The sequence below is a fragment of the Camelimonas sp. FR25 genome (assembly GCF_059740505.1).
On the sequence record NZ_JCAWFG010000084.1, the window covers coordinates 230,686 to 346,028 of the forward strand.

The window sequence follows — 115,343 nt, forward strand, 5'->3', positions numbered from 1 at the left end:
CGCTGCGCAAGGGAACCACAAGCTGATGCAGTCTGAGCAACAAAAAGGGCCAGGGAATGACCCCTGGCCCAAAATCGGCGCCAACTCCTGCCGCGCTGCGCAGGCCGCGTGGCAGGTTGTGGCGCTGGAAGCGATTACGCCTTGGCGTCGTCCTCGTCTTCCTTGAACAGCTCTTCCTTGGACACGGTCTTGTCCACAACCTTGGCCTGCGACAGCAGGTGGTCAACGACCTTCTCCTCGAAGATCGGGGCGCGCAGCTCGGCCAGCGCCTGGGGGTTCTTCTGGTAGAACTCCCACACCATCTTCTCCTGGCCAGGGAACTGACGGGCGCGCTCGATCAGGGCGCGGGTCAGCTCGTCCTCGGTGATCTTGATCTCGGCCTTGTCGCCGATCTCGGCCAGCACCAGGCCCAGACGCACGCGGCGCTCGGCGATGGTCTTATACTCGGCGCGCGCCGCTTCCTCAGTGGTGTCCTCGTCGGCGAACGAACGGCCAGCCTGGGTCATCTCCGAGGTCACGCCCTGCCAGACGCCGTCGAACTCCTGCTCGACCAGGGTCGGGGGCAGCTCGAAGCTGTACAGGCCGTCGAGGGCGTCGAGCAGCTTGCGCTTCACCTTGCGGCGCGACTGGGCGGTGAAATCAACGCCGATGCGCTCACGCAGAGCGGTGCGCAGGGCCTCGAGATCATCCATGCCGAAGGTCTTGGCCAGCTCGTCATTGACGAGGGCTTCGCCACCGGCTTCCACGGTCTTGACGGTGACGTCGAATTCCGCGGTCTTGCCGGCCAGCTGGGCCGCCTGGTAGTCCTCAGGGAAGGTGGCGGTGACAACCTTGGCGTCGCCAGCCTTGACGCCGACCAGCTGCTCTTCGAAGCCCGGAATGAACGAGCCCGAGCCGATCTCGACCGGCACGTCCTCGCCCGAACCACCAGCAAAGGCCTCGCCGTCGATCTTGCCGACGAAATCAATGGTGACGCGGTCGCCGTCCTGGGCGGTTTCGTCTTCGCCGCGCGCGGTGAAGGTGCGATTCTGCTTCGCCATACGGGTCAGGGCGTCGTCGAGCTCGGCGTCGGAGACCTCAGCCACCTCACGCTCCAGCTCAACGCCAGAGATGTCGGCGATCTCGAAGGTGGGCAGCACCTCGAGGTTGACGGTGTAGGTCAGGTCAGCCTTGGCGTCGATGACAGCGTCGATCTCTTCGCGGGCTTCCGGCAGATTGACCTTCGGCTCCATGGCGAGACGCAGGTTATTGTCGGCGACGATCTTCTGGTTGGCCTCGTTGACCGCATTCTGCACGATCTCGACCATGGCCTGGCGACCATAGGTGCGGCGCATGTGCGACATCGGCACCTTGCCAGGACGGAAGCCGTTGATGCGGACCTTGTCCTTCAGCTCGTTCAGCTCGTTGGCAAGCCGGGTCTCGAGCTCGGAAGCGGGCACGACCACCTTGAATTCGCGCTTCAGCCCTTCGGAATTGGTTTGGGTCGCCTGCATGATTAAACTCTGCTGTCCTGCCGATCTCGTGGAACGAATGCCGGCCTGTTGGAGGAGACGGCGCGCGGGGCGGAAGGGTCTCCCCTTCAGCCGCCGGTTACTGCGCCTGTGACGCCTGCGTTACTGACGCCAGTCGCCTGGACCAGGCCAGGCAAGGTCCGTTCTGTGGTGCGGGCGGAGGGACTTGAACCCCCACACCTTGCGGCGGCAGAACCTAAATCTGCTGCGTCTACCAATTTCGCCACGCCCGCCTGAAAACGTCCAGATACACCAAAGAACTGCGCCTGCCCCTGAGGCCGGGGTCGCGGCTCTATATCACGCGGTACGGATAACGCACCAAAAAAAACCCCGCGCGACGGAACGAAACTCCGGCCCGTCGCCAGATAGAGCGCTGTCTAATCCACCGCGCGCCGCCTGTGAACCATGGGCGGAGCGCCTTGACGGTTTTTTCCAGCGCTGATTACCGGTTGTTCCCTGCTTGCGCCGCCAATACGAGCCCCCGCGACGCCAGCACAACCGACCTTCAGCGCCCGCCTGCGGTGAGCGGCGACGCGCTCATCAGACAGCCGCATGCGCCGATGGCGACGGGATAACACGCCCTCGCCTCAAAGCCATCGGTCGCGTACACCGTTGATGCGCCATACAGCTTTAGACGCCGAGCGCGCAGCGTGGCCGTTCAGGGAGAATGCTTTTGACGAGGGCTCAACCACCGGTGACCGGACGTAGCCTCGCCAGCCGACGCCAGTTCGTCGGCGGCCTTACCGCCAGTCTGATCAGCCTGCCGCTGACGGCGGTGGCCATGGATGACCCTGGCGCGGCGGACACGGCGGAAACCCCGGCGTCGCCGGCCGAGCCGACCTCCGGAACCACGCCCGCAAGCGCCGCCGGGCCAGCGTCGCCGGCGGCCGGCGCCGCGCCTGACCACACCAATCCCCAGACATTGCGCGCCGCGCTGGCGCAGATTCGCCTGAAGCCTGTCCCTGCCGACGAAACCAGGGTGCTGGCCTTCAATGGCGTCGTGCCCGGACCGCTGTTGCGCCTCCGCCAGGGCGACGCGCTCGACGTCACGCTGGCCAATGGGCTGGAGGAGCCGCTGTCACTCAATATTGGCGGGGCCGGCGCCGGCAATGCGCTGGATGGCGTCGCGGGCCTCACTGGCCCGGCGACGCCGCCGGGCGGCGAGCAGCGCATCCGCTTTCAGGCGAATCGCGCCGGAGTGTTCTGGTATCGCCCGATGCTCATCGGCCAGACCTCACGTCAGACCGAGCGCGGACTGTATGGCGTGCTGATTGTCGATGAGGCCGAGCCGCCCGCGTGGGCGACAGGCGTCATTCGCGATCTGGTGATGGTGCTGGACGACTGGTCGCTCGATGACGCTGGCCAGATCAACGCTGATTCCACCTCAGCCAGCGCCCGCTCCGGCATGGGCCGCCTGGGCAACTGGCTGACGCTAAATTCCGCGCCCCCGCCCGAGCAGATCACCGCCGCCCCGGGGGCGCGGCTGCGGTTGCGGCTGCTGAACGCCGCCAACGCCCGCACCATCCCGCTGCATTTCGACGGGTTAAAGACCTATGTCGTCGGCATCGACGGCAGCCCTTCGGAAGTGTTCCACCCCCTGCATGACCGGCTGATGCTGGCGCCTGGAGGGCGCTATGACCTGATTGTCGAAGCCCCGGCGGCAGGAAGCGAAGGCCATGTGATGGCGGCGCTGGGCGCCGGCATGCCTTTGCTGACGCTGCGCGCCGAAGGCGCAGCCGTTGCGGCGCAGCCAGAGATCACGCCCTTGCCCGCGCCTGATCTGCCCACCGCAATCCGCCTGCAGGACGCGGTGCGGGAGAAGCTGACGCTGGCAGGTCCGGCGCGCGCGGCCAATGGCAACGGCAAGCAGCCCGATCCGTCACGTCTGTGGACCATCAATAATGTCGCCTGGCCAGACGCCATGGCGAAGCCGCTGTTCCGGGTGAAGAGCGGTACGCCGGTGACGCTGGAGATCAGGAATAGCGGCGACGCCATGCAGACGCTGCGCCTGCATGGCCATCAGGCCCGCCGGCTGCACAATCTCGACGATGGCTGGGAGCCCTATTGGATCGACATCATCGCCGTGCCGCCCGGTCACCCGACGCGCATCAGCTTTGTCGCCGGCGCGCCGGGCAAATGGCTGATCGGCTCCGCCGTGGCGGAGAAGCTCGATGGCGGCATGGCGGCATGGTTTGAAGTCACGCCCTGACGCCACAGAGGCTCAGGCCCCACGCCGCAACCCAGGGCTGTCAGGCGGTTCAGGCGAGGCTGTCGAGGTGAGGCGGTTCAGACGACCCGGCAGGAAACCTAGCGCGCCGGCAGCGCGGCTCAGAAGCCGCCGCCGACGCCCATGCTGCCGCCATTCATCATCGGGCGGACGCCGGAGCCCATATTGCGCACCTCACGACCGACGCCGGTCATGTCAATGTCGCTACGATCGATACTGCGCATCGGCGCGCCGAGGCCGCCGACCGGGGCTGCCTGGGTTTTGCCCTGGCCGCGCGTGCTGCGCTTCGCCTTGCCTTCGGTAGCGCGGCCATCATCAAAGCCTGCAGGCGCCTGCCACTCCGGCATCGTCTGGGCCTGCGCCGGCGCCAGAGCCAAAACCATCAGACCCATCGCGCCAGCGGCGCCGGCCAGCACGCCTGCGCGGCGATTGCTGAACACCAACATGTCTCACTCCTGAACTACTTGCGGCGCAGGTGACGGCGAACCGTCGCCCTGAGCCGTCTTCCGGCCGCCCAGGCCCTCGCCCTGTTGCTTGCGCACATTGCGTGGCCAGCGCCTGCTGAGACGCCCGAAGGGCGCGCCGCCAAGAGCCTGAACGGCCCAATCATGGCGACAAGGATAACGCAAAAACGCCCGTGAGGGCCAGCGCCGAGGGATCGCCACGGCGTCGCGGCCGGCTTGCGCGCCAGGCTGGGCGGCTTCACCCAAGGTGCGCCCCAGCATGGAGCGGTTTTATGACGGTCAACTCTGGTGGGGCTTGCGCACGCCTCGGGCCCGCTGCTGGCGAGGCGCTCGCGATGCAGGCAAGGGCGCGCCGGCGCTGTGGCAGGGCGCTGCCAGGGCGAGGATGGACGGCGCGGCGCGACGGCAACCACGCCGTCACAGCGCGCCGAGGTCGGCCAACAGACGCCTCAAGGCGGCGGGGACGCCCTCCGGCAAATCCTCGGCGATCAGCCCCGGGCCGAACGCCCTTGCGATGGCTCCGTGAAGCCACACGGCGGCGCAGGCGGCGTCGAACGCCGGCATGCCCTGGGCGATGAGGCCGCCGGTCAGTCCGGCGAGCACGTCGCCAGCGCCAGCGGTGCCCAACCACGGCGGCGCGTTGTCATTGATCGCGACCTGGCCGTCTGGCGCTGCGATCACCGTGTCGGCGCCCTTGAGGATCACCACGGCGCCGCTGGCCTGAGCCGCCGCCAGCGCGCGCGCTGGCTTGCCGCGCGCCTCGGTCACATCCTGCAGGGCCCCGAACACCCGGGCGAACTCTCCGTCATGCGGCGTCAGCACCGTGGCGGCGGCGCCAGCGATGCTGCGGGCGAGGAAATCCGGTCGCCCGTCAAAACTGGTCAGCCCGTCGGCGTCGATGACCAGCGCCCGCCCCCGCCGCGCCACCGCGGCGATACGCGCCACAAGCCCCGGGCCAACCCCGCCAGCCGGTCCGATGATGACGGCGTTGAAGCGGGGATCGTCGAGCAGGCTGGCGAAAGCGTCTGCGTCGGCGGCTTCGCGCAGCATGATGGCGGTGAGATGGGCGGCGTGCACGGCGCAGGCGGCGGCGTCCGCCGCGATGGTGACGAGCCCCGCGCCGCTGCGCAAGGCGGCCCGCGCCGCGAGACGAATGGCGCCGGTGGCCAGCGCCGGGCCGGAATGACACAGAACATGGCCGCGTCGGTATTTATGAGCCTCAAGCGATGGCCGGGGGAACGAGGCGCCCCACAGGGCCGGGGTATTGCGATACAGGCTGTCGCCGACATGGGACAGCGTCTGCGCGGCAATGCCAATATCGGCCAGGGTCACCGGCCCGCACAGGGCGCGCCCTGGCAGCAGCAGATGGCCGGGCTTACGTGCGGCGAAGGTGACGGTGGCGGTGGCGGCGACCGCCACCCCCATGACCTCGCCATCGTCGGCATTGACGCCGCTGGGCAGATCCACTGCCAGCAGCGGCGCTCCCAGCCCATTGAGCGCTGCGACCGCGGCGGCGGCCTCGCCTTGCAGCGGCCGGTTAAGGCCAGCCCCAAACAGGGCGTCGATCGCCAGTTCAAACGGCCCGGCCGGGCAATCGGCCGTCGACGCGCCAGTCCACGCGCTGGCGGCGGCGCCAGCGTCCGCCGTCGTGGGTCCGCCGAACGGCGCCCAGACGATGACGTCGAAGCCCTGATCGTGCAGCAGTCGGGCCGCGACATAGCCGTCGCCGCCATTATTGCCGACGCCACAGGCGATGAGCACCCGGGCCGGCGCGCCCCGCCCCGCGCCCGGCGCAGCCCCTTCCGTCACCCGGGACCCGGCGCCCGCGCCTCCCCGCAGCATGGCGGCGGCAGCCTGGGCCACGGCGCGGCCAGCGCGCAACATCAGCGTGTATCCCGGCGTTCCTGCCGCAATGGTCAGCCGGTCCGCCTCCGCCATGGCCGCCGCGCCCAGTAATATGTCCCGCTCCTGCGCCTGCGCCATCGCCGCCTCCTTCCCACCTTTACGCCCAGCAACGCCGCGCCTGACGACAACCCTGCCTGTGGATCAATTTTGCGATTCTGCGCCGCAAATCGCAAAATCTTGCTGGCGCGACGACGAAAAACAAAAAATCCACCGCCCTGCGTCGCGTCTCGCGCACAAAAAGGGGCCAAACGCGAAAAAGGCCCCACCCGATTGCTGCAGCCCGCGATGCAGCGCCGCGCAGCCCCGCTGCTCCTGCGAATTTGAACAGTTTTTAATCAGCTTTCGCCTAATAATGCGGCGCCAAAGGCAGGGGCGGCGCAACATCCCCGTTTCTTTCGTCTGCCCGCCAAGGCATAAACAGCCCGTAAGTTTTGCGGCCCGGACCCGGTGCGGAGGAGCGCGGCTCATGAAGAAGATCGAGGCGATCATTAAACCCTTCAAGCTCGATGAAGTGAAGGAAGCGCTGCAGGATATTGGTCTGCAGGGCATCACTGTCATCGAGGCAAAGGGCTTCGGCCGCCAGAAAGGTCACACTGAACTGTATCGTGGCGCCGAATACGTCGTCGATTTTCTGCCCAAGGTGAAAATCGAGATCGTGCTGAATGACGATCAGGTTGACCGCGCGGTGGAAGCCATCCGCAACGCCGCCCAGACCGGCCGCATTGGCGACGGCAAGATTTTTGTCTCCACCGTTGAGGAAGCCATCCGCATCCGCACCGGCGAGACCGGGCCGGACGCGATCTGATCGCGGCGACAGGCGGCCTGCGGGGCGCCGGACGGACATCCGGACCAACACATTGACGCGTGGCGCGGCGCTCCGGCGCCGCCACGCATGAAACGGCCCAGTGGCCATCACTCGTTTTACCCGCGCAGGCCTGACGGAAAGCAGGTCGGCGCTCCTGATGCAGATAGGGGAACATGATGACTAAGAGCGCTCAGGACGTGCTCAAGACCATCAAGGAAGAGGACATCAAGTATGTCGACTTCCGCTTTACGGATCCGCGCGGCAAGTGGCAGCATGTCACCTTCGACATCACGCTGATCGACGAAGACATGTTCGCTGACGGCACCATGTTCGACGGTTCGTCGATTGCTGGCTGGAAGGCCATCAACGAGTCCGACATGCTGCTGATGCCCGACCCGTCCTCGGCCCAGCTCGACCCCTTCTTCGCCGCCCCGACCCTGTCGATCATCTGCGACGTGCTTGAGCCCGGCACCGGCGAGGCCTATGGCCGCGACCCGCGCGGCATCGCCCGCAAGGCTGAAGCCTTCCTCGCCTCGACCGGCATTGGCGACACCGCCTTCGTTGGCCCGGAAGCCGAATTCTTCGTCTTCGACGACGTGCGCTTCAAGGCTGACCCGTACAACACCGGCTTCAAGCTCGACTCGTCGGAACTGCCGACCAATGGCGACCGCGAGTATGACGGCGGCAACATGGGTCACCGCGTTCCGACCAAGGGCGGCTACTTCCCGGTTCCCCCGATCGACAGCTGCCAGGACATGCGCGGCGAGATGCTGGCGGCCATGGCCTCGATGGGCGTCTCGGTTGAGAAGCACCACCACGAGGTGGCTTCGGCCCAGCACGAGCTTGGCATGAAGTTCAACACCCTGGTGTCGACCGCCGACCAGATGCAGATCTACAAGTACTGCATCCATCAGGTGGCCAACAGCTACGGCAAGACCGCGACCTTCATGCCGAAGCCGGTGTTCGGCGACAACGGCTCGGGCATGCACGTGCACCTGTCGATCTGGAAGGACGGCAAGCCGGTGTTCGCTGGCAACAAATATGCCGACCTGAGCCAGGAATGCCTGTGGTTCATCGGCGGCATCATCAAGCACGCCAAGGCCCTGAACGCCTTCACCAATCCGTCGACCAACTCCTACAAGCGTCTGGTACCAGGCTATGAGGCCCCGGTGCTGCTGGCTTACTCCGCCCGCAACCGCTCGGCGTCCTGCCGTATTCCGTGGTCGAACAACCCGAAGGCCAAGCGCGTCGAGGTGCGTTTCCCCGATCCGACCGCCAACCCTTACCTCGCGTTCTCGGCCCTGCTGATGGCTGGCCTCGACGGCATCATCAACAAGATCGATCCGGGCCAGGCCATGGACAAGGATCTGTACGATCTGCCGCCGCGTGAGCTGAAGAAGATCCCGACCGTCTGCGGTTCGCTGCGTGAGGCGCTCGAGTCGCTGAAGAAGGACAACGCCTTCCTCAAGGCTGGAGACGTGTTCACCCAGGACTTCATCGACAGCTTCATTGAGCTGAAGATGACCGAAGTGATGCGCTTCGAGATGACCCCGCATCCGGTCGAGTTCGAGATGTACTACTCCTGCTGATCGCCCCTGGCGCAGCAACTGGAAAGGCCGGGCCCCGCCCGGCCTTTCTTTTTTTGCCGGCCTACATGTTTTGCTGGTCCAAGTGTGGCGCCGACCCGTCGCCCCTGCCCGGCGCGCCACAGCCAGATGGCGGCGATGGGACGGAAGCGCAGGAGTTGGGTGACGCCTGTGGGTTAAGGCCGACTTTGGCCGGGCGGCAGGCGCGTGCTATGTATGGCGCTGGCCACATGGTCTGCGGCCGCCCATCAGCCTGAACAGCGACTACCGCCCGTCATACACGCCGTTGCCGCACATGCTGCGCATGCCCATTGTGCGGCTTCCTATGCGGCGCATGGACCGGCGCATGGCGCCGCCGGTTTCGCCTTCCGGCGCTGAAACTGGCATAGTCACACGAGAACGAATCGGGATCAGAACAGGCATATGTCAGACAAGGACGACCTTTTCGGCGATGGGGCGCTCGCGCCCGCTGCGGCCCGGGGTAGCAACGGCAAGGCCGGCGACGGCGCGCGCGCAGGCAAGTCCACCCGCGCCCAGACCCAGGCCGCCAAGCTGGCGCAGAGCCGCGCCAGCGGTCCGGCGACGCCGGACGAGGCCGGTTACACTGCCTCCGCCATCGAGGTGCTTGAGGGGCTCGAGCCGGTTCGCCGTCGTCCTGGCATGTATATTGGCGGCACCGACGAAAAGGCGCTGCACCATCTGTTCGCCGAAGTCATCGACAACGCCATGGATGAGGCGGTGGCCGGCCACGCTTCGTTTATCGAGGTCGAGCTGGAGGAAGGCGGCTTTATCCGCGTTGTCGACAATGGTCGCGGCATTCCGATCGATCCGCATCCGAAATTCCCCGACAAATCGGCGCTCGAGGTGATTCTGACCACCCTGCACGCCGGCGGCAAATTCGATTCCAAGGTCTATGAGACCTCGGGCGGCCTGCATGGCGTCGGCGTCTCGGTGGTCAACGCCCTCTCCGACGTGCTGGAGGTTGAGGTGGCGCGCGGCCAGATGCTGTATCGCCAGACCTTCAGCCGCGGCCTCGCCCAGACCGGGCTGGAGACGGTGGGTCGGGTGAACAACCGCCGTGGCACCACGGTGCGCTTCCACCCCGACGCGCAGATTTTCGGTCCCGAGGCGACGTTCAATCCGCGCCGCCTGTTCAAGATGGCCCGCTCCAAGGCCTATCTGTTCGGCGGCGTCGAGGTGCGCTGGAAATGCGCGCCGTCGCTGCTTGGCGGCATCGATAATGTGCCGGCGGAGGCGGTATTTCGCTTCCCCAACGGCCTCAAGGATTATCTGGCGCGCGAGATCGACGGCGCCCCGCAGGTCGCGGACCAGTTGTTCTCTGGCAAGATCCAGAAGCCCGGCGGCCATGGCTCGGTGGAATGGGCGGTTTCTTGGCTGACAGAGGCTGACGGCTTCGTCTATTCCTATTGCAACACCATCCCAACGCCCGAGGGCGGGACCCATGAGCAGGGCCTGCGCATGGCCTTGCTGCGGGGTCTGCGCGACCATGCCGAGCGCATTGGCCAGCAAAAGCGCGCCGCCAATCTCACCGCCGATGACGTGATGGCCACCTGCGCCGCGCTGCTGTCCGTGTTCATTCGCGAGCCGGAATTCGTCGGACAGACCAAGGACAAGCTGGCCTCCAACGAAGCCGTGCGCATCGTTGAAAGCGCCATGCGCGACGCTTTCGACCATTGGCTGGCCGCTGCGCCGCAGCAGGCGCTGCGCTTGCTGGAGTGGACGATCGAGCGCTCGGAAGAGCGCATGCGCCGTCGCCAGGAGAAGGAAGTGGCGCGCAAGAGCGCCACGCGCCGCCTGCGCCTGCCTGGCAAGCTGGCGGATTGCTCAAACGCTGGTGCCGCCGGCTCCGAGCTGTTCATTGTCGAGGGCGACTCGGCTGGCGGCAGCGCCAAACAGGCGCGCGACCGCAAGACCCAGGCCGTGCTGCCGCTGCGCGGCAAGATCCTCAATGTCGCCTCGGCTGGCCGCGACAAGCTCGCCGCCAACCAGCAGCTGTCGGATCTGACCCAGGCGCTCGGCTGCGCCACCGGGGCCGCCTACCGTGATCAGGATCTGCGTTATGAGCGCGTGATCATCATGACCGACGCTGACGTCGACGGCGCCCATATCGCCTCGCTGTTGATCACTTTCTTTTACCGGCAGATGCCAAAGCTGATCGATAACGGCCATCTCTACCTCGCGGTGCCGCCGCTGTATCGCATCACGGCAGGCAGCAAGACGCTGTACGCCCGTGACGAAAAGGAACGGGACCGCATCATCGCCAAGGACTTCAAGGGCAAAAAGGTGGATGTGGGCCGCTTCAAGGGCCTCGGCGAGATGATGGCGGCGCAGCTCAAGGAAACCACCATGGACCCGGCGCGGCGCACGCTGTTGCGGGTGCATGTCGAGCAGGAGGCGCGGCCCGAGACCTCGGACGCCATCGACCGGTTGATGGGCAACAAGCCGGAAGCCCGCTTTGCTTTCATCCAGGAGCGCGCCGCCTTCGCCGACACCACGGCGCTCGATATCTGAGCGCTGACGGCCCCGGCGCCAAACGCTGCAGTCACCGCAGGCGCCATAAGGCGCCCCGGCAGGATGGCGCGAACTTGCGGCGCTGCGCCAGAGCGGGCCGGCGCATGGGTCGCAACATCGCCGCCCTGCTCCGCCTGTCGCTGTCCCAGTCAACCTTGCGCTGTCGCTGGCAATGCAGGCGTGACGGAGGGTTAGGGCCTGCTTCCCCATGCCTGCGGCCGGACCGCGGGCAATCTGCGGCGCATGTGCAACGCACGCGACCAGCACAGTTAAACTGTTCGCCAGTTATGCGATATGCGTTGACAAGCTCAGCGTTAATACCATAGTCCGCAAGACGCTGCGCCCCCAGGGAGTCCGACATCCGGTCTGGCTCCCCTATTCGCGCCGGCCATTTTGGCGGCCCGCAGACGCTTTTCAACGGACCCATGGCATTTTCTGACCTCGGCCTCAGCGGCAAAGTTCTCCAGGCAGTTGAAAGTTCCGGCTATACCGAGCCGACGCCAATTCAGGCTGAAGCCATCCCGCATGTACTGGCGCGTCGTGACGTGCTTGGCATTGCGCAGACCGGCACTGGCAAGACTGCTGCTTTCACGCTGCCCATGTTGACGCTGCTGGAGACCGGCCGCGCCCGCGCCCGCATGCCGCGGACGCTGATCCTCGAACCGACGCGCGAACTGGCCGCCCAGGTCGAGGAAAGCTTCATCAAATACGGCGCCCAGCACAAGCTGAACGTGGCGCTGCTCATTGGCGGCGTGTCGTTTGGCGACCAGGACGCCAAGATCACCCGTGGCGTCGACGTGCTGATCGCCACGCCTGGCCGCCTGCTCGACCATTTTGAGCGCGGCAAGCTGCTGCTCAGCGGCATTGAAGTGCTGGTGATCGACGAAGCCGACCGCATGCTCGACATGGGCTTCATTCCCGATATCGAGCGCATCTGCAAAATGGTGCCGTTCACCCGCCAGACGCTGTTTTTCTCGGCCACCATGCCGCCGGAAATCCAGAAACTGGTCGACAATTTCCTCAGCAATCCGGTGAAGGTTGAGGTGGCGCGCGCCTCCTCCACCGCCCGCACCATCACGCAGCTGGCCGTCGCCTCTGGCGCCGATGCGCCGCACAAGCGCGAGACGTTGCGCCGGCTGATCCGTGGCGCCGAGGACATCAAGAACGGTATCATCTTCTGCAACCGCAAGCGTGACATCGCCGTGGTGCTGAAGTCGCTGCAGAAGCACGGTTTTTCGGTCGCCGCGCTGCATGGCGACATGGACCAGCGTTCGCGCATGCAGGCGCTGGACAGCTTCCGCAACAATGAGGTGCAATTGCTGATCGCCTCGGATGTCGCCGCCCGAGGCCTCGACATCCCCGACGTCAGCCACGTCTTCAACTATGACGCGCCGCATCATGCCGAAGACTATGTGCACCGTATCGGCCGCACCGGCCGCGCCGGTCGCAAGGGCACCGCTTACACCATCATCACCCCGGACGACTCGAAATACGCCGCCGCCATTGAGGCGATGACTGGCGCCGCGTTCGAATGGCTTGGCCCATCCATCGACGAAGCCGATCTGAGCGACAGCGGCGCACGCAGCCATGAGCGCGGCGACGATCGCCGCCGTGGCCGTGAGCGTGAGGGTCGCGAGCGTGATGGCCGTGGCCGCAATGGCCGGGGCCGCGGCGAGCGCAGCCAGGATGCGACGCGCGCCGAGCGCCAGGATGAGCGCGCAGCGCCTGATCTGGCTGCCGTGGAGCAGCCGTCGATCCATGACGCGGCCGCCCGGCCGCGCCAGGACCAGGGGCGTCATGACAGCGGACGCCAGGACAACGGACGTCAAGAAAGCGGACGCCAGGACAACCGCGCCCAGCCGGCGGAGGCCCGTAACGGTCGTCGGCAAGATGGACGTCAAGATGGTCGTCCAGAGCAAGGCGGTCGCGATTATCGTCAGGAGGCCCGCAACGGCGGTGGCCGTGACGAGCGGCGTGGCCGCAATGGCCGCCACGAGCGCGATGAGCCGTCGCCGCTGGGCTTCGGCGAGCACGTTCCGGCGTTCATGCTGTCAGAGCCGCGCGTCGCCCGCCGCAGCGCCAAAACCAGCGAGACCGCGCCACGTGACGTTGGTCCAGTGACGCCTGTGGCCTTCGCGCCAGAGGCGATCCAGGACGCCACGCCCGTCGCTGTTGCGACAGAGACCGCCGAAAAGGGCGAGCGTCGTGGCCGTCGCCGCCGTGATCGCCGCCGTGATCGTCGCTCTGGCGAGGCGGATGTGGCGATCCAGGCCGTGGACGGGGCTGACGAGGCGACCGCCGACACGGCAATTGTCGGCCCTGATCGCGAGACGGGCGCCGTCGCCACTGTGGCTGCAGCGCAGGACGCCACGGCGCCGACAGCTGGAGCTGCCGGAACTGAACAGGCTCAGGACGCAGCACAAGACGCAGCACAAGACGCCGCGATCACTGGACCTGCTGAAGCTGCGACCAGCGAGCGCGCGCGCCGCCGCCGCGGCGGACGCCGTAGCGCTGGCAGGGCTCGCGCTGACGTCAGCGACGACGCCGCTGCGCCAGATGCGGCGCCAGCTGTTGAGGCTGCTGTCGCAGATGACGTTGCGGCTGCCGTGACGGTTTCGGAAGCACCGGCTGCTGACGCCGCCCCCGAAGCGCCAGCCAAGCCGGCCCGCAAGCCTGCCGCAAGGGCGTCGAAGAAGGCCCCTGCCAAGGCGAGCAGCGCAGATGCCTCCAAGGCTACGGGTGACGACGAGGTGTCGGACGCTGATGCTGCTGTGGTGGAGACCAGCGCGCCAGCCAAGTCGCCGGCGAAGTCGGCCGCCAAGTCGATTGAGAAGTCGGCTGCCAAGGCTCCCAAACGGGGCGGCCGCAAGGCGGCGAGTGCCGCCGCTGAGGCTTCCGTTGTGGCAGACGAAGCCCCCGAGGCGCCCGTGACTGAACCGGTCGCCGCGACGCCGAAGCCCCGGGCGCGCCGCAAGGCCGCCGAACAGCCGGTCGAGACGGCCGCTGCCGCAGCGACGCCTGTCGTGGAGCCTGAGAAGCCAAAGCGCGCGCCGCGTCGCAAGCCGGCTGCCGCTGCCGCAGAGGCCCCTGCGGCTGAGGCTACCCAGGCTGAGCTCCCCGCTGCTGATGAGGCGGCTGGCGCTAAGGCTGCGCGCCCTGCCCGCACCCGCACCCGTCGTTCTGCCCGCAGCCGCGCGCCGGGTCAGGCCAATGACGAGACGGCTGACGAGGACGTCGGCTGAACGCGAGGGAGCGCGCCGGCGTCCACCATCCAGGCTGACGTCAGCGCAGCCAAGCTAACATTGAACGAAGAACCCGCCCGGCGTGCCGTGGCGGGTTTTTTACGTCGCGCGCCAGGTCGGGTAGTGCTGCGCTAGCGTGTCTGCCTGACCGGCTGAGCCGCGCCACAACCCACCGCGGTTCAGCGTGTGCGCCGCTTTAGCCACGCGCGGCGCGGATGACTGAGCATTCTCGCGCTTCACCATCGCCGCCTGGATACGCGAAAGGCCGCCCTGGGGCGGCCTTGAGCGAACTGCATCTCCGATGGTCGCCCATTGGGCGAGGCCTCCAGGCTTTCTCGCCATGGGTGGACCGCAGAGAAGCCCTTATTTTTCCACGCGGAAGCTGGCGCCGCCGTAGCCAGCCGCTTCCGGGATATGCAGATAGACGCCGTCCTCGCCCTTCTTCAGCACCGGCAACACCGAGACGATGGTGTCGGCGGCGGTGGCAGCGAAGGCGGCTTCGGCGGTGGCGTGCTGCGCCAGCTTCCACAGATTGCGCTCGGTGGGGAAGATCACGGTGTATTTGCCGGATTTGGCGCCATCCAGCGCCTGCTGCGCCGTCAGCCACACCGATTCCACCGCCTCATGCCCGTCGTGCAGCGCCAGCTGGTCCTCGGGCGCGACGGCCAGGAAGAACCAGGTGTCGAAACGCTTCGGCATGCCCTCGGGGGTGATCCAGTGGGCGTAAGGGATCATCGCATCGGTGGCCAGCACCAGATCTTCGGCCTGCAGCAGGTCGTTGAACGACAGCGAGCCGTCATTGAGCCCGGCGCGCCATTTGGCCTCGATCGGCGCCAATTCCGCCGCCGGCAGCAATTTGTCCGAGCCGCGACGCCGGGCGAGCAGCACGCCGCATTCCTCAAAGGCTTCGCGAATGGCGGCGATGCGGAAGGCCAGCAGCTCGGCGTCCGCGACGCCGCATTCGGCGCACAGCGCCGTATCGGCGGCGATCAGCGCGTCAGCCTTGTCGAGGCTGCCGCCCGGGAACACCAGGGCGCCAGAGGCGAAATCGATCTGATGGTGGCGCACCACCATGAAGATTTCGGCGCCCTCGGGAGCATCACGCAGCAGCACCACGGTGGCGGCCTTGCGGAAGGAGGAAGGTCCGCCGCTCTCAGCGGCCTTGAGCAGGGCGCTGGTGTGGGACCGGTCGGGAGTTGATGTCGTTGTCATGCGCCCAGATTGGCAGGGTTTGCCGTGACCGCGCAACGGCGCCGTCAACATGAAACGCCCGCGCCGCCTGCCGTGGTCGCATATCTCCCCAATATTCGATGTCGTGGTCGGGGCACTGGGGGGGGCAGAGCTGGGGGCTGAACGAGAGGACTGCCCCGTTGCAGTCCCTTCTTGCGTCATCGCCAGGGCGCCCCCCTTGTCACCATCATTGCTCGCGCTTGCCCCCCTGCTCGCCGTCATGCTCGGGCTTGTCCCGAGCATCCACGCCTTGGGCGCCGCCGCTCCATCAGCGCATGGCGTATGGGCAAAGCGTTAGGGCAAAGTCATGGATGCCCGTGACGAGCACGGGCATGACGGAGGATGGAAATCCAGCGGATGACATGACGGAGGACGACCGGGCGGCGAGCACGCCGACGGCGAGACAGCGGGCGTCGGGAAGCCAGTGTCGGGAAACCAGTGTCGGAAAGCCAGCGTCGGCGCACTGGAGCGCGCGTTGCGGGCCCACGTGCGCGTTGCTCGCGCTTGCCCCCCCGCTCGCCGTCATGCTCGGGCTTGTCCCGAGCATCCACGCCTTGCCGCCGCCGCTTCATCAGCGCACGGCTTAAGGGCAAAGCGCCATGGCGAAGACGTGGATGCCCGTGACGAGCACGGGCATGACGGAGGATATTGAGACAGGGGGATAACGTGGCTGCGGACGCCACGCGACGCGCAGACGGCTACGCACACAGGACTGCGCACTAATGGCGCGCAAGCAGCGTCGTATGGCCGCGCGCTCACCCCCCAAGCCACCTGAGCAAGGCCGTCGTCAGCCAGCTGCATGCCCGGCGCTTGCGGCGCCTGCAGCGGGGGTGATCGCCACCGATTCGCCGCAACCACAGGCCGAGGTCTGGTTGGGGTTGTTGAAGACGAACTGCGACGACAGCCGGTCGGTCTTGAAGTCCATCTCCGTGCCGAGGAGGAACAGCACCGCCGCCGGGTCGACGAAGATCTTCACGCCCTTGTCCTCGACAACCTCGTCGCGCGGATTGACCTCGCGGGCGTAATCCATGGTGTAGGCCATGCCGGCGCAGCCGCCCTTGCGGACGCCGACGCGCACGCCGAGGATTTCCTCAGGGGAATTGGCGATGATCTCCTGCACGCGCGCCGCCGCTGCGTCAGAAATCCGCATGATCTGCATGGGCGAAACAGTACGAGCCATATTCTGGTCCTGGGGCGCGGAGCCTGAGCCCCGTCGCAATCGAGAGCCGGAAGCACAATCGCCCCGGAAACATGTACAGGCGTGGCGGCAACCGCACTTGCGCCGCAGCTGCGACCGGGCGTAGCGCCACAGGCGGCCCTGCGCCACATGTTCAAGATAGGTAATGCCAGAGCTTTCGTCCAGGGGGCGTGGCGTGCGCCAGGCGCCATCCCCGTGAGAACTGGGCCTTTGGCCCCAATCAATGCTATGGCATGGCCTGCGCGCAGGCACAGCGCGCGCCCACCTTGCGGGCGCCCCCGGCCGCCTCCGTCACAGCCGTCGTTTCATCCGAACACAGGTTTTTCGCGATCCATGACCGTCACCGCCCCGTCTGACATCTCCCCCCGCGCCGACGCCCCAGTTCATGTTATTGGCGGCGGCCTTGCCGGAAGTGAGGCGGCCTGGCGGCTGGCCAATGCAGGCGTGCCGGTCATCCTGCACGAGATGCGTCCGGTGCGCGGCACCGAAGCGCACAGCACCGATGGTTTCGCCGAACTGGTGTGCTCCAACTCGTTCCGTTCCGACGACGCCAACGCCAATGCCGTCGGTCTGCTGCATCAGGAGATGCGAACCCTCGGTTCTCTGGTCATGGCGGCGGCGGCCGATCACATGGTGCCGGCAGGCGGCGCGCTGGCGGTGGATCGCGACGGCTTCTCGGCCCAGGTCACCGCCGCCCTCACTAGCCACCCGCTGATCACCATTGAGCGTGGCGAAGTAGCCGGCCTGCCGCCTGAGGCCTGGGACAGTGTCATCGTGGCCACCGGGCCGCTGACCTCGCCCGATCTCGCCGAAGCGATCCGCACCCTGTCGGGCTCCGAATCGCTGGCGTTCTTCGACGCCATCGCCCCCATCGTGCACCGCGACAGCATCGACATGAGCAAGGCCTGGTTTCAGTCGCGCTATGACAAGGTCGGCCCTGGCGGCACCGGGGCCGACTACATCAATTGCCCGCTCGACCAGGACCAGTACAACGCCTTCATCGACGGCCTGATCGCCGGGGAGAAGACCTCCTTCAAGCAATGGGAGGCCGACACCCCTTATTTCGACGGCTGCCTGCCGATCGAAGTGATGGCCGAGCGTGGCCGCGAGACCCTGCGCCATGGCCCGATGAAGCCGGTGGGACTGACCAACGCCCATAATCCGACCGTCAAGGCCTATGGCATCGTGCAATTGCGCCAGGATAACGCGCTGGGCACGCTGTATAATATGGTCGGCTTCCAGACCAAGCTGAAGCATGGGGCCCAGATCGCGCTGTTCCGCACCATCCCGGGGCTGGAGGGCGCAGAATTCGCCCGTCTCGGCGGGCTGCACCGCAACACCTATCTCAATTCACCCAGGGTGCTGGATGGCATGCTGCGGCTGAAGGCGCAGCCCCGCCTGCGTTTCGCCGGCCAGATCACCGGCTGTGAGGGCTATGTGGAGAGCGCCGCCATCGGCATTTTCGCGGGCATGGCCGCCGCCGCCGAGCGCCTCGGCAAGCCCTTCGCGCCGCCGCCGCCCACTACGGCGCTGGGGGCGCTGATCAACCACATCACCGGCGGCCACATTGCCGCCGATGGCGAGGCCGGGGCGCCGCAGTCGTTCCAGCCGATGAATGTCAATTTCGGGCTGTTCCCGCCGCTCACCGAGCCGCTGCGCAATGACAGCGGCAAGCGCATGCGCGGCAAGGAAAAGGCCGCGGCGCGCAAGCGCGCCTTCACCGACCGCGCCCGCGCCGACCTCGCCGCCTGGCTGGCCCGCGACTGCAGCTGAGCTGGCCGCCCCTTTGAGCTGGGAAAGCCCGCTGGTCTAAGCCCCCCAGCCCATCTGATCGTGCTCAGGATGCGCGGCACGATGGGCGGGCGGCCTATTTGCCCCAGGCGCCGCGCGCGGCGCGCCACATCCGCCATTGTCGCCGCCATTGCGGCGGCTCCACCACGTCAATGAACGGCCGCCATGCGGCGCCCCGCAGCCGCGCCAGATACAGCGGCGTCGTGGCCACCGGCAAAAAGGCGCTGTGCACCGCTTTGGGGCTGCCCGGCAGAGCGGCGACAAATTTCCGGTAATGGCCAACAGCCAGCGCGTTGAGCTCGTCCAGCGCCGCGCGCAGCTGCGGCGTGTCGCGTCCGGCGACGACATCGTCCCGGCTGGCGCCGTGGCGCTGCAGCACCTCTGTCGGCACAAACACCTGCCCCAGCCGCGCGCTCCATGGCAGGCCGCGCAGCAGCCCGGCGAAGGCCAAGGCCACGCCGCCATGGCCTGGGGCATCGCCACCGCCGCTATCGGCGCCATCGGCGATGATCAGGCTGGCGAGGCGCAGCAGCACTGATGAGGTCTCGCCGCAATAGCCCTCCAGCGCCGCCACCGACGGCATCGGGTCCTCATAGAGATCGAAGGTGCGGGCATCGAGCAGATCGATAAACGCCTGCTGCGGCAGGCGGTAGCGGTTGATGACGTGCAGCAGCGCCGCCGCCACCGGATTGGCGCTGACATCGCCCTGGCCCTCGCCCATGATGACGTCGCGCCACCATTGCAGGCGTATCTCACCGGCCAGCGCCTGCTTCACCGCCTCGCGAATCCGCGCTGTCTCATGGGCAAAGGCGTAGAGCGCGAACAGGCCGGGCTGCGCCGCCTCGGGCGCCAGCAGCGTCGCCAGATAGCGGTCACGCTCGCCGGCGCGCGTCACCTCCTGGCAATGCTGGAAGGCGCTGGCGAGAGCCCCTGCGTCGCTGTCATCCGCCATCAGACATAGCTCTTCAATTCAGGTTTGGCTGGTTCGGCAGGCATGGTCGCACATCAGGGCGATGCTGCAGGCGCCAATGCGGCTTACCGCGACCAGCCTCACGCGCGCCATGGTCGCGACAGACGACGGATGCCAGCCGCTGCGGATACCGGCTCAGGGCACGGCGATCAGGGCTGCAGCGGCCTTGCGACCTTCGGAGACCAGAAAATTATAGGTCCGCGCCGCTGTCGACGTGCTCATCACATCGATGCGTAGGCCGCCTGCCCGCAACGCCGCGATCAGTTCCGCTTCGGGCGGCGCCAATTGCTCGCCCGTACCGATCAGCAGCAGATCGATCTCCGCCGCCTCAGCCAGCGCCGGGGCCAGCGACGCCAACGTCAGCTCTGCGAGCGACGTCACCGGCCAGGCCCGCACACCAGAGGGCAGCATCAGCACCGAGCCGCGATGCGACATGCCGCCGAAGCGAAAGCCGCCATTGCCATAGGCGTCCAGCTCGTAATGGCCGCGCAGAAAGCGTTCCTCGCTCATGGCGCGGCTCAGGTCTTCCTGGCGTTGGCGATGGCGGCGGCGTCCTCGGCCTCGGTGGTGTCGCGGGCGTTCTGGGCGTTGCGCACGTTCAGATACAGCAGCGCCGGGGTCGAGACATACATGGCGGAATAGGTGCAGATCACCACGCCGAACAGCATCACCACGGCGAAGTCACGAATGGCGTCGCCGCCGAACAGCACCAGCGCCAGCAGCGACAGCGCCGTGGTGGTCGCCGTCATGGCGGTGCGCGACAGGGTGGTGTTGATCGACAGATCAAGCAGCTCATCGAGCGGCATGGTCTTGTAGCGCCGCATCAGTTCGCGGGTACGGTCGAACACCACCACGGTCTCGTTCAGCGAATAGCCGACGATGGTCAGGATGGCCGCGATCGAGGTCATATTGAACTCGATCTGGGTGATGACGAAGAAGCCGACGGTGAGCACGATGTCGTGCATGGTGCCGATGATCGCGCCAATGGCGAATTGTAGCTCAAAGCGGAACCACAGATAGGCCAGCACAGCGAAGATCGACAGCACGACGCCGAGCGTGCCCGACTGCACCAGCTCGCCCGAGACGCGCGGGCCAACCGACTCGACGCGACGGAACTCAAAGTCCTTCTCGAACGCCGCGCGAGCCTTCTGCACCACCTCGCCCTGGGCCGCTTCGCCACCAGGCTGCACCGGGATGCGCAGCGACACGCCGCCCGTGCCGAACTCCTGCACCTCAACCTCGCCGACGCTGATGGCGTTGGCGCCCTGTCGCACCTGGGCCACCTGGGCCTGGCCATTGCGCGCCTGCAATTCGATCAGCGTGCCGCCGGTGAAGTCGATGCCGAAGTGCAACCCCCACGTCAGCAACAGCACGGCCGTGATGACCGAGATCGCCGCCGAAAACGGGAAGCTGAACACCCGGCGCCCGACAAATTTGAACCGGGTGTTGTCAGGAACGATACGGAGCAAACGCACGATCGGTGGCCCTTTCACGGCGTTCCGGACGCGGCGGTGAACTCGCCGGAACCAAAGATAAAGCGCTATTGCGGCGCCCCATGTGGTCAACGCCAGAATAACACGTCAATTCAGGACGCTGGAGCCAGATCCTGAAGCTGTGCGACAGGACTGCCTCCCCCAGAGGCCGGGCCCCGCAAAGGGCCCCGCTTCCAGCCAGGCGATGGGGCCGGACGAGATGCGCCAGGGGCGCGATCAGCCAGCCAGGACAGACCGCCTCGCCGTGTGGCGAGGCGTCCAGATTCAGAACGGCAGGGTCTTCGGACGGGCGATGCGGTACCACAGCGCGATCATCATGCGCGTCATGGTCACGGCGGTGATCACCGTCGTCAGAATACCGAGAATGAACACCACAGCGAAGCCGCGCACCGGACCCGTGCCGAGCAGGAACAGGATGACAGCGGCGATGCCCATGGTGCTGTTTGAGTCGAAGATGGTGGCGAAGGCGCGGGTAAAGCCGGCGTCGATGGCCGATATGATCGACCGACCCGCCTTCACCTCCTCGCGGATGCGCTCATAGATCAGCACGTTGGAGTCGACGGCGGTGCCGATGGTCAGCACGATGCCGGCGATGCCAGGCAGCGTCATGGTCGCGCCGAGCAAGGACATCAGCGCCAGAATGAACACCACGTGCACGATCAGCGCGATATTGGCGAACAGACCGAACAGACCGTAGGTCACGAACATGAACAGCACGACGAAGATCGCCGCCACATAGGTGGCCTTGAGACCAGCGTCGATTGAATCCTTACCTAGACCCGGGCCGACTGTCCGCTCTTCCACCACGGTCAGCTTGGCCGGCAAGGCGCCGGCGCGCAGCAGCAGGGCCAAATCATTGGCCTGCTCAACCGTGAAGCGGCCGGAGATCTGGCCGGAGCCGCCGGTGATCGGATTGATGATGCGCGGCGCCGAGACGATCTCATTGTCGAGCACAATGGCCAGCGGCCGGCCAACATTCTCGGTGGTCGCCTGGCCGAAGCGCTGGGCGCCCTTCATGTTGAAGCGGAAATTGACGATCGGCTCCGAGGTGCGCTGGTCGAACGACGGCTGGGCGTCGACCAGGTCTTCGCCCTCCACGATCACCCGCTTTTCGACCGGGGTCAGCGCGCCGCCAGCATCGCGCGACGGCAGCATGTCGACCTCGCCGCGCGCGCCGCCGCCTTCGGCAACGAACCGGAACTGCAGCTTGGCGGTCTTGCCGAGCAGATCCTTCAGGCGCTGCGGATCCTGCAGGCCCGGCACCTGCACCAGAATACGGTCGGCGCCCTGGCGCTGGATATTCGGCTCAGTGGTGCCCAGCGCGTCGACGCGGCGGCGCAGCACTTCAATGGCCTGGTTGATGGCGCGGCTGACGCGGTCGCGCAGGCCTGCTTCCGACAGCGTGATCTGCAGCGCGCCTTCCGGCGTGGTGACGAAATCAAGGGTCTGGGCGCCGCCAGTACCGAGCAGGGAATTGCCGATCGGCTGCGACAGCTCGCGCAGCCGTGGCAGCGCCTTGTCGCGCTCGGCGGCGTCGGCGAAGCGGATCTGCACGCCGCGCGGCAGCACCGAGATACCGCCCTGGGGGGTGACCTTGTTGTCACGCAACACCCGGCGCACGTCATCGCGCAGGGTCGCCACCTGGGTGCGGATCAGATCGTTGGAATCAACTTCGAGCAGCACATGCGAGCCGCCCTGCAGATCGAGGCCAAGCACGATGGCCTTGTGCGGCAGCAGCCAGGCCGGGAACCACGACGGCGCGCTGTTTTCGATCGCCGCGCGGGTCGCCGGCGACATCAAATTCGGCGCGGCGTAAACGAAGCCGAGCACGGTCAACAGGATGATGGCGACGATCTTGCCAGTCGAATAGCGAAGCATCGATCAGGAGCTTTCCACGGTCTGGGCTGCTGTTTCCGGGGGGCTGGCCCCGCCGGACAGTCTGCGGTCTTGCACGATGGCGGCCCAGGAGCCCCCGGCCAGGCGAGATCAATCCAGCCCGACCAGATGCGCCCTGCGCCGCGAGGCCGAGGTCGCCGGGCGCTGTCTGCGCCCGCGCCGCTCCGCCCCCGAACGTCGCCTGCCAGGCCACGCAAAGCGCTCCGCCTCGCGGCGCAGCGGCTTCGGCGGCCGTCGCTACAGAAATGGGCCACAAGGACCCAGGCAAATCGGCCCGCCAGGGCGGACCGCGAGCGCGATGGCGCGGGTCAGGCCTTGACCGGCTCCGCCTTGCTGCGCACTTCGGTGATCATGGTGCGAACGATACGCACGCGGACGTTGTCGGCGATCTCGACCTCGATTTCCGGGGCGTCGTCAGCGACCTTGGTCACCTTGCCGATCAGGCCGCCAGAAGTGATCACCGTGTCGCCGCGGCGCACGTTCTTGATCAGTTCCTGGTGCGCCTTGGCGCGGCGCTGCTGCGGGCGCAGGATCAGGAAATACATGATCACGAAGATCAGGATGAACGGCAGGAACTGCAGCATCATGTCGGCGCCGCCGGGAGCCGCGCCAGCCGACTGGGCGAATGCAGGTGAAATGATCACGTGAGAAAATCTCCACGAAAGAAGAAGGGGCCTGGGCGGCGCCGGACGCCACGCCTGACGACGGCCATGTTACAGTTCTGACGTTCAGTCTGGCGGGAATATAGCGACCCGAAGCCGGAAGGCAACGATGCTGGCGCAACTGCCTGACGCAAATCCCGCGCCAGACGGCGCTTGCGCCCATTCTGGCGTCAGCGCCCCCCTGAGCCTGCAAGCCTCGTCACCGCCCGTCCCATCCCCCTGCCCTGACCGGCCATACGACCGGACCCGGGTGAGCGACGACTGGCGGCGTCGCGCGGCTCACGCCGCTAGAGCCGCGCGCCCCGCAGGCTCAAGACCTGCCGGGCGCGCCACGAACGATTGGCGCGGTTACGCCGGATCGGCGGGACCGTCATCACTTGCGCCGCCATCATTTGCGCCGCCATCATTTGCACCAGCATCGCCAGCGCCGTTGTCGATTTCGGCGCCTTCGCCGTCGTCGGTGATACGCTCGATCGACACTACGCGCTCGCCATCGGCGGTATTGAAGACAATCACGCCCTGGCTGGAGCGACCGACGATGCGGATGCCATCCACCGGCACGCGGATCAGCTGGCCGCCATCCGTCACCAGCATCAGCTGGTCCGAATCCTCCACCGGGAAGCTGTCGACAAGGGGGCCATTGCGGTCATTGACCGCCATGGCGACGATGCCCTTGCCGCCGCGCCCGGTGACCCGGTACTCATAGGCCGAGGTGCGCTTGCCATAGCCGTTTTCGGACACGGTGAGCACAAATTGCTCGCCGCCGCCAAGTTCAGCGTAGCGCTCCGGCGTCAGGCCGCCATCGACGGCTTCGGCCTCAGCCTCCAGCTCCACCGCATCAGCGGCCTCATCCTGATCGCCCGTCGCAGCGCGGCGCGCGGCGCCCGCCTGCTTCAGATACAGGCTGCGCTCATCGGCGGTGACGTCGATGTGGCGCAACACCGCCATCGAGATCACCCGGTCGCCTTCGGCCAGATTGACGCCGCGCACGCCGGTGGAATCGCGGCCCTTGAACACGCGCACCTCAGGCACCGGGAAGCGGATGCACTGGCCCTCCGCCGTCGTCAGCAGCACGTCGTCGGCCTCAGTGCAGGTTTGCACCCCGACGATGGCGTCGCCGTCATCGAGCTTCATGGCGATCTTGCCGGCGCGGTTCACATTGGTGAAATCCGACAGCTTGTTGCGGCGAACATTGCCGCTCACCGTGCCGAACATCACGTCGAGCTCGGCCCAGCTCGCCTCATCCTCAGGCAGCGGCATGATGGTGGTGATGCGCTCGCCTTCCTGCAGCGGCAGCATGTTGATCAGCGCCTTGCCACGCCCCTGCGGCGGCGCCAGCGGCAGGCGCCAGACCTTCTCGCGGTACACCTGACCGCGCGACGAGAAGAACAGGATCGGCGCATGGGTCGAGGCGACGAACAGGCGGGTGACGAAATCTTCCTCGCGGGTGTTCATACCGGCGCGGCCCTTGCCGCCACGGCGCTGCGCCCGATAGGTCGAAAGCGGCACGCGCTTGATGTAGCCGGCGTGCGACACGGTGACGACCATATCCTCGCGCTGGATCAGATCCTCGTCATCCACATCCGACGCCCAATCGTCGATGCGGGTGCGGCGCGGCGTGGCGAAGGCCGTCTTCGCCTCGATCAGCTCATTGGAGACGATCTCCATGATGCGCTCGCGCGACGACAGGATGGCCAGATACTCGGCGATTTCCGAAGCGATGGTCTTGAGTTCGTCGCCGATCTCGTCGCGACCAAGCGCGGTCAGGCGCTGCAGGCGCAGCTCAAGAATGGCGCGGGCCTGGGCTTCCGACAGCAGATAGGTGTTGTCGTCCTCAAGCCGGTGGCGCGGATCATCGATCAACGCGATCAGCGGCGCCATGTCCATGGCCGGCCAGCGGCGGGTCATCAGCGCCTCGCGGGCGGCGTTCGGATCGGGCGCGGTGCGAATGAGGTGGATCACCTCATCGATATTGGCGACGGCGATGCCGAGACCCACCAACACATGCGCCCTGTCGCGCACCTTGTTGAGCAGGAATTTGGTGCGACGCGAGACCACTTCCTCACGGAAATCAACGAAGGCGCTGATCATGTCCTTGAGGTTCATGGTCTCCGGGCGACCGCCGTTCAGCGCCACCAGATTGGCGCCGAAGGTCGATTGCAGCGGCGTGTAGCGGAACAGCTGGTTCTTCACCACCTCAGCCACCGCGTCGCGCTTCAGCTCGATGACGACGCGCATGCCGTCACGATCCGATTCGTCGCGCAGATCGGAAATGCCTTCCAGCTTCTTGTCGCGCACCAGCTCGGCGATTTTCTCGATCAGCGTCGCCTTGTTCAGCTGATAGGGAATCTCGGTGAAGACAATGGCTTCACGGTCCTTGCGGATCTCCTCGACCTCGCAGACGCCGCGCATGATGATCGAGCCGCGACCGGTGTGATAGGCCGAGCGGATGCCGGCGCGCCCGAGAATGGCGGCGCCAGTCGGGAAATCGGGGCCAGGGATGATCTCGATGAGATCATCAATCGTCAGCTCCGGGTCACGAATATAGGCGAGACAGCCATCGATGACCTCGCCCAGATTGTGCGGCGGGATATTGGTGGCCATGCCCACGGCGATGCCGCCGGCGCCATTGACCAGCAGATTGGGGAATTTGGCCGGCAGAACCACCGGCTCCTTCTCACGGCCGTCGTAGTTCGGCTGGAAGTCGATGGTGTTCTTGTCGAGGTCGTCGAGCAGCGACACGGCGGGGCGCGCCAGGCGCACCTCGGTGTAGCGCTCGGCCGCCGCCGGATCGCCGTCGATCGAGCCGAAATTGCCCTGACCATCAACCAACGGCAGTCGCAGCGAGAAGTTCTGCGCCAGACGCACCAGCGCGTCATAAATCGCCGGGCCGCTGTGCGGATGGTATTTACCCATCGTATCGCCGGTGACGCGGGCCGATTTGTTATAGGGCCGGTCCGGCAGATAATTGCTCTCGTGCATCGAGAACAGGATGCGTCGGTGCACGGGCTTGAGGCCATCGCGGACATCCGGGAGGGCGCGCGACACGATCACGCTCATGGCGTAATCGAGATACGAGCGGCGCATCTCGTCTGTCAGCGAAACCGCCTTGATGTCACTTCCGGGGAGCTCGTCCGGTGCTCCGGGGCCCTGCTGGTCGTCTTCCGCCAAGGTGCTTTCCGATCCTGCCGATCCTGAACAATAAGCCCCCGCTTTACCCGATTCAGCTGACAATAGCCAATCCTGCTCCCGGCGGCGCAAGCCGATAGGAACGCAGGGGAATCAATCGCCACAACGCGCGGCGATGGCGCTACCCTTGGGACGCCATGGAGGGCTGTGTGCAGCGGGACAGTGGATGATCGCCGCCCGCCATGCGATGGATCTCGCATCAGACAGGGCGTTGCCGACATCAAGACGCCGTGGCGTAAGCATCATGCGTTGCAGGCGCATGGGCTATGACGGGCCTTTGACGCGGGCATGGCGCAAGACCATATCAGAGGCAAGCCAGCGCCCGAAGCCTGCACGGAAGGGGATCGACCATGACTGAAGCGCCCCCACCCCAGACGCCGCCTGAGGCGGACACCTCAGCCTGGGCGCCGCCAGTGGCCATCGACGCCGACAGCCTGCGGCGGCTGGTCGACGCCTTTTATGCGCGGGTGCGCCGCGATCCGGAGCTAAGGCCGGTGTTCAATGACGCCGTGGCGCATTGGCCGGAACACCTGCAGACGCTGACTGACTTCTGGTGTTCGACCATGCTGGGAACACGCAGCTATCACGGTCGCCCTGTGCCGGCGCATTTCAAACACCGTCACCGTATTACGCCGGAACTGTTCGTGCGCTGGCTGTCGCTGTGGCGGCAGAGCGTGCAGGCGATGTTCGCGCCGCAAGACGCCAGGCTGCTGATCGAGCGGGCCGAAATGATCGCGCGTAGCCTGCAATTCGCGCTGTATGAGCGCATACCTAACCCACCGCCAGCGCGCGGCGGCCAGTAGTCTCTGTAGAGAGCCGTCTCAGCGGCCAGTCACCGGTGTATGTACCGGCGACGCCCCTGCGCGAGGCTGGGCGCCGCCGTTGGCAAGCGACAGCTCAGAACGGGATATCGTCGTCGAGGCCGCCGCTGCCGCCGCCGAAGCCGCCGGAGCGGTCAGACGGCCGATCCATGGGCGAGGACCGGCCAAAATCGCCGCCCCGACCACCGCCGCCGCCGCCGCCACCGATGGCGCGTCCACCACCCTCGTCAGGGAAGTCACCGCCGCCCGAGCCGCGGCTGTCGAGAATGGTCAGCTCGCCACGGAAGCGCTGGAGGACGACCTCTGTGGTGTAGCGCTCCTGGCCCTGCTGGTCGGTCCATTTGCGCGTCTGCAACTGGCCCTCGAGATAGACCTTGGAGCCCTTGCGCAGATACTGCTCCGCAACCTTGGCCAGATTCTCGTTGAAGATCACGACCGCGTGCCATTCGGTGCGCTCGCGGCGCTCGCCGCTGTTCTTGTCGCGCCAGGTCTCGGAGGTGGCGACGCGCAGGTTAACCACCGGCTCGCCGGAGGGCATGCGCCGGGTCTCCGGGTCGCGCCCAAGATTGCCGACGAGAATCACCTTGTTGACGCTACCGGCCATGCGGCCCTCCTTCTTGTAGCCAGCGGCCGCTGCACGCGCCGCAACGCGCATCAGGCGCGTCGCACGCGGGCCAGCCGCATATATCCATCGGGCCCCAAAGCACCCTGTAGCCAGGTCGGCGGACAGCCAGACGCTGCTCGCCTGGGGCCAGTCTCCGCCCACTCTAACGCGATCGCGCGCTGGCGCCACTGCAGCCGCAATCACGCAGGCGCAGCGCGGTTGAAAACTCCCCGAACATCAGCGCCAACCGCGCCAGCGACCCAAAACACCGGCATGCCAGAAATGGTCTGCGCACCCCGGAGACTCGGCGGCGCCATCGTTGAGCCCCGCCCAATCATCGTAAGACAGCTGGCGCCAGTGCGGCTGGCCCTGTCCGCCGGCTGCCTGATCAACGTGTTAGCGCTCGATGTGACTTGCGCTTGATGCAATTAATGTTCTATATTTGTTCTAGCGAGTGAAACGGTGATGTGGATAGGCCCGGCGTGTTGCGAGCATCATATTCGGGAGGCGACAGAACGCGGCGCCGGTGGGGGGGACACAGGCGCTGACGACAGGAGCTGGCGTGGCTTTGTCTCGATGGGCAGCCACCCATCATTTGGGCGACGGCGGACGTGGATTGCGGTCCCGATCCCCTGATCGGGGCGATTGAGCTCCCCGAACGCAGACCAGGAGTGCGTGACGGTTGGGGGCCACTGGCCTCCCGCGCTGTCGGGCGCCGGTCTGGCCCAGGCGGGCGTTCAGTCGCCTGGTTTTCAGCGCCGCCAAACATCCGGCGGCGCCGGAGCATCGTATTCATGGCCGGGGAGTTGTTTGCTGCGTTGCCTGGCGCCGGGCGTCACAGCGCAAGGCCAGGCGTCGACGCTCGCGCCGTGACCACAGCGCTGGCGATGGCGCAATCGAACGCAGCCGTTGTGGCGTGACGTGAGGGCGTCAACGGCCGGCGGAAGCGTTGTCGCAGGGTACGGCGCGTTCAGTTCCGTAGCTACACTTCGACGAAGATGTGGATTCTGGCCCTGTAGAAGGTGTTGCTCTGCGCGGGTTTCCCCCCCTGCGCGCGGCGAATTGATGACGAGGGCGACGCGCAATGCTGCCGGCGCTGCTTGGCTTTTGCCGCATCAGCATTATGTCTGCGTGCGTGGATCAGCCTGGGGTGGCTCGGCAGGTTCAGTCGCGCGCACAAACGCCATTGGGCTAGCGCTGGCAGTGCGACCGGCGCCTTGTCGGGCCAGATCACGACCGGGCGGCGCTGGACGATAGTGACTTAGCCAAGTCCAGGCGGGCTATGGACTGGCTGACTTGGTCCTGGCTCGCTTGGTCCTGGCTCGCTTTGGGCTGGCTAGCGACTGGCGACTGGCGACTGGCGTTGGGCCTGGCGCATAAGCGGTGATGCTTACGCGAGGTTTTGCTGCCTTGAGATAGGTCACAGGCGCCCTGCGCCTGATGGCGCGGCCTTGGCGGCATGCGGGCGCCCGGGCATTCGCCCGACGGGCGCTGCGATGCGCTAACCCCAGGGGCCGCTAATTGGGCCCCTCTGCGCACGACGGGTTCGTGTTGGCGCACTGCAGTGTGGCGTAGCGGACTGGCGCATAGCGCGCTGTGGCTATGACTGGTGGCTTGATTGGCTGTGCATCAGCGACATCTGCTTGTGCGCATCATGCTCAGGAAACAGGCGACGAGATGCGCCGCGCCGCAAGGCCGACGCCGACCGCCGCGATAATGTGGGATACGGCGAGCGACAATGGCTTCTCTGGACGACATGTTTGACGGCGCGGCGCAGGGCGCGGGCGGCAAAGCGGGCGCGAGCAAGACCGGCGCTGACAAGGCGAGCTCTGGCAAAGCAGGCGCGGGCAAAGTGAGTGCAGTCAAGCCAGGCGCGCGCAAGAGCGGCGGTGCTGGCCCCGCGCGGCGCAAGGTCGACGCGGCGGAGGCTGACGCTGCGACGGATGCCTCTGCGCCCCTGCTGGCGCCTGAAGACATGGATGAGGCCGCCCACCTGCGGCGGGCAAAGGCCGCCCTGGATCGCCGCGTCATCAGCATCCGCGGCGCCCGCGAGCACAATCTGAAGAACGTCGATCTGACCATCCCGCGCGACAGCCTGGTGGTTTTCACCGGCCTCTCCGGCTCCGGCAAATCGTCGCTGGCCTTCGACACCATCTATGCGGAGGGGCAGCGGCGCTACGTGGAATCGCTGTCCGCTTACGCGCGCCAGTTTCTCGAGATGATGCAGAAGCCGGACGTCGACCAGATCGACGGCCTGTCGCCCGCCATCTCGATTGAGCAGAAGACCACGTCGAAGAACCCACGCTCTACCGTCGGCACCGTCACCGAAATTTACGATTACATGCGCCTGTTGTGGGCGCGGGTGGGCGTGCCTTATTCGCCGGCCACGGGACTGCCGATCGAGAGCCAGACCGTCAGCCAGATGGTTGACAAGGTGCTGGCCCTGCCGGAGCGCAGCCGCCTGTTCCTGTTGGCGCCGGTGGTGCGCGGCCGCAAGGGCGAGTATCGCAAGGAGATCGCTGATTTCCAGCGCCGGGGTTTCCAGCGCCTGAAGATCGACGGCGCCTATTACGAGATCGACGACACCCCGACGCTCGACAAGAAGCTCAAGCACGACATCGACGTGGTCGTGGACCGCATCGTGGTGCGGCCCGACATGGCCGCCCGCCTGGCCGACAGCTTCGAGACCGCGCTTGAGCTGGCCGATGGCATCGCCATCATTGAATTCGCCGATGCGCCCGAGGATGGCGCCGCGCCCCGCCGCATCGTGTTCTCGCAAAAATTCGCCTGCCCGGTGTCTGGCTTCACCATCCCCGAGATCGAGCCGCGGCTGTTCTCGTTCAACAATCCCTTCGGCGCCTGCCCGACCTGCGACGGCCTTGGCGCGCAGAAGCAGGTGTCCGCCGAGCTGGTGGTACCCGATCACAACCTGTCGCTGGCCAGGGGGGCCATTGCGCCCTGGGCCAAGTCCAGCTCGCCCTATTACGCCCAGACCCTGGCGGCGCTGGCGGCGCATTTTGGCTTCGAGCTGAAGACGCCTTGGGCAAAGCTCGACGCCGCCCATCAGGCGGTGATCCTGTTCGGCACGGGCGGCCAGAAGGTGCGCATCGCCTATAATGACGGGGTCCGCGCCTATGAGGTGCAGAAGCCCTTCGAGGGCGTCATCACCAATCTTGAGCGGCGCTATCGCGAGACCGACAGCGATCTGGTGCGCGAGGAGATTTCGCGCTTCATGGCCGAGACGCCCTGCCCCGCCTGTGGCGGCTTCCGCCTGAAGCCCGAGGCGCTGGCGGTGAAGATCAACGACAATCACATCGGCCATGCCACCGCCATGTCGGTGGCCGCCGCCCGCGACTGGTTCGCTGATTTGCCGCAGCACCTCGACGACAAGCACAATGAGATCGCCCGCCGCATCCTCAAGGAGATCGTCGACCGGCTGTCATTCCTGCTCGATGTCGGACTGGATTATCTGACCCTCGCCCGCGCCTCCGGCACCCTGTCCGGCGGCGAAAGCCAGCGTATTCGCCTCGCCTCGCAGATCGGCTCGGGCCTGACCGGCGTGCTGTATGTGCTCGATGAGCCATCCATCGGTCTGCACCAGCGCGACAATGAGCGGCTGTTGCAGACCTTGAAGCGCCTGCGCGATCTCGGCAATTCGGTGATCGTCGTCGAGCATGACGAGGACGCCATCCTGCAGGCTGACCATGTGGTCGACGTTGGCCCAGGCGCCGGCGTGCATGGCGGCGAAATTGTCTCCGAAGGCACGCCGGCCCACATTCTCGCCGACGCCAATTCGCTCACCGGACAGTATCTCTCAGGCAAGATGTCGGTGCCTGTGCCTGCGAAGCGCCGCGTCGCAAGCAAGGGGCGCGAGCTGAAGCTGATCGGCGCCAGCGGCAACAATCTCAAACATGTCACCGCAACCATCCCGATGGGCACGTTCACGGCGGTCACCGGCGTCTCGGGCGGCGGCAAGTCGACGCTGATCATCGACACATTGTATCGCGCCGTGGCGCGCCGGCTGAATGGCGCGCTCGAGCATCCGGCGCCGTTCGACCGCATCGAGGGGCTGGAGTATCTCGACAAGGTCATCGACATCGACCAGTCGCCGATCGGCCGCACGCCACGCTCCAACCCCGCCACCTATACCGGCGCCTTCACGCCGATCCGCGACTGGTTCGCCGGCCTGCCTGAAGCCAAGGCGCGCGGCTACCAGCCAGGCCGCTTCTCCTTCAACGTCAAGGGCGGCCGCTGCGAGGCCTGCCAGGGCGACGGCGTCATCAAGATCGAGATGCACTTCCTGCCGGACGTCTACGTCACCTGCGACGTGTGCAAGGGCAAACGCTACGATCGCGAGACGCTGGAGGTGAAATATCGCGAGCGCTCGATCGCCGACGTGCTCGACCTGACGGTGGATGAGGCGGCGACCCTGTTCCACGCGGTGCCGTCGATCCGGGACCGCATGGAGACCCTGTCGCGGGTTGGCCTCGGCTACGTCAAGGTCGGCCAGCAGGCGACGACGCTGTCGGGCGGCGAGGCCCAGCGCGTGAAGCTGTCGAAGGAGCTGTCGCGCCGCGCCACCGGCCGCACGCTGTATATTCTCGACGAGCCGACCACCGGCCTGCACTTCCACGACGTCGCCAAGCTGCTGGAGGTGCTGCACGAGCTGGTTGACCAGGGCAATACGGTCATCGTCATCGAGCACAATCTCGAGGTGATCAAGACCGCCGACTGGGTGCTGGATCTGGGGCCAGAGGGCGGCGAGGGCGGCGGGACCTTCGTCGCCGAGGGCACGCCCGAGGATATCGCCGGCAATCCCCGCAGCCACACCGGCCGTTTCCTTGCCGAGGTGCTGGCGCGCCGGCCCATCAAGCGCGAGGCGGCGGCCCGTCCGCAGCGGCGGCGCGGGCGCGTCTGAGCGGGCGCGCGATTGCGCCACACGCCCAGGCTGCGCCATAACGCCAGCCAGGGCCGCTGAATGAGGACGGCGCGCTGGCTGACGACGACTGGCCCGAGACCGATGCGCAAGTGTCATCAGGTTCTGGGCACGCCCGCGCGGCGGTTGCGCTTTGCCTGCGGCGGATGCATTTCCAGTTCAGCGCCCAGGCTGAGACCGCGTGCGGCGGTGATATGACGATGACGGGGAAGCGCGATGACCTCTGACGACGCGGCGCGGGTTGGCCGGGATATCGAGGCCCTGCTGGCCATCATGGCCCGCCTGCGCGACCCTAAGCGTGGCTGCGCCTGGGATGTCGCCCAGGATTTCCGCAGCATCGCGCCCTATGCCATCGAAGAGGCCTATGAGGTCGCCGACGCCATCGCCCGCAATGACATGGACGATTTGCGCGATGAGCTTGGCGATGTGTTGCTGCAGGTGGTGTTTCACGCCCGCATGGCCGAGGAACAGGGGGCGTTCGCCTTCCCTGACGTGGTGGAGGCGATCACCGCCAAGATGATCCGCCGCCATCCGCATGTGTTCGGCGACGCCGTGGCGCGCACGCCAGAGGCGATCCGCGGCAGCTGGAGCCGCATCAAGGCGGAGGAGAAAGCGGCGCGCCGTCAGCGACGCCTGGCGGCGGGCCTCGCTGATGACGATTCCCGGCTGCTGGCCCAGGTCCCCGCCGGGCTGCCGCCGCTGGCCCGCGCCCTGCGTCTGCAACGCCAGGCGGCGACGGTGGGCTTTGACTGGCCTGACGCGACCCAGGTCACCGACAAGATCGATGAAGAAATCATCGAGGTGAAAGAACAGCTTGCGACCTATCTCTCAACTGAAGCCGACACGCCGTCGCATGAAAATGCCCGCACCGAGCTGGAGGGTGAGATCGGCGACGCGCTGTTCGCCCTGGTCAATCTGGCGCGGCACGTCGGCGTCGACCCGGAGCGCACCCTCGCCGCCACGAATGACAAATTCAGCCGCAGATTCAACCATATTGAAGACAGCGCGCAACGGCTGGGGCGTCCGCTGGCAGATCTTGATCTCGACGAAATGGAAGCGCTGTGGCAGGCGGCCAAAACCTTGCCAACAGAGTGACGAAGCGCAATAGCCAGACAAAGGCTGAGGCTAGGGCTGAAATTCAGACCCTGGCCGGCACGCAGACGATCACCGCGTCAAAGGCTGGCTGACTTGACGGCGCCAATGGCGCCAGCGTCGGCCGCGCAGCCAGTCACATCGCCGTGTAGGCGGGACTTTTTGCAGGGCCGCAAACCTCGCCCGCCCGCGAGCAGTTCAGGGCGCGTGGGCTCGCCTAGCGTTGGCGGTTACGGCGTGGCGGCGGCGGCTCGGGCGCGGGCTCGCTCTCCTCCAGCCGCGCTGGCGGCGCAGGTTCCGTCCCGCCCTTGCAAGCCGTCAGCCACACGTCATAGACCGGGTGCTCCACCCCGTGCAGGCCAGGACTTGCGGCGAACATCCAGCCTTCAAATAGCCGCTTGCGCTCGCTCTGGAAGGTGATCTCGAAGATCTCCACGAAGGCGGTGGTGTTGGGCGCCTCGGTCGATGGCCGGGTGTTGCAAATGCGCGGCGTCAGTTGCAACGCGCCGAACTGCACGGTTTCATTCACCGCCACTTCGAATGAGATGATGCGGCCCGTGATCTTGTCGAGGCCGGAGAATACCGCCAGCGGATTGTGGATTGGCTCAGCCCGGGCCGCGCCCGCGCCGAGAACCACGCCTGTAGCCAGCGCCAAACCTGCGCCCAGCGCCGTCCACAGCCGCAGACCGCGCCCGCCGCCTCGCTGGCTGCGGATGTGTGGGGCGTGGCATTCGGATTGACCAGGCTGCTGCGACATTCTGCTCTCTTCGGGTTCCGGCACGCGACCTGCCGCTCCCTGTTCCGTGTGCGTCAGTTCGGCCTCGGGCGCAAGACCTTGCTACAACACGGCGAGATCGCGCCAGGCGGCGACATCAGATCGAAGCGCCGATTGGCAGCCCTGACTTGTAGCCCTGACTTGTGGCGCTGACTTGCCGCCCCCCTGCCGGGATCGAACAACCATGAGACTGCCGCTACGTCAGGAGGCGTCGTCAAATATGTGCTGCAGCGCTGCGTTGGGCCGCAGCGTGGATTGCCCCTTACTAGCTGCAATGGCGTAACGTCGGCGTCAATCGCGCCCGTCGACGCCCACCGCGTGTTTGCGCCGCGGTGGCTGCGACCACCTTTCCTCGCACAAATTTGCGCATAATGACCTCCGAGGTCATGGCGCAGCTGCGCGCCCCGGGTCACCATGCACGCATCCGCCGCCGCTGCGGGTGGCGGCGACGCCGTCGCAACGCGTACAAGAAGCGCCAACGGCCACTGCCGCACAAAGACATGAAGGGGAGACGCCGCATGAGCAGCGAAAATAACGATCTGGTCAACCAGCTTAACGCGCGCATGCCGCCGTTCAGTAAACATCTCGGCATCCGTGTGATCGAGGCGTCGGCTGAGCGTATTGTCGCCGAAATGCTGGTGCGACCGGAATATTGCACCGAGCCGCCAACCATTCATGGCGGTGCGGTGATGGCCTTCGCGGACACGCTTGGCGCAGTGGCCACCGTCGTCAATCTGCGCGAAGGTCAGGGCACCACCACGCTGGAAAGCAAGACCAATTTCGTGGCGGGCGCCCCTGCCGGCGATACGGTTCGTGGCGAAACCACACCGATCCATCGCGGTCGTCGCACCCAGGTCTGGCAGACGCGCATCACCAATGGCGCCGGCAAGCTGGTGGCGGTGGTCACCCAGACCCAGATGGTGCTGTAACGAAAAACACTGGCGCCCGACAGGCGGCGCCGGCGCCAGGCGCGGTTAGCTGCGCCTGGGCATGGTCATGGTCCTGGTCCTGCGCCTGGGCTGGCGCAGCATTGAGCAGATTTCGGCGCGGCCACGCATTGTGGGCCGGCCGCCCGGTCGCCGGGCCTCAACCGCCTGCAACTGGGGTTGCGCTTAAAACAGACTGCGAAACTGCTCACGCATCCGCTGCCTGCGTGGCTCAATCGCCGCTCAGGCTCGCGCAAAGGCCGATGCGACAAGCGCATCGGCCGTCGGCATCAGGGAGTCCAGCATCAGGGAGTCCAGGGCTGGTAGTCGCCGGTGGCCGGCGGACGCTCGCCGCTGCGCAGGATCGAGCCCTGCGGGCGATGCGCGGCGGCGGAGCCCGTCGGGTTCGCCTCATGCGCCTTCTGCCAGTCGCGCGGCTGGTATTTCTCTTCGCTGGGCGCGACGTGCACGGTCTGGTTGAGCCAGCCCTTCCAGCCCGGAGGCACCGCCGATCCATCGGCTTCGCCATTATAAATCACCCAGCGGCGCTCGACGCCAATGGTCGGATCCTTGCCAGGCTTACGATAATAACGGTTGCCGAATTCGTCCTCGCCGACGAACTGGCCGGAGCGCCAGGTGGTGAGGAGGGTCCCCGCAGTGGCGCCGGACCACCAGGTGAACGCAAGCTGCAGCAATCTCTTCAAGGCCAAACTCCCGGCGGCTGGAATCCGCGCGGAATATGATCCGGCGCGGGCGCCATGTCCAGCCCTGATCACGACCGCATGGCGCGCCGCCCCGCCCTCTCCAGCAGCGGCGCGCAAACGACGCTGCCCCGGTCACGACCACTGCGCCGCGCCGCTTCACCAGCTTGCGCACGTGGCGCCCCTCAGCAGGTGAGGCATTCCAGCAACGCCCCGTGCTGCCGGACAGACATACGGCGCGCAGCATCCCCTCGCGGCTTGCATATTATGCCGCCGTGAAATAATAGCTCCCACACTAAACATCAGATTAGGCCGAATACTGGGGGGGGTATTCTGAAGGGAGTGCTCCCAATATGAATAATATTGAATTGCAATCACTGTCGTCGACAACAATTTGCTACGGCCCACTCGCCAATGATCTCGGTTATTTGCTGCGCCGGGCCCAGCTGTGGATTTTCAATGATTTTATCCGGCAGATGGCTCCGCTCGACCTGCGGCCGGCGCAGTATGCCGTGCTGGTGATCGCAGCGCATAACCCCGGGCTGTCGCAGATCACCCTCGCCTCTTCGCTCGGCATCGAGCGGGCGCGGCTGGTGCGCCTGCTCGACCAGCTGGAGGAGCGCAAGCTGGTGGAGCGCCGTCCCTCTGCCACCGACCGCCGTTCACATGCAGTGCATCTGACGCCGCAGGGCGAAGAGCTGATGGTCGCGGCGACGCAGCTGATCAACAGCCACCACAGCGCCTGCCATGTCGAATTCGGCGGGGAAGACAAATGCGCCGCCCTGACGCAATTGCTGGCCACATTCCGGTCGCCATCGTCCTGAAGCCGTCGCCCTGAAACAGCCGCTGGCCACACGCCAGAAGTGCGCGGACCGGCGCAGGACCAGCCGGATGCCCAGCTGGCGACTTCAGAGCGTTGTTCGAACAAACGGCAGCGTTTGATTGATCCGAATGCGCGCCCTGCCTGGAGGTGTGGTGGCTGGGCCCGCCGCAACGTCCTGATGCGCTCGCCGGCCAGGGCGCGCCATTGCAGGCCAATGGCAGTCTAATGATGGCGCCTGGCGATCCGCCGGGCGCCATCAATAGACATCCGGTCGCTTCGCCGCGACGCGAATGGCGTGGGCGCCTTGGCCCGCACCCTAATGATCCAGGCGCAATAGTCTTTCGGCTCTGCGCGCGCCCGGTCAGCGCTGCGCATCAGCGCTGACTGGCTTCGCCGCGCTCGCGCCGTTCGCGCCGCATGCGGTCGCGCTCTTGCAGCGCCCGCTTCTCTTCAGCGTTCTGTCCACCGTAATAGGGGCGCGGCAACGGCCCCTGTGGCGGCGTCGCGCGGCTCGCGCCAGCGCCGCAACCGCCCGAATCGCAAACCAGTTGCGCCAGCTGCACGCCCGAGGCGGCGGCAGGCTGCGACAACAGGCCGAAAGTTGCGACGGCCATCGCGATCGTCGCCGGCGCCAAAAGCGTAAAGCCCAGCCGCCGCCCGCCACCTGGCCCACCGCCCCTGTGCTGCAATGGCGTCGTGTTCATGCTGTTCATGCTGTCGCTCCTCGCCACTTCGCCCCGCGCAAAAGGGCGCACACTGTAAAAAGCTGCCGCTGGCGCATGATGTCTGACGTAAGTGTAGCGGCAATCGCGGCGGCGCGATGGCCGCCGGCCGGCCCGCCCAGTTTACCTGCACTGTCGCCCCGGCATTTGGCGCCTTTTCCATTGCATCCCTCACGCTGGATCACCATCTTGTCAGCAGCACCCCGTCGGCGCCCCCAGCGCTGACGTTACGCAATTGGGCGCAGCAAGCGGATGTCAGCCTCGACATCCTGCGGCCCGCAAGGACATGGTGAATGCGCAACTTTGATGGACACGATGGCAAACCGGACACCCCCTGGTCACGCGGCGGCGAGCAACCGGTGATTCTGGAGGGCGAACTGGTCGGCGATAGCGTCCACGTTGCGCCGCCGGAGCCAGAGAGCATCTGGGGCGCCAATGCCGCCCGGCTTGGCAAGCGGCTGCTGATCGGCGCCGTGGTGCTGGCGCTGCTCGCCGTGCTGTTGCCGCTGACCATCGCCATTGTCGCCGTGTTCGCCATTCTGGCGCTGGTCGGGCGGCTGGTGCTCGGCCGTCCAGGCGCGGTGGTGCGCTGGCCCCGCCCGCCGGGCCGCAGCGGCTTCTGAACCGGGCTGAGGCGGGCGCGCCATAGCCGGTTGCGCCCCATTTTCGTGACGCACAGGCGCGTCCTCTTGCCCTGCCAGCCATAACGCCGGGCTGGATAGCGGCGTGACGTGTGACCTTGCGCGCGGCCTGGGATGCGCCGACCGCGGCGCGCATCCGCTGCCTTGCAGCGCCGCTACATCCTGCCAGCCAGCCTGACTGCCTCTCGTTCACATCTCCCTGAGCCGCGACCGGCCCCTTCCCGTCAGCCACCATTTCGCTGCCCTGATAGACAGCCCTGGCCTCGCCGCCCGCCTGCGCGGCGCGCCATGCCCAATTTTTCTGGGCCGCGCCTATGGACCAGCCGCCGCTCCGATGCTGACGTGGGGCGAAGATCCGACCTCAGCCCCATCCGCAACCAGCGTATGAAAGTCGCCATGACCCAAGCCGCCGCCACCAGCAATCCCCTGCTCGCCGATTGGGACACGCCCTTCGCCGTGCCGCCGTTCGGGTCGTTTAGCGCCGCCGATTTCCGCCCGGCGTTTGAGCAGGCTCTGGCCAGCCACAAGGCCGAGATCGACGCCATCGCCGCCGACCCTGCGCCCGCCGATTTCGACAATGTGCTGGCGGCGCTGGAGCGGGCTGGCCGCGCCCTCAGCCAGGTTAGCGGCGTGTTCTATAATCTGTGCAGCGCCGACACCTCGCCAGAACTTCAGGAGATCGAGCGCGAAATCGCCCCGGTGATGGCCCGGCACTGGAACGCCGTCGCCCTGAATGACGCTTTGTATGCGCGGGTGGCCGCCGTATCGCCGGATGGGCTGACGCCGGAGCAGGCTCGCCTGCTTGAGCGCAACCTCACGTCTTTCCGTAGGGCCGGCGCTGGATTGCCGGCGGAGACCAAGCAGCGCCTGTCCGATATCGCGGCGCGGCTCGCCACCCTGGGCGCGCAATTCGCCCAGAACGTGCTGGCCGATGAGAGCGGCTGGCACATGACCCTCGATGAGGCTGACCTCGACGGTCTGCCCGAGGACGTGCGCAACGCCGCCGCCCAGGCCGCCGCCGAGCGCGGCCAGCCCGGTCGCTACGTCATCACGCTGTCGCGCTCGCTATATGAGCCATTCATGCAGAGCGCCACGCGGCGCGATTTGCGCGAGCGCGCCTTCCGCGCCTTCGCCTCGCGCGGCGCCAATGGCGACGCTCATGACAATCGCGCCATCATCGCCGAGACCATGGCGCTACGCGCTGAGAAGGCGAAGCTGCTGGGCTATGACAGCTTCGCGGCGTTCCGGCTGGATGATTCCATGGCGCGCACGCCGGAGGCGGTGGCGGCCTTGCTCGATTCCGTCTGGCGTCCGGCGCGTGAGCGGGCGCTGGCTGACCAGACGGCGCTACAGGCGCTGTTCGCCGCCGATGGCCACAATGGCCCGCTCGAACCCTGGGACTGGCGGTTCTATGCGGCGCGCAAGCGCATGAACGAGACCGCCTTCGACGAGACGGCGCTCAAGCCCTATTTGCAGCTGGACCGGATGATTGACGCCGCCTTCGACGTGGCGCACCGGCTGTTCGGCCTCAATTTCCGCCCCCGGCCAGACCTGCCGACCTGGCGCGATGACGTGCGGCCGTTTGAGGTCACCGGCCCGGATGGCCAATTGGTGGCGATCTTCTACGGCGATTATTTCGCCCGCCCGTCGAAGCGCAGCGGCGCCTGGATGAGTTCGTTCCGCAGCCAGCAGAAGCTGGTCGGCGACATCCGCCCGGTGATCGTCAATGTGATGAATTTCGCCCGCCCTGCGGAGGGCCAGCCGGCGCTGCTGTCATTTGACGACGCCCGCACCCTGTTCCACGAATTCGGCCACGCGCTGCACGGCATGCTGTCCAACGTCACCTATCCGTCGCTGGCCGGAACCAGCGTGCCGCGTGATTTCGTCGAGTTCCCGTCCCAGCTCTATGAGCACTGGCTCGAGCAGCCGCAGGTGCTGCAGCGCTTCGCCACCCATTGGCGCAGCCACGAGCCGATGCCCGACGCCATGCTGCAGCGGCTGCTCGACGGTCGCAACGAAGGCCAGGGCTTCGCCACGGTGGAATATGTCGCCTCGGCGCTGGTCGATTTGCGCCTGCATGAGCGCGACGATTTCAGCAAGTTCGACATGGACGCCTTCGAGGCGGAGACCCTCGCCAGCCTCGGCATGCCGCGCGCCATCGTCATGCGCCACCGGCCCGGCCACTTCCTGCATGTGTTCGCCGGCGACGGCTATTCCTCGGCCTATTACAGCTATCTGTGGTCAGAGGTGCTCGACGCCGACGGTTTCGCCGCCTTCCGCGACAGCGGCGACATCTTCAACCCCGTGCTGGCGCAACGGCTGCATGACTTCGTCTATGCCGCCGGCAATGTCCGCGACCCGCGCGAGGCCTGGCTCAAGTTCCGCGAGCGCGACGCCGACCCGCAAGCCCTGCTGCAAAAACGCGGCCTGGCGGCGTAACGGCGCCAGCCAGGGGCTGCTCCCCGGCGCATCAGTGTTTGCCCCGCAACCACCGCCGCCATGCCCGTGCTCGTCACGGGCATCCACGCTCTTTCCTGCGCCCGAGCCGGATCGCATTCGGAGGGCGTAGGATCCTCAGGCGCCGCGCGGCCTACCGGCCAGCCGGAGGTGGCTGCACGATGGTTCAGCAGACGTGGATGCCCGTGACGAGCACGGGCATGACGGCTGGTGAAGCGTGTGCGCGAGAAATGAGGTGCGCGGCGAGCCGCCATCGCAGCGAAGCAGTCGGCGCCCAACTGGCCACCGCCAGCCCGACCTGGCGCAAGCCAGCATCAACTTCTTGCCCCCCTAACCGCCTCGCCCCCGTCATGCCCGTGCTCGTCACGGGCATCCACGCTCTTGCGTGCGCTCGAGCCGGATCGCATTCGGAGGGCGTAGGATCCTCAGGCGCCGCGCGGCCTGCTGGCCAGCCGGAGGTGGCTTCACGATGGTTCAGCAGACGTGGATGCCCGTGACGAGCACGGGCATGACGGCTGGTGAAGCGTTGAGGAGCGAGAAATGAGGCGCGCGGAGCGGCGTCACTTGAGCGAAGCCGCTGGCGCCCAGCTGGCTACGGCCAGCATCCGGGCCCGGCAAAGCCAGACCACTTCGCCCGAGCTGCCTAACCGCACCCCTCGCTCGTCATGCCCGTGCTTGTCACGGGCATCCACGCTCTTCTGCATCGGGTGGAGCCAGTCTCCCCCCCTTGAGCGGCGGCGCAAGGCGGCCTGCTCAGGCCGCCGGGCCGTTCCACGGGTTCCAGTCGCCGCGACGGCTGCGCTCGGCGGGCGCGTCATCTGGCGTCTGGGGTGTGGCGGCGGCCCCGCGGATCAGTCGGGCGTTGTTGATGCGGCGCAGCAGGCGTGGCTCCTTCTCAGCCGCGATCCGCACCGCCATCACAACCTGGCCGTCTTCATCCATGCGGCGATCCAGCACCTCGGCCTCGTCATAGAGCCAGCTGATGTCAGCGCCCCGGCCGGCGTCCAACGTCACCCGATAGACGGCGCGACCGCCGGCCATGCGATCCTCGATGGCCGCCAGCAGGCGCTCGACCCCCTCGCCGGTCTGGCCAGACACCAGCACCGGGCGCGATTCCGCCGGCTGGTTGGCGGCCAGATTGCTCAGGCGCAGGCGCGCCTCGTCGTCGAGCAGATCCGCCTTGTTCCACACCTCGATAATGCGGCCGCTGTCGCGGACGCCGACACCCAGCTCCTCAAGGATGGTGATGACGTCAGCCGCCTGGGCCTGCGTGTCCGCATGGGCGATGTCGCGTACATGCAGGATGATGTCGGCGTGGATCACGTCCTCGAGCGTCGCCCGGAACGCCGCCACCAGCATGGTCGGCAGCTCGGAAATGAAGCCCACCGTGTCCGACAGGATGGCGCGGGCGCCACGCGGCAATTCCACCAGCCGCGCAGTCGGGTCGAGGGTGGCGAACAACATGTCCTCGGCCATCACGCCAGCGCGGGTCAGGCGATTGAACAGCGTCGACTTGCCGGCGTTGGTGTAGCCGACGAAAGCCACGGTCGGCCATGGCGTGCGCTGGCGGTTCTGCCGGTGCAGGCCACGGGTGCGTCGCACCTGGTCGAGATCGCGCTCGATGCGCGCCATGCGATCGCGAATCTGGCGACGGTCGGCCTCGATCTGCGTCTCACCAGGGCCGCCGAGGAAGCCGAAGCCTCCGCGCTGACGCTCAAGGTGGGTCCAGGAGCGGACCAGACGGCTGCGCTGATACTCCAGATGCGCCAGCTCGACCTGCAGCGCGCCTTCGCGCGTGTGGGCCCGCCGACCAAAGATTTCCAGAATAAGCCCGGTGCGGTCGATCACCTTGCAGCGCAACTCGCGCTCGAGATTGCGTTGCTGCACCGGCGACAGGCCGCAATCCATCACGACGAGGCTAATGTCGTCCTCGGCGATGATGGCGGCCAGCTCTTCGATCTTGCCCTTGCCGAACCAGGTGGCGGGCTTGACCTCCGAAATATTGGCCAGATGCGAGCGAACGATGGTGAGGTCGATGGCGGCGGCAAGACCAATGGCCTCGTCAAGGCGGGCGCTGTTCTCGCGCAACACCACCCCGACGCCCGGTCCGCCCTGGCCGCTGGCCGCCTTGCTGGCGGCGCGCAGACGGGCGCGCTCGTTGAGATATGGTCCCACCACCAGAGTCCTGGCGCGGGAAGCGATGATCTTTTCAGCCTCGAAGATTTTCTTCTCCGGGCCATTGTGCTGCTCAGTCGTGGCGAAGCTCCGTCACCTGGCGCCGGCGCCATCGCCGGCGAAACGCCCCGCGAGCGCGAGACGCGATTGTCTGTCCCCTATCAGATGGGCAGCACGCCCCCAGAAGTAAATCGCCAGTTGAGGACTTTTGGCCGTCGTCGCCAGATTTTGTGCGCAGCTGGGTGTTGCATGCCAGCCAGTCGGGCATGACCCGCGGGCGGCAGACGCATGATGACAGCCGGGTGATGCCAGCCGGATGATGTCATGTGCGGGCGAGCATAAAAAAAAGCGGCGCCATCGGCGCCGCTCCCAATCATGTTCAGGATGCGATGTGCGCATCGCCCTGTCTGAACAGGGCGACGTAGCACGTCGCCAGAATCGCTTGCGAGGTACACGTCTGCGAAGCCATGCCTCTGGGCGAGTGAGCTTCTGGCCGCGCCCCATGTATTGTGGACGCGGAGCCGACACGCCGCCCAGACGGCGACGTGACGTCACTCAGGCCTTGTCGGCTTCGTCCGCCGGCTCAAACAGCTGCACCGGATGGCCTGGCATAATGGTCGAAATGGCGTGCTTGTAGACCAGCTGCGAGTGGCCGTCCCTGCGCAGCAGAACGCAGAAATTGTCAAACCAGGTGACGACGCCCTGCAATTTCACGCCATTGACGAGAAAAATAGTCAACGGGATTTTGCTCTTGCGGACGTGATTGAGAAAAGTGTCCTGGAGGTTCTGCGCGCGTTCGCCCGCCATTGTGATTACCTCGTGAGTGCGTCGCAACCGGTCATGCAACGGACTACGGTTTATTGTTGCCCCGCAGATCAGCTTGCGGAGGAGGCTCGACCGGTGCGGCGATTACAGCGGCAAACGCCTTGAATTGCAAGGCTAACCCGCGCTGCCGACGCGCCAAACCGGCCTCGCCCACGCAAAATTCACCCCAGCTGTGTGAACTGCGTCACGCCATGAAAGCGACGGCGCAGCTCCAGCGTCAGCGCCCCCGGCCGGCCATCGCCCACGGGCTGGCTGTCGATGCGGATGACTGGCGCCACCAGCGTGGTTGCGGCGGTGACGAAGGCTTCGCGCGCCGCCAGCGCCTCGGACAGCGGGAAACGCCGCTCGTCGACGCGCAGCCCCATGGCGGCGGCGAGGCGCAGCAGTGAGCCGCGCGTCACGCCGCGCAGGATGCCTGGGTCGGCGGGCCGGGTGACCAGCACGCCGTCATGGGTGATGATCCAGGCGTTGCTGGAGCCGCCTTCGGTGATGAAGCCATCGGCGTCGACGAACCAGACCTCCCGCGCCCCTTGCGCCCGCGCCGCCTCCTTGGCCAGCACGTTGGGCAGCAGGCCGGTGGTCTTGATGTCGACGCGGCTCCAGCGATTATCCGGGCGGGTGATCACCGCCATGCCCTGCGCCGCCTTGGCCTCAGCGCTGGCGCGGTTGATGCTCTTCGCCGTGACCACCAGCGACGGCCTGACCGCGGCGTCCGGGAACAGGAAGTCGCGGGGCGCGGCGCCGCGCGAGACCTGGACATAGACCATGCCGTCGCGGACACGATTGCGCCGCGCCGTCTCGCCCATGACATGCACCAGCGCCCGCCGCCCCATAGGCGCGCGCATGGCCAGTTCAGCCATGGAGCGCTCAAGGCGGTCGAGATGGGCGTCGAGGTCGATCAAGGCGCCATCCAGAACCTCGCAGACCTCATAAACGCTGTCGGCGAACAACACGGCGCGATCGTCGATCGACAGCGTCGCCTCGGCGCGCGGACGATAGCGGCCGTTGACAAAGGCGACGCGGCTCATGAGCCGATGCCGAGCGACTTCAGCTTGCGATGCAGCGCCGAGCGCTCCATGCCGATGAACTCCGCCGTGCGCGAAATATTGCCGGAGAAGCGGTTGATCTGGGCGGTGAGATACTCGCGCTCAAAAATCTCACGCGCCTCCCGCAGGGCCAGACCCATCAGCTTCTCGCCGCCCGAACCCATGGGCGTCGTCGGCACCAGCGCGCCGACTTCGGCGGGCAGCATAGAGGCGTCGACCACCGCATCCGGGTCGCCGCCGGCGAGGATCATCAGGCGCTCCACATTGTTGCGCAACTGGCGGACATTGCCTGGCCAGTCATGCGACTGCAGCACCGCCATGGCGTCTTCAGCGATGTCGCGGCGACCAAGACCGGTGGCGGTGGAGATCTGGTCCATGAAGAAGGCGATCAGCTCCGGCACGTCCTCGCGACGCTCGGCCAGCGCCGGCACGCGGATCGGCACCACGCCGAGACGGTGGTAAAGGTCCTCGCGCAACCGGCCAGCGGCGATCTCGGCGTTGAGGTCGCGGCTCGACGACGAGATGATGCGCACGTCGACATTGACCCGGGTGGAGCCGCCGACCCGCTGGAAATTCTGGTCGACCAGAACGCGCAGGATGCGGCCCTGGGTCTCCATGGGCATGTCGGCGATCTCGTCGAAATACAGCGTGCCGCCGTGCGCCTCCTCCAGCGCGCCGACCCGGCGGCCGCGACCGTCGACGCCCTCAACGCCAAACAGCTCGCTCTCCATGTTCTCCGGGGTGATCGTCGCTGAATTGACCACGACAAACGGCCCGGAGGCGCGGCCAGAGGCCTGGTGCAGCGTGCGGGCGGCCAGCTCCTTGCCGGCGCCGGGCGCGCCGAGGATCATCACCCTGGCGTTGGTGGCGGCCACCCGCTCGATGACCTGGCGCAGATGGTTGATCGGCGCCGATTTGCCGACGATGCGGCTGGCCTGCACCGAATGCGAGCGCAGTTCCTTGACCTCACGCTTCAGGCGCGACGCCTCAAGCGCCCGGTCGGCGACCAGCAGCAGCCGGTCGGCCTTGAACGGCTTTTCGATAAAGTCATAGGCGCCGCGTTTGATGGCGGCGACGGCGGTCTCAATATTACCGTGGCCGGAGATCATCACCACCGGCAGCTCCGGATGCTGCTCCTTGATGATGTCGAGGAGTTGCAGGCCGTCGAGGCGGCTGCCCTGGATCCAGATATCCAGAAACACCAGCGCGGGGCGCCGCGCTTCGAGCAGCGCCAGCGCTTCATCAGAATTCGCCGCGGTGCGGCAACGATAGCCCTCATCTTCCAGAAGGCCCGCAACCAGATCGCGGATATCGCCTTCATCGTCTACGACGAGTATGTCGGCGCTCATATTGTCTGGCTCCCTGCTGCAATCTGCTCGCCCGCATCCGCCCTGGCCCCGCTCACCGGGAACCACAAACGGACGCGCGCGCCATGGCCGCCTGTCGCGACCGAGGGGGCGTCGAGCAGCTCAAGCCCGCCGCCGTGCTCTTCAAAAATCTTCAGGACGATCGGCAGGCCGAGCCCGGTGCCGCCCTCGCGTGTGGTGGCGTAAGGCTCCAGCAGACGGTTGCGGTGTTCCCTCGGGAAGCCCATGCCGTTGTCGGTCACCTCGATCACCACCTGGCCGTCCTCCTGCCGCAGGGCGATATCCACCCGCCCCGGCCCATCCCGGTCGGCTTCGGCCATGCCCATGACGCCTTCGGCGGCGTTCTTGATGACGTTCTGCACCGCCTGGGAGATCAGCCGGCGATCATAGCGGGCCGGCAGCGGCCCGTCCGGCATGTGCTCCACAAATGTGATCTCCGGATTGCCGACCCGCATCAGGAACACCACCTGGCGCACGGTGGAGACCAGATCATCCTCATCGATGGTCGGGGCCGGCATGCGGGCGAAGGACGAGAACTCGTCGACCATCTGCTTGATGTCGTCGACCTGGCGGATGATTGTCGCGGTGCACTGGTCGAACACCTCGCGATCCGCCACGATCACCTTGCCGTATTTGCGCCGGATGCGCTCGGCCGACAGCTGGATCGGCGTCAGCGGATTCTTGATCTCATGGGCGATGCGCCGGGCGACGTCGGCCCACGCCGAGGTGCGCTGGGCGTTGACCAGATCGGTGATGTCATCGAGCGTCACCACCACGCCGCCGCCGCTGATGTCGGCCTGCTCGGAGGTGACGCGTACGTTCAGCGTGCGCTCATGCTGGTCGCGGTCGATGACGATCTGGCGCTGCACCAGGCGGCGGCCCTCGCCGGCCTCCTGCAGCAGGCTGGTGACCTCTGGCATCACCTCACGGATCGGCTGGCCGACCAGATCGTCGGCGCTGGCCCGCAGCAGGGTCTCAGCCGACGGATTGACGATGGTGATCAGGCCCGTGGCGTCGACGCCGACCACGCCGGGCGACACGCCGGCCAGCACCGCCTCCATGAAGCGGCGACGGCGGTCCATCACCTCGGTGGCCGACACCAGGCCATCATGCTGTCGGCGCAGCTGCCCGGTCATCTTGTTGAAGGTCTCGCCAAGGTGGCCGAGGTCATCATCGGATTTCTGCGTCGGCACCTGCACGTAATAATTGCCGCTCGCCACCTGGTCGGCGGCATGGATCAGGCGGCGCACCGGATTGACCAGCCGGTTGGCGAAGCTCATGCCGAACCACAGCGCCGACAGCAGCACGATGATCGCCACCAGAGCGAACATCGAGGCGAAGGCCACCTGGATGCCGAATTTCTTCTCCTCCAGCACCTGGTAATAGGCGACGCCAGCCTCGGCCATCGGCAAGAAGGCGATGGCCTTGGGATCGACGGTGCGGGCGACGAACAGCACCATACCGTTAAGCTCCGGCACCTTCTGCACCGCGCCAAACACGTTGCGGTTGCCGGGGATCAGGCAGGTGGCGTCGTCGTCGGAGGCGTTCTTCAGGTCTTCGCGGGTCGGCAATGGCACGTTCTGGATCAGGCCGCTGTCAAAGCGCTCGACCACCGAGCCGTCGACGGTCATCAGGAAGGTGATGGGGAAGCCGAGGAAGGCCGAGCGCGACTGCAGGAAATCGTGGAACAGCTTGCGATCGGCGTCATAGATCACGCGGGCGCGGTTGAGGTCAGCCGCCATCAGATTGGCCTCACGGATCACCGTGCGGCATTGGGCGTCGCGATATTCCTTGGCGATCTCGACCGTGTTGGACATCAGCGCCTTGATCGAACCGATGAACCAGGGATCCAGGCCACGCTCCAGCGTGATCGAGGCCACCGAGGCCACCAGCACCACCGGAAACGCCGCCACGAAACAGAACAGACTGACGATACGAATATTGAGGCCCGCGCCAGCCGCCCCCTGACGCCGCGCCCGCCACAGCCGCCACGTCTGCGCCAGCACCAGCCCCAGCAGCACCACCACCAGCACGGCGTTGACGCCCAGCATCCACGCCACGACCTCATGGGTCGGCAACACCGGCGTCATGCCAGCCAAAACCAGGAAGGTGATCAGCGCGCAGGCCAGCGCACAGCAGACGAGCACCACGCCGAGCGCGCCAGACACCCGCCCGGTGGGCGCGATGGCCTCCAGCCTCAAGTCGGCGCCGACATTTGCGCCGGAGCCGGCATCCTGGCCGACGTCCTGATGCGTGGCCTTGCCATTTGCTTGCGGGCTGCGCCGCCCGTCATCCGGCGGGATCGCCTGTTGTGTCGAACCTGTACTCAAACGCGCCCCTTCGCCACAATACCCTGCCCGACGCCCCGCTCACAAACCAGATTAACCAGTCTGAAAACATCAATCATCAAAGTATGATGACCGAATTAGTTTCACCGGCGCATAAAGCTACCGCGCACGCCGCGCAGCTGACCGAGGATCCGCTGGCGAGGCCCGCAGCCTGCACATTCCGCTCATGCAAAGGCGATCCGGGCGCCTGCATCCGTGGGGCGTCCTGAATCAGACAGGTGGCGCCACGACAACAGTGTTGTCGAAATACGACATTCTGGAGGCGGCTGGCAAACCCTGCAGCGGCGACTTCACGCAAGTGTGGGGCGCGTGGGGGAACGTTGCGTCGGTGGGGCGCCCCGGCGATTTGGGGGCCACGCGCTGCCGGGCTGGGAGATGATCAGCCGGTGACTGCTCACGCCATGGGGGTGGACAGGCCTCAGCGGGGACGCGCACGCTTGGGCGTCGCGGCAAGACGTGGATCCCCGTGACGAGCACGGGGATGACGAGGTGGGTGTGGTGGGTGTCGGGTGTGGTCGGTGGCGAGTAGTTGCTACGCTGCCGGTGGCCCGATGACCCATCAGGCAGCGCGGGCGCGGGCGGCCACGGCTTGCGTGGCGCCCGGCCCTTGCGGCCTCAGCGCACCCGGGCGGAGCGCACCAGTTGCAGATCGAGGTCCTGGATCTTCTTGCGCAGGGTGTTGCGGTTGAGGCCGAGCAGCTCGGCGGCCTTGATCTGGTTGCCACGGGTGGCGGACAGCGCCGCGCCGATCAGCGGCCCCTCCACCTCCCGCAGGATACGGTGATACAGGCCGGGCGGAGGCAGGCCGTCACGGAAGCCGGCGAAATAATTGGCGAGGTGCTGCTCGACCGAGGCCGAGAGCCCGCCGGCGCCAGGGCTGACCGGCGCTGCGGGCGCGCTGCTGGCCGCCGGGGCTGGCATGCTGGCGCTGATCGCCGGGGCTGGCGACGGCGCCGCCGCAGGGGTGGAGGCGTTCATCGCCGGCTCAAGCTCAGCCTGGATGATTGGCGCGGTGATAATGTCCTGCGGATACAGCGCCGCCAGACGCCGCACCAGATTTTCCAGCTCGCGGACATTGCCCGGCCAGCGATAGCGCTTCAGCCGGTCCATGGCCTCGGCGTCGATCTGCTTGCGCGGCAGCCCCTCCTTCTCCACCAGCGCGAAGAAGTGGCGCATCAGGTCCGGGATATCCTCAAGCCGCTCACGCAGCGGCGGCAGCCGCAACGGCACGACGTTGAGGCGGAAATACAGGTCCTCGCGGAAGTGGCCGGACTGGATCGAGCCGCGCAGATCCTTGTTGGTGGCGGCGACGATGCGGACATTGGTCCGGATCGGCGTGCGGCCGCCCACGGTGGTGTATTCGCCCTGCTGCAGCACGCGCAGCAGGCGGGTCTGCGCCTCCATCGGCATGTCGCCGATCTCGTCGAGGAACAGCGTGCCGCCCTCGGCCTGCTCGAACCGGCCAGCGCTGCGCTGGGCGGCGCCAGTGAAGGCGCCCTTCTCATGGCCGAACAGCTCGGCCTCGATCAGATCGCGCGGGATCGCCGCCATATTGACCGCCACGAAGGGGCCGCCCTTGCGCTTGCCATAGTCATGCAGGGCGCGGGCCACCAGCTCCTTGCCGGTGCCGGATTCGCCCGAGATCATCACCGTGAGGTCGGTGGCCATCAGTCGGGCGAGGACCCGGTAAATCTCCTGCATCGCCGCCGAGCGGCCAATGAGCGGGATATCCTCGCCGTCCTGGACGTTAGACGCGAGGCTGGCGCCGCGCGGCCGTGACATGGCCCGGCCGACGATGGCCACCAGCTCCTTCAAATCGAAGGGCTTGGGCAGATATTCATAGGCGCCGCGCTCCGAGGCGCGCACCGCCGTCATGAAGGTGTTCTGCGCGCTCATGACGATGATCGGCATCTCGGGCCGCAGCTTCTTGATGCGCGGCAACACGTCGAGCGCGTTCTCATCCGGCATCACCACGTCGGTGATGATCAGATCGCCGTCGCCGGCCTCCACCCAACGCCACAGGGTCGACGCCTGTCCGGTCGCCCGGACTTCGTACCCCGCCCGCGTCAGCGCCTGGTTCAGCACCGTTCTGATCGCAGCATCGTCATCAGCGAGCAGGATTTGTCCGCGAGCCATTGGTTCAAGCCTCCATTGTCCGCCCATCCTGGGCGGAGTAGATCGGCATCAGAACCCTGAAAGTGGTTCTGTGCGCCCCTGATTCACATTCGACGACGCCACCGTGGTCGTCGATAATCCGGGCTACCAATGCAAGACCCAGGCCACTTCCCTGCATCTTGGTGGTGACAAACGGATCAAACAGGTCGGGAAGCATGTCCGACGGCACGCCCGGACCGTTATCCGTGACGCTAAACTCAAGCGGCAGACTGGTTTTCTCGCGCGAACCACGCACTTGCAGATGGATGCCGGGACGGAACGCGGTGGTCAGGTTGATCTCGCCATCCTGTGCGTCAGGGCCGATCGCTTCCGCAGCGTTCTTGACGAGGTTGAGGAACACCTGGATCAGCTGATCGCGGTTGGCGTGCACCGGCGGCAGCGAGGGATCGTACTGACAGTTGATGCGGATGTGGCGGGCGAAGCCGCTCAGCGCCAGCTTGCGCACATGGTCGAGAACGCCATGAATATTCACGGCTTCCCGCTCCGCCTTGTGCTCGTCCGAGAAGAATTCCATGCGCTCGACCAGCTTGACGATGCGGTCAGCCTCATCGCAGATCAGCCGCGTCAGCTCCAGATCCTCCGGCGAGGCGTCATGTTCGAGCAATTGCGCCGCGCCACGGATGCCGGACAGCGGATTCTTGATCTCATGAGCCAGCATGGAGCCGAGCACGCTCATTGAGCGGCCCGCGCTGCGCGTGGTCAATTGGCGGTCAAGCTTTTCGGCGATTGTACGTTCCTGCAGCACAATGATTATATTTTCATCATTGTCCGCCATGGGCGACGCAAAAATGTCGCTGACACGCACCCGTGACGTCCACGGCCGTTCGATGGCGACGCCATAGCTGTTGACGCTGGTCTTACGCTGCCGCGCCTCCTCGACGATCGCCAGCACAGGCGAGCCGAAGGGGAAGGTCTGGTTGAGGGTGCGGCGCTGCAGCACGGCCTGGCTCTGCTCGAAGAAATCCTCGGCCGCCACATTGGCGAACAGCACTTGATTGTCTGGCCCCACGGCGATGATCGGAGCCGGCATCACATTGAGGATGTCGTCGGCGGAAGGCGCGCGGAGCTCTGCCGGCTGCGCTGGCGTCCGGGCGGCGTCAGCGGCCGGAGATGTGGGGGCGCCCTGCCTGGTGCTCATGCAGCTTCTTCCTGATAGCCGGTGTATGGAATGTCGCGCAGCATGGCGCGCACGTCCTGCGGATGGCGCGCCGTGGTCAGCGCCGCGCGCAGGGCGACTGGCGCGCCCATATGCCCGGCGAAGGCGGCCAGGTGCTTGCGGGCGTGGCGGACGCCGACATCGGCGCCATAGGTGTCGATCATGCAGTCATAATGCTCGCACATGGCCTCGGTCTGCGCGGCGCGCGTCAGCTGCGGCGGCTCAGCGCCGGTCAGGGCGGCGGCGATCTCGCCGACCAGCCACGGGCGGCCCAGCGCGGCGCGACCGACCATCACCGCATCGGCGCCCGATTGCGCCAGCGCGGCGCGGGCGTCGGCGGCGGTGGCGATATCGCCATTGACCACGAGCGGCAGGCTGGTGGCGGCGCGCACGGCGGCGACGGCGCCCCAGTCGGCATTGCCCTTGTAGAATTGTTGCCGGGTGCGGCCATGCACCGTCACCATGGCGACGCCCGCCGCCTCGGCTCTGCGGGCCAGCTCCGGCGCATTGCGGCTGGCGTCGTCCCAGCCCAGGCGCATCTTCAGCGTCACCGGCAGGCGGGTCCCGGCCACCGTGGCCTCGATCAGCGTCAGCGCATGGTCAAGGTCGCGCATCAGGGCGGAGCCGGACAGGCCGCCCACCACCTGGCGGGCCGGGCAGCCCATATTGATGTCGATGACATGGGCCCCCGCGTCCTCGGCGACCCGCGCCGCCTCGCCCATCCAGAATGCGTCGCAACCCGCCAGCTGCACCACATGCACGCTGACCCCCGCGCCCTCGGCCCGGGTCTGCGCCTCGGCGTCGCCGCGCGCCAAAGCGCCGGACGCGACCATTTCGGACACGACGAGGGTCGCGCCAAAGCGCTCGGCCAGCCGCCGAAAGCCGATGTCGGTCACGCCAGACATGGGGGCCAGCGCCGCGCCGCCAGCGCGCAGTCTCTGAATGGCGCTGAGGCCGCGCCGCACATTTTCGGTCATGCTGGCGTTGTAACGCCCAGGCTTACCGCCACAAAGGCAAATCTCCGCTATGGCGCCTACAACACAGGCAATGACGCCGCAGTTCCGCGCCGGGCCTCGGGTCGCCTTGACCTCGGGATGCCTTGGTCTCCGGATGCCTTGGCCTCGGGACGCCTTGGTGCGCGGAACGCCTCGCCATGCGCAAGCGCCACAATGCGCCCAGCCGCACAATCCGGCGACGCCATCGCGACGGCCAGAGCCCTCCCCAGTTCCCTCCCCAGTTCCCTCGCCAGTTCCCTCGCCCGCCCGATCGCGTCCGCCCCGCGCCCCCACCTGCCCCTCAGCCCCTCGCCGCCAGGGGCCGGCAAAGTTGCCCATGCGTGCCGGGGCGGTTAAAGCGTGTCGCGCAACAGGAGCCTGCCATGACCGCAGCCAGTATGACAGACACCGTCCCGGGCGATGACGCCGCAACCGGCGCCAGCCACGGCCCGGTTGACGCCATCATTGTCGCCGCCGGTCGCGGTGAGCGGGCCGGCGGCGGCGCGCCGAAGCAATATCGCCAGCTGCAGGGCGAGCCAGTGCTGTTGCACAGCCTGCGGCGATTTTTGCAGACGCCGGACATTCGTCGCGTCGTGGTGGTGGTGCGCCATGAGGACCGGCGGCTGTTCGATGAGGCGACTGCCTCGCTGGCGGTCAGCGCCGCTGGACGGCTGATGTCCGTGGATGGCGGCGCCTCGCGCCAGGCTTCAGTGCGCCATGGGCTTGAAGCGCTGGCCTCGTTGGCTGAGGCGCCGCAGCATGTGCTGGTGCACGACGCGGCGCGACCATGGCTGAGTGAGGCGCTGATCAACCGCGCCATCGCCGCCGCCCGCGCTTATGGCGCCGCGGCCCCAGGCCTCGCCGTCACCGACACCATCAAGGCGGTGGATGACGCCGGTCGCGTCACCGCGACGCCGCCGCGCGCCACGCTGCGGGCGATCCAGACCCCGCAGGCTTTTGCCTTCGCAACCCTGCTCGACGCCCACCGCCGCGCCGCGCGCGAGCCTGCCGAATTCACCGATGACGCGGCCATCGCCGAATGGGCCGGCCTGCCGGTGCAGATCTTTGACGGCGACGTCGCCAACACCAAGCTCACCCACCCGGAGGATTTTCCGGCGACGACGGGGCGGACAATGATCAGCCGCACGGGCCTCGGCTATGACGTGCACGCCTTTGTGCCGGGCGATCACATCTGGCTGGGCGGCGTGCGCATCGCCAGTGACCTCGCCGTGACCGCCCATTCGGACGGCGATGTCCTGCTGCACGCCCTCACCGACGCTTTGCTTGGCGCCATCGGCGACGGCGACATCGGCACGCATTTCCCGCCCAGCGACCCGCAATGGGCAGGCGCGTCATCGGACCGCTTTCTGGCCCACGCCGTGGCGCTGACGCGGGCCCGGGGCGGCGTCATCGACCACCTCGATGGGGTGATCATCGCCGAATATCCCAAAGTGGGGCCGCACCGCGCGGCGATCCGCGCCAGGATTGCGGAAATCACCGGCGTCAGCGAGACTGGGATTTCGGTCAAGGCCACCACCTCCGAGCGCCTTGGCTTTACCGGCCGGCGCGAAGGCATCGCCGCCCAGGCCGTCGTCACCGTGCGCCTGCCCGCCGATGGCTGATCAGGCGCCAGCGACAAACCGGGCTCGCGCCTGTGCGCCAGGAGCTCCGGTCGCGGCAATCCATTCTGGCCCGAAACTGGCCAGCAATCTGGCGCCACAACCAGGCGGACCTCCAACGACAACTGACGGGAAACGCCCATGAGCACTTCGCCGGACATCGCCCAGCAGGCGGCAGGACTGCTGGCGCTCTACCGCCATTACCGACTGACCCTGTCGACGGTTGAATCCTGCACTGGCGGCCTCGTCGCGGCGGCGCTCACGGATGTGCCAGGATCGTCCGAGGTCATCGATCGCGGCTATGTCACCTATTCCAACCGCGCCAAGCACGAGATGGTCGGCGTGCCGAAGGAAGCGCTGGAGCGCTATGGCGCGGTCAGTGAGCAGGTGGCGCGGGCAATGGCCATCGGCGCGCTGTCGCGCTGTCCGGCCAATGTCACGGTTGCGATCACCGGCATCGCCGGTCCCGGCGGCGGCTCCGAAGACAAGCCGGTCGGCCTCGTGCATTTCGCCGCCGCCCGCGAGGGCCGCGAGACGCTGCATGTCGAGCGCCGGTTCGGCGAAGATCTGAGCCGGCAGGACATCCGCGCCGCCGCCGTGCTGCAGGCGTTCGAATTGCTGCGGCAGATGGCGACCGACGAGTAACGCCAGAACCCAATGAGCATGCCTTATCGGGTTCTGGTAAAGCCCGTGCGGCGCCTGAGCATGTCAGATGCGGATGCGTCAGCATTTTCGCACCGGTATAGGCGGGATCGAGCCGCAGGCCGGCGTCGGCTGCTGATCGCTGGCCCGCACAGCTCCAGACTCCGAACAGGCAAGTCGCTCACCGGGCAAGTCGCACAATGGCACGTCCCGCGTTGGCGGGGCGTTATGCAAAACATACGCGCCGCCTGCGCTGTCCCGGTCGCGGCTCCGTCAGCAGCCGCGCGCCCTTATGTCAGTGGGCGTCGACCTGGAGCAGCGGGTCGGGGCGGCGGATGAACGGCGTCAGCAGGATCAGCCCGACAAACAGGAACGACAGCAGATAGAACACGTCGGCGAAGGCCAGCACCGTCGCCTCGCGCCGGACGATCTGCGCCAGTTGCTTCAGCGCCGCCAGCTCGGCGTCGGAACCCTTGGGCGCCATCACCGCGCTCAGGGTGTTGAGCCGCTCCAGCGCCACCTCACGGCTCCACGTCACCTGCTCGCCCAGCCGCTGCAGATGGTGGTCAATGCGGTTGTTGAGCGTGGTGTTGATCAGGGCGAGGCCAACGGCGCCGCCCAGATTGCGGGTGAGGTTGAACAGGCCAGAGGCGTTTTTCACCTCCAGCGGCGGCAGGGTGCCGAGCGCGATATTATTGATCGGCACCATACACGCCATGATGCCGACGCCGCGCAGGATCTGCGGCACGAACAGCTCCCAGAAGTCCCAGTCGGCGGTGATGCCAGTGACCATCCAGGTGCCGAGCGCAAACATGCCGAAGCCGATGCTGATCAGCACGCGCGGGTCCATCACCGCCGATAGCCGCCCGATCACCGGCGCAGTCAGGAACATCGCCGCGCCGGTGACGAACATGGTCTCGCCGATCTGCAACGGCGAGTAGCCGCGAATGCGCGCCAGATAGATTGGATAAAGATAGGTCAGGCCATAAAGGCCGATGCCCATGACGAAGCTGAACAGCGACCCGGTAGCGAAATTGCGGTCCGAGAAGGCGCGCAGATTGACCACGGGCTCATCGACAGAGAACGCCCGCCAAAAGAACACCAGCCCGCCGATAACCATCACGCCAGTGAAGATCACGATATATTCGTCGGAATACCAGTCCTTCAGCGGCCCCTCTTCCAGCACAAACTCCAGCGAGCCCAGAAACAGCGCCATGCCGGCGAGGCCATACCAGTCGAATTTGCGCAAAAGCGCGAAGTCCGGCTCATCGAAATCGATGAGGAAGAACACCAGCAAGGTGACGATGATGCCGGGCACGATGTTGACCAGAAACAGCCAGTGCCAGGAGAAAATATCGGTGAGATAACCGCCGACCGTCGGGCCAATGGTCGGAGCCAGCGTGGCGACGAGGCCAATGATCGGCGACACGATCGGCCGCTTGTCCGCCGGGAACACCGTATACGCGGCGGCGAACACCGTCGGGATCATGCCGCCGCCAAGAAAACCCTGTAAGGCGCGGTAGACGATCATCTGCTCGATGGTCGTCGCCGTGGCGCACATCAGGCTCATAAAGGTGAAGCCGGCCGCCGAAATGGTGAACAGGATGCGCGTCGACAGCGCCCGCGACAGATAGCCCGACAGCGGGATCATGATCACTTCGGCGATCAGATAGCTGGTCTGCACCCAGGGGATCTGGTCGCCGCTGGCGCTGAGGCCGGCCTGGATTTGCGGCAGCGAGGCCGAGACGATCTGGATGTCGAGGATCGCCATGAACATGCCGAACACCATCGCGATAAACGCGATGAAGCGGCGGGCGTTGAGCGGCTGGGCCTCGTGTTGGGCGACGGGCTGCGGCCCGGAGGAAGCTGTTGCGACCGCTGACATCAAACCGGCTCCCTGCCCCAAAGGCGTAAGGCGCTTGCGCTGGGCGGCACCTCAGGCGCCGGCTCCGGAGCGCCGCCGTGGGCGCATAACGAGGGGCTGGTGCAAGGTCGCGTCCATGGGCGCACCGCCCCTGGGCGTCGCAGCCCCACGTCAATCAGCTTTGCTGGCAGGAGCGCCGGCGACCGCAGGGCCTTCTGTGGGCTGCGTCGTCGCCGCCTGCGTCGCGCCGCCCTCAGGGCCGGTGCGGCTGTCGACGGTGGCGACCACCGAAAGGCCCGGGCGCAACACGTGCTGCGCCACATCCTGGCGGTCGATGCGCAGGCGCACCGGCAGCCGCTGCACGATCTTGGTGAAATTGCCGGTGGCGTTATCCGGCGGCAACAGGCTGAACAGCGCGCCGGAGGCAGGCGACAGGCTGGCGACGGTGGCGTGGAAATCGCGGCCTGGGAAAGCGTCGACGGTGAAGCTCACCTTCTGGCCGGGACGCAGCTTCTTGATCTGCGTCTCCTTGAAATTGGCGTCGATATAGACGTCGTCCAGCGGCACAATGGCGGCGAGGCGCGCGCCGGGCTGGACATATTGGCCCGTCTGCACCGCCCGGTTGCCGACGACGCCATCCACGGGCGCCCGCACCTCGGTGAAGGTCAGATCGCGCTCGGCTTTGCTGGTGGCCGTCTGCAATTCCTTGAGCAGCCCCTCCGCCTCGCCGCGCTGGGCCTGCAGCACCGCCACATTGGCCTTCGCTGACTGGGCCGCCGCCTCAGCGGCCTTCACCGCGGCGTCGGCGCGGGCCTGGTCGGCGCGGGCCAGCTCAAGCTTCTGCTGGCTGGAGATATCGCGCTGGGCCAGCCGGTTCTGACGGTCGAGATCGGCGGCGGCGCGGACCAGATCGGCCTTTGCCGCCAGCACCTGGGCCTCGGCCTGGGTGACGGCGGAGCGCGCAGCCTCGATCTGGTGGGTAATGCGCCTGATCACCGCCTGCTGCGTCTGCTCCTTGTCGCGCGCCGCCTCCAGCGCCAGGCGATGATCACCTGGATCGATGCGGGCGATGACATCGCCGGTTTTCACTTCCTGGTTGGCCTCGACCAGCACCTCGGTGACATAGCCGGAGACCTTGGCCGCCAGCAGCGTGATGTCAGCGCGGACGTAAGCGTCGTCGGTGGAGATCATGTGCCGGCCAGTCATCCACCAATGGGCGCCGGCCCAGATGGCGCCTGCGGCGGTGAGCACGCCAAGGGCGGTCAACACCAGCCGGGCGCGGCCGCGCTTCGGCTGGGCGGTGGCGGCGCTGCCCGACGCAGGGGCGGCCGCGCCTTGCGACGTCGCCTCGGCGGCGCGCGCGGCGACGGCGCCATCAGGCGCGCCGCCCCCAAGCCCGCCAGCATTGTCGTGCCTGCTCATCCCGCCACTCCAGCCACAGCCTGTCGCCGTCCGGTTACGGGACAGCAGAGGCTTGATTATTTTGACCGAACGGTTCAGTCAATGGCGCAAGAACACTGCTTCCGTGTTAAACAGTCATGCCCGCAACCATCGAAGCGTTTGCCACGCTTGTGTTGCAGCTGACAACAGGCAGGACGCCAATGAACGCGCGACAGATCAGCCATGCATCAGACGACACGCTCGGCCCGCCTGGCCGCGGCGCCGCTGATGCAGCGCCGCAGGCCAACGCTGCGTCCGCGGCTACCGTCGGCCTCGCCGGTCAGGGACCAGGCGACGGCAAGCGCGAGCAAATTCTGCACGGCGCGCGCACGGTATTTCGCGCGCTCGGCTTTGACGCCGCCAGCATGGATCGCATCGCCCGCGAGGCTGGCGTCTCCAAGGGCACGCTCTATGTCTATTTCAGCAGCAAGGAAGGCCTGTTCGCCGCCATGGTGCGCGAGGATCACCGCGCCGCCGCTGAAACCCTCGCCGAGCTTGATGAGGCCAATCCGGATGTGCGCGCCGTGCTGCGCGCCTATGGGCTGGATTTCCTGCGGCGCATGCTGGAGCCAGAGCACATCGCCCTCGTGCGCATGGTCATCGCCGCCTCGGTGACCCTGCCGCGCCTCGGTCAGATTTATTTCGAAGCGGGCCCGCAGGCGGGCATCCACCGCCTCGCCGCTTTTTTGCGCGACCGTAGCCAGCGTGGTCAGCTGGCCGTCGCCGACGCGGAGCTCGCCGCGGCGCATTTTTACGAATTGTGCCAGGGCGGCGTCGTCAAGCCGCTGTTCTTCGGCGCGCCATCCGACAGCTCCGAGGGCACGCTGGCGCGGACCATCGACATCGCCCTCGACATTTTTCTGGGCTTTTACGGCGTGCGCGACGGCGCGGCCTGAAGTCGCCACAGCGGCAGGCGCAGCGCTGCGCCAGCGCGCGTGTTTTCCGGATGGCGGCGTGATCAGACGTATTCGATCGATCGCCAATCGCGCTAGCCGGCTACCGCCACGCCACGCTGCACCGCCGGGCGCGCCGCCATCTGCTCCAGCCAGCGCGCCACATGCGGGAAATCCGCGATCTCCTGGCCCTGGCGTTCCCACAGGCGCGCCCAGCCATAGCAGGCCATATCGGCGATCGAATAGCTATCCGCCAGCCAGTCGCGCCCGGCCAGTCGCCGGTCCATCACCCCATAGAGCCGCGCCACCTCTTTGGTGTAGCGCGCGATGGCATAGGGCGTCTGCTCCGGCGCATAGATGCGGAAATGATGGGCCTGGCCCGCCATGGGCCCCAGCCCGCCAATCTGCCAGAACAGCCACTCCTCCACCGCAATGCGTTGACGCTCGTCAGTGGGATAAAATTTGCCGGTCTTGCGCCCGAGATATTGCAGGATCGCGCCGGATTCGAACACCGACACTGGCGCGCCGCCTGGCCCGTCTGGATCCACGATGGCCGGCATGCGGTTATTGGGCGAAATCGCCAGAAATTCCGGCCTGAACTGGTCGCCCTTGCCGATATTCACCGGCCGCACCACATAGGGCAGCCCGCACTCTTCCAGCATGATCGAGATCTTCCAGCCGTTCGGCGTCGGCCAGTAGTACAGTTCAATGGCATCCGCCGGCGCCTGGGCCATGCAACGCTCCTCGGGTCTTGTCTAATATCCGCAGGGACGCCGTGCGTGTGGCGCCGCCTTTGCGCCGCGCTTGAGCCGCAGCCTCTGGCGCGCCCTGGGCTGTCCTGGCAGATGTCTCAATCCTGTCAGTTTAGGGCCGCCGATGGCGCGCTGACCAGCGCGCGCGACGCATGGCGCAGGTGTGTCAGCCCCAGCCGTGCGCTGGCGAAGGATGGCCCAACCGCCTGCCCGGCCTCACCCAACAAAAAAAGGGAGGCCCAAGCCCCCCTTGTCACACGTCTGCATCACAGGGCGCCGCGGGCGCCCTGCGGATCGCGGCTGCGTCAGAGGCCGAGCTTGGCCTTGACCAGGTCATTGACCGCCTGCGGATTGGCCTTGCCGCCGGTGGCCTTCATCACCTGGCCGACGAACCAGCCCGCCAGCGTCGGCTTGGCCTGGGCCTGGGCGACCTTCTCGGGATTGGCGGCGATGATCTCATCGACGGCCTTCTCGATGGCGCCGGTGTCGGTCACCTGCTTCATGCCGCGGCTTTCGACGATCTGGCGCGGGTCGCCGCCCTGCTCCTCGATCAGGATCGCCAGCACATCCTTGGCGATCTTGCCGGAGATGACGCCCTCGCCGATCAGATCGACGATGCCCGCCACCATGTCTGGCGTCAGGAAGGTCTGCGACACCGGCTTGCTGACGGTGTTGGCGAAGGCCGAGACGTCGCCCATGATCCAGTTGGCCACGGCCTTGGCGTCGCGCTTCTTGCCGCCGGCGTTGAGGGTCGCCTCGAAATAATCGGCGGTGTCCTTGTCGGCGACCAGCAGGCCGGCGTCATAGGCTGGCAGGCCCAGCTCGTTGATGAACCGCGCCTTCTTCTCATCCGGCAGCTCCGGCAGATTGCTGGCCAGCTCATCGACCAGCGCCTGGGAAAACTCCAGCGGCAAAAGGTCCGGATCGGGGAAATAGCGGTAGTCGTGCGCTTCTTCCTTGGAGCGCATCGAGCGGGTCTCGCCCTTGCCCGGATCGAACAGCCGGGTCTCCTGGGAAATGGCGCCGCCATCTTCCAGAATGCCGATCTGGCGGCGGGCTTCATATTCGATGGCCTGGCCGATGAAGCGGATCGAATTGACGTTCTTGATCTCGCAGCGGGTGCCGAGACCCTCGCCCGGACGACGCACCGAGACATTGACGTCGGCGCGCAGCGACCCCTTCTCCATGTCGCCGTCGCAGGTGCCGAGATAGCGCAGGATCGAGCGCAGCTTGGTCACATAGGCCTTGGCCTCTTCCGACGAGCGCAGGTCCGGACGCGAGACGATCTCCATCAGCGCCACGCCCGAGCGGTTGAGATCGACGAAGCTCATGGTCGGGTGCTGGTCGTGCAGCGACTTGCCGGCGTCCTGCTCCAGATGCAGGCGCTCGATGCCGATCTCCACCTGGGCGCCGTTTTCCAGATCAATGGTGAGCACGCCCTCACCGATGATCGGGTCCTTGAACTGGCTGATCTGGTAGCCCTGCGGCAGGTCCGGATAGAAATAGTTCTTGCGGTCGAACACCGAGCGCAGATTGACCTGGGCCTTGAGGCCAAGGCCGGTGCGGATCGCCTGTTTGACGCACTCTTCGTTGATCACCGGCAGCATGCCAGGCATGGCGGCGTCGACCAGCGAGACGTGGTCGTTGGGATCGCCGCCAAATTCGGTGGACGAGCCGGAGAACAGCTTGGCGTTGGAGGACACCTGGGCGTGCACCTCCATGCCGATCACCACCTCCCAGTCGCCGGTGGCGCCCTTGATCAGTTTTGGCGTACGCACTGGAGCATTCATCGGGCCATCCTTCCAGCCGCAAGCGGCTGCATCACTTCTGTCGCGGGCCAGCCGCCCGGCGTGGTTCATTGCGCCCCTCGCCGGGGCCGGGCGTGGCGCGGCTCAGGCCGCCTCGCCGAAATAGGTGCACTTCTCGCCATTGCTGTCGCGATGCACGGTCACCGCGTAAAGGCCGGCGCAGGCCGGCTGCAGCTTACGCCAGATCCACAGCGCCAGATTCTCCATGGTGGCCGGGCCAAGGTCCGGCACTTCATCCAGAAAACGGTGGTCGAGGCCATCGCGCGCCTCCTCCATCGCCCGCTCAAACAGGGTCAGATCGAGGATCATGCCGGTGGCCGGATCCGGCCGGCCACGCACCGTCACCTCGGCGCGATACGAGTGGCCGTGGATGCGGCGGCTGCTCTCGACTTCACCCGTCTCCGCCGCGCGGTGCAATGTGTGCGCCGCCTCAAAGCGGAACTGTTTCGACAGCTCGAACATCACGGAATACCGATTACCTTGTGGGTCTGAACGCTGAGCCGCCACTGCGGGTGATCCATGCACCACCGCACCGCCGCGGCCGTATTGGCGACCCGGTCCGGGCCATCCATGGGCTGCAAAAAGAAGTTCCTGAAATCAAGCCCGGCCACCGCATCCGGCATCAGGGTCGGCTGCGGAAACACCAGCTTGAGCTCATGGCCGGAGCGTTGCACCAGCTCGGCCCCGGCCTTGGGGCTGACACAGATCCAGTCAAGCCCCTCAGGGGCCGCCAGCGTGCCATTGGTCTCCACAGCGCAACGGAAGCCGCGCTGGTGGGCCGCCGCGATCACCGCCGCATCGAGCTGCAGCAGCGGCTCGCCGCCGGTAAAGACGATCAGCCGGTTATCCTGGCCTGGACCCCAGGCCGCCTCAATCGCCGCCACAAGTTCAGTCGCACTGTTGAAGCGCCCGCCGCCCTCGCCGTCCATGCCGACAAAATCCGTGTCGCAGAACTGGCAGATGGCTTTGGCGCGGTCCTGTTCACGGCCGCTCCACAGGTTGCAGCCAGCGAAGCGGCAGAACACCGCCGCCGAGCCAGCCTGGGCGCCTTCGCCCTGCAACGTCTTGAAGATTTCCTTGACCGCATAGGTCATGGCCGTGCTCCAGACCGGGACGCGCGCCCGGAACCGTTCGGGTCAGCGCCACCAGGCGCTGGCGGGGCTGAAGCGGCCGGCGGCCTGCTCGATCACCTCGCCAGCGGCGAACAGCGTCTCTTCATCAAACGGCTTGCCAATCAGCTGCAGGCCAAGCGGCAGCCCCTGGGAATCGAGGCCCGCCGGCACCGAAATCCCTGGCAGACCAGCCAGATTGACCGTCACCGTGAAGATGTCGCCGAGATACATCTCGACCGGATCAACCGCGCCCTTCTCGCCCAGCCCAAAGGCCGCCGACGGCGTGGTCGGGGTCAGGATGGCGTCGACGCCCTGGGCGAAGACATTGTCGAAGTCGCGCTTGATCAGCGCGCGAGTCTTCTGGGCGCGCAGATAATAGGCGTCGTAATAACCAGCCGACAGCACATAGGTGCCGGTCATGATGCGGCGCTTCACCTCGCGACCGAAACCGGCGGCGCGGGTGTTCTGATACATTTCGGCGATGTCCTTGCCGTCGACGCGGGCGCCATAGCGCACGCCGTCATAACGGGCGAGATTGGACGAGGCCTCCGCCGGGGCGATGATGTAATAGGCGGCCAGCGCATGTTGGGTGTTGGGCAGCGACACCTCGACCACCGTGGCGCCGGCGTCGCGCAGCATCTGCGCGCCCTTCTCCCACAGAGCGTCGATCTCCGGCGACAGGCCCTCGACCCGATATTCCTTTGGAATGCCGATGGTCAGCCCCTTGACGCCACGCGCCACCGCCGCCTCGAAATCCGGCACGGGGGCGTCGAAAGAGGTGGTGTCCTTGACATCGAGACCGGCCATGGAGCTCAGCATGATCGCCGTATCGCGCACCGTGCGGCCGATGGGCCCGGCCTGATCCAGCGACGAGGCGTAAGCGATGATGCCCCAGCGCGAGCAGCGGCCATAGGTTGGCTTGATGCCGACCGTGCCGGTGAAGGCGGCGGGCTGGCGGATCGAGCCGCCGGTGTCAGTGGCGGTGGCGGCGAGGCACAGCCTCGCGGCGACAGCGGCGGAAGAGCCGCCCGACGAGCCGCCAGGAACCAGCGCCGCCTCGGAGCCATTGCGCCGCCACGGCGAGACCACCGGGCCAAAGCACGAGGTCTCGTTCGACGAGCCCATGGCGAATTCATCATTGCTGAGCTTGCCGAGCATCACGGCGCCGTCAGCCCACAGCCGGGAGGTGACGGTCGATTCATAGGCCGGGACGAACTCGCCGAGAATCTTGCTGCAGGCGGTGGTGCGCACGCCTTCGGTGCAGAACAGGTCCTTGACGCCGATCGGCAGGCCTTCCAGCGGGCGCGCCTCGCCTGAGGCGAGACGGGCGTCAGCGGCTTCCGACATGGCGAGCGCCTTTTCCGGCGTCTCCAGCACATAAGCGTTGAGGGCGCGCGCCTGCTCCATGGCGTCGATATGCGCCCGGGCCAGCTCCACCGCAGAGAATTTTTTGGCGCGCAGGCCGTCGCGCGCCTCGGCCAAAGTGAGATCGGTCAGCTCAGACATGGGTGTCTTTCAAACTCAGGTCGCAAACTCAGGTCGCCTCGGCGCAGCAGGCGGGGCCTGCGCGCCCTGGCTGCAACCGCAACAAGGCCGGGAGGGCGCTTAAGGCCCGATCGCCGCTGCGGATCGATTATTCGACCACCTTGGGCACGAGGAAGAAATTGTCCTCGGTGACCGGGGCGTTGGCGACGATGGTCGCGGCGTAACCGCCATCGGTCACCTCATCCTTGCGCAGGCGCATGGTCATGGCGGCGGCGGAGGTCAGCGGGGCGACGCCCTCGACATCGACCTGACCGAGCTGTTCGACAAAGGCCAGAATCGCGTTCAGCTCGCCTTCCAGATGCGGAACATCCTCATCGCTCACCGCAATGCGGGACAATTGGGCAATACGCCGGACCGTGGTCGCATCGACGGACATGCCGCCTCCGTTCGTTCTGGACTACATCAAACAGCAAAATCGCCGGCCCTGACGTGCAAGGCCTGGCGTTTCCGCGCGTTCTGGCGCCGGGGCGCACAATCGCCGCCTGTCTCGGGCGCGCGGGCAAGGCGGCGCGCAGCAGCGATACCCTGCCGGTCATGGTTACCGACGCTGGCGCGGCTATAGCATCCGGGGGCGCGCCGCTGCAACACGGGCCGACGCCGCAGCCCCAAGGCCCTGCAATGCCCCGGGCCAGGTGGCAATCAACGCGCCGCGCAGCGGACACAAGACAGGGCCGGACCTGCGCCCGGCCCCGCTGCATCACCTGATCGACTGGCTCAGACGCTGAACGCCTCGTTCCTGACCGGCAGGATCACCCGGGTGGATGCGCCCTGCATGGCGTCTACGAACTTCTGGGCGTCCTGATCGAGGATCGGGAAGGTGGCGAAGTGGCAGGGCACCACCGACTTCAGGCTGAAGAACTTGCGCACGGCGAAGGCGGCGTGCTCGGCGCCCATGGTGAAGCGGTCGCCGATCGGCACGAAGGCGATGTCGGGCGCATACAGCTCATTGATCAGCGCCATGTCCGAGAACACGTCGGTGTCGCCCATGGCGTAGACGGTCGGCTCGCCCTCGGCGCGCACGATGACGCCATTGGCGTTGCCTAGCGGGCGATCAACGCCGCCCTCGATCATCGCAGCCGAGTGATCGGCGCGCACCAGTGAGACGCGGAAGCCGCCAGCGTCGATGGTGCCGCCGGTGTTCATCGGCTCGAACTTCTCGACGCCCTGCGAGGCCAGATGCATGCACAGATCGTAATTGGTGACGACGGTGGCGCCGGTGCGTTTGGCGATATCGACGCTGTCGCCGACATGGTCGCCGTGGCCATGGGTGATCAGGATGTGCGAGACGCCCTTCTCGATGGCGCTGATGTCGCCGTCGAACGACGGGTTGCCGGTAAAGAACGGATCGATCAGGACGGCGCGGCCGCCGAAGTCCAGACGAAACGCCGAATGTCCGTACCAGGTGATCTGCATCTGTTTCTCCCTGTGCCCGCCTGTTGCGCGCGGCCCTTGGCCGTGGCGCCGACGCATTGAGGTGTGTGGGCGAGATGTACGGCATCGCGCCGGCAAAATCACCCCTCGCGCAACTGTTTCCCAGGCAAACGGCAGGCCGCCGTCGGAGGATGGGGCGCGGGCGCGCACAGGGCTGACGGCCGTGGGCGAAAGCGCCAACCGTCTGTGCAGCGGCATCCACATCGCCGGCCGCCAGCCACGACGATCGATGGACTGGCGAGTGGGCTGGCAAGCGGACTGGCAAGTGGGCTGGCAAGTGGACTGGACAGAGTCGGGGCGACTGGTCACAAGCGGGGGCAGCAGCGTCACGCGACCGATAAGGTCGGGCGCCTTACCGGAGCACACTTCATGTCATCGCCAGGCGCCGACCTCTCCGATCTCAGCCGCTTTCTCGATATGCCGCGCGGCAAACGGCTGCTCGGTCTCGATCTGGGCACGAAGACCATCGGCCTCGCCTTGTCAGACATCAATCTGACCGTCGCCAGCTCACTGGAGACCATCGCCCGCAAGAAATTCGGCCTCGATGCGGCGCGTCTGTTGCAGATCATTGAACAGCACAATGTCGGCGGCCTGGTGTTCGGCTGGCCGCTGAATATGGATGGCAGCGAAGGCCCGCGCACCCAGGCGACGGCGGCGTTCATGCGTAATCTCGCCAAGCTGACAGACGTTCCCATGGCCGTCTGTGACGAACGCCTGAGCACCGCAGTGGTGACAAGAATGCTGATAGAAGCCGACACCTCGCGGGCAAGACGAGGCGAAGTCGTTGACAAGCTCGCTGCGTCATACATCTTGCAAGGAGCGCTTGACCGCATCGCCATGCCTGACCGCAGCGAAGCCGACGACCAGGACTAATACACGTGACTGCAATCTGTGGTTGCAGAGAAAATTAGGCAGTGATTTGCTGACGGCTGTGGTTAAGCTTGGCTTAATTGGCGCGAACAATGACACGGCGAATCATGACCTCAACACCTCCAGACGACGGCGTTGCGCATTTTGTTCCCGTGCCCGAACCGAGCGCCGCGGACATCGCGCAATATATCGAACACATCACCCTTGAGCTGTATCAGCTGGCCCGCGGCAGCAAGCTCGACCTGCTCGCCTATTTCCTGACCATGGCCAATATGGAGGCCCAGGAGCAGGCGCGGAACGCCGACAACGCCTGAGCCGCGAGCTGTTTCGCGGGCCTGGGCGAGGCAGCCCGGTCCGGCGCCCCGGTTCCGGGGGGCCGAATGGCGGCAGTCTGGTCGTGGCAGTCTGGCCGTGGCGGACAGGTTGCTGCGCATGTGTGCAGCAGCCAGGGTGTGGCGATTTGGGTTGCCGTATGTCCGCCATGCCGGGTCGGGTTTTGGCCTGCCCTCCTGGCTGCCCCCGATGCTGGACCATCCTGGCTAGCCCATCCTGGCTAACCCAGCCTCGCTACCCATCCTGGCTAACCCATGCTGGCAAATCAGTCCTGGCTGATCCTCTTTGCCCCACGCGTGCAGGAACAGGCATCGTGGGAACATCATCCAGCGACCCGCATTCCGCCGACCGAAAAGCTTTGGCCTGCCGGTCAAATCTGGCTCACCGGGGGCTCACATCCGGCTTTGACCCAGGTGAGGCGCTCCCCCCTGGCGCCGCGGAATCTCTGGCGCCCACGACTTGCCAGCCCAGGTGAGGAACAGTGAGACCCGCAAAAGCTGGAAGTGAACAAGCGGCGCTGAGGCACATGGGCGCCTGGCGAAGCTCCAGCCAGCGCAGGTGGCGCCAGGCAAACTGAGCTGTCGCGTCAGCGGTGGCCGGCCTCAGCCTGGCATGGATGACACCGCCTGGGCGCCATGGCGTTGCAGCCTTCCCTGCAGATCCAGCTCCAGCAACGCCACACTGACCAGCGGTGCGCTCAGCCCGGACAGGACGACCAGATCATCAATGGCCACCGGGGCGGCCCCGAGCAGGCCGGCGATGACATCGCGCGCTGCTGCGCCGCTGCGGTCCGCTTCGCTTGCTGCTGCGCGATGAGCTGGGCCGCTTGCTGGCCCACTTGCTGGTCCATTTGCTGGTCCATTTGCTGCGCCCCTCGCCGGCGCCTCGCCCGCGCCAGCACATGCGTTGAGCGGCGCCGGCGCCGCTTCGCCAAAGAATCTGGCATCGAAACTGGCGTCGCTGTCAGGCCTGTCGTCGGCCGCCTCCCCCGCGCACGCCTGACCAGACGGCCGGGCCAAGTTTGACTGATCTGCGGCGCCGCCAGCCTGCCCTGCCGTAGCATTGCGCAAGAGGCTGCCCCAGCCGCCATAGCCGTCGCCGCCATCGGCCTCCCCTCCGGCGCCCACCGGGCGCATGGCGCCGGGGGGCAATGCCTCGCTGGCGGGGCCGGCATCGGGTGTGGGGGCATGGACGGCAGCGGAGCCCCTGTCGCTGGACCCTGAAACCCTTGCGACGGGCGCCGCCGTGTCCCACAGCGCCCCGTCCAGTTCGTCCCACAGCGGCTCGTCGGTCTGCTCCGGATCGTCGCGCAGATTGTCATGGCGGGGCGGCTTGCCAGCTAGCGGCGCCAGCGCCTCGGCCACATCCTCGACGCCGCAACACAGGGTGGCGCCATCGCGCAGCAGCCGGTTGGCGCCGGCGGCGCGCGGATCCAGCGGCGAGCCAGGCACGGCGAACACCTCGCGCCCCTGCTCCGCCGCGAAGCGCGCCGTGATCAGCGAGCCCGAGCGCAGCGCCGCCTCAACCACCACGACGCCCAGCGCCATGCCGGAGATGATCCGGTTGCGCCGGGGGAAATCGCGGCCGCGCGGCGTCCAGCCCAGCGGCATTTCGCTGACGGCGGCGCCGCGCTCAACAATGGCCGCCAGCAATTTGGCGTGCTCGCGCGGGTAGATGCGGTCGTGGCCGCCGGCCAGCACCGCCACAGCCCCATGGCCCAGGCTGGCCTCATGAGCGGCGGCGTCAATGCCGCGCGCCAGGCCCGAGACGATGACATAATCATGCTCGCCCAGGCCGCGCGCCAGCGCCGCCGCAATGCGCAGGCCGCCCGCCGAGGCGTTGCGTGAACCCACAATCGCCAGCGCCGGCCGCTTCAAGGTCGAAGCGTTGCCCCGCACCGCCAGCAGCGGCGGCGGGCTGTCTATCACCTGCAAGGCCTCGGGATAATCCGCCTCACCGCGCGCCACAAAACGCACGCCGAGCAATGCGGCGGCGTCAAGCTCACGCCGGATGGCGTCCGGGGCCGCCAGGGCGATGGCGCGGCCAGAGCGGGCGGCGAGTTCGGGCAGCGCCTCCAGCGCCGCCGCCGCGCCGCCAAATCGGTCGATCAGCCGGAAGAAACTGCGTGGGCCAATGCCGTCGGTTCGCAGCAAGCGGAGCCAGTCAAACCGGGTCCTGTCATCGAGCAACCGGCCTGGCCGCTGCATCAGCCGCCCCGCCCCATGGGCTGGACGCCACAGCCGCGACCACAATCACGGCCATCGCTAGGAAAAAAATCTGACCAGCAACAGTTGTGAACAGTCTGGCGCAAACAACAGCCAGACATACCAAAATAGATCAGAAGCGCATCCAGCCTATTTCTGGCCAATCCTGCTCTCCGTTCCTTTGATCAGGCGGGAGATATTGTCACGGTGACGCTCCCACAACAAGAGCGCAAGCAGAATAAACAGCCAGGCGGTGGCAGGCGCGCCGAGCGCGAACAGCGCCAGCGGGGCCGCAGCCGAGGCGACCAGCGCCGCCAGCGACGAATATTTGCTGATGAAGGCGACGGCGAGCCAGACGACGGCGAAGATCAGCGCCGCCAGTGGCTCAAGGCCGATCAGGCAGCCAAGGAAGGTCGCCACGCCCTTGCCGCCCTTGCCCTTGAGCCAGATGGGGAACAGATGACCGAGAAAGGCGCCGAGCCCCGCAGCCAGAGCCGCCAGCAACCCGAAAGGCGACATCAGCAGAATGGCCAGCGTGCCCTTGAGCGCGTCGCAGACCAGGGTCGCGGCGGCGAGGCCCTTGCGGCCGGTGCGCAGCACATTGGTGGCGCCGATATTGCCCGAGCCGATCTTGCGCAGATCGCCAGCCCCGAACATGCGGGTGAAGATCATGCCGAACGGAACCGAGCCGAACAGATATCCGACCAGCAGCGCCAGTCCAGCCAGCAGCCAGCCATTTGCGCCTACGGCGGCGCCATCGAGCCACGCATTCATTTATAGCTCCGGAGTGTCAGCAGCAGTGGCCCCGGCTAAACAGAATCGTTCTCCGGCGTCTGCGCGCGCATAGTAGAGTGCTTTCGCATCTGGCGTGCGCACCAGCTGCAACAGATTTTTCGGGCGGCGTGTCAGCCCCGCGGACAAGCATGCCGCAGCACGCGCCGGGCGCTGATGGCCGGGGCGTGCTGTAGCCGGTTTTGTCCTCAGGCGGTGAAAACGTCAGCGCCCGCCACCACCGTGCGCAGCACCCGGCCTTCCATGCGACCGCCTTCGAAGGGCGTGTTCTTGGAGCGCGAGCGGATGGCGTCGCGCTCATAGATCCACGCCTCATCGGTGTCGAGGATGACGAAATCGGCGGCGAGGCCCGTGGCGAGCCGGCCGCAATTCAGCCCGAGCAGGCCCGCCGGGCGGGCCGTGAGGGCGTCAAGCGCCCGCTCCAGCGACACGGCGCCGGAGTTGGCGAGACGCAACGCCACCGGCAGCAGGGTTTCGAGGCCGATGGCGCCAGGCGCCGCCTCCGGGAACGGCAGCCGCTTGGCCTCCACGTCCTGCGGATTGTGGTCGGAGACGATGACGTCGATGACGCCCTCGTCGAGCGCCTCCAGCAGCGCCAGCCGGTCTTCTTCGGCGCGCAGCGGCGGCTTCACCTTGAAGAAGGTGCGATAGCCGGCGATGTCGTGCTCGTTCAGCGCCAGATGGTTGATCGAGACGCCCGCCGTCACCGGCAGACCCTCATCCTTGGCCTGGCGGATCAGCTCGACGGACTGGGCGTGGGTGATCATCGCCGCGTGATAGCGGCCGCCTGTCATGCGCACGAGGCGCAGGTCGCGCTCCAGCATGATGGTCTCGGCCTCACGCGGCACGGAGCTGAGGCCCATGCGGCTGGCCAGTTCACCGCCGGTGGCGACGCCCTCTCCGGTCAGATCTGCGTCTTCAGTGTGGTGCATGATCAGCGCGTCGAAATTGCGCGCATAGCTCAGCGCCCGCCGCATCACCCTTGCGTTGGCCACCGACCGCGCGCCGTCGGTGAAGGCGACCGCGCCGGCTTCCAGCAGCAGGCCATATTCGGCCAGCTCCAGCCCGGCGAGGCCGCGCGTCATCGCCGCAGCCGGGGCCACCCGCACGATGGCGTTGTCGCGGGCGCGCCGCCTGATGAAATCGACGGTGGCGGCGTTGTCTACTGGCGGCGTGGTTTCCGGGGCCGACACCAGGGTAGTGATCCCGCCCGAGGCCGCCGCCCGGCTGGCGGTCTTCAGGGTCTCGCGATATTCCGCCCCCGGCTCGCCGAGAAAGGCGCGCATGTCGACCACGCCAGGGGCCAGCAGGGCGCCGTGGCAGTCGATGATCTCCGCGCCGTCCGGCGTCGCCGGGCGGGCTTCGGCCAGCACGTCGGCGATCAGGCCGTCGCGCGCCAGCACTGCGCCGCGCGAGCGCGCCCCGGTCGCGGGATCCATCAGATCCGCATTGATAAAAACGCGGGTCGGCGATTGCTGTGTCATTTCTTGCGCCACTCTTCTCGCGTCATGTCCGTCGCGCCATTCCTGCTGCGCCAGGCGTCAAGGCCCGGGCGAGGCGTCCGGCGCTTGCGTCCTGCGTCATCGCCAGCGTCCCGGAGGTTGGCGTTGACCTCGCCCAGGCCGCCGCCGCTCAAAACGCGCGTCAATAGTTCGGCAGATGCTGGGCCACGGCCTCGAGCACCGCCATACGAACGGCGACGCCCATCTCCACCTGCTCGCGGATCAGCGATTGCGGCCCGTCGGCGACGTCGGAAGAGATCTCCACGCCGCGGTTCATCGGGCCAGGGTGCATCACCAGCGCGTCGGGTTTGGCGCAGGCCAGCTTCTCCTCATCCAGGCCCCAATAACGGAAATATTCCTTGCTGGAGGGGATGAACGAGCCGCTCATGCGCTCACGCTGCAGGCGCAGCATCATGACGATGTCCGCGTCCTTCAGCCCCTCCTTCATGTCGTGATGCACCTCGACGCCGAAGCGCTCGATCGCCGACGGCAGGAGCGTCGTCGGCGCGACGCAGCGGATGCGCGCGCCCAGCGCCTGCAACGCCAGAATATTCGAACGGGCGACGCGCGAGTGCAGGATGTCGCCGCAGATGGCGACGATCAGCCCCTCGATGCGGCCCTTGTTGCGGCGGATGGTTAGGGCGTCGAGCAACGCCTGGGTCGGATGCTCATGGGCGCCGTCGCCAGCGTTGACCACGGAGCACGCCACCTTCTGCGACAGCAATTGCACCGCGCCCGCCTGATTGTGCCTGACAATAATAATGTCCGGGCGCATGGCGTTGAGGGTCATCGCCGTGTCGATCAGCGTCTCACCCTTCTTCACCGACGAGGAGGCCACCGACATGTTCATCACGTCAGCGCCAAGCCGCTTGCCGGCGATCTCGAACGAGGACTGGGTCCGGGTCGAGGGCTCGAAGAACAGGTTGATCTGCGTGCGGCCTCGCAAGGTCGCGCGCTTCTTTTCCACCTGACGGCTGACCGCCACGGCCTCTTCAGCCATGTCGAGGAGCGTGGTGAGTTCCGCCGCCGTCAGCCCCTCGATGCCGAGCAGGTGACGATGCGGAAAAGTCGGGAGTGTGGGGGACGCGCTCATTCTGGGCCCGCCTATATGGGGAATCGAAGACCGCCGCAAGGAACACGGCGCCGGGCCCCGGCGAACGCCAGATGGACCGACGTCCCTGGACGACACGCCGGGACGACACGCCGGGACGACGCGCCGGGACGACGCGTCATGGGCGCGCAGGCGAAAGACCCACGCCGCAAAGCGCTGCGAGCCCCCCCACAAGGCGGCGCACCGCGCCCGCATCACTTCACGCCGGGAGCGTGAGGCCAATCGCCGCCCGTGACAAGCGCCCACGCGCCACAGCCGGCGCGCAATGCACTGGCCGGCGCATGACAAAAGGCAGATGACAGACGGCGCATGAATGGCTGCGAATGACCGGCGGCGGGCACCGGTTGCACCCCCTGCCCGGCGGGCTATGCTGCCGCACAAGACGCTGTTTCCGGGCTGATTTGCGCCATCATCCGATTCGGACCCGCCGCCCGTCCGCCATACCGCCTCCGATCCACGTCGGCGCCGCCAGATTGTCCTGGCCCAGGCCGCTGTGACTGGCGAACAGTGGCGGCAGGCCAAGGCCCTGCCACATGCCAGTCCGCCTGGCTGAGGTCGCGATAGCCCTAGCGCAGCCGTCGTCGTCACACAGCACGCCGTGAGGGAGGGCGCCGCCATGACCGGCCAATTGTCGGCCTATGACACGCATGAGGTGTTCAACCAGGCGCCGCCCTTTGTCGACGTCAATTTGGTGACGCTCGACCGGCCGCTGCTCGATGCGCTCGCCGCCAATGGCGTTGATCCGGTGCAGCAGGGCCTGTTGTCGTTCGGCGAGACCTGGGGCGCAGCCGAGCGCTTCGAACTGGGCCGTCTCGCCAATGAGAATCCGCCGCGCCTGCGCACCCATGACGCCCGCGGCCAGCGCGCCGACCAGGTGGAGTATCACCCCGCCTATCACGCCCTGATGGCGGCCAGCATGGAGGCCGGGCTGCACGCCTCGACCTGGGACCGGCTGGAAGCCAGCCTCGAGGGCAAGCCCACGCCGCCCAATGGCGCGCATGTGGCGCGGGCGGCGCGGCTCAGCGTCATTTCAGGCGTTGAGGCAGGCCATGTCTGCCCGCTGACCATGACCCACGCCGCCATGGCCAGCCTCGCCGTGGCCCCGGAACGGCTGAGCCAGTGGCTGCCGTTTGTGCGCTCGCGCCAGTATGACCCGCGCTTCCTGCCGTTCTGGGAGAAACGTGGCGTCAATCTCGGCATGGGCATGACCGAGAAACAGGGCGGGACGGATGTTGGGGCCAACACCACCGCCGCCGCCCCGATCCATGATGATGAATATGAACTGACCGGCCACAAATGGTTCATGTCGGCGCCCATGTCCGATGGCTTTCTGGCGCTGGCCCAGACTCCGGGAGGGCTGACATGCTTCCTGGTCCCGCGCTTTCGCCCTGACGGGGCGGTCAACGGCCTGCGCTTCCAGCGGCTGAAGGACAAGCTCGGCAATCGCTCCAACGCCTCGTCCGAGGTGGAGTTCGTGGCGGCCTTCGGCTGGCGGCTGGGCGATGAGGGGCGCGGCGTCCGCACCATCATCGACATGGTGCAATACACCAGGCTCGATTGCGTCAGCGGCTCCAATGGCGTGATGCGGATGGCGCTGGCCAAGGCGATCCATCACGCCCGCCATCGGCTGGCGTTTGGCAAGAAGCTGGTGGATCTGCCCGCCATGACCCAGGTGCTGGCCGATCTGGCGCTCGACATGGAGGCCATCTCGGCCCTCACCATGCGCCTCGCCGCGTCCTTCGACCGCGCCGCCACCGACCCGAAAGAAGCGGCCTATGCGCGGGCCATCACTCCGGCGGCGAAATTCGCCGTGTGCAAGACTGCGCCCGGCTTTGTCTATGAGGCGCTCGAATGCCTCGGCGGCAATGGCTATGTCGAGGACGGGCTGATGGCCCGGCTGTATCGCGAGGCCCCGCTCAACGCCATCTGGGAAGGCTCGGGCAATGTCATGGCGCTCGACGTGCTGCGCGCCGCCCGGCGCGCGACGGAAGCCACGGAGGCGCTGGTCGCCCGTCTCGCCAGCGACGGCAAGGGCTTGCCGGGCGTCGCCACTGCAGCGACGCAGCTGACGGAGGCCTTGCGCTCTGATGAGGCGGAATGGCGGGCCCGTTTCGTGGCGGAGCGGCTGGCAGGCCTCGCCGCCGCCGTGGCGCTGGCGCGATCGGCCCCCGCGGCGGTGGCGGAGGCCTGGGCGCGCACCCGGCTGGAACAGCCGCGCCGCATGTATGGCGCCAATGACGTGCGCGATCTCGCCCCCATGCTGCTGGAGCGGGCTCTGCCCTATATCTGAGCCATAGCCGGGCCCCTGGCCCGGCTGGCGCCCATCAGGGCGGCGTCCGCCGTCGCCCAGGGCGCCGCGCCTGTCTAACGTGAACTCAGCCATATAGCCCGCCCATGCGCCGCGCCGCCTCCTGCGGCGAGGCCAGCCTGGTTGGCGCCGCCGCCTTGAGCGGCAGGATTTGACAGGCTGGCGGCTTTGACCCATTCATCCCGTCCCTGGAGCCGGCGTTTGCATCGGGTCGCCACGCGGCGTCCCTGAGGCAGGCACGCCTGCCCGTTACCGGCGAAACCGGCCAGCATTGGCGCTGCAGGCGCGATTGCCAGGCTCTCCGTTCACCCCAACCGTCAGTGGCAGCCCATGAAAGTCGTCGTCGTCGAGTCTCCGGCGAAAGCGAAGACAATCAACAAATACCTGGGCAAGGACTATGAAGTCCTGGCGTCCTTCGGTCATATCCGCGACCTGCCTGCGAAGGATGGCTCGGTGGATCCCGAGCAGGATTTCGCCATGGTCTGGGAGCTGGAGGATCGCGGCGCCAAAAGGCTGTCCGAGATCGCCAAAGCGGTGAAGGGCGCCGACAAGCTCATTCTGGCTACTGACCCGGATCGCGAAGGCGAGGCCATCTCCTGGCACGTGCTGGAGGCGCTCAACCAGAAGAAGGCGCTCAAGGGCGTCGATGTGGAGCGCGTCACCTTCAACGCCATCACCCGCGACGCCATCAAGGCGGCGATGGCGGCGCCGCGCGAGATCGACCAGGCGCTGGTTGACGCTTATCTGGCCCGTCGCGCCCTCGATTATCTGGTCGGCTTCAATCTCTCGCCAGTGCTGTGGCGCAAGCTGCCCGGCGCCCGCTCGGCTGGCCGCGTACAGTCGGTGGCGTTGCGGCTGGTCTGCGACCGTGAGCGCGAGATCGAGACCTTCGTCAGCCGCGAATATTGGTCGCTGATCGCCCAGTTGAGCACGGCCCAGGATGCGCCGTTTGAAGCGCGTCTCGTCGGCGCCGACGGCAAGAAGATCACCAGGCTCGACATCGGCTCCGGCGCCGAGGCCGACGCGTTCAAGGCGGACCTCGACAAGGCGCAATTCGCCGTCACCGCCGTGGAGGCCAAGCCAGCCAGGCGCAACCCTTACCCGCCCTTCACCACCTCGACCCTGCAGCAGGAGGCCTCGCGCAAGCTCGGCATGGCCCCGGCCAGCGCCATGCGCTCGGCCCAGAAGCTGTATGAGGGCGTCGAGATTGGCGGCGAGACGGTCGGCCTGATCACCTATATGCGTACCGATGGCGTCGACATGGCCCCGGAGGCCATCGCCCAGACGCGCAAGGTCATCGGCCAGATGTATGGCGACGCTTATGTACCGTCGGCGCCGCGCAAATATTCGGCCAAGGCCAAAAACGCCCAGGAGGCGCACGAGGCGATCCGACCAACTGATCTGTCGCGCAAGCCATCTGAGGTCGCCCGCTACGTCGACGCCGAACAGGCGCGGCTCTACGAGCTGATCTGGACCCGCACCATCGCCAGCCAGATGGAATCGGCGGTTCTGGAGCGCACCACCGTCGACATCGCCGCCACCGCTGGCGGGCGCAATCTGGAGCTGCGCGCCACTGGCCAGGTGGTGAAGTTCGACGGCTTCCTGAAGCTCTACCAGGAAGGTCGCGACGACGGCGACGAGGATGAGGACGCGCGCCGCCTGCCGCCCATGCAGACGGGCGAGGCGCTGAAGAAGCGCGCCATCGACGCCACCCAGCATTTCACCGAGCCGCCGCCGCGCTATTCGGAAGCCTCGCTGGTCAAGCGCATGGAAGAGCTGGGCATTGGCCGCCCGTCCACCTATGCCGCGGTGCTGCAGGTGCTGCGCGATCGCGACTATGTGCGCCTGGAAAAGAAGCGCCTCGTGCCGGACGATCGCGGCCGCATCGTCGTGGCGTTTCTGGAGAATTTCTTCCGCCGCTACGTGGAATATGATTTCACCGCAGGGCTCGAAGAGCAGCTCGACCGCGTCTCGAACCACGAGATCGACTGGAAGGCGGTGCTCAACGAATTCTGGCGCGATTTCATCGTCGCCATCGACGGCGCCAAGGGGCTGCGCACCACTGAGGTCATCGACAAGCTCAATGATTACCTCGGCCCGCACATCTTCCCGAAGAAGGAAGATGGCTCCGACCCGCGCGCCTGCCCGTCCTGCGCCAATGGCCAGCTGTCGCTGAAGCTCGGCAAGTTCGGTTCGTTCATCGGCTGCTCCAACTATCCCGAATGCCGCTATACCCGTCAGTTGGCGGCCAGCGCCGATCAGGATGGCGGCGGCGACGATGGCCGTCCGGGCGTGCGCAGCCTGGGGACTGACCCGGCCACGGGTCTCGAGGTGACCATCCGTGATGGCCGCTTCGGCGCCTATGCCCAGCTCGGCGAAGGCGAAAAGCCCAAGCGCCAGAGCCTGCCCAAGGGCACGAGCCCCGGCTCGGTCGATCTGGAGAAGGCGCTGGCCCTGCTGTCGCTGCCGCGTGAGGTGGCGCGACATCCGGAGACCGGCGAGCCGATCCTCGCCGGCATTGGCCGCTTCGGGCCCTATGTGCAGCACGGCAAGATGTACGCCAATGTGGGCCGTGACGACGACGTGCTGGAGATCGGCGCCAATCGCGCCATCGATCTGATCATCACCAAGGAACAGGGCGGCGGCCGACGAGGCGGCGCCGCTGATCCGGGTCGCGAACTCGGCGTCGACCCGGCGGTCGACAAGCCGGTGCTGGTCAAGGCCGGCCGCTTCGGCCCCTATGTCACCGACGGCACCACCAACGCCACGCTGCCCAAGGCGATGAGCCAGGAGGCCATCACCCTCGAAGACGCGATCGAGTTGCTCAAGAAAAAGCGCGAGGCCGGCCCGTCGAAGAAGCCGGCGCGCAAGGCGGCGACGGCGAAGAAGACCACCAAGAAGGCTGCGGACGGCGAGGATGCGCCAAAGAAGCCAGCGGCGAAGAAGGCTGCCGCGAGCAAGACATCCGCCAGCAAGACTTCGGCGAGCAAGACTTCCGCCAAAAAGCCCGCCGCGAAGAAGGCCGCGACGGGTGACGGCGCGGCTGACGAGGCGGCGGCCAAACCTGCGCGCAAAACCGCCGCCAGCAAGACCGCCGCTAGCAAGACCGCCGCCAGCAAGACCATCGCCGCCGACGACAGCGTGCCGTGGGACGAGTGATCGCCAGCAACGGTTGACCGTTGCGACGCTCCTGACCTGGACAGATTTGGGCGTCGAACCGCAGGGTTCGGCGCCCAGTGTTTTTGAGGCGATGGTTTTTCGGATTTGGGCGGCGTTGGGCGGCGGACCCTGGCGTTCGCGGCGCAGCAAGACGTGGATGCCCGTGACAAGCACGGGCATGACGGCGGGTGTGATTGCGCCGTGGGGCTCAGGGGGGGCTCAGGAAGGCTCAGGGGGGCTCAGGGGGCCCAGTGATCGGGGGCTCGGGCGCTCAGTTCGGTTGTGCGCCCGGCGCCTGGGGGGCTTGCCCTGCCGCGCGAGCACTGCGTCCGCTGCTCGCGAGTGAGCTGCCGCGCGTTGTTTCGCCCACATCGCCACCGCATCAGGCCCCAGCGCCTCCTCCATCGCCGTCATGCCCGTGCTTGTCACGGGCATCCACGCGTTTGAAGGCGCCGGGATGCAGCGCTGCCGGCGCCGCGAAGCAAAGGGCGTTGAGGACGGCGCCCGTCGCATATCCTGGACTGGTCGCGCGGGGCACTGAGGGCGGCAATACGCGGATGCCCGTGACAAGCACGGGCATGACGGCATGGGATGAGGGCGGCGGAGGGGCTTCATCGGCGCGCGGCGCGGAATGATGACGGCCGCCAGCGTCGCAGAGCGCCAGGGGCGGCGAGATACACGGGACACGAGACAGCGGGAAAGAATGTTCGCCGCGAATGCACTGGCGCGCATGCATTCTTCGCCATGACGCCCGCATTCGGGAACAAATTTTCATAATTATTTCAGCCGGTTGACGGCCATCGCCACCGCATGCGCTGCTGGACGCGAACCTGGTCCGGAGTATGTCATGCCCCCCAGCCCTATTGTCTCACTTCGCCTGGCGACGCCCGTGCAGGGAGGCCGTCATGCCGCTTGATCGCCGTTCATTTCTGCGCCTCGCCGCGTCGATCGGCGGCGGCGCGGCGGGCGTCGCCGCGCTGGCCGATTGGCTGATCCTGCCGGCTGAGGCGAAGGACGCGCCGCAACTGACCATCGGCAATCAGAAGGGCGGGCTGCGCGCGTTGCTGGAAGCCTCTGGCAATGCCGCGGACCTGCCGTTCACGCCGCGCTGGAGCGAGTTCCAGAGCGCAGCGCCGATCCTTGAATCGATCAACGCTGGCGCGCTCGACGTCGGTTACACCGGCGATTTCTCGGTGCTGACCGTGTTTGGCAATGGCGCGCCGATCCGGGCGATTGGCGCGGTGCGCAATGCGCCCGCCGGTCAGGCGATTGTCGTGCGAAAGGGTTCTGACATCCGCACGCTGGCTGATCTGCGCGGCAAAACCATCGCCGGCACCCGCGGCGGCTGGGGCGAGTTCCTGATCAAGGCGGCGCTCAGGGAGGCGGGCGTGGACCCGCGCGAAGTCAATATCCGCTTCATGGCCCCGCCCGAGGCCCTGCCCGCCTTCAGCGGCGGCCGCATCGACGCCTGGGCGATCTGGGAGCCGTTCATCTCCCAGGTGGTGTTGCGCCACGACGCCCGGGTGCTGCGCGACGGCCAGGGCCTGACGCCGTCGATCATGCTGCTGGTCACCTCACAGAAGGCGCTGGAGACGCGCCGCCCGCAGCTGGCGGTGTTCCGTGAGCGGGTGCGCAAGGGCATCGACTGGATCAACGGCAATATCCCCGCTTACGCCGCCTACAACGCCAGGCTGACCGGCATGCCGGAAGAGGTGCTGCTCCGCGCCTTCCAGCTCAACCGCTCGACCAACACGCTGATCGACGCAGCGTTGACCCAGGAGTTGCAACAGGCCGCCGATCTGGCCGCCAGCTTCGGGGTCTTCGACAGGCGTATCGACGTGGCGCCACTGCTCGACGGCTCATTTCAGGCCTGAGGGCGGGCTCGTCGCGGCGCCGTGGACGCCCTGGAGCAAGACGTGGATGCCCGTGACAAGCACGGGCATGACGGGGGAATAGGCGCAGGGGCACCCCAAACATCCCACACCCGCAACGTCATGCCCGTGCTCGTCACGGGCATCCACGCGTTTTGGGCCTCCCCACCCCCACCGCCGATAACGCCGCCAGCAGCCGGGCGCGCCGCCGCCCTGGCGAAACTGGCCGCGCATCCCCATATGGGCGTTGCGGCCTCAAGTGTGATACAGGCGTAGCTTCTGATCGTGCGCCGCATAGCGTGCGGCGCGATCCCCCGGTTCCGGCGACCTGCGGCCAGGCCTGTCCTGCCAGCGCCCCGGAGCATGCCCATACGGAACAGATTTGACCCGACGCCCAGGCCTGAGCCCCAGCAAATCCCGCGCTGCGCCGCGCGCCACCCGCTCGCGCGCCGCGCGCAAACAGGCGGCGCACCGGCACGCCGCCACCGCCGCGATCGCCGGCGTGGACGAAGACGGCGCCACAGACGCGCCCCATGCACGCGAGGATCTTGCTGCTGACAGCCGCGACCTGGCGGCGGGCTTGCCGACCCGCGAGCAGCTGGTCGCTTTCATCAGTTCGGCGCCGGGCAAGGTGTCGAAGCGGGATATTGCGCGCGCTTTCAACATCTCCAGCGAGCACCGCATCTGGCTCAAGCGTGTGTTGCGCGAGTTGGAGGTCGACGGCGTGCTCACCCGCAGTCGCGGCGCCCTGCATGACGCCGCCAGCCTGCCGCCGGTGGTGCTGGCCGATATCACCGGCCGCGATGACGATGGCAAGCTGATCGCCAGCCCCGCCGAATGGTCCGGCGAGGGCGAAGCCCCGCAGATCATCATCAACACGCCGCACAAGTCTGCGCGTGGCCAGCCGACCCCTGGCGTCGGCGATCGCGCCCTGTTGCGCGTCTCGCGCATCCCCGACCCGGATGGCGGGCCGGCGTGGACGGGTCGGGCGATCAAGATCATTGGCCGCTCCAATCCGCATATGCTCGGCATTTTCCGCCAGCTGGCCGATGGCGGCGGCTGGATTGAACCCGTCGACAAGAAGAGCCTCGGCAAGGACGAGATCGAGATCCGCCCCGGCGACACGGCTGGCGCCAAAGAAGGCGATCTGGTGTCGATCAGCGTCTCCAAGGTCGGGCGCTTCGCCCGCCCGCATGCCCGGGTGCGCGAGCGCCTTGGCTCGCTGGCGTCCGAGAAGGCCGTCAGCCTGCTGGCGATCTACGCCCATGGCATTCCGCATGTGTTTTCGCCGGCGGTCATCGCCGAGGCCGAGGCGGCGCGGCCGCTGGGCATGAGCGGACGCGAGGACTGGCGCGAACTGCCGCTGCTGACCATCGATCCCGCCGACGCCAAGGACCATGACGACGCGGTGCATGCGGCGCCGGACGACGACCCGAACAATGAGGGCGGCTTTGTCCTCACCGTGGCCATCGCCGACGTCGCCGCTTATGTGCGCCCGGGAACCGAGCTGGATCGCACGGCGCGTGAGCGCGGCAATTCGGTGTACTTCCCCGACCGGGTGGTGCCGATGCTGCCCGAGCGCATTTCCAATGACCTGTGCTCGCTGCGCCCGCTAGAGGACCGGCCGGCGCTGGCCATGCGCATCATCATCGACGCCCATGGCCGCAAGCTGCGCCACAGCGTCCATCGGGTGATGATGCGCTCGGCGGCGAAGCTGGCCTATCAGCAGGCCCAGGCCGCGATCGACGGCCTGCCCGACGATGTCACCGGGCCGCTGCTCGAGCCGGTGCTCAAGCCGTTGTGGGCCGCTTACGCGGCGCTGGTCGAGGCGCGGGACAAGCGCTCGCCGCTCGATCTGGATCTGCCAGAGCGCAAGCTGGTGCTCGACGCCGACGGCCAGATCGACCGGGTGATCGTGCCCGCCCGCCTCGACGCCCACCGGCTGATCGAGGAGTTCATGATCCTCGCCAATGTCTGCGCCGCCGAGACCCTCGAACGCGCCGGCTCGCCCCTGCTGTATCGCATCCATGACGAGCCATCGCTGGAGAAGATGCGCTCCCTGGGCGAGGTCATGGCCTCGATTGGCATCAAGCTCGGCAAGGTCGGCAATGTGCGGCCGGAGCTGTTCAACCGCATTCTCGCCCAGGTGGCGGAGACCCGGCACAAGACCTTCATCAACGAAGTGGTGCTGCGCTCCCAGGCCCAGGCGGAGTATTCGGCTGACAATTGCGGCCACTTCGGCCTCAACCTGCGGCGCTACGCCCATTTCACCTCGCCGATCCGCCGATACGCCGACCTCGTGGTGCACCGGGCGCTGATCAGCGTCGGCAATTTGGGCGACGACGGCCTGCCCGCCTCCATGACCCGCACGGCGCTGAATGAGATCGCCGCGCAGATCTCGGTGGCCGAGCGCCGCGCCATGGCGGCGGAACGCGAAACCATCGACCGGCTGATCGCCCATCACCTCGCCGACCAGATCGGCGCGACCTTCCACGGGCAGATTTCTGGCGTCAATCGCGCCGGCCTGTTCGTGCGCCTCGCCGACACCGGCGCCGACGGCTTCATTCCGGCGGCGACGATTGGCGATGAGTTCTACCGCCACGACGAGCAATTGCACGCGCTGGTCGGCAGTCGCACCGGCGACACGCTGCGGCTGGGCGACCGGATCGAGGTGCGGCTGGCCGAGGCGGCGCCGATCGCCGGCGCCCTGCGCTTCGAATTGCTGGGCCGCGACGGCGGCGGCCGCTCGCGCCTGTCCGGCAAGAAGATTGGCGCACCCAAGGGAGCGGCCAAAGCGGCGGGCAAAGGCACGGGAAAAAGCGGCCCCAAGGGCCTCAAGGGCCGCCTCGCCGAGCAAAAGCGCGCCAAAAAGGCCATGCTCAGCCGGGCCAGCAAGCAGCCGAGGGGCAAGGGCGTCTGAAGCGAGGCCCCGACCCGTGGCCATGAGGCCAGGACATTTCGTCAGGGTTTCCCATCCTGACGATGTAGATTAAACCAGCGCCACCGACGCCAGACCGGGCGGCGGACGCAAGGCCGGGTTCGCTGTTTTGGGGCGGCCCGGCGCACAGCGCAGGAGCGCGCCATGCCGGCACACATCCACTCCCCTTACAGTGGCGAACAGCCGCGTGAGCTGGTCCCCGCCATGCGGCGTGGCTTTGCCGGCCATTGCCCGGCGTGCGGCGACGGCCGCATCTTCGGCAAGTTCCTGAAGGTCAATCCGACGTGCAGCGCCTGCGGCGAGGAATTGCACCACCAGCGCGCCGACGATCTGCCGCCCTATGTGGTGATCACCATCGTCGCCCATATTGTCGGAACGGGCATCCTGCTGGCCGAGACCTGGTACACCTGGCCCGTGTGGACGCATATGGTGCTGTGGCCGCTCATGACCATCTTCCTCGGCTTTGTGCTGATGCAGCCGGTGAAGGGCGCGGTCGTCGGCCTGCAATGGGCGCATCGCATGCATGGCTTCGGCAAGGACCGCTTCGCCGGTCGCGCCGACGGCGGCTGGCCGCCTGAGGCTGGCGAGGACCCGGGGCGGGCCTGAGACGCGGGGCTGGCCCAGGACCCGGCAAGGACCCTGGACCCGGCAAGGACCCAAAACACGGCACGGGCCTCATACGCGGGGCGGGCCTGAGCGGCGCGCATGGCTGGCGTGGAACCCGCGCCAGACCTGAGGCCTGAAGGCTGCAGCTTCCGCAACGGCGGGCGTACGGGCGGCCTGGGGCTTCCCTTTCTGGATTCTACGGTTTTCAATCCCTGTGATTTGCGGCACATCAGCGCGTAACGGCGGCGCACGCCTTTACGGCGTTCGCCACTGCGCGCGCCAGGGTGCGACAGCCCCACAATGACAGATGACGTCGCCGCGCCAGCGCGCGAACGGCGACGCGACAGGGAGTTCACCATGAGAACGGCACAGCCAGGCATCAGCCAGAATGACCAGCAGCTGCTGGATGAGAGCGAGCGCCACGAACCGGTTTTCCCCTATATCCGCCCGCGCAACGCCGCGACGCTGATCATTATCGACCGCTCGGGTTCGCACCCCAAGGTGCTGATGGGCCGCCGCCACCACGGCCATCGGTTCATGCCAGGCAAGTTCGTGTTCCCAGGCGGCCGCATCGAGACCAATGACCGCTTCATGGCGCCGCTGAGCGACCTGCACCCGGTGGTCGACGAGAAACTGATGAGCCGCACGGTGCGGCCTGCCCCATCGCGTGGGCGGGCGCTGGCGCTGGCCGCCATTCGTGAGACCTTTGAGGAGACGGGCCTGTTGCTCGGGCGAAAGGCCGAACCGCTGCGCCGGCGCCAGCCCGCCGGGCCGTGGAGCGATTTCGCCAATCATGGCGTGATTCCTGACCTTGAGCCGCTGCGCTTCGTCGCCCGCGCCATCACCCCGCCGGGCCGGCCCAAGCGCTTCGACACGCGCTTTTTCGCCATCGACGCCAATCAGATCGCCGAGCGCATCGACGGGGTGGTGACCGCCGACACCGAATTGACCGAGCTGGTGTGGGTGGAGCTGGAAGAAGCCCGCCAGCTGGATTTGCCCTCCATCACCACTGTGGTGCTGAAAGAGCTTGAACAGCGCACGGCGGGCGGCTTTGACCATGGCCTGCCCGTGCCGTTCTTCTACGCCCGTCAGGGCGCGTTCCAACGCGAGGAATTGTGACCGCAACCCAGAACACACCGCCCGCCGCCCTCGCGGCGGAGCCTGACGAACCTCTCAACCTGCGGGCCCTCGCCAGCGCCATTCTGCTGGTGTCGTTAATTGGCGTAGGGCTCAGCCTGTCGATTCCGCTGCTGTCGCTGGAAATGCAGCGCATGGGCGCCTCCGGCAGTCTCATTGGCCTCAACACCGCCATGGCCGGCTTCGCCAGCATTCTGGTGATGCCGTTCGTGCCGAAACTGGCGGCGGCCATTGGCGTGCGGGCGATGATCGGGCTGACCATCGCCGTCACCGCCCTCTCCTTGCTGGCCTTCAAGGCTTTCCCATCCTTGCCCGCCTGGTTCGTGCTGCGCTTCGCCTATAGCGCGGCGCTGGGCGCGCTGTTCGTGCTCTCGGAATACTGGATCAACGCCGCCGCTCCGCCAAAACGGCGCGGCCTGGTGATGGGCGTCTACGCCACCTTCCTGTCCGTGGGATTCGCTGCGGGGCCGCTGGTGCTGTCGCTGGTGGGCACGGAGGGCTGGGCGCCTTATCTGGCGGGCGCGGCGCTGATGTGCCTCGGTTTCGCCCCTCTGGCCCAGGCCAAAGGCGTGACGCCAGAGCTCGACCACAGCTCCAGCCATTCGCTGCTGTACTTCATTCTGGCCGCGCCGCTCGCCACATTCGCCGCCTTTGTCTTCGGCGCGGTGGAGACGGGCGGTTTCAGCCTGCTGCCGCTCTATGGCCTCAGGCTGGGCTACACCGAGCATCAGGCGGCGTTCCTCGTCAGCTTCGTCGCCATGGGCGGCATGTTGTTGCAGATCCCGCTCGGGCTGCTGTCGGACCGTATGGACCGCCGCACCCTGCTGGTGCTGATCGGTCTGTTCGGCCTCGGCAGCTCGGCGCTGATGCCGGTGGCGGCGGCGATTCCGTGGGGGCTGGAGGCGTTGCTGCTGGCCTGGGGCGGCGTCGGCGCCGGGCTGTACACGGTCGGCCTCGCCCATCTTGGCGCGCGCTTCACCGATCGCGCCGACCTCGCCAGCGCCAACGCCGCGTTCATCCTGCTGTATAATCTCGGCATGATGCTGGGTCCGCCGGCGGTTGGCCTCGGCTTTGACCGAATCCAGCCGCATGGATTCGCGGTGATGCTGGCGGGCCTGTTTGGCCTGTATTCAGCCTTCGCTTTGGGCCGCGTTTTGCTGCGGCGCGGCGGCTGAGGTCTCGCTTGTGCGGCGCAGCTTTGGCGCAAGCCAGCTGCCCGCATGGCGCTACACCAGCGCTGCACTGGCCAGAAATACCGCCCCGCCAGAAACGCCGCCATTTCAGCGGCTTGCCGGCGGCGGCGGCCATATTGGCGGAACGGGTGGCGGAACGGGCGGCGGCGCGCGCAAAACCGCCCTGCGTCGCCATAGAACGCCCGGGATGTGGAGGAATCAGCTGCATTTGTGCGGCGGCTGCGCCCGATCCTCTTGACTTGCCGGGGCCGATGCGGCATGTCCCACGCATGTTCCTGGCCGGGTTTCGCCGGCCTTTTTATATTGCCGCGAGCGGGATCGAGCCCGCCGGATGAGGTTCGACCATGGCCAAGGCCGTTACGATCAAGATCAAGCTGGTCTCCACCGCTGACACTGGCTACTTCTACGTCACCAAGAAGAACACCCGTACCATGACCGACAAGTTCGCGATCAAGAAGTACGACCCGGTGGCGCGCAAGCACGTCGAGTTCAAGGAAGCCAAGATCAAGTGATCTGGTTCCGGCGTCCGCCAGCCGGACGCCGCCGCAGCGGCGGTCTCACCCACCGCTTTAACCGCCCGCTCCGGGCGGTTTTTTTATGCGCGCGCTTCAGCCGTCGACCTTGCGATGCAACACGACCATTTTCGGCCGCCATGGCGCAACGCGCCGCTGCTGATCCCGGTCGGACCACGCCGGTGTCGACAAGCGTCAGCCACGCCGCATTGGCTGGATTGTGATCGCCCCTGTCACATTCTGTCCGCCTTGTTACTGCGCTTGCCCCGCCGCGCGCGTCAAACTGCCGTTGCGGCAGGATCAGCGATCCAGCATGTGCGACTGCGGCGCGGCGCGCCCTGCGACTGCCGCTTCTGATCTGGCTGCAAGGAGACCAGCATGACGCCACAGACGGGGGGACGGACGGGCGCAGCGCCCCGCCAGCGCGACGCCAAAAGCCACGTCTGCCTAGGAGCCGGGGGCTTGCGCGCGCCCACGTCTGGGGCTCGGTGGCGCCGCGCCGGCGCGGCGGCGATCGCCAGCATCGTGCTTTATGTCGGCGGCAGCCTGCCGCCCTCGCTGACCTCTGCGCTGGCCAGCGCCGACATCGCTGCAGCCCGCCTCGGCCAACATGTGACGCAGGCGCTGCCTGACGGCGGCATGCACGGCGCCCGCGTGCAGCTGGCGCAGGCTGATCTGTGTGAGAATCTGTGGCGGCAACGCAACGCCATCTATCGGGCTGCGGGCTATTGCTTCCGCACCCAGCGCGCTATCGCCGTCTTCGGCAACGCCGGCTGCCAATATGACCATGAGGCCGACGTGCCGCTGAGCGCTCATGAGCGCCATCAGGTCCGGGCGATCTCATCCCAGGAGCGGCGGCTCGGCTGCGACCGTTAGCACGGGCCTAAGGATGCGGAGCGGGGCGTACGCTCGCCCGCCCCAGCGGCGGAGTGAGCCGCCGCCGCCCAGGAGTGGGCCGACTTTTAACGGGCATGCTGGCGCCAGACTTCATCCGGTCCATGTCAGGGCGCGCGAGGGCCCGTGCAGGATCGATATTCGCCTGGATGTAAGACAGCGTTGCCTGCGACGGGCGCCGGAGCAAAGTCGTCGCGAGCTGCGCGCATGCCCGGCGGCGACCATGGTCCACGTGGGCCGGCGGCCGCCGTCTCTTTCACCAGGCGATGGTCGCCTCGGCCGAGGCTTCCGCATAGGCGCGCTCGAGCATGCTCAGGCAGGCGTGGGCCTGCTCTTTGGCTTCCGGGCGGTCACACATTCCGGCGATATCGCGCAGATCGCGGATGGCGACGTCCAGCGCGGTCATGAGGTCGATGTCCTCATCCTCAACCATGATCGGGGCCTGGCGCTGCTGGCGCGGGCGGAACTGCACGACTGTGCCCATGATACTCATCCGGGTGACACGCGCGAATCGAAGCGTTCGCGTCATCATTTCGCCACGAGCTGGTTAACCGCCGCTTACGTCTGCGGTCGCAAGCATTAACTCTGCTGTTGCAAAACTGGGGATGATGTCCGCGACGTCCGCGCGCGCGGCCCAGGAGGCCTGGTCGGTCGCATTGTCGGCGCGCCCTGTGTGTCCGGCCCAGCGCCCTCAATCCCCCCTCACTTGGCAGAAGGCGCGACTACTCATACCAGGATGCGAAGATGCTGACGCATCCGCATCCTGGATTGCTCAGGCGCCGCACGGGCTTGACCAAAGTGCGATCTGTCGTGCTCACCGCACTTTGGCATCAATCGCGCGCAATGGCGCGGCCAGGAGCGCGCGCCAAAAACCCACGACGGGCGACAGTCGGATAAATGACGTAGGGGAAAGAGGCGGTCGGGAGGAAATCGGCCAGAGGCACACGATTTCACTCCCGACCTGAGCCCGTGACGTCCAGGAGATGCGGCGGACCTGAGCATCGCCGGGCTGTAGCGTGGGCGGCGCGCTGGTCATCACTGACCAGGCACCGCTCGTAGCGTTACCCTAACCGGAAGCGGCGGGAATGCAACGGCAGAATCATGACAGCAGGGCCGAAAGCCATGCGCCTTCAGCGCGACCGTTATGCGGGCGGCGCCTGACGTTTACACGCGCCCACAGCTGCGCCTTAGGCCGGGCCAGCGTAATTTTGCACCGCCTCAAGGAATTTGGCGACGGAGATGGGCTTGGACAGATAGCCCTCGCAACCGCCTTCGCGGATACGCTCCTCATCGCCCTTCATGGCGAAAGCAGTGACGGCGATCACCGGAATATGACGCAGGCTTGCATCGTCCTTGATCCAGCGCGTCACCTCAAGCCCCGACACGTCGGGCAGCTGGATGTCCATCAGGATCAAATCGGGCTTGTGGGCGCGGGCCAGTTCCAGCGCCTCCGAACCCTGGGCGGTTTTCAGGGTCTGATAGCCATGGGCCTCCAGCAGATCGCCAAAGAGCTTCATGTTCAGCTCATTATCCTCGACAATGAGAATGGTCTTGCTCATGGGGAATGATCCACCGCGGGCTTCCTTGCTGTGGGGCTGCGTCGCACCCTAGATGGGCAACCCTGAACGAAAGACAAACAATGTTGATCCCCCGCAAAAAAGACCTGATCCAGGCTGGCGGCGAACGGGCCGGCGGCGTTGACCCCGCCAGCCTCGCCATTGCGGGCCTGGGCTTTCTGGCCAGCGATGAGGACCGGCTTGGCGACTTCCTGTCGCTGAGCGGGTTGAGCGTCGATGGTCTGCGCGCGGCGGCGGCGAAGCCGGAGTTTCTTGTCGCCGTGCTTGAGCATATCCTGCAGGACGAGAGCGCCGTCATCGCCTTCGCCGCCAGCGAGAACGTGGACCCGGCGCTGATCGCTCCCGCCCTGCGCCAATTGCAGATGGCGGCGGGCATCAGGCCAGCGCTGGACTGAGCCCATCAGGCCTGCGCGCCGACGCCTTGGCAAGTAGATTGCTGGCAAGTCACCCGCTTGCAAGACGCCTGCTGGCAAGGTGGTTTGCCGAACCGCCATATGCTTCCGACGCGAGCGCGATTTGGCTCCGCTGTCGCGGTCAATAGCGCGACGGGCGCATGGCCGTCCCAGGCTGCGTCGCCATCGCCACACCTTATGATTGTCGGGCCCGGCGGCCCCTCGCCGCGCCCTGCCCCCGGATGCACCATGACGGCTGCCGCAATCTTCTCAGGCCTGTGCCGCGACTGCTTCGCCCGCTCGCCGGCTGCCGAAGGCCAGCGCTGGCGGTGCCGCGCCTGCGGCTCGCCGCGCGGGGTCGCCCACGCCGAGCTCGACAGCCTCGCCATCGCCCATATCGATTGCGACGCGTTCTATGCCTCGGTGGAAAAGCGCGACCGGCCCGAGCTCGCCGACCAGCCGGTGATCATTGGCGGCGGAAAGCGCGGCGTCGTCGCCACCGCCTGCTATGTGGCGCGCACCTATGGCGTCCGCTCCGCCATGCCGATGTTTCAGGCGCTGAAGCTGTGCCCGGAGGCGGTGGTGATCCGGCCTGACATGGCGCGCTATGTCGCCGTCAGCCGCGACATCCGCGCCATGATGCGGGCGCTGACGCCGCTGGTGGAGCCGCTGTCGATCGATGAGGCGTTTCTCGATCTCTCCGGCACGCAACTGCTGCACCGCGCCTCGCCCGCCGAGAGTCTTGCGCGCCTCGCCGCCCGCATTAACGCCGAGCTGGGGGTCAGCGTCTCGGTCGGGCTGTCCTACAACAAGTTTCTCGCCAAGATCGCCTCCGACCTCAACAAGCCGCGCGGCTTTGCGGTGATTGGCATGGCCGAGGCCATGGCCTTTCTGGGCCCACAACCGGTGTTGCTGATCCATGGCGTCGGCGCCGCCACGCGCAAGACGCTGGAAAGCCGGGGCTTCCGGCGCATCGCCGATCTGCGCGCCGCATCGCCCGAGGGACTGGCCCGGCAGTTGGGCAAGGACGGGCTGCGGCTATGGGATCTCGCCCATGGCGTCGACCGCCGCAAGGTGACGCCAGAGCGCCCGACGAAATCCATTTCGGCGGAGACCACGCTGGAACATGACGTCGCCGATCTGACGGTGCTCGAGCCGGTGCTGTGGCGGCTGTGCGAAAAGCTCTCCAGCCGGCTCAAGGCGGCCAATCTCGCCACCGGCGGCGTGACGCTGAAACTGAAGACCGGCGATTTTCGCAGCATCACCCGCAATCGCTCGGGCCTGCCGGTGACGCAGCTGGCGCGGCGCCTGTACGAGCCGGCCCTCGCTTTGCTGCAGCAGGAATGCGCCGCCCATGGCCACGCCCAGGCCTGGCGGCTGATCGGCGTCGGCGCTGGCGACCTGCGCCCGGCGGCGGAGGCCGACCAGGGCGACCTCGCCGATCAGAGCGCGCGGCGTGACGCCGTGGCCGAGAAGGCGATCGACGCCTTGCGCAGCAAATTTGGCGACAAGGCGGTGTTTCGCGGCATCAGCCTGCGCGACGGCCGCAAACGCGACTGATGTTGCGGCAGGTCGCAGCAAGGACAGTTGGCGGCAGAGCAGAAGCGCGCCGCCTGTGGCGCGCATCACAAGCAGGCTCGGCGAGCGCCGCCTGCCAGGTCCTTGCCCGGTAGCCTCAATTGACAGCGTCCCGGATAGACCTCGCCTTACGGAGCCTGGTCCGCAGACCTCTGCCCTCGCAAGGAACGGCGCCGCGTTACTTGTCGCTTTTGCCAGCGCCTGACTTGCTAGCGCCAGTTTTGCCAGCGTCCTTGCAGGCGCCGCTGCCAGTCTGGGTGAGCGAGCTCAGCGCGGCCTTCAATGAGAAGTCGCCGTAATTGATGCGCATGTCGCCGCTGACGCCATTGTCGTACAGATCGAAGCTGATGGCGTAGACGGGCGTGCGCTCGCCGGGGCCTGGCTCGTAATAGGACACCGCCACCGGCCAGCGATCGACCGTGTCGAGCCCGGCCTTGCGCAAGGGCTCGCTGATCTTGCGATCGGCGGCGGCGGCGGCGCGCTTGCCGATCACCACAAAGGTGTCGAACACCTTGGCCCCGGTCTCGGCCCCATCATAGAGCTTGACGTCGACGGTCGGCTGGCCGTCGCGCGCCGCCGCCAGGATACGGCGCAGATGGGCTGAGGGGAAGGCGATGTCGCCCGCGGCGCTCAGCTTGCGCCGTTCCGGCTGGGTCAGGGTGATGTCGATGCCAGGCGCGCCCTGCTGGCCCGCCGTGGCGTCTTTGGCGCCGCCAGCCTGTGGCGCGGCAGGCGAGGCGCGATGCGCCACGCCTTGCACCTGCTCGACCTGGCCGCCAGCGCGATTGGTCATCTGCCGGTAGCGATAGCTGGCGCCGTCGGCGTCCTCATGGGTGGTGGTGCGGATGTCGATGCGGTCTGACGGACCCTCCTGGCGATCCAGCTCCACCAATTGGCGAAAATCGAGGCTGTAGCCGGAACAGGCGTCGCCGGTGAGGTCATAGACAATGCGCCCATGGGCTCCGGCCAGCGCCTTGCCGCCATCAATCAGCGACAGATCATAAACGGCGCGGTGCGGCGCCAGCGGCACAGGGGCAGCGGCTTTTGCGCTGGTTGTCTCCGGCGCGGCAAGAGCGGCGCCGGTGAGCCCCATCGCCGGGCCAAAGGCTGGCGCGATAGAGAGCGCCAGCGCGAGGCCCATGGCGGCTGCGCTCGCCCGCGCCGCCAGCCCGCCGCAGCCCGTCACGGTCGTCCGTCGCACGCTGCTTTTCCTGTCGCCGTTCATGCCTGCTCCTGTCTCAGCTTGCGCGGCTGCGCATGCACATTCTGTGTCGCTGGCCTTCTGGGCCAGTTTTCTGATCCTGTTCAGCCATGGCGCCGCCGCACTGGCGGTTTCTCGCCTGCCTGTCCCGTGGCGCGTCTCGCCAGCCTGGCGCAACGCATGCTGGTCGCGCAACGCATCCTGGCGCCGGTGACGCTCGCCAACTGACGCGGCGTCCCACTGGCCTGAACGCCAGTGTTAGCGAAAGGCGTCAGACAGCTTCAGCCCCTGCGTGGTGATCGCCACAGCTTTCCCCTTGGTATATTTTGGCCGCAGCCAACAATGCCCCGCGCGGCGGGGCCAGAGCAAGGAGCGGCGCACATGGGTAGGGTTGAACAGCGTCTGGCGGAACTTGGCGTCACGCTACCATCGCCAGCTGCGCCCATCGCCAATTACACCCCCTTTGTGCGCACCGGCGCGCTGGTGATCATCTCTGGCCAATTATGCCTTGGGCCTGATGGCAAAATTGCGCCGCAACATCTGGGCAAGGTTGGCGACGCCGTCAGCCCGGCTGACGCCAGCGCCGCGGCGCGGCTGTGCGCCATCAATGTGCTGGCGCAATTGCGCGCCTGCATCGGCGATCTTGATCTGGTCAGCCGCTGCGTTCGTCTCGGCGGCTTCATCAATTCCACCCCCGAATTCGACGCCCTCGCCGGCGTCATGAACGGCGCTTCTGATCTGATCGCCGACGCGCTGGGCGACGCCGGACGCCACGCCCGCTCCACCGTCGGCGTCGCCTCGCTGCCGCTGTCGGCGGTGGTGGAGGTCGAGGGCATGTTCGAGGTGGCTTAGGCCAATGTGACGGGCGCCCAGGTGGCGATGATGCAGGCCAGACGATGATGGAAGCCAAGGCCATGACGGAAGCAAGGCGATGACGGAGCGCGACCTGCAACTGCATCTCGCTTACGCCATGGCGGATGTTGCGCCAGCCGACTGGGACGCCTGCGCCGGGGTCGACAATCCGTTCACCACCCACGCCTTTTTGCGGGCGCTGGAGGAATCAGGCTCCGCCTGCGCCATGACCGGCTGGATGCCGATGCATTTGCAGGTGCAGGACAGCGCAGGCCAGGTGCTGGCCGTGACCCCCTGCTACCTCAAATCGCATTCGCAGGGCGAATATGTGTTTGATCAGGGCTGGGCCAATGCCTTTGAGCGCGCCGGCGGCGCCTATTATCCCAAGATGCAGGTGTGCGTGCCGTTCACGCCAGTGACCGGCCCACGCCTGCTGGCCCGGCCTGGTTCACTGGCCGGGACGGCGCGACAGACCCTGGTGAAGGGCCTTGTGGTGTTGCGGCGGCAGAACGACGCTTCCTCGACCCATGTCACCTTCGCCACTGCCGGCGATTGCGAGTTGCTGGCCGCCAATGGCTTCTTGCGGCGTCGCGACCAGCAATATCACTGGTTCAACCGGGGCTACGCCAGCTTCGACGATTTTCTGGCCGCCCTGTCGTCGCGTAAACGCAAGGTGATCCGGCGCGAACGGCGCGCGGCGCTTGTCGAGGGGCTGTCGATCGCATGTCTCAGCGGCGATGACATCACCGAAGAAGCCTGGGACGCATTCTTCAGCTTTTACCAGGACACCGGGGCCCGCAAATGGGGCCGCCCTTATCTGACACGCGATTTCTACCGCCGGATCGCCGACACCATGGCTGACCGGGTGCTGCTGGTGATGGCGCGACGCAACGGCCGCTATGTCGCCGGCGCAATCAATTTCATTGGCGCCGACGCGCTCTATGGCCGGCACTGGGGCTGCATTGAGGACCACCCCTTCCTGCATTTCGAGATCTGCTATTACCAGGCCATCGAATATGCCATTGGCCACGGCCTCGCCCGCGTTGAAGCCGGCGCCCAGGGCGAGCACAAGCTGGCGCGGGGCTATGAGCCGGTGACGACTTTTTCGGCCCATGACATCAACCATCCCGGTCTGCGCGCCGCCGTAGCGGATTTTCTTGATGATGAGGGCCGCTATATCGACGCCGCCCACGATGTGCTCATCGGGCATCTGCCATTCCGTCGCGACGAGTGATCCCGGCGCAACCCTGCAGGATCTGCAAGGCGCAACGGCCGCATGAGCTTGACCGTAAACCGGTGGGTCACGCGCATCGCGGGCTGGGCGCGGCCGCGCCGGACCTTGCGCGGCGACGCGGCGTTTCCAGGCTTTACCCATACGTCATCAACGGTCGCGCCGCGCTTTGCGGCCACGCCTGCTTGACCGCGCCGCAGACGCTTGTCACATCTGCCTGATGATTTCGGCTGGCGCGCCCGGAGCACGGTGGGCGTTGCGGTCCACGGCCACCTGTTCGCGACGTCACAGTTGGGCAGGCGGCCAGGGCCGTTGGATCAGGCAGTGCTCTGGCGACGCAGTGATGGCGCATGAGGTGGTTCACCGTGAACCTGTCATGCCGGGCGATATGGGGACGATATGGCGGCTTATGATCCCAAGAACGTTTTTGCGGCGATCCTCAAGGGGCAATTGCCCAGCCACAAGGTCTATGAGGACGAACTGACCTATGCCTTCATGGACATCATGCCGCGCGCCGATGGCCATGTGCTGGTGATCCCGCGGGCGCCGTCGCGCAATATCCTCGACATGGAGCCCGAAGACATCGCCGCCGTGGCCCGCACCATCAAGAAGGTGGCGATGGCGGCCAAGGACACCTTCAAGGCCGACGGCATCACCATCATGCAGGCCAATGAGCCCGCCGGCGGCCAGGTGGTGTTCCACACCCATTTCCACGTGCTACCGCGCTGGAACGGCGTCGCCCTGCGCCCCGCAGCCCAGGAGGTCGCCGCCCCCGATGTGCTGGCCGCGCAGGCCGAGCAATTGCGCAAGGCGCTTGAAGGCTAATAGCAGCCCCCGATGGGCATGATGCATCGGAGGCTGGTTAAGACCCGTGCGGCGCCTGAGGCCCGCCAAGGCCGCCAAGCCGCAAACGCGTGGATGCCCGTGACAAGCACGGGCATGACGGGCGTTGGGGGCTGGCGATGACGTGATGTGCGAGTGGCGCAGGCGTGACGTGCGGTGGCGCAGGCGTGATGTGCGGGTGGCGCAGGCGCGACGTCTGGGCGGCGCAGTGGTGGTGTGCGGCTGGCTTTATGTATGCTTGTTCTGACTGAAATGGCTGGCGACGTCGCGGTCGCGCCGCTGGCGAGCCAGTGAGCGTAAAAGCTGACGTTGTCGGCGCCGAACCTGACGCCTTGCGCCGCCTGCTCGCCTCCCTCCTCCAACGCATCTGTCCTGAGCCCTCACGCTCCGTCATGCCCGTGCTCGTCACGGGCATCCACGACTTTACAGCATCAGTCCTAGCAGGATGCGCGCCGAACTTGCCCCCCCAAGGCGCCAAAATGCGCAGCCGGTCACTTCGGCTTGTTCAGGATCATCTGCACGGCGTCGAGCATCTGGGTGATGGGCTCTTCGAAGGCATTGTAGAGGTAGGTTCCCGCCAGCCACATGCCGATGACCAGCGGCGGCACCACGATCCAGCCGAGGATCTCTTCCATGCGCTTGCGCCGGCGGCGGCGCTCACGGCGTGCTTCGTTCCAGGCGCCCATTTCGTCCCAGCCTCACTTCAGATCATGCGAACAGGCGACGACCGTCGCATCTCAAGGCGTCGGCGAGCATTGGCCTGGGGTCGCCGGGCCCAGGCTTCGCGTCTGACCGGCTGGTCCGGTCCGTCCACCCGCGAGAGCCAGGCATGCTGGCGCCAGATCGCCCCCTCCACTGCATCTAGAGGAAGTTTTCCCGGCAAACAACCGTGCCCACCGACCAGCGGGCCTGCCGGCGGACCTTCACAGCGGCCGCGCCTCTACAACGGCAAGGAGCCAACGCATAAAAGGCGCCGCGCGGCGCCCATTGTCCAGACCAGCGCCCGCACAGGCGGATCGTCTCGCGCCGCCTCATTCCAGCCCGCGACCTTGCGGACGCATGCGCGACCGAAACCGCCCCGTAGCGGCGCCGGCTTGACCCGAACCCGATGAGCCAGCCCATCGGGTTCAAGCGTCAGCCCAGCCTCAGCCCTTGCCGCCTCGCCTGGTTGACGGCCTGGCACCTGTGCTGGGCGACGGGCTGGCGGATTTGCCGCGCGGCGCCGCTGGCGTTTTGGCGCGAGCCTTGTCTCCTGCCTTTGCCGCAACCTTGGCCGGGCTGCGGCCACGCTTGCGCGCCGGCGCCTCGTCGGCGTTTGGCGCTTCGTCTGGCTTGACGCCGCCCCGCGCCTCAGGCGCCGCAGCGGCCTCCGCTCCTGCCCCAGCTTCGGCCAATACCGGCTCCGCCAGTTCGGGCTCGACCCGGCGCTTCGGCGTCGCGTGGCCTGGCGGATATTCGAAGGTTAGCGCGCTGGCGGCGTCGTCGCCCCCGCCCGCGGAGACCGCCACCCGCACCAGGCCGCCATCCTTCAGCCGGCCGAACAGCAACTCGTCGGCGAGCGGGATCTTGATGGCGGTCTGGATCAGCCGGCCCATCGGGCGCGCGCCCATGGCGTCGTCATAGCCGTGCTCCACCAGCCAGGCCCGCGCCTCGTCGGACAGCTCAATCGCCACCTTGCGGTCGGACAATTGCGCCTCAAGCTGCATGATGAACTTGTCGACCACCCGGGCGATCATCTCCTTCGACAGATGCGCGAAGGAGATGATGGCGTCGAGGCGGTTGCGGAACTCCGGCGTGAACAGGCGGTTGATCGCCTCCTGATCATCGCCCTCGCGCCGCTGGCGGGTGAAGCCAAACGCCGCCTTGGCCAGATCCGCCGCGCCGGCATTGGTGGTCATGATGATGATAACGTTACGGAAATCGACCTTCTTGCCGTTGTGGTCGGTCAGCTTGCCGTGATCCATCACCTGCAACAGGATATTGAACAGGTCCGGGTGCGCTTTCTCGATCTCATCGAGCAGCAACACGCAATGCGGGTTCTGGTCGACGCCGTCGGTGAGCAGGCCGCCCTGGTCGAAGCCAACATAGCCGGGCGGCGCGCCGATCAGACGCGACACCGTGTGGCGCTCCATATATTCCGACATGTCGAAGCGGATCAGTTCGACGCCGAGCGCCGAGGCGAGCTGCCGCGCCACCTCGGTCTTGCCGACGCCGGTCGGGCCGGCAAACAGATAGGAGCCGATCGGCTTCTCAGGATCACGCAGACCGGCGCGCGACAGCTTGATGGCCGACGACAGCGCCCTGATGGCGTCATCCTGGCCATAAACCATGCGCTCCAGCGTCGACTGCAGGCCACGCAGCACCTCGGCCTCGTCGCGCGACACGCTCTTGGGCGGGATCCGCGCCATGGTGGCGACGGTCGCCTCGATCTCCTTGACGCCGATCACCTTGCGCCGCCGGTTCTCCGGCGCCAGCATCTGCGCCGCGCCGGTCTCGTCGATGACGTCAATGGCGCTGTCCGGCAGCTTGCGATCCTGAATGTAGCGCGCCGACAGCTCCACCGCCGCCGTCACCGCGTCATTGGTGTAGCGGACCCGGTGGAACTCCTCGAAATAGGAGCGCAGGCCCTTGAGAATGGCGATGGCGTCCGGCACCGACGGCTCGTTGACGTCGATCTTCTGGAAGCGCCGCACCAGCGCCCGGTCCTTTTCAAAATACTGGCGGTATTCCTTGTAGGTGGTCGAGCCGATGCAGCGCAGCGCGCCCGCCGCCAGCGCCGGCTTGAGCAGATTGGAGGCGTCCATGGCCCCGCCCGAGGTGGCGCCGGCGCCGATCACCGTATGAATTTCATCGATGAACATGATGGCGTTGGGGTGCGCCTCGATTTCCTTCATCACCTGCTTGAGGCGTTCCTCAAAGTCACCGCGATAGCGGGTGCCGGCCAGCAGCGTGCCCATGTCGAGCGAAAACACGGTGGCGTCGCGCAGCACCTCCGGCACTTCGCCATTGACGATCTTGCGCGCGAGGCCCTCGGCGATGGCGGTCTTGCCGACGCCGGGGTCGCCGACCAGGAGCGGATTGTTCTTCTGGCGGCGGCACAGCACCTGGATGGTGCGCTCCACCTCGCGGGCGCGACCGATCAGCGGGTCGATGCGGCCCTCGCGCGCCTTTTTGTTGAGGTTGACGCAATAGGCCTCAAGCGCCTCGCCCTTCTTTTTGCCGCCGCGCGCCTGCTCGCTGTCATCGCCGCTGCTGGAAGGGGTCTCGTTGTCGTCCTCGCCGCGCACCGGGCGCGCCTCGGACATGCCTGGGCGCTTGGCGATGCCGTGCGAGATGTAATTGACCGCGTCATAGCGCGTCATATCCTGCTCTTGCAGGAAATAGGCCGCGTGGCTCTCGCGCTCGGCGAAAATCGCCACCAGCACATTGGCGCCGGTCACTTCCTCGCGTCCGGACGACTGCACATGAATCACCGCGCGCTGGATGACGCGCTGGAAACCGGCGGTCGGCTTCGAATCCTCGCGACCGTCGGTGATGAGATTGATCAGCTCGGTGTCGACGTAATCCGACAGCGTGCGGCGCAGCACGTCGATATCGACGCCGCAGGCGCGCATCACCGCCGACGCGTCCTGGTCATCGACCAGCGCCAGCAGCAGATGTTCCAGCGTTGCGTACTCGTGCCGACGTTCATTCGCCAGGGCGAGCGCGCGATGCAGGGCTTGTTCGAGGCTCCGTGAGAATGTCGGCAACGGCTTCCCCTTCCGCGCGTTTCAGTTCTTCTCCATCACGCATTGCAGCGGGTGCTGGTTGCGGCGGGAGAAATCCATGACCTGGGCTACCTTGGTCTCGGCGACTTCGAATGTATAAACGCCGCACACCCCCACGCCGGTCTGGTGCACGTGGTACATGATCCGCGTCGCATCTTCCTGCGACTTGTTGAAATACTTCCGCAGCACCTCAATGACGAATTCCATTGGCGTGAAATCGTCATTGAGCAGCAGAACCTTGTACATGTCCGGGCGCTTCGGTCGCGTCCGGGTCAGCAGCGCCGCCCCTGGTCCCTGCGGTTCACCGGACCCATCATGGGAACCACCAGAACAGACCAGGGTTCCCAATCGGCTCGCGGCGTCCGCGCTCACGTCCCCCACATCTCTCATCAGCATCGTCGCGCGTCGTCTCGCAGGCAAAGCACGCCCTCCCGTCGCGGCGGGCGCTTCACATTAATCTAATCCCCAGGCGGCCGCTTCGCCAGTCCACCCGCACGGTCTGCACGCAGCGCCTGATCGAGACGCCCCGCCGCAGGGCGCGCTCAAACAGTATTGCATGGTGACTGCCGGGATTTGTCCGGGTTTGTCGGGGTGAAGTCGGCCTGCAACCCGTCGTAACCCAATCGACGCGCGTCGAGATTTTTGTCTGGTGGTTAATTGCATTGCAGCGTCCCGCAGCGGGACGGTCTTGTCTACGCCGCCAACACCACCAGTCCGGCCCTCCCGCCCCATGCGCGTCATGGTCACTTTTATTCTTTAATCACAACACCTTAATTGTTCCATACCCCTTACCGACACCCCCTGACCGGCCGGCTGCTCCGCCCATGCCCGTTACATCTGTCGAGACCGCGCCAGGGAGGGCGCTGCGACGGCTTAACTGTCCAGTAACTGCGATGCGGCTAGCGTCAGCCCAACACGGACACCGCATGCAACGCCGTCTCCTGGCCTCAAGGCCAGCGACGCGCGACGACGGGAATTCAGGGCTATGGCGTTGGGCAAGACGACAGCACAATTGACCTTCACACGCGGGCTGGCGATCGCCTTGGGCGTGATTGTCACCGTGTCGATGGTCTCGCCGGCTGAAGCGCGCCGCAAGCAGCGCATCCGCCACCAGGCCGCCTCCCAGGTCTATGACCCGCCATTCGCCGCCATCGTCGTCGACGCCAAGACCGGCAAGACCCTGTACGCCAAGAACCCGGACGCCCGGCGGCATCCGGCCTCCATCACCAAGGTCATGACCCTGTACATGCTGTTTGAGCAGCTCGAACAGGGCCGCATGCGCCTCGACAGCCCGATCCGCGTCTCGGCGCACGCCGCATCGATGCCGCCGTCCAAGCTCGGCGTCCGCCCCGGCGGCGCCATTAGCGCCGAAGCCGCCATCAAATCCCTGGTCACCCGCTCCGCCAATGACATCGCCGCGGCCGTCGGCGAACATATCGGCGGCAGCGAGGCCCGCTTCGCCCAGATGATGACGCGCAAGGCGCGCTCGCTGGGCATGACCAGCACGGTCTTTGTCAACGCATCGGGCCTGCCCGACGCGCGGCAGATCACCACCGCCCGCGACCTGACCATTCTGGCGCGCGCCGTGCAGGACCGGTTCCCGCAATATTACGGCTATTTCTCGACCCGCAGCTTCCAGTTTGGCAAGCAGACCATCGGCAACCACAACCGGCTACTCGGTACAGTTGAAGGGGTCGACGGCATCAAGACCGGCTATACCCGTATGTCCGGTTTCAATCTGATGACCTCCGCCCGGGCCAATGGCCGGCATGTGGTGGCCATCGTGCTTGGCGGCCGCTCGGGCGCCATCCGCGACCGCATCATGGCCTCGCTGGTGACCCAGCACATGCCCACTGCTTACGCTGGCTCGCGCATTGCGCCGCCGGTGCGCGAAGGCGGCGCTCCTATCCAGGTGGCGGCGAACAGCGCGCCGCGGCCTGAGCCCCGCCCGGCAGACCTGCCAGGTCGCGGCGTGCGGCCGGTGGTCGCCTCGGCCGCCGACGCCAACACCGCCACGCCCTCGACGTTCCGCTGGGTGGCGCCGCGCGACGATGCGGCGGCGGAAAGCGCGCCGGTCACCCGTCTCGCCTATGCCCCCGAAACCGAGCCCTCGGCGCCCCGTGAACTCGATTCCCGTGGGCTGGCCAGGCTGATTAACGCCAAAGCCAACCGGCCGGTTCGCGCCAGCGCTGCGGCCCAGCCAGCTGAAGCAGCGGCGCCAGCCGCCCGCGGCGGCTCCTGGGTGATCCAGCTCGGCGCGACCGAGGATGAGGCGGCGGCTCGCCGGTTGCTCGCCGACGCCCGCGACGCCAACGCCGTGCTGAAATCCGCCTCGCCCTTCACCGAGAAGGTGGTGCGCGGCAACGCCACGCTGTGGCGCGCCCGCTTCACCGGCTTCGACCCGAAGTCGGCGCAGAACGCCTGCAAGGCGCTGAAGGACAGCGGCTATGACTGCTTCGCCACGCGAGGCTGAGCTGGGGACTGGCGAGGCTCGATTGAGCGCTGCGCAGCCTCGCCAAAGGTGATGGCGCGCTAACGGATCTGCAGGCGCTCACCCAATGGCGCCTGTCGGCGGATCCCCTGGGATCAGCCACACCACGCCGGCCTGCGGCCCTTCAGGGTCGAGGCCAGCCAAGGCAAGGAACATCGGCAGGTGAACCAGTGGCGCACGGCCTTCCACCGGCGCCGCACAGGACGCTTGCGCATTGCGCCAGGCGATCGCCTGGCGCGACCGGGACGTTCCAGGCCACAGGCCGGCGGCGTTGCGGCGCTGGCCGGCTTTTGCCGGCGCCTTTGCCGCCCCTGGTGGGCGCCCCCTCGTTTTGGGGACGCACGTTGCACCGGTTGCGCGCCACGGCGCGCCGCCACTTCATCCCCGACGCCGCGTCGTGGCTGGCCTGTCGCCAGCGCGGGCGCCACGGGAAGCGATCGTCACGGGCGCGTCACGGACCCTGCAGCCAGGGCCGGGCCCCAGTTCACTGTCTGGAGTTAGCGATGCCGGGCCAGCAGAATATCCTTGGCTTGATTGACCCGCGCCGCGAGCCACGTCGTCCCGCCCAGGTCAGGGTGAAGACGCTTCATCAGCGCGCGGTGGGCGCGCCGGATATCTTCGGGGCCAGCGCCCGCAGCAAGGCCCAGAACCTCATGGGCCTCCTGTTCGGTCATCGCGCCCGCCCCGGCACGCCGCCACGCGTCCGCATTTCCATCAGCGTTTTCACGCCATCCGGTAAACCGGCTGTCGAGATAAGTCTCTAGCAGGCTGGCCCCCACCGGGTCCTGGCTCTGCAGCGCACGCATCAGCGCCCGCGCTTCATGCAGCGACAATTGGCCAAGTCCCTTGCCGGCGTGCGGCCCGGCCAGCACCACGCCGTCGATGACGCCGCTGTCATGGTCGACGGTCATCTCGATGCTGGCGGAACGGGCGCGCGACATCCGGCCGGTCGTAGCGTTCTGAAACGGCAGGTTAAACGGCAGCCGGAACGGCAGTTCGCCATAGACCCAGGCCGCGGCGCCGGCGACCAGCAGCGCCATGTCGATCCGCCCGCGCATCAGCAACACGCCCGCCACAATAAAGCCGATGACGCCGCCGGCCTTGCGCAGCAAGGGCGCGAGCTTTTTGGTATCGGCTTTCTTGTAGCGGGTGAGGAGCCACCACAGCGCGACGACTGCGACAAGGCCTGCAAGCAACGCCATGGGGCGGGAATCTCCTGAGGGCTGGCGCCACGACAGACGTGGCGATCCGGGAAGCTGACGCTGTAGCATATGGCGCCCGCCGCTGCGCCTCCGCAATGGCGACGCCGCATGCAATGGCCCATCAGGCAGGCGCCATCGCGAGGCGTCGGCCCAAGGCGTCGCTCCAAGGCGTCGCTCCAAGGCTATCTCGCGCATCTGGGCCAGGGCGCCCGATCGGTCTCTGAGCCGGATAGCCCCGCCGACATGGCGCAGAAGCTGCGGACGACGCAGCGCGTCAGGTGCGCCAGCGCATGGCGCGACTGCAATTGCCGTCTGCAATCATTGACATCTCCTGTTGACGCTCGCCTCGCGTCGCCTCAGGTGCTACCGCATGGAGGCCAGTAGCCGGCGAGATGGCGACGCTGTGCTCCGCGTCACGGCGCATGTAGCGCACGGTGACGCAGACGCGTGCAGCGTGGCGCGCCGCAAGGCATGGTTCGGCCCTGCCGCGGCGCGCCAGGGTTTGCGCGTTAAACAGGCCACGCGCCCAACTGGCGACGGGATTTGTGACGGGAACCGAATATGAGCAGCGTTGAGACAGCCACCACGGTCGAACAGCTCCGGGCGAAGATCGCCACATGGCGCAAGGACGGCGCGCGCGTCGCCATCTGCCCGACCATGGGCGCGCTGCACGAGGGCCATCTGTCGCTGGTCGAGCTGGCGCGCCAGCACGCCGACCGCGTGGTGGTGTCGATCTTCGTCAATCCGACCCAGTTCGGCCCCAATGAGGATTTCGACCGCTATCCGCGCACCCTGCCCCAGGATCTGGCGCTGCTGGCGACGGTCAACGCCGATCTGGCGTGGACGCCGGATGTGGCGGCCATGTATCCGGCTGGCTTCGACACCTCGATCCGCGTCGGCGGCCCGGCGACAGCTGGCCTCGACGACGCCCATCGCCCCGGCCATTTCGACGGCGTCGCCACCGTGGTGAGCAAGCTGCTGCTGCAGACCGGGGCCGATGTCGCGGTGTTTGGCGAAAAGGATTACCAGCAGCTGCAGGTGATCAATCAGGTGGTGCGCGACCTGAACATCCCGACCCAGATCATTGGCGCCCCGACCCGACGGGAGCAGGACGGCCTCGCCCTGTCATCGCGTAATCGCTATCTGTCGCCCGAGGATCGCGCCGTGGCTCCGGCCATCGCCCGGGTGCTCACCGAATGCGCAGAGAAGATTCGCGCCGGGCGCCAGGTGGCGACGGTTTTGGCCGAAGGCGCGGCGCTGCTCGGCGCCGAAGGTTTCCAGGTGGATTACCTCGTCGCCCGCCACGCCGTGACGCTGGCGGAGATCACCTCGCCTGAAGACGGTCCGATCCGCCTGCTCGTCGCCGCCCGGCTCGGCGCGACGCGGCTCATCGACAATATGGGCGTGTGACGCCGGGGCAGTTGCTGAAACATCGGCGCCCTGACATGCCATCTGCCATGGCCAGTCGCTGCGCGGGTTTGACCAGAGCGTGATGCGCCATGCGCGACGGGTTCTGGTACAAATGGCCCCAAAGCATCAGGCGTTACATGGCTGGCGCCAGGTCGGCGCGGCGCCTGAACGCCCCGGTCAGGGTGAAGCATGACGGCGGCACATCAGCCACAGAAGACCATGGTCACGCGTTCAGCCCAACCGCTTGCGGCCCGTTGCCTCCTTGCCGCCGCCGTAACCTTCGCGACCGTCGCCACCGTGTTGGCGGTGACGCTGGCGACGGCGCCCGGGGCCAGCGCGGAGGTGCGGTTCGGCGACAATGTCCGGATTGGCGGCCACGATTTCTCCAACAAGACCTATAACGCCAGACGGCGTGGGCGCATCCATCTCTACGACCGCGCCCCGCCGCGTCAGGGCTGCGTCTGGCGCGCCGATGAACGCGGCGGCAAGGTCAAGGTATGCCATTTGCGACGGCGCAACTGAGGCACGCCACATTGTCATCGCTGCGCTGGGCGTCGGCCGGTTGACCTGTTGGCCAAGCTCTTCCGTTACGCATGCTATGGATTCTGGAGCGACCACGCGGAACATCCCCTGCCGGGCGCCCTGATCCGCCAAACCCGGCCGCGATTTCTGTTCGCCGCCCTAGCGACCCGAGACGCCATAGCTGAAGCTGGCGCGGCCATTGACGCGGATTTCCGTGTCGCCAAAGCGCATGACGCCATCGGCGCGCTTGCCCGGTTCACGCCGGTCGATGCGCTCGGCCATGATGCGCGTGTTCATCTCCGCTGCGGAAGGCGGGCGCGGCTGGGACGCGCCCGATTTGGCCTTGCGGACCGCGTCAGCGACTGCGCCTCCAGTCGACAGCGCCAACATGGCGGTGGCGAGCAAAGCGACAGCCAGCGCGCCGGCCCGGCGCGCCCCGCCATGCGTGTCCTGGTTCATGGCTGGCTTGCCTGACGCCACATCGGGCTCCATGCCGGGCTCTCCCTTACCTGCAGCGCGCGCCGCCGCCTGTAGCAACTGCGTGCGCCCAGTAAGCCATGGCGCGCCCCGGGTCACAATAGACCGAGGTCCGCCAGCTCACGCTTCATCTTCTCGGGCATGTCGCCCAAATCCGCCGCGCCGGCCAGATCCTGTGGCGCGTCCGCCGCATCGAGGTAGCGCCAGCCCTGAAACGCCCGATGCCGACGCGGCTTCACCGCCACCACCGTCTGGTCGAGCAAAATATGGGTGCGGCCAATGCCCTGCCCATCGGTGAACGGGCGGAAGCCAAGGATACGCTGGCGGCAGGTGATCTGGCCCTTGATCACCCAATACAGCGAGCCGCCCTGCATCTCATCCTTGCGCTTCGGCATCATCCGGGTGGTGGCGACCTGCTCATAGACGCCGCCGCTGCTGCGCGCCGCCATGGCGTTGGCGTTAATCCACGATTCCAGGTCCTGCAGGGAATCGCAGCCCACGCAGAGTTTGATCATGTGAAGCGGCATAGGTCCTCTATCCGGACGGAAACGTGCGCGGCGGTCCAGAATCAGCGACGCGGACGGGCCGCCGCCAGCTGCCGGCGCCGTTGCTTAACCCACGCCGCCGTCGCTGCAAATGCCATTGACGCGCGTCACTTGGGCGGCAGGGCTAACGCTGGGACAGGTCTCAGGCACGCAGCCATGCGCGCATGTGCGTCCCGCAGCCATCGGACGTCAGCGTCCCCTGCGCACGTGATCGGATGTAGTCGCCTGCATCCGCCGTCAGGCCAGGTCGCCAGCTACGCACGTCGTCCGCCAGTTTGGCCCGCCAGTTTGGCCCGCCAGCTTCGGCCGGCGGCTCGCCTGGCTCGCGCCCACGAACGGCGCCAGCGCCCTTATTCGGCCATGGCGATCACCACCGCGCCCTCGGCGACCTGCTGGCCGACGCTGGCGCGGATGTCGGCGATGACGCCGGCGCGTGGCGCAAGCAACGCATGCTCCATCTTCATCGCCTCAACCACGGCGAGGCGCTGGCCACGGCTGACCTCATCGCCAGGCGCAGCCAGGATGGCGATGATCTTGCCATGCATCGGCGATTGGACCACGCCGCCAGCGTCGCCAACATGGTCGAGGTCGACGCTGAAGGGATCGAAGGCGGCCACGGTGCTCTGCCGCCCCTCGCCCAGCGCCAGCTGCTGGGCGCCGGCCCGCGCCACGGTGAGGCCATTGCTGAAGCTGATGCGGCGGTCATCCGCTCGCACGATATCCGCCGTCGAGGCCTCGCTGTCGTTGACCCGGGCGACGAGCGCGCCGTCGCGCCAGTCGAGCAGCGCCACCATCGTGTCGCCGTCAACGCTGACCTGCTGGCGGACGCTGCGCTGGCCGAGCAGCTGGAACGCTGGCCTGGCCGCGGTCAGGGCCGCCCATGGATCGCGCCAGCCAGGCTCTGCGGACGAAGCCGAACTGGCGGGCAGGTTCAGCGCTAACACGCCAGCGGCGATGACCTCAGCGCCAGCATCTGTGGCCGCGCCATCCAGCCCCAGCTCGGCGGCGTGGGCGTCAATGAAGCCGGTGTCGAACTGGCCGGCGCGAAAATCGGGCGATAGCGCCAGTTTGCGCAGGAACGCGGTGTTGGCGCGCGGCCCGGCGACGCGGGTGGCGGCCAGCGCCGCCGCCAGCCGGTCGAGGGCCGTCTGGCGATCTGGCCCATGGGCGATGATCTTAGCGATCATCGGGTCGTACCACGGCGAGACCTCGCCGCCGGCCTCGACGCCGGCGTCGACGCGGATGCCCTCGCCCTGCGGCAGATCCAGCAGCCAGATATGGCCCGTCGACGGCAGGAAGCCGCGCTCCGGGTCTTCCGCATAGAGCCGCGCCTCCACGGCGTGACCGTCGATGCTGAGATCCTCCTGGGTGAACGGCAGAGGCTGGCCCGCCGCCACCGCGAACTGCAGAGTGACCAGATCGACGCCAGTGATCGCCTCGGTGACCGGGTGCTCGACCTGCAAACGGGTGTTCATTTCCATGAACCAGAAGCGGTCGGGCCTGAGACCGTCGCGGCCGTCGGCGATAAACTCCACTGTGCCCGCCCCGACATAGCCCACCGCCCGCGCCGCCTCGACCGCCGCCGCGCCCATGGCGGCGCGCATCTCCGCCGTCATGCCCGGGGCCGGCGCCTCTTCGATCACCTTCTGGTGGCGGCGCTGTAGCGAGCAGTCGCGCTCAAACAGATGCGCCACATGCCCGTGGGCGTCGGCGAATATCTGGATTTCAATGTGGCGCGGGGCCAGCACGTATTTTTCCACCAGCACGCGTGGATCGCCGAACGAGCTCTGGCCTTCGCGCTGGGCGCTCTCCAGCGCCGCCACGAAATCCTCCGGCCTATCTACCCGGCGCATGCCCTTGCCGCCGCCGCCCGACACTGCCTTGATCAGCACCGGATAGCCGATGGCGTCGGCCTCTGCCTTGAGGAAGGCCGCGTCCTGATTGTCGCCGTGGTAGCCAGGAACCACCGGCACGCCAGCCTTCTGCGCCAGCGCCTTGGCGGCGTCCTTGAGCCCCATGGCGCGCATGGCGGCGGCAGGCGGGCCGACGAGGGTGATGCCAGCCGCTGCGCAGGCGTCGGCGAAGTCCGGCCGTTCCGACAAAAAGCCATAGCCTGGGTGGATGCATTGCGCGCCTGTGGCCTGCGCCGCCGCGATGATCCGGTCGATGCGCAGATAGCTTTCCGCTGCCGCAGCCGGACCAATGCACACCGCCTCATCCGCCTCACGCACGAAGGGCGCGTCACGATCGGCCTCCGAATGCACGACGATGACCCGCATGCCGAGGGCGCGGGCGCTACGGCTGATGCGGCGGGCGATTTCCCCGCGATTGGCGATCAGAACGCTGGTGAACAAGCTGGCCTCCCGACAGGCGTCGCCGCCTGCGCCAACAGGGCGCGGCATGCATTGCGCCGGACAGTACCACACAGTACCGGGCGCGCCAGCCAGATTGGATCAGCAATTCGCACGAGAGCTGCCCGCCTTGTGCGAGAGGCGTCCGTGCAGGAGGGCTCGGTACAAATGAGCGCGTGCAAGAAGGGGCGATGCAAAAGGCCTGCCGCCGTCAACCCTGCGCCTCGCTCAGGGCAGCAACGCCAGCAGCAGCGGCAACAGCAGCGCGGTGAGCAGGCCGTTGAGCGCCATGGCCATGCCGGCGAAGGCGCCGGCCACTTCGCTCGACTGGAACGCCCGCGCCGTGCCGATGCCATGGGCGGCGACGCCGATGGCGAAGCCACGCGCCGCCGGATCGCGCACCCGCATCATATTAAGCAAAGGCGCGCCAATAATCGCCCCGGCGATGCCGGTGAACACCGTCGCCACCATGGCCAGCGCTGGCACGCCGCCGATAATGTCGGCCACCGCCATCGAGATCGGCGCAGTGACGGATTTCGGCGCCAGCGACAGCAGCAGCTGGTCGCCCACCCCCAGCGCCCAGGCCACGCCCACCACCGACACGATGGCGGCGATGCAGCCGGCGCACAGCGCCACGCAGATCGGCAGAAACGCCCGCTTCACCAAAGCGATGTTCTCGACCAACGGAATGGCCAGCGCCACGGTGGCCGGGCCAAGGATGAAGTGAATGAACTGGGCGCCCCTGAAATAGGTCGGATAATCCGTGCCGGTCAGCCACAGCACGCTGGCGGTGATGACAACGGAGATCAGCACCGGATTGGCCACGGGATGATTGTGGCTGCGCCGGCCCACCCACATGGCGATGACGAAGGCGGTGAGCGTGACCACGATCCAGGTCAACGGCGCCTGTTGCGCATAGGCCGTGAACCCCTGCCATTGTTGGCTCAGCGTCGCGAACAGGCTCATGCCGCGTCTCCCCGCCCGACGCTGGGGGCATCGTCGCCCTGCGCCGCCAACCGCCGCCGCTCTGCTAGCCGCTGATCTTGCCAACGCGCTGTGAGCACATAAGCGCCGGCGGTGACCACCAGCGTCACCACCAGCGAGATGGCGAGCGCGATCAGGATGGCGGGGGTCTTGTCCGCAACCACCGGGCCGAGGCTGATGATGCCGACGCCCGCTGGCACAAACAGCAGCGACAGGATGCTGATCAGCCCACGGCTGGCCCCGGTCAGCGATTCCGGCGGCTTGCGGCGCCGCGCCAGCAGGATGACGCACATCAGCGCCATGCCGAGAACAGGACCTGGGACCGGCAGGGCAAGACTGCGCGCGATGGCCTCGCCCGCCAGTTGACACAGCAGCAGGCCAAGCAGGCCAGGCAGATAGGATGACATCGCAACCCCGGTGGCGGACGGCTGTCGCCCCCGCGCCTGTGGCGCTGGAGCGGGCCGCGCCGGTTTAACCTCTGGACAGCGCGCGCAGATCACTGGCGTTCCCGCCGCATCGACCCGCATCACCCGCCCGCAAAGCCTGATAACACAAGTGTTTCACCATGCCAGACGCGCGCCTGGCAATCCGGCGACAGCCGTTGAACCTCGCATGGCGCCAGATGAACGCGTCACGCGGGCCAGGGCGCGTGTCAACCGCTCCTCATTGCGCAAGTCGCCACGCATGGGGAGCCGATGCACCGCGCCGCCAGCGCAGATCCGTCCGGAGCTCGCTCTCCCCCAGGCGCCGGCCCGTGCTCCTTTGGCCCGCGCGACCTGGGAACAATCGTTCACGACAGGCTGCAATGTGGCTGGCAAACACCGTTGCAGCGCCCTGCGCAAGCGGCGTGCAGACTCAGCTGCCTTACGATAGGTCACTTCATGCGCATAACCTGCGCAATGCACAAGGCTGCGGCGCAAGCCATGCGTCCCGCAAAGGCACGGTGATCGGGCGTTGACCAATCCACGCAGGGCCGACGGGATTTCAGTTTCGTGAGCGACGAACTTGCTCTAAGAACGTGCCGGATTGACTGCGCCGTCTGGCAGGCTGCGCCGTGTGGCGCTGCCATTGGCGCTGGCGCGCCGCCACTTCACCCGGCGGTCGCCGCGCTGGCGACGCCCGATCCCTGGCGCCTTTGCGCGCCGCCTTCTCCGGCGGCCGTGCAGACGCCTCCCGGACGGTTAACCCTGGCAGGGCTCTTTGGCGAACCCGTTACGCACCTCTGACGTCCTGATGCAACTGGCCGGCGGCGCCAGCGAACGCGTGTCTGTCGGCGAGATTGTCGAGACCTTGCGCAACCAGGCTTTCGCCTTGCTGGTAGTGGTGCTGGGGCTGCCCAATTGCCTGCCGATGCCGCCGCCGATCCCGCTAATCTCCGGCCTGCTGCTCGCCTTTGTCGCGGTGCAGATCACCATTGGCATGCATGCGCCATGGCTGCCGGCGGCGCTGCTGCGCAAGACGGTGGCGCGCGCCGACGTGGCCCGCGCCGTCGCCCGCGCCATGCCCGCCGTCTACCGGCTTGAGCGGATCTCCCGCACGCGCTTCGCCTTCTTCAACAAGCCCTGGGGCATGCGCCTCACCGGCGCGCTACTGTTCCTCATCGCCGCAGGCCTGCTGGTGGCGCCGCCTTTTATCGGCCAGATCCCGCTCGGCTTCGCTGCCTGCCTCGTGGGTCTCGGCATGGTCGAGCGCGACGGGGTGATGGCGTTTAGCGGCATCGCCTTCGGCGCTTTTGGCATCGCCCTGAGCCTGAGCTTCGTCGCGGCGATCATCACTGGCGTCGCCTCGCTGTTCGGATAACGCGCCTGCGCCCCACAGCCACCCTTGCCCCACAACCCGCCCTGCCGGCTACTCATCCCGACGCCTCAGGCTCGAGCAGCCGCAGCCCGCGCATGCTGGCGTGGCCGTTGCGGCCGATGATGACGTGGTCATGCACGACAATGCCCAGCGGAGCGGCGACGCGGATCACCTCGCGGGTCATGCGCACATCCGCCCCGGACGGCGACGGATCGCCGGAGGGGTGATTGTGCACCAGAATGACCGCCGAGGCTGACAGCTCCAGCGCCCGCCGCACCACCTCACGCGGATAGACCGGCGTGTGATCGACAGTGCCGCGCTGCTGCTCCTCATCGGCGATGACCCCATTGCGCTTGTCGAGGAACAGCACGCGGAAATGCTCGCGTTCGGCGAAGGCCATGATGGTCCGGCAATAATCAAGCACTTGCGACCACGAGGCCAGCGCCCGGCGCTGCACCACCGCGCCGCGCGCCGGCGGCGGCGATGATTTTCAGATCCAGCGCCACGCTCTCGGTGACGCCTGGCGTCTCCTGCAGCAGGCGCGGCGGCGCCGAGATCACCTCGGCGAACGAGCCAAAACGGGCGATCAGCGCCTTGGCCACGGGTTTGACGTCGCGCCGGGGGATGGCGCGAAACAGCACCAGCTCCAGCAACTCATAATCCGGCAGCGCATCGGCCCCGCCATCGCGAAACCTGGCGCGCAGCCGCTCCCGGTGTCCCTGATGATGCGGCGCGTCCGGCGCCGGTGGTTTGCCGGCCATCAAGCCCCCCCTCGCCCTTATTCTGACGCACCGTGCGCAGGCAACAATCCCGTCAGATGCAACCACATCAAAGAAACACGACGATTCAGGCGAAGCAATCACACAACAACGACGACACAACCACAGATTGCATCACATATTGGAATATATATGCCGCACAACAATCTATCTATTCTTGATTCATCATCAAATGATAGCGCAAAATCAAAACGACGGCACAGAAACCCGCGCCTGACCTGACACGCCAATCATCCCGCCTGGCGGCGCGATACAGCGACCGGCCAGCGAGCTGTGCGTGAGTGGAAGATGCGTGATGGCCTTGAGCTGGCGCGGGTGCAAAAAGGGCGCGCACGGGGCGAGTGACGGGCGCGCGTGAACATCGAAGGCCGGAGCGCTGGCAGGCAGGCGCAGCGACAACGCCGCAGACGGGCGCTAACGCGCGGACGCGCGCCCTGGGTGTGGCGGCAAGTGAGGCGGCAAGTGAGGCCGCAAGTGAGGCCGCAAAGCGATGGCCGACGCTGTCGACCATCTGCATCAGATCGTCATGCGCATGCGTGTCACGGGACGCCCCGCAACGGGGCCCTCGCTCCGGGGGCCCAGCCTTGGGCGTGCGCGCCGTCCGCTGTTTATTTACCGAGCAGCATCGGCGGCTTGTCGAGGCCGGCGGGCGAGGCGGTGAAGATTTCGACGCCGGTCTCGGTGACGCCGACCGAGTGCTCGAACTGGGCTGACAGCGAGCGGTCGCGGGTTACGGCGGTCCAGCCATCCGAGAGGATTTTCACCGGCGATTTGCCGAGATTGATCATCGGCTCGATGGTGAAGAACATGCCGGGCTTCAGCTCCGGGCCCTCGCCAGGCCGGCCGAAGTGCAGGATCGACGGGTTGTCGTGGAACACCTGGCCGAGACCATGGCCACAGAAATCCGTCACCACCGAGCAGCGCTCCGCCTCGGCATATTGCTGGATGGCGTGGCCGATATCGCCAGTGGTGGCGCCTGGCTTCACGGCGGCGAGGCCGCGCTGCAGGCATTCATAGGTGACATCCACCAGCCGCGCCGCCTTGCGCGGGATTTCGCCCACCGCATACATGCGGCTGGTGTCGCCGTGCCAGCCGTCGACAATCACCGTCACGTCGATATTGACGATGTCGCCCTCACGCAGCGGCTTGTCGCTGGGCATGCCGTGGCAGACGACGTGATTGATCGAGGTGCAGCAGGAAAAGCCGAAGCCGCGATAGTTCAGCTGCGCCGGATAGCCGCCGCGCGCGAGGCCATATTCCCGCACCCATTGGTCGATCTGCAGCGTAGTGACGCCCGGATTGACCTTGCCCACCAGCATGTCGAGGATTTCGGCGGCGAGGCGACCCGCCTTGCGCATACCCTCAAAATCCGCCGCTTCGTGCAGTCTGATCTGTTCCGTACGCCGCCTGGCCACCGCGCGCCCTTTCCGGTTCGCCGCTCCGTTCACGCGGCGCCGCCTGAAGGCGCGCCGCAGAGCGGAGCATCTGATCGCATATGCGCGCGAGTGTCGGGCGACGACCGCAGGCCGTCGCGCGCCTGCAACCGGGCGTTCACTGCAATCGGACTTCTGCCGAAGTCCCGCGTCCGCCACTGTCAGACATCCGCCGTCCCGGCGGCGCGCCCGCACGCATGAGGCATCGGGATGCACCTCGCGGGACGGCGCGTCAAGCCACGCGCGGGCGCCGCTGGTTTTGCGCCCCGCCCCGGAGCAGTGTATGCAACCGGCGCGGCATGTCTGCCTGCGGGCCAGATGTCGACGCAACCCTGCGTCAGCGTCGCCCTGCGCCACAGACCCCTGCGACGGCGCGCCGTCGCCAGAACCAGATGATAGCGGACCATGGCAGACCTGACCCAGCACGCCCCCGGGAATGACAGCTACGGCGCCCACGCGCCTGGCGCGCTGACCAGCGCCATTCTCGGTGTCACCCGGGCCATGCCCGACAGCTGGCTTGGCCGCCGCATCGCCCTGGCCCTGCGTAAGCTGGCCATTCGTGGGCTGAAGGGCGCCCCTGTCGATATCGAGGCGCTCGGCGGCCGCATGCGGCTGCACCCCTATCGCAATATTTGCGAGAAGAAGGTGCTATTCACGCCGCAATATTTCGACCCGCAGGAACTGGCCATCCTCGGCCGCCATGTCGATCAGGCCCGGGCGGCTGGCCGCGGCTTCCACTTCATCGACATCGGCGCCAATGTCGGGGCCTATTCGGTGTTCGTTGCGGCGCGGGCCGGCGCCGAGGCGCGCGTGCTGGCCATTGAGCCGCAGCCCGATATCTTTGAGCGGCTGATCTTCAACATCCGCCAGTGCCCGTGGCCCACGGTCAAGGCCATCGCCTGCGCCGTGGCCGACAAATCCGGCGAGCTGACCCTGTTCCTCGATCCGGACAATAGCGGCGAGTCGAGCCTGAAAGTGCTGGCCTCCAGCGCCGCCCGCACCATCCGCGTGCCAGCCATTCCGCTGCTGCAACTGCTTGCCGACGAAAAATTCGACCGTATCGACGGCATGAAGCTCGATGTCGAAGGCGCCGAGGACATTATCCTCGAACCCTTCCTGCGCACCGCCCCCGACGCCCTGCTGCCACGGCTGATCGTCATGGAGGACGGCTCGGGCCGGTGGCAGATCGACCTGCCTGAACTGGTGCGCGCCCGCGGCTATCGTGAAGTGCTGCGCACCCGCCTGAACTTCGTCTTCGAGCGCATCGACAGCTGACGCGGCGCAACGGAAAGCCGCCTTCGCCTCTGACGTCCCTGCCCTGCGCGTGTATTCGCTCTGCGCCTGCATTGGCCCCGAGCCTGCATTGGGCCAGCCCCGAGCGCCTCTGCGACAGCGCCGTCGCCGCATCGAGGGGCGCTGGCAAGACGGGCGCGGGCTCCTCGCGCCAGGCCAAAAAAGAGGGCCACCCGAAGGCGGCCCAAAGTCTGGAATCAGAGGTACAGCTGAGGTGGGGATCTCCCGGCGCAACCTGCGTCGTTCCCCAGGGCATACCGTCAGCGGCCAAACTGGCCGGCGGCGGGCTGCCGCAGAGCAGACTGCGACGTGGCTGTCCGCTCCATGGCTATGCTTGTAGCGCCTCCATCTGGGGACTGACGTGCGCCAGGGCACATGCTCGCAAGGCGCATGCGGAGGCCCGTCGTTTCGGCGCCGCGCCTGGCTGGCGGATCCCATGCCGGGTCGACGCCAAATGCAGGCCCAAGGCATACCCAGGGCCGCAGACGCGATGGCGCCGCGCCCCCCGCTCACATGCGGAAGACGCCGAATTTGGTCTCGGGGATCGGCGCGTTCAGGCAGGCCGAAAAGGCAAGGCCGAGCACGTCGCGGGTCTCCGATGGCAGGATCACCCCGTCATCCCACAGCCGCGCCGTAGCGAAATAGGGGTTGCCCTCCACCTCATATTGGGCGCGGATCGGCGCGCGGAAGGCTTCCTCGTCCTCCGCCGACCAGTGCTTGCCCTCGGCGTCGAAATTGTCGCGCTTCACCGTGGCCAGCACGCTGGCCGCCTGCTCGCCGCCCATCACCGAAATGC

Annotated in this window: 86 protein-coding genes, 1 tRNA gene and 4 pseudogenes (1 of these 91 running past the window's edge); 37 read left to right on the plus strand and 54 right to left on the minus strand. The window is 67.0% G+C overall.

Annotated features, from left to right (window positions below; all coding sequences use genetic code 11):
• Positions 1 to 134: 134 nt before the first annotated feature.
• Both tig and AC6A67_RS11910 read right to left on the minus strand, forming a co-directional pair.
• Entirely contained in the window at positions 135 to 1,493 is a 1,359-nt protein-coding gene (tig, locus tag AC6A67_RS11905; protein ID WP_498036764.1) for a trigger factor, read from the minus strand.
• Between the two features lie 166 nt (positions 1,494 to 1,659).
• A tRNA-Leu gene (locus tag AC6A67_RS11910) sits at positions 1,660 to 1,744 on the minus strand.
• Positions 1,745 to 2,184: 440 nt separating this feature from the next.
• Here AC6A67_RS11910 and AC6A67_RS11915 point away from each other — a divergent pair.
• A complete protein-coding gene (locus AC6A67_RS11915; RefSeq protein ID WP_498036765.1) occupies positions 2,185 to 3,720 on the plus strand; it encodes a multicopper oxidase family protein in 1,536 nt (511 codons plus the stop codon).
• Positions 3,721 to 3,839: 119 nt separating this feature from the next.
• On the opposite strand, the gene AC6A67_RS11920 is transcribed toward AC6A67_RS11915, so the two are convergent.
• From AC6A67_RS11920 to AC6A67_RS11930, 3 genes are all read right to left on the minus strand, one after another.
• A complete protein-coding gene (locus AC6A67_RS11920; protein WP_498036766.1) occupies positions 3,840 to 4,184 on the minus strand; it encodes a hypothetical protein in 345 nt (114 codons plus the stop codon).
• Between the two features lie 435 nt (positions 4,185 to 4,619).
• Entirely contained in the window at positions 4,620 to 6,185 is a 1,566-nt protein-coding gene (locus AC6A67_RS11925; protein ID WP_498036767.1) for an NAD(P)H-hydrate dehydratase, read from the minus strand.
• 63 nt (positions 6,186 to 6,248) lie between these two features.
• The gene (locus AC6A67_RS11930) at positions 6,249 to 6,596 is read right to left on the minus strand and encodes a hypothetical protein (protein ID WP_498036768.1); all 348 of its coding nucleotides are present in this window, start codon (positions 6,594 to 6,596) and stop codon (positions 6,249 to 6,251) included.
• Between AC6A67_RS11930 and AC6A67_RS11935 the strand changes: the two genes are divergently transcribed.
• The 4 genes from AC6A67_RS11935 (at position 6,574) to AC6A67_RS11950 (ending at position 14,272) form a co-directional block, all read left to right on the plus strand.
• Positions 6,574 to 6,912: a P-II family nitrogen regulator gene (locus AC6A67_RS11935; RefSeq protein WP_498036769.1), complete on the plus strand. Its 339-nt coding sequence runs from the start codon at positions 6,574 to 6,576 to the stop codon at positions 6,910 to 6,912. The genes AC6A67_RS11930 and AC6A67_RS11935 overlap by 23 nt on opposite strands.
• 176 nt (positions 6,913 to 7,088) lie before the next feature.
• Positions 7,089 to 8,501 (plus strand): type I glutamate--ammonia ligase, encoded by a 1,413-nt coding sequence (gene glnA / locus AC6A67_RS11940; protein WP_498036770.1) that lies wholly within the window; start codon positions 7,089 to 7,091, stop codon positions 8,499 to 8,501.
• A 420-nt stretch (positions 8,502 to 8,921) separates the two neighbouring features.
• Positions 8,922 to 11,030 carry a DNA topoisomerase IV subunit B gene (gene parE / locus AC6A67_RS11945; RefSeq protein WP_498036771.1) on the plus strand — a complete coding sequence of 703 codons (2,109 nt, stop codon included), beginning with the start codon at positions 8,922 to 8,924 and terminating at the stop codon, positions 11,028 to 11,030.
• Positions 11,031 to 11,455: 425 nt separating this feature from the next.
• Positions 11,456 to 14,272, plus strand: coding sequence for a DEAD/DEAH box helicase (locus AC6A67_RS11950; RefSeq protein WP_498036772.1), 2,817 nt, complete (start codon positions 11,456 to 11,458; stop codon positions 14,270 to 14,272).
• 363 nt (positions 14,273 to 14,635) lie between these two features.
• Here the strand turns inward: AC6A67_RS11950 and AC6A67_RS11955 are convergent, their stop codons facing one another.
• Positions 14,636 to 15,484, minus strand: a complete 849-nt coding sequence (locus tag AC6A67_RS11955; protein ID WP_498036773.1) for an NUDIX hydrolase — start codon at positions 15,482 to 15,484, stop codon at positions 14,636 to 14,638.
• An 805-nt stretch (positions 15,485 to 16,289) separates the two neighbouring features.
• Positions 16,290 to 16,682, minus strand: coding sequence for a Fe-S cluster assembly scaffold SufA (sufA, locus tag AC6A67_RS11960; RefSeq protein WP_498036774.1), 393 nt, complete (start codon positions 16,680 to 16,682; stop codon positions 16,290 to 16,292).
• Between the two features lie 351 nt (positions 16,683 to 17,033).
• Here sufA and trmFO point away from each other — a divergent pair, with 351 nt between their 5' ends.
• Positions 17,034 to 18,473 (plus strand): methylenetetrahydrofolate--tRNA-(uracil(54)-C(5))-methyltransferase (FADH(2)-oxidizing) TrmFO, encoded by a 1,440-nt coding sequence (trmFO, locus tag AC6A67_RS11965; protein ID WP_498036775.1) that lies wholly within the window; start codon positions 17,034 to 17,036, stop codon positions 18,471 to 18,473.
• 94 nt (positions 18,474 to 18,567) lie between these two features.
• On the opposite strand, the gene AC6A67_RS11970 is transcribed toward trmFO, so the two are convergent.
• From AC6A67_RS11970 to gyrA, 6 genes are all read right to left on the minus strand, one after another.
• A complete protein-coding gene (locus AC6A67_RS11970; protein WP_498036776.1) occupies positions 18,568 to 19,443 on the minus strand; it encodes a phytoene/squalene synthase family protein in 876 nt (291 codons plus the stop codon).
• Between the two features lie 153 nt (positions 19,444 to 19,596).
• On the minus strand, positions 19,597 to 19,971 hold the full coding sequence (locus tag AC6A67_RS11975; RefSeq protein ID WP_498036777.1) for an Mth938-like domain-containing protein: 375 nt from the start codon (positions 19,969 to 19,971) through the stop codon (positions 19,597 to 19,599).
• 8 nt (positions 19,972 to 19,979) lie between these two features.
• Positions 19,980 to 20,936: a protein translocase subunit SecF gene (gene secF, locus AC6A67_RS11980; protein ID WP_498036778.1), complete on the minus strand. Its 957-nt coding sequence runs from the start codon at positions 20,934 to 20,936 to the stop codon at positions 19,980 to 19,982.
• 282 nt (positions 20,937 to 21,218) lie between these two features.
• Positions 21,219 to 22,832 carry a protein translocase subunit SecD gene (secD, locus tag AC6A67_RS11985; protein ID WP_498036779.1) on the minus strand — a complete coding sequence of 538 codons (1,614 nt, stop codon included), beginning with the start codon at positions 22,830 to 22,832 and terminating at the stop codon, positions 21,219 to 21,221.
• A 326-nt stretch (positions 22,833 to 23,158) separates the two neighbouring features.
• Positions 23,159 to 23,491, minus strand: coding sequence for a preprotein translocase subunit YajC (yajC, locus tag AC6A67_RS11990; protein WP_498036853.1), 333 nt, complete (start codon positions 23,489 to 23,491; stop codon positions 23,159 to 23,161).
• A gap of 369 nt (positions 23,492 to 23,860) precedes the next feature.
• Positions 23,861 to 26,683, minus strand: coding sequence for a DNA gyrase subunit A (gene gyrA / locus AC6A67_RS11995; RefSeq protein WP_498036780.1), 2,823 nt, complete (start codon positions 26,681 to 26,683; stop codon positions 23,861 to 23,863).
• A 368-nt stretch (positions 26,684 to 27,051) separates the two neighbouring features.
• On the opposite strand from gyrA, the gene AC6A67_RS12000 reads away from it, so the two are divergent.
• The gene (locus tag AC6A67_RS12000; RefSeq protein WP_498036781.1) at positions 27,052 to 27,504 is read left to right on the plus strand and encodes a group III truncated hemoglobin; all 453 of its coding nucleotides are present in this window, start codon (positions 27,052 to 27,054) and stop codon (positions 27,502 to 27,504) included.
• A 94-nt stretch (positions 27,505 to 27,598) separates the two neighbouring features.
• On the opposite strand, the gene ssb is transcribed toward AC6A67_RS12000, so the two are convergent.
• Entirely contained in the window at positions 27,599 to 28,126 is a 528-nt protein-coding gene (gene ssb, locus AC6A67_RS12005; protein WP_498036782.1) for a single-stranded DNA-binding protein, read from the minus strand.
• Between the two features lie 1,975 nt (positions 28,127 to 30,101).
• Between ssb and uvrA the strand changes: the two genes are divergently transcribed.
• Positions 30,102 to 33,044: an excinuclease ABC subunit UvrA gene (gene uvrA / locus AC6A67_RS12010; protein ID WP_498036854.1), complete on the plus strand. Its 2,943-nt coding sequence runs from the start codon at positions 30,102 to 30,104 to the stop codon at positions 33,042 to 33,044.
• A 234-nt stretch (positions 33,045 to 33,278) separates the two neighbouring features.
• A complete protein-coding gene (gene mazG / locus AC6A67_RS12015) occupies positions 33,279 to 34,157 on the plus strand; it encodes a nucleoside triphosphate pyrophosphohydrolase (RefSeq protein WP_498036783.1) in 879 nt (292 codons plus the stop codon).
• Positions 34,158 to 34,371: 214 nt separating this feature from the next.
• Here the strand turns inward: mazG and AC6A67_RS12020 are convergent, their stop codons facing one another.
• Entirely contained in the window at positions 34,372 to 34,911 is a 540-nt protein-coding gene (locus AC6A67_RS12020; RefSeq protein WP_498036784.1) for a DUF2155 domain-containing protein, read from the minus strand.
• 536 nt (positions 34,912 to 35,447) lie between these two features.
• Between AC6A67_RS12020 and AC6A67_RS12025 the strand changes: the two genes are divergently transcribed.
• The gene (locus AC6A67_RS12025) at positions 35,448 to 35,858 is read left to right on the plus strand and encodes a PaaI family thioesterase (protein WP_498036785.1); all 411 of its coding nucleotides are present in this window, start codon (positions 35,448 to 35,450) and stop codon (positions 35,856 to 35,858) included.
• Positions 35,859 to 36,160: 302 nt separating this feature from the next.
• Here AC6A67_RS12025 and AC6A67_RS12030 read toward each other — a convergent pair whose 3' ends face one another.
• Complete coding sequence (locus AC6A67_RS12030; RefSeq protein ID WP_498036786.1) at positions 36,161 to 36,565, minus strand: NADH:ubiquinone oxidoreductase subunit NDUFA12; 405 nt, start codon at positions 36,563 to 36,565, stop codon at positions 36,161 to 36,163.
• A gap of 344 nt (positions 36,566 to 36,909) precedes the next feature.
• On the opposite strand from AC6A67_RS12030, the gene AC6A67_RS12035 reads away from it, so the two are divergent.
• Positions 36,910 to 37,380, plus strand: a complete 471-nt coding sequence (locus AC6A67_RS12035; protein WP_498036787.1) for a MarR family winged helix-turn-helix transcriptional regulator — start codon at positions 36,910 to 36,912, stop codon at positions 37,378 to 37,380.
• A gap of 373 nt (positions 37,381 to 37,753) precedes the next feature.
• On the opposite strand, the gene AC6A67_RS12040 is transcribed toward AC6A67_RS12035, so the two are convergent.
• Positions 37,754 to 38,092, minus strand: a complete 339-nt coding sequence (locus AC6A67_RS12040) for a hypothetical protein (protein ID WP_498036788.1) — start codon at positions 38,090 to 38,092, stop codon at positions 37,754 to 37,756.
• 302 nt (positions 38,093 to 38,394) lie between these two features.
• On the opposite strand from AC6A67_RS12040, the gene AC6A67_RS12045 reads away from it, so the two are divergent.
• Positions 38,395 to 38,724: a hypothetical protein gene (locus AC6A67_RS12045; RefSeq protein WP_498036789.1), complete on the plus strand. Its 330-nt coding sequence runs from the start codon at positions 38,395 to 38,397 to the stop codon at positions 38,722 to 38,724.
• Positions 38,725 to 39,138: 414 nt separating this feature from the next.
• Entirely contained in the window at positions 39,139 to 41,181 is a 2,043-nt protein-coding gene (locus AC6A67_RS12050) for a M3 family metallopeptidase (protein ID WP_498036790.1), read from the plus strand.
• Between the two features lie 846 nt (positions 41,182 to 42,027).
• On the opposite strand, the pseudogene hflX reads toward AC6A67_RS12050, so the two are convergent.
• From hflX to dusB, 8 genes and pseudogenes are all read right to left on the minus strand, one after another.
• A pseudogene (hflX, locus tag AC6A67_RS12055) lies at positions 42,028 to 43,422 on the minus strand (GTPase HflX); the annotation flags it as partial.
• A gap of 507 nt (positions 43,423 to 43,929) precedes the next feature.
• Positions 43,930 to 44,181, minus strand: a complete 252-nt coding sequence (gene hfq, locus AC6A67_RS12060; protein ID WP_498036791.1) for an RNA chaperone Hfq — start codon at positions 44,179 to 44,181, stop codon at positions 43,930 to 43,932.
• Positions 44,182 to 44,360: 179 nt separating this feature from the next.
• Positions 44,361 to 45,227 (minus strand): D-amino-acid transaminase, encoded by an 867-nt coding sequence (locus tag AC6A67_RS12065; RefSeq protein WP_498036792.1) that lies wholly within the window; start codon positions 45,225 to 45,227, stop codon positions 44,361 to 44,363.
• Entirely contained in the window at positions 45,224 to 46,594 is a 1,371-nt protein-coding gene (gene ntrX, locus AC6A67_RS12070) for a nitrogen assimilation response regulator NtrX (RefSeq protein WP_498036793.1), read from the minus strand. Before ntrX ends, AC6A67_RS12065 begins: the two co-directional genes overlap by 4 nt.
• On the minus strand, positions 46,591 to 48,942 hold the full coding sequence (locus tag AC6A67_RS12075) for a sensor histidine kinase NtrY-like (protein WP_498036794.1): 2,352 nt from the start codon (positions 48,940 to 48,942) through the stop codon (positions 46,591 to 46,593). The genes ntrX and AC6A67_RS12075 overlap by 4 nt, the downstream gene beginning before the upstream one ends.
• A gap of 633 nt (positions 48,943 to 49,575) precedes the next feature.
• Positions 49,576 to 51,096 (minus strand): nitrogen regulation protein NR(I), encoded by a 1,521-nt coding sequence (gene ntrC, locus AC6A67_RS12080; protein ID WP_498036795.1) that lies wholly within the window; start codon positions 51,094 to 51,096, stop codon positions 49,576 to 49,578.
• Between the two features lie 4 nt (positions 51,097 to 51,100).
• Positions 51,101 to 52,273, minus strand: coding sequence for a two-component system sensor histidine kinase NtrB (locus tag AC6A67_RS12085; protein ID WP_498036796.1), 1,173 nt, complete (start codon positions 52,271 to 52,273; stop codon positions 51,101 to 51,103).
• On the minus strand, positions 52,270 to 53,268 hold the full coding sequence (dusB, locus tag AC6A67_RS12090; RefSeq protein ID WP_498036797.1) for a tRNA dihydrouridine synthase DusB: 999 nt from the start codon (positions 53,266 to 53,268) through the stop codon (positions 52,270 to 52,272). Before dusB ends, AC6A67_RS12085 begins: the two co-directional genes overlap by 4 nt.
• A gap of 401 nt (positions 53,269 to 53,669) precedes the next feature.
• On the opposite strand from dusB, the gene AC6A67_RS12095 reads away from it, so the two are divergent.
• On the plus strand, positions 53,670 to 54,908 hold the full coding sequence (locus AC6A67_RS12095; protein WP_498036798.1) for a bifunctional 2-C-methyl-D-erythritol 4-phosphate cytidylyltransferase/2-C-methyl-D-erythritol 2,4-cyclodiphosphate synthase: 1,239 nt from the start codon (positions 53,670 to 53,672) through the stop codon (positions 54,906 to 54,908).
• 138 nt (positions 54,909 to 55,046) lie between these two features.
• Positions 55,047 to 55,550, plus strand: a complete 504-nt coding sequence (locus AC6A67_RS12100; RefSeq protein WP_498036799.1) for a CinA family protein — start codon at positions 55,047 to 55,049, stop codon at positions 55,548 to 55,550.
• A gap of 292 nt (positions 55,551 to 55,842) precedes the next feature.
• Here the strand turns inward: AC6A67_RS12100 and AC6A67_RS12105 are convergent, their stop codons facing one another.
• Together AC6A67_RS12105 and AC6A67_RS12110 are read right to left on the minus strand one after the other, a co-directional pair.
• Positions 55,843 to 57,432: a DHA2 family efflux MFS transporter permease subunit gene (locus AC6A67_RS12105; protein ID WP_498036800.1), complete on the minus strand. Its 1,590-nt coding sequence runs from the start codon at positions 57,430 to 57,432 to the stop codon at positions 55,843 to 55,845.
• 150 nt (positions 57,433 to 57,582) lie between these two features.
• On the minus strand, positions 57,583 to 58,833 hold the full coding sequence (locus tag AC6A67_RS12110; RefSeq protein ID WP_498036801.1) for an HlyD family secretion protein: 1,251 nt from the start codon (positions 58,831 to 58,833) through the stop codon (positions 57,583 to 57,585).
• Between the two features lie 179 nt (positions 58,834 to 59,012).
• Between AC6A67_RS12110 and AC6A67_RS12115 the strand changes: the two genes are divergently transcribed.
• Positions 59,013 to 59,747, plus strand: coding sequence for a TetR/AcrR family transcriptional regulator (locus tag AC6A67_RS12115; protein WP_498036802.1), 735 nt, complete (start codon positions 59,013 to 59,015; stop codon positions 59,745 to 59,747).
• Between the two features lie 92 nt (positions 59,748 to 59,839).
• Here the strand turns inward: AC6A67_RS12115 and AC6A67_RS12120 are convergent, their stop codons facing one another.
• From AC6A67_RS12120 to AC6A67_RS12150, 7 genes are all read right to left on the minus strand, one after another.
• Complete coding sequence (locus AC6A67_RS12120) at positions 59,840 to 60,478, minus strand: glutathione S-transferase N-terminal domain-containing protein (protein WP_498036803.1); 639 nt, start codon at positions 60,476 to 60,478, stop codon at positions 59,840 to 59,842.
• A gap of 323 nt (positions 60,479 to 60,801) precedes the next feature.
• Positions 60,802 to 62,286: an Asp-tRNA(Asn)/Glu-tRNA(Gln) amidotransferase subunit GatB gene (gene gatB, locus AC6A67_RS12125; protein ID WP_498036804.1), complete on the minus strand. Its 1,485-nt coding sequence runs from the start codon at positions 62,284 to 62,286 to the stop codon at positions 60,802 to 60,804.
• A 102-nt stretch (positions 62,287 to 62,388) separates the two neighbouring features.
• Entirely contained in the window at positions 62,389 to 62,766 is a 378-nt protein-coding gene (locus AC6A67_RS12130; RefSeq protein ID WP_498036805.1) for a 6-pyruvoyl trahydropterin synthase family protein, read from the minus strand.
• On the minus strand, positions 62,766 to 63,398 hold the full coding sequence (gene queE / locus AC6A67_RS12135) for a 7-carboxy-7-deazaguanine synthase (RefSeq protein ID WP_498036806.1): 633 nt from the start codon (positions 63,396 to 63,398) through the stop codon (positions 62,766 to 62,768). Before queE ends, AC6A67_RS12130 begins: the two co-directional genes overlap by 1 nt.
• Positions 63,399 to 63,440: 42 nt before the next feature.
• Positions 63,441 to 64,922: an Asp-tRNA(Asn)/Glu-tRNA(Gln) amidotransferase subunit GatA gene (gatA, locus tag AC6A67_RS12140; protein WP_498036807.1), complete on the minus strand. Its 1,482-nt coding sequence runs from the start codon at positions 64,920 to 64,922 to the stop codon at positions 63,441 to 63,443.
• A 127-nt stretch (positions 64,923 to 65,049) separates the two neighbouring features.
• A complete protein-coding gene (gatC, locus tag AC6A67_RS12145; protein WP_498036808.1) occupies positions 65,050 to 65,337 on the minus strand; it encodes an Asp-tRNA(Asn)/Glu-tRNA(Gln) amidotransferase subunit GatC in 288 nt (95 codons plus the stop codon).
• 338 nt (positions 65,338 to 65,675) lie between these two features.
• The gene (locus AC6A67_RS12150) at positions 65,676 to 66,374 is read right to left on the minus strand and encodes a metal-dependent hydrolase (RefSeq protein ID WP_498036809.1); all 699 of its coding nucleotides are present in this window, start codon (positions 66,372 to 66,374) and stop codon (positions 65,676 to 65,678) included.
• A gap of 387 nt (positions 66,375 to 66,761) precedes the next feature.
• On the opposite strand from AC6A67_RS12150, the gene ruvX reads away from it, so the two are divergent.
• Positions 66,762 to 67,265: a Holliday junction resolvase RuvX gene (gene ruvX / locus AC6A67_RS12155; protein WP_498036810.1), complete on the plus strand. Its 504-nt coding sequence runs from the start codon at positions 66,762 to 66,764 to the stop codon at positions 67,263 to 67,265.
• A 104-nt stretch (positions 67,266 to 67,369) separates the two neighbouring features.
• Positions 67,370 to 67,576, plus strand: a complete 207-nt coding sequence (locus tag AC6A67_RS12160) for a hypothetical protein (protein WP_498036811.1) — start codon at positions 67,370 to 67,372, stop codon at positions 67,574 to 67,576.
• A gap of 621 nt (positions 67,577 to 68,197) precedes the next feature.
• Here AC6A67_RS12160 and AC6A67_RS12165 read toward each other — a convergent pair.
• The 5 genes and pseudogenes from AC6A67_RS12165 to AC6A67_RS12185 all read right to left on the minus strand — a co-directional run bounded on the left by AC6A67_RS12165 (position 68,198) and on the right by AC6A67_RS12185 (position 73,186).
• Positions 68,198 to 68,731 (minus strand): DprA-like winged helix domain-containing protein, encoded by a 534-nt coding sequence (locus AC6A67_RS12165; RefSeq protein WP_498036855.1) that lies wholly within the window; start codon positions 68,729 to 68,731, stop codon positions 68,198 to 68,200.
• 126 nt (positions 68,732 to 68,857) lie between these two features.
• Positions 68,858 to 69,802, minus strand: a pseudogene (gene dprA / locus AC6A67_RS12170) (DNA-processing protein DprA); the annotation flags it as partial.
• A gap of 147 nt (positions 69,803 to 69,949) precedes the next feature.
• Positions 69,950 to 70,573 (minus strand): glycerol-3-phosphate 1-O-acyltransferase PlsY, encoded by a 624-nt coding sequence (gene plsY / locus AC6A67_RS12175; protein WP_498036812.1) that lies wholly within the window; start codon positions 70,571 to 70,573, stop codon positions 69,950 to 69,952.
• Between the two features lie 206 nt (positions 70,574 to 70,779).
• Positions 70,780 to 72,075 carry a dihydroorotase gene (gene pyrC, locus AC6A67_RS12180; protein ID WP_498036813.1) on the minus strand — a complete coding sequence of 432 codons (1,296 nt, stop codon included), beginning with the start codon at positions 72,073 to 72,075 and terminating at the stop codon, positions 70,780 to 70,782.
• A gap of 160 nt (positions 72,076 to 72,235) precedes the next feature.
• A complete protein-coding gene (locus AC6A67_RS12185) occupies positions 72,236 to 73,186 on the minus strand; it encodes an aspartate carbamoyltransferase catalytic subunit (protein ID WP_498036814.1) in 951 nt (316 codons plus the stop codon).
• 634 nt (positions 73,187 to 73,820) lie between these two features.
• On the opposite strand from AC6A67_RS12185, the gene AC6A67_RS12190 reads away from it, so the two are divergent.
• The 9 genes from AC6A67_RS12190 (at position 73,821) to AC6A67_RS12230 (ending at position 87,804) form a co-directional block, all read left to right on the plus strand.
• On the plus strand, positions 73,821 to 75,494 hold the full coding sequence (locus AC6A67_RS12190; RefSeq protein ID WP_498036815.1) for an isovaleryl-CoA dehydrogenase: 1,674 nt from the start codon (positions 73,821 to 73,823) through the stop codon (positions 75,492 to 75,494).
• A 348-nt stretch (positions 75,495 to 75,842) separates the two neighbouring features.
• Positions 75,843 to 78,671, plus strand: a complete 2,829-nt coding sequence (gene topA / locus AC6A67_RS12195; RefSeq protein ID WP_498036816.1) for a type I DNA topoisomerase — start codon at positions 75,843 to 75,845, stop codon at positions 78,669 to 78,671.
• A 905-nt stretch (positions 78,672 to 79,576) separates the two neighbouring features.
• Entirely contained in the window at positions 79,577 to 80,545 is a 969-nt protein-coding gene (locus AC6A67_RS12200) for an ABC transporter substrate-binding protein (RefSeq protein WP_498036817.1), read from the plus strand.
• Between the two features lie 577 nt (positions 80,546 to 81,122).
• Positions 81,123 to 83,462: a ribonuclease R gene (rnr, locus tag AC6A67_RS12205; protein WP_498036856.1), complete on the plus strand. Its 2,340-nt coding sequence runs from the start codon at positions 81,123 to 81,125 to the stop codon at positions 83,460 to 83,462.
• A gap of 162 nt (positions 83,463 to 83,624) precedes the next feature.
• The gene (locus AC6A67_RS12210) at positions 83,625 to 84,086 is read left to right on the plus strand and encodes a DUF983 domain-containing protein (RefSeq protein ID WP_498036818.1); all 462 of its coding nucleotides are present in this window, start codon (positions 83,625 to 83,627) and stop codon (positions 84,084 to 84,086) included.
• 357 nt (positions 84,087 to 84,443) lie between these two features.
• Positions 84,444 to 85,205, plus strand: coding sequence for an NUDIX hydrolase (locus AC6A67_RS12215; RefSeq protein WP_498036819.1), 762 nt, complete (start codon positions 84,444 to 84,446; stop codon positions 85,203 to 85,205).
• A complete protein-coding gene (locus AC6A67_RS12220) occupies positions 85,202 to 86,398 on the plus strand; it encodes an MFS transporter (RefSeq protein ID WP_498036820.1) in 1,197 nt (398 codons plus the stop codon). The genes AC6A67_RS12215 and AC6A67_RS12220 overlap by 4 nt, the downstream gene beginning before the upstream one ends.
• A gap of 362 nt (positions 86,399 to 86,760) precedes the next feature.
• Positions 86,761 to 86,928: a 50S ribosomal protein L33 gene (rpmG, locus tag AC6A67_RS12225; protein ID WP_132005784.1), complete on the plus strand. Its 168-nt coding sequence runs from the start codon at positions 86,761 to 86,763 to the stop codon at positions 86,926 to 86,928.
• Positions 86,929 to 87,390: 462 nt separating this feature from the next.
• On the plus strand, positions 87,391 to 87,804 hold the full coding sequence (locus AC6A67_RS12230; RefSeq protein ID WP_498036821.1) for a YARHG domain-containing protein: 414 nt from the start codon (positions 87,391 to 87,393) through the stop codon (positions 87,802 to 87,804).
• 274 nt (positions 87,805 to 88,078) lie between these two features.
• Here the strand turns inward: AC6A67_RS12230 and AC6A67_RS12235 are convergent, their stop codons facing one another.
• Complete coding sequence (locus AC6A67_RS12235; RefSeq protein WP_498036822.1) at positions 88,079 to 88,306, minus strand: hypothetical protein; 228 nt, start codon at positions 88,304 to 88,306, stop codon at positions 88,079 to 88,081.
• Between the two features lie 703 nt (positions 88,307 to 89,009).
• Positions 89,010 to 89,381, minus strand: coding sequence for a response regulator (locus AC6A67_RS12240; RefSeq protein WP_498036823.1), 372 nt, complete (start codon positions 89,379 to 89,381; stop codon positions 89,010 to 89,012).
• Positions 89,382 to 89,461: 80 nt separating this feature from the next.
• Between AC6A67_RS12240 and AC6A67_RS12245 the strand changes: the two genes are divergently transcribed.
• Together AC6A67_RS12245 and AC6A67_RS12250 are read left to right on the plus strand one after the other, a co-directional pair.
• Positions 89,462 to 89,794, plus strand: coding sequence for a DUF3572 domain-containing protein (locus tag AC6A67_RS12245; RefSeq protein WP_498036824.1), 333 nt, complete (start codon positions 89,462 to 89,464; stop codon positions 89,792 to 89,794).
• Positions 89,795 to 90,040: 246 nt separating this feature from the next.
• Positions 90,041 to 91,351, plus strand: a complete 1,311-nt coding sequence (locus AC6A67_RS12250; protein ID WP_498036825.1) for a DNA polymerase IV — start codon at positions 90,041 to 90,043, stop codon at positions 91,349 to 91,351.
• A 196-nt stretch (positions 91,352 to 91,547) separates the two neighbouring features.
• Here AC6A67_RS12250 and AC6A67_RS12255 read toward each other — a convergent pair whose 3' ends face one another.
• Entirely contained in the window at positions 91,548 to 92,570 is a 1,023-nt protein-coding gene (locus AC6A67_RS12255) for a cell envelope integrity EipB family protein (RefSeq protein ID WP_498036826.1), read from the minus strand.
• Positions 92,571 to 92,951: 381 nt separating this feature from the next.
• Between AC6A67_RS12255 and AC6A67_RS12260 the strand changes: the two genes are divergently transcribed.
• The 3 genes from AC6A67_RS12260 (at position 92,952) to AC6A67_RS12270 (ending at position 95,478) form a co-directional block, all read left to right on the plus strand.
• Positions 92,952 to 93,422, plus strand: a complete 471-nt coding sequence (locus AC6A67_RS12260) for a RidA family protein (protein WP_498036827.1) — start codon at positions 92,952 to 92,954, stop codon at positions 93,420 to 93,422.
• 79 nt (positions 93,423 to 93,501) lie between these two features.
• On the plus strand, positions 93,502 to 94,656 hold the full coding sequence (locus tag AC6A67_RS12265; protein ID WP_498036828.1) for a GNAT family N-acetyltransferase: 1,155 nt from the start codon (positions 93,502 to 93,504) through the stop codon (positions 94,654 to 94,656).
• Between the two features lie 396 nt (positions 94,657 to 95,052).
• The gene (locus tag AC6A67_RS12270; protein ID WP_498036829.1) at positions 95,053 to 95,478 is read left to right on the plus strand and encodes an HIT family protein; all 426 of its coding nucleotides are present in this window, start codon (positions 95,053 to 95,055) and stop codon (positions 95,476 to 95,478) included.
• A 509-nt stretch (positions 95,479 to 95,987) separates the two neighbouring features.
• On the opposite strand, the gene AC6A67_RS12275 is transcribed toward AC6A67_RS12270, so the two are convergent.
• The 3 genes and pseudogenes from AC6A67_RS12275 to clpS all read right to left on the minus strand — a co-directional run bounded on the left by AC6A67_RS12275 (position 95,988) and on the right by clpS (position 99,653).
• Complete coding sequence (locus AC6A67_RS12275; protein ID WP_498036830.1) at positions 95,988 to 96,182, minus strand: hypothetical protein; 195 nt, start codon at positions 96,180 to 96,182, stop codon at positions 95,988 to 95,990.
• A 740-nt stretch (positions 96,183 to 96,922) separates the two neighbouring features.
• A pseudogene (clpA, locus tag AC6A67_RS12280) lies at positions 96,923 to 99,245 on the minus strand (ATP-dependent Clp protease ATP-binding subunit ClpA); the annotation flags it as partial.
• Between the two features lie 21 nt (positions 99,246 to 99,266).
• Positions 99,267 to 99,653: an ATP-dependent Clp protease adapter ClpS gene (gene clpS, locus AC6A67_RS12285; protein ID WP_498036857.1), complete on the minus strand. Its 387-nt coding sequence runs from the start codon at positions 99,651 to 99,653 to the stop codon at positions 99,267 to 99,269.
• A gap of 595 nt (positions 99,654 to 100,248) precedes the next feature.
• Between clpS and AC6A67_RS12290 the strand changes: the two genes are divergently transcribed.
• A complete protein-coding gene (locus AC6A67_RS12290; RefSeq protein WP_498036831.1) occupies positions 100,249 to 101,736 on the plus strand; it encodes a D-alanyl-D-alanine carboxypeptidase family protein in 1,488 nt (495 codons plus the stop codon).
• A 515-nt stretch (positions 101,737 to 102,251) separates the two neighbouring features.
• On the opposite strand, the gene AC6A67_RS12295 is transcribed toward AC6A67_RS12290, so the two are convergent.
• Positions 102,252 to 102,956 carry a J domain-containing protein gene (locus AC6A67_RS12295; protein ID WP_498036832.1) on the minus strand — a complete coding sequence of 235 codons (705 nt, stop codon included), beginning with the start codon at positions 102,954 to 102,956 and terminating at the stop codon, positions 102,252 to 102,254.
• Between the two features lie 561 nt (positions 102,957 to 103,517).
• Here AC6A67_RS12295 and panC point away from each other — a divergent pair.
• Positions 103,518 to 104,366, plus strand: a complete 849-nt coding sequence (gene panC / locus AC6A67_RS12300; RefSeq protein ID WP_498036833.1) for a pantoate--beta-alanine ligase — start codon at positions 103,518 to 103,520, stop codon at positions 104,364 to 104,366.
• A 219-nt stretch (positions 104,367 to 104,585) separates the two neighbouring features.
• Positions 104,586 to 104,888 carry a hypothetical protein gene (locus AC6A67_RS12305; RefSeq protein ID WP_498036834.1) on the plus strand — a complete coding sequence of 101 codons (303 nt, stop codon included), beginning with the start codon at positions 104,586 to 104,588 and terminating at the stop codon, positions 104,886 to 104,888.
• Between the two features lie 159 nt (positions 104,889 to 105,047).
• Here the strand turns inward: AC6A67_RS12305 and AC6A67_RS12310 are convergent, their stop codons facing one another.
• The 5 genes from AC6A67_RS12310 to AC6A67_RS12330 form a co-directional block, all read right to left on the minus strand.
• Positions 105,048 to 105,347, minus strand: a complete 300-nt coding sequence (locus AC6A67_RS12310) for a hypothetical protein (protein WP_498036835.1) — start codon at positions 105,345 to 105,347, stop codon at positions 105,048 to 105,050.
• 113 nt (positions 105,348 to 105,460) lie between these two features.
• A complete protein-coding gene (locus AC6A67_RS12315) occupies positions 105,461 to 105,892 on the minus strand; it encodes a DUF1489 family protein (protein ID WP_498036836.1) in 432 nt (143 codons plus the stop codon).
• A 368-nt stretch (positions 105,893 to 106,260) separates the two neighbouring features.
• Complete coding sequence (locus AC6A67_RS12320; RefSeq protein WP_498036837.1) at positions 106,261 to 108,264, minus strand: acetyl/propionyl/methylcrotonyl-CoA carboxylase subunit alpha; 2,004 nt, start codon at positions 108,262 to 108,264, stop codon at positions 106,261 to 106,263.
• A 225-nt stretch (positions 108,265 to 108,489) separates the two neighbouring features.
• Complete coding sequence (locus AC6A67_RS12325; protein WP_498036838.1) at positions 108,490 to 109,227, minus strand: LrgB family protein; 738 nt, start codon at positions 109,225 to 109,227, stop codon at positions 108,490 to 108,492.
• The gene (locus AC6A67_RS12330; RefSeq protein ID WP_498036839.1) at positions 109,224 to 109,652 is read right to left on the minus strand and encodes a CidA/LrgA family protein; all 429 of its coding nucleotides are present in this window, start codon (positions 109,650 to 109,652) and stop codon (positions 109,224 to 109,226) included. Before AC6A67_RS12330 ends, AC6A67_RS12325 begins: the two co-directional genes overlap by 4 nt.
• A 793-nt stretch (positions 109,653 to 110,445) precedes the next feature.
• On the opposite strand from AC6A67_RS12330, the gene AC6A67_RS12335 reads away from it, so the two are divergent.
• Positions 110,446 to 111,045, plus strand: a complete 600-nt coding sequence (locus AC6A67_RS12335) for an exopolysaccharide biosynthesis protein (RefSeq protein ID WP_498036840.1) — start codon at positions 110,446 to 110,448, stop codon at positions 111,043 to 111,045.
• Positions 111,046 to 111,097: 52 nt separating this feature from the next.
• Here AC6A67_RS12335 and radC read toward each other — a convergent pair.
• Positions 111,098 to 111,803, minus strand: a pseudogene (radC, locus tag AC6A67_RS12340) (RadC family protein).
• A gap of 626 nt (positions 111,804 to 112,429) precedes the next feature.
• A complete protein-coding gene (map, locus tag AC6A67_RS12345) occupies positions 112,430 to 113,269 on the minus strand; it encodes a type I methionyl aminopeptidase (protein ID WP_498036841.1) in 840 nt (279 codons plus the stop codon).
• 390 nt (positions 113,270 to 113,659) lie between these two features.
• Between map and AC6A67_RS12350 the strand changes: the two genes are divergently transcribed.
• Positions 113,660 to 114,529: an FkbM family methyltransferase gene (locus tag AC6A67_RS12350; protein WP_498036842.1), complete on the plus strand. Its 870-nt coding sequence runs from the start codon at positions 113,660 to 113,662 to the stop codon at positions 114,527 to 114,529.
• A gap of 527 nt (positions 114,530 to 115,056) precedes the next feature.
• Here the strand turns inward: AC6A67_RS12350 and AC6A67_RS12355 are convergent.
• Positions 115,057 to 115,343, minus strand: partial view of a carboxyl transferase domain-containing protein gene (locus tag AC6A67_RS12355; RefSeq protein WP_498036843.1) — the end only. Its footprint extends 1,321 nt past the window's final position; the window shows 287 of its 1,608 coding nt (coding positions 1,322-1,608); its start codon lies off the right edge, out of view; the stop codon is at positions 115,057 to 115,059.

What these genes read in the sequence shown, in the direction of transcription:
- AC6A67_RS12210 (WP_498036818.1), top strand. Translation starts at nt 83,625, where the DNA reads ATGCCGGCACACATCCACTCCCCTTACAGTGGCGAACAGCCGCGTGAG.
- AC6A67_RS12050 (WP_498036790.1), top strand. Translation starts at nt 39,139, where the DNA reads ATGACCCAAGCCGCCGCCACCAGCAATCCCCTGCTCGCCGATTGGGAC.
- AC6A67_RS12105 (WP_498036800.1), bottom strand. Translation starts at nt 57,432, where the DNA reads ATGTCAGCGGTCGCAACAGCTTCCTCCGGGCCGCAGCCCGTCGCCCAA.
- AC6A67_RS12250 (WP_498036825.1), top strand. Translation starts at nt 90,041, where the DNA reads ATGACGGCTGCCGCAATCTTCTCAGGCCTGTGCCGCGACTGCTTCGCC.
- tig (WP_498036764.1), bottom strand. Translation starts at nt 1,493, where the DNA reads ATGCAGGCGACCCAAACCAATTCCGAAGGGCTGAAGCGCGAATTCAAG.
- AC6A67_RS12120 (WP_498036803.1), bottom strand. Translation starts at nt 60,478, where the DNA reads ATGGCCCAGGCGCCGGCGGATGCCATTGAACTGTACTACTGGCCGACG.
- AC6A67_RS11935 (WP_498036769.1), top strand. Translation starts at nt 6,574, where the DNA reads ATGAAGAAGATCGAGGCGATCATTAAACCCTTCAAGCTCGATGAAGTG.
- hfq (WP_498036791.1), bottom strand. Translation starts at nt 44,181, where the DNA reads ATGGCGGGCGAACGCGCGCAGAACCTCCAGGACACTTTTCTCAATCAC.
- AC6A67_RS12240 (WP_498036823.1), bottom strand. Translation starts at nt 89,381, where the DNA reads ATGAGCAAGACCATTCTCATTGTCGAGGATAATGAGCTGAACATGAAG.
- ssb (WP_498036782.1), bottom strand. Translation starts at nt 28,126, where the DNA reads ATGGCCGGTAGCGTCAACAAGGTGATTCTCGTCGGCAATCTTGGGCGC.
- mazG (WP_498036783.1), top strand. Translation starts at nt 33,279, where the DNA reads ATGACCTCTGACGACGCGGCGCGGGTTGGCCGGGATATCGAGGCCCTG.
- AC6A67_RS12265 (WP_498036828.1), top strand. Translation starts at nt 93,502, where the DNA reads ATGACGGAGCGCGACCTGCAACTGCATCTCGCTTACGCCATGGCGGAT.
- AC6A67_RS12270 (WP_498036829.1), top strand. Translation starts at nt 95,053, where the DNA reads ATGGCGGCTTATGATCCCAAGAACGTTTTTGCGGCGATCCTCAAGGGG.
- AC6A67_RS11930 (WP_498036768.1), bottom strand. Translation starts at nt 6,596, where the DNA reads ATGATCGCCTCGATCTTCTTCATGAGCCGCGCTCCTCCGCACCGGGTC.
- AC6A67_RS12310 (WP_498036835.1), bottom strand. Translation starts at nt 105,347, where the DNA reads ATGAACCAGGACACGCATGGCGGGGCGCGCCGGGCCGGCGCGCTGGCT.
- AC6A67_RS12295 (WP_498036832.1), bottom strand. Translation starts at nt 102,956, where the DNA reads ATGGCGTTGCTTGCAGGCCTTGTCGCAGTCGTCGCGCTGTGGTGGCTC.
- queE (WP_498036806.1), bottom strand. Translation starts at nt 63,398, where the DNA reads ATGACCTATGCGGTCAAGGAAATCTTCAAGACGTTGCAGGGCGAAGGC.
- AC6A67_RS12160 (WP_498036811.1), top strand. Translation starts at nt 67,370, where the DNA reads ATGACCTCAACACCTCCAGACGACGGCGTTGCGCATTTTGTTCCCGTG.
- clpS (WP_498036857.1), bottom strand. Translation starts at nt 99,653, where the DNA reads ATGAGAGATGTGGGGGACGTGAGCGCGGACGCCGCGAGCCGATTGGGA.
- ntrX (WP_498036793.1), bottom strand. Translation starts at nt 46,594, where the DNA reads ATGAGCGCCGACATACTCGTCGTAGACGATGAAGGCGATATCCGCGAT.
- AC6A67_RS12260 (WP_498036827.1), top strand. Translation starts at nt 92,952, where the DNA reads ATGGGTAGGGTTGAACAGCGTCTGGCGGAACTTGGCGTCACGCTACCA.
- AC6A67_RS12315 (WP_498036836.1), bottom strand. Translation starts at nt 105,892, where the DNA reads ATGCCGCTTCACATGATCAAACTCTGCGTGGGCTGCGATTCCCTGCAG.
- AC6A67_RS11950 (WP_498036772.1), top strand. Translation starts at nt 11,456, where the DNA reads ATGGCATTTTCTGACCTCGGCCTCAGCGGCAAAGTTCTCCAGGCAGTT.
- trmFO (WP_498036775.1), top strand. Translation starts at nt 17,034, where the DNA reads ATGACCGTCACCGCCCCGTCTGACATCTCCCCCCGCGCCGACGCCCCA.
- ntrC (WP_498036795.1), bottom strand. Translation starts at nt 51,096, where the DNA reads ATGGCTCGCGGACAAATCCTGCTCGCTGATGACGATGCTGCGATCAGA.
- AC6A67_RS12095 (WP_498036798.1), top strand. Translation starts at nt 53,670, where the DNA reads ATGACCGCAGCCAGTATGACAGACACCGTCCCGGGCGATGACGCCGCA.
- AC6A67_RS12325 (WP_498036838.1), bottom strand. Translation starts at nt 109,227, where the DNA reads ATGAGCCTGTTCGCGACGCTGAGCCAACAATGGCAGGGGTTCACGGCC.
- glnA (WP_498036770.1), top strand. Translation starts at nt 7,089, where the DNA reads ATGACTAAGAGCGCTCAGGACGTGCTCAAGACCATCAAGGAAGAGGAC.
- AC6A67_RS11955 (WP_498036773.1), bottom strand. Translation starts at nt 15,484, where the DNA reads ATGACAACGACATCAACTCCCGACCGGTCCCACACCAGCGCCCTGCTC.
- AC6A67_RS12000 (WP_498036781.1), top strand. Translation starts at nt 27,052, where the DNA reads ATGACTGAAGCGCCCCCACCCCAGACGCCGCCTGAGGCGGACACCTCA.
- AC6A67_RS12165 (WP_498036855.1), bottom strand. Translation starts at nt 68,731, where the DNA reads ATGCGCCCGGTGGGCGCCGGAGGGGAGGCCGATGGCGGCGACGGCTAT.
- AC6A67_RS12130 (WP_498036805.1), bottom strand. Translation starts at nt 62,766, where the DNA reads ATGTTCGAGCTGTCGAAACAGTTCCGCTTTGAGGCGGCGCACACATTG.
- AC6A67_RS12040 (WP_498036788.1), bottom strand. Translation starts at nt 38,092, where the DNA reads ATGAACAGCATGAACACGACGCCATTGCAGCACAGGGGCGGTGGGCCA.
- AC6A67_RS12200 (WP_498036817.1), top strand. Translation starts at nt 79,577, where the DNA reads ATGCCGCTTGATCGCCGTTCATTTCTGCGCCTCGCCGCGTCGATCGGC.
- ruvX (WP_498036810.1), top strand. Translation starts at nt 66,762, where the DNA reads ATGTCATCGCCAGGCGCCGACCTCTCCGATCTCAGCCGCTTTCTCGAT.
- gatA (WP_498036807.1), bottom strand. Translation starts at nt 64,922, where the DNA reads ATGTCTGAGCTGACCGATCTCACTTTGGCCGAGGCGCGCGACGGCCTG.
- AC6A67_RS12190 (WP_498036815.1), top strand. Translation starts at nt 73,821, where the DNA reads ATGACCGGCCAATTGTCGGCCTATGACACGCATGAGGTGTTCAACCAG.
- AC6A67_RS12350 (WP_498036842.1), top strand. Translation starts at nt 113,660, where the DNA reads ATGGCAGACCTGACCCAGCACGCCCCCGGGAATGACAGCTACGGCGCC.
- AC6A67_RS12110 (WP_498036801.1), bottom strand. Translation starts at nt 58,833, where the DNA reads ATGAGCAGGCACGACAATGCTGGCGGGCTTGGGGGCGGCGCGCCTGAT.
- gatB (WP_498036804.1), bottom strand. Translation starts at nt 62,286, where the DNA reads ATGAATGCTCCAGTGCGTACGCCAAAACTGATCAAGGGCGCCACCGGC.
- secD (WP_498036779.1), bottom strand. Translation starts at nt 22,832, where the DNA reads ATGCTTCGCTATTCGACTGGCAAGATCGTCGCCATCATCCTGTTGACC.
- AC6A67_RS12045 (WP_498036789.1), top strand. Translation starts at nt 38,395, where the DNA reads ATGCGCAACTTTGATGGACACGATGGCAAACCGGACACCCCCTGGTCA.
- AC6A67_RS12235 (WP_498036822.1), bottom strand. Translation starts at nt 88,306, where the DNA reads ATGGGCACAGTCGTGCAGTTCCGCCCGCGCCAGCAGCGCCAGGCCCCG.
- AC6A67_RS11925 (WP_498036767.1), bottom strand. Translation starts at nt 6,185, where the DNA reads ATGGCGCAGGCGCAGGAGCGGGACATATTACTGGGCGCGGCGGCCATG.
- AC6A67_RS12275 (WP_498036830.1), bottom strand. Translation starts at nt 96,182, where the DNA reads ATGGGCGCCTGGAACGAAGCACGCCGTGAGCGCCGCCGCCGGCGCAAG.
- AC6A67_RS12245 (WP_498036824.1), top strand. Translation starts at nt 89,462, where the DNA reads ATGTTGATCCCCCGCAAAAAAGACCTGATCCAGGCTGGCGGCGAACGG.
- parE (WP_498036771.1), top strand. Translation starts at nt 8,922, where the DNA reads ATGTCAGACAAGGACGACCTTTTCGGCGATGGGGCGCTCGCGCCCGCT.
- AC6A67_RS12035 (WP_498036787.1), top strand. Translation starts at nt 36,910, where the DNA reads ATGAATAATATTGAATTGCAATCACTGTCGTCGACAACAATTTGCTAC.
- AC6A67_RS12185 (WP_498036814.1), bottom strand. Translation starts at nt 73,186, where the DNA reads ATGAGCGCGTCCCCCACACTCCCGACTTTTCCGCATCGTCACCTGCTC.
- AC6A67_RS12305 (WP_498036834.1), top strand. Translation starts at nt 104,586, where the DNA reads ATGGTCACGCGTTCAGCCCAACCGCTTGCGGCCCGTTGCCTCCTTGCC.
- plsY (WP_498036812.1), bottom strand. Translation starts at nt 70,573, where the DNA reads ATGAATGCGTGGCTCGATGGCGCCGCCGTAGGCGCAAATGGCTGGCTG.
- dusB (WP_498036797.1), bottom strand. Translation starts at nt 53,268, where the DNA reads ATGACCGAAAATGTGCGGCGCGGCCTCAGCGCCATTCAGAGACTGCGC.
- sufA (WP_498036774.1), bottom strand. Translation starts at nt 16,682, where the DNA reads ATGGCTCGTACTGTTTCGCCCATGCAGATCATGCGGATTTCTGACGCA.
- uvrA (WP_498036854.1), top strand. Translation starts at nt 30,102, where the DNA reads ATGGATGAGGCCGCCCACCTGCGGCGGGCAAAGGCCGCCCTGGATCGC.
- rpmG (WP_132005784.1), top strand. Translation starts at nt 86,761, where the DNA reads ATGGCCAAGGCCGTTACGATCAAGATCAAGCTGGTCTCCACCGCTGAC.
- pyrC (WP_498036813.1), bottom strand. Translation starts at nt 72,075, where the DNA reads ATGACACAGCAATCGCCGACCCGCGTTTTTATCAATGCGGATCTGATG.
- AC6A67_RS12215 (WP_498036819.1), top strand. Translation starts at nt 84,444, where the DNA reads ATGAGAACGGCACAGCCAGGCATCAGCCAGAATGACCAGCAGCTGCTG.
- AC6A67_RS12330 (WP_498036839.1), bottom strand. Translation starts at nt 109,652, where the DNA reads ATGTCATCCTATCTGCCTGGCCTGCTTGGCCTGCTGCTGTGTCAACTG.
- AC6A67_RS12115 (WP_498036802.1), top strand. Translation starts at nt 59,013, where the DNA reads ATGAACGCGCGACAGATCAGCCATGCATCAGACGACACGCTCGGCCCG.
- AC6A67_RS12025 (WP_498036785.1), top strand. Translation starts at nt 35,448, where the DNA reads ATGAGCAGCGAAAATAACGATCTGGTCAACCAGCTTAACGCGCGCATG.
- topA (WP_498036816.1), top strand. Translation starts at nt 75,843, where the DNA reads ATGAAAGTCGTCGTCGTCGAGTCTCCGGCGAAAGCGAAGACAATCAAC.
- AC6A67_RS12100 (WP_498036799.1), top strand. Translation starts at nt 55,047, where the DNA reads ATGAGCACTTCGCCGGACATCGCCCAGCAGGCGGCAGGACTGCTGGCG.
- gatC (WP_498036808.1), bottom strand. Translation starts at nt 65,337, where the DNA reads ATGTCCGTCGATGCGACCACGGTCCGGCGTATTGCCCAATTGTCCCGC.
- AC6A67_RS12020 (WP_498036784.1), bottom strand. Translation starts at nt 34,911, where the DNA reads ATGTCGCAGCAGCCTGGTCAATCCGAATGCCACGCCCCACACATCCGC.
- AC6A67_RS11970 (WP_498036776.1), bottom strand. Translation starts at nt 19,443, where the DNA reads ATGGCGGATGACAGCGACGCAGGGGCTCTCGCCAGCGCCTTCCAGCAT.
- AC6A67_RS12065 (WP_498036792.1), bottom strand. Translation starts at nt 45,227, where the DNA reads ATGAGCCGCGTCGCCTTTGTCAACGGCCGCTATCGTCCGCGCGCCGAG.
- AC6A67_RS11920 (WP_498036766.1), bottom strand. Translation starts at nt 4,184, where the DNA reads ATGTTGGTGTTCAGCAATCGCCGCGCAGGCGTGCTGGCCGGCGCCGCT.
- panC (WP_498036833.1), top strand. Translation starts at nt 103,518, where the DNA reads ATGAGCAGCGTTGAGACAGCCACCACGGTCGAACAGCTCCGGGCGAAG.
- AC6A67_RS12085 (WP_498036796.1), bottom strand. Translation starts at nt 52,273, where the DNA reads ATGAGCACCAGGCAGGGCGCCCCCACATCTCCGGCCGCTGACGCCGCC.
- AC6A67_RS11975 (WP_498036777.1), bottom strand. Translation starts at nt 19,971, where the DNA reads ATGAGCGAGGAACGCTTTCTGCGCGGCCATTACGAGCTGGACGCCTAT.
- AC6A67_RS12290 (WP_498036831.1), top strand. Translation starts at nt 100,249, where the DNA reads ATGGCGTTGGGCAAGACGACAGCACAATTGACCTTCACACGCGGGCTG.
- AC6A67_RS12150 (WP_498036809.1), bottom strand. Translation starts at nt 66,374, where the DNA reads ATGCAGATCACCTGGTACGGACATTCGGCGTTTCGTCTGGACTTCGGC.